Below are 115,343 nucleotides of genomic sequence, written 5' to 3'. Positions count from 1 at the left end.
GGGCACGTGAATCGGTCGGTGGACGGCTCCGACTCGACGACCGCGTCTATCGGGTGCAGCGCGCCGGCCGCGCCGATGTGCCGGCACTGGTCGCCCTGCTGTCCGACGACGAGATCGGCCGCACCCGCGAGGGGGCCGAGATGGCACGGTACGAGGAGGCGTACGACGCGATCGCCCGGGATTCCGCACACTACCTGGCGGTGGTCCGCGCCGAGGACGACCGGATCATCGGCACCATGCAACTCACCATCATCCCCGGGTTGTCCCGCGGCGGCACCGCTCGCCTGCAGATCGAGGGGGTGCGGGTGGCGGCCTCCGAACGCTCCCATGGCGTCGGAACCGCAATGCTCGAGTGGGCGCACGACCACGGCCGGCATCGCGGCGCGACACTCGTGCAGGTCACCACCGACCGCGCCCGCGAGCGGGCGCAGGCGTTCTATGCGCGACTCGGATACGACAGCAGCCACGTCGGATTCAAGCGGGCACTCTGACGGCTGCCGAGACGTGACATGTTCGGTTCGCTCGGCTGTATGCCGCGGCCGACGTGTTCGCGGAACAGGTTTCGAATGGCAGGGTGTCAGATCCGGCGCATCACGGAGACCACCTTGCCGAGGACGACTGCGGCGTCGCCGTCGATGACGGTGTAGGCAGGGTTACGGGGTTCGAGGAAGATGTGACCGTCGCGGCGCCGGAGCACCTTCACCGTGGCCTCGCCGTCGATCATCGCGGCGACGATCTCACCGGAATGGGCCTCGTCCTGGCGGCGCACGACGACGACGTCGCCGTCGCAGATCGCGGCGTCGATCATCGACTCGCCGCGCACCCGCAGCCCGAACACGGTGCCGGAGCCGACGAGTTCACGAGGGAGCGTGAGCATCTCGTCGGCGTGCTCCTCCGCGAGGATCGGTGCGCCGGCTGCGATGTCGCCGACCACCGGCACCGTCACATTGTTGTCGGCCGAGCGTCCGTGCTTCGTCTCTGTGAGGAACGGGCGCACGTCCAATTGCCGAGCCATGGACGAACCCCTCCGGAGGAAGCCCTTTTCCTCGAGGCTCTTCAGGTGCTTGGACACCGACGACGTCGACCGCAGGCCGACCGCGTCCCCGATCTGCCGGGTGCTCGGCGAGCATCCGTGTGCGGCCACCCAGTCCCGGATCGTCGCCAGAATCAACTGCTGGCGGGACGGCAGGGTGGCGGCATCGAGGCCACCGAACATGTCGAGATCGTCGTAATCGGTCACCCGGAGAATCGTAGGGGGTGAGCACCGCCCCTTCGGCAGGGTGTTGGGGTGCGACCAGGTGCGGGGTCTACATCGGACCTGCGCCGACCTCAGCCGTTCGGAAGATCCGCGAACTGTCGCCGGTACGCGGTGGGCGAGGTCGCGAAGGCGGCGACGAAGTTCTGCCGGAACGTGACCGTGCTGGCGAAGCCGCACGCGGAGGCGATGTCGTCGATACCCCAGTCGGTGGTCTCGAGGAGGACGCGCCCTTCACCGAGTCGCTGCTCCGCGACCCACCGCGCCGGCGTCGTCCCGGTGGTTCGCGTGAACTGCCGAATGAAGCTGCGCCGACTCATCTTCGCCTCACCCGCCAGGCGATCGATGGACAGGTTTTCGTGGAGATGGGCCAACGCCCACTGCTGCACGTCGGCAATCGCCGTGTCCGTCGGCGCCTGTGCCAGCGGGCGCTCGATGTACTGGGCTTGCCCGCCCTCCCGGTGCGGGGCGACGACGAGACTTCGCGCCACCCGGGTCGCGATCGCGGACCCGAGATGTGTGCGCACCAGGTGCAGGCAGGCGTCCATCGACGACGCGGTCCCGGCGGAGGTGAGCACGTCGCCGTGGTCGATGTAGAGCACCGAGGTGTCCATCTGCGTGCCCGGATGGCGTTCGGCCAGAGCCGGCATCATCTCCCAGTGCGTGACGGCCGGGCGACCGTCGAGCAGACCGCTGTCGACGACCGCGAAGGCGCCGAGACACAGTCCCGCGACGACGGCACCCCGCGCGTGGGCGCGGCGCAGGCGCGAACCGAACGCCTCGCTGCTCGGCACCACGGGAAGCGGCCACGACGGGATCACGACGATGTCGGCCCACTCGACCGTCTCCGGGCCCGTCACCTCACCGATCGGGTACCCCTCGGCCGTTCGGATCGACCCGGGGCGATCGGACCACAGCCTGGTCTCCCAGTCTGTGGCCAGCCCGAGGCGCCCCAATTCGCCGAACACCATCAGTGGCGCCGCGAGGTGGAACATGGTGATGTCGTCGAACGCATAGACGGCAATCCGCATCGGATCTCCCCACGGTTGGCACAAAGTCATCGAAAGTATGCATCCATGCCACTCGAAACCGCCACCCCCTCACCGAAGAATGGGTGACAGCGCGGCCCGGCGAAGGGCCCGCACGATTTCGATCCCCGGGAGTGAACTATGACTGCACCACGCCGTGCCCTCGTCGTCGTCGACGTCCAGCAGGAGTACTTCGACGGACCGCTGCAGATCCAGTACCCGCCGCGTGAGGAATCACTGGCCAACATCCTGAACGCGATCAAGGTGGCCGCCGCGGCCGACATCCCGGTTGTCGTCGTCCAGCATCGGATGCCCGACGGCGCTCCGGTCTTCGTGGAGGGGTCGGCGGGGTGGTCGCTGCATCCCGACCTCGACACCGCGATCGACCCGTCGTGGAAGCGGGTGCACAAACAGTACGGAAGCGTCTTCGCCGGCACTGACGTCGCGGAGTGGTTGCGTGCGAACACTATCGACACCATCTCGATCGTGGGGTTCATGACCAACAATTGCGATCTGGCCACCGCTGTCGAGGCCGAGGGCCTGGGATTTTCCGCTGAGATCCTGTCCGACGCCACCGGCGCGATCAACCTCGCGAACGAGGCCGGTCAGGTGTCGGCGGAGTCGCTGCACACCACACTGATGGTCCTGTTGCAATCGAACTTCGCCGCGGTCGCCACAACCTCACAGTGGGTCGCGGCCGTCGAATCCGACACAGCTCTCCCGAAGGGCAACCTCGTCACCTCCGCACTCCAAGGGAGTGCTCACTGGAAGTAGGACGCATAGTCGCCGAACGGAACCTGGCCGGTGGGGCTCGACCGCACGGCGTCGGCAACCGCCGGAGGAATGGGAGCCCAGAACGCGGGCATCGCGGCCGCGAGGGAAGGCTGCAGTACGTAGAGCAGTGCGAAGTTCACAATCCAGAGCGGCGGCGCCATCGACATGCCGACCTCCGCGCTCACACCGCCCTTGGTGTTGGTCACCAATTGCGCCGCACCCGACATCTGTTGCGACGCGAAGCCAAAGGCCGCTTGTATCGTGTACGCCGACTCGTACAGCGCTATCAGGGTGTGTGTTGCACCGTTGTTCCTCAACCAGGTGCCCACAAAGCCGCCGGGAGCGATCAGCGAGTTCACCTGCCGCGTCGGCGCGTCCGCGTTGGCCGGACTCTCCAGCAGTCCGCTGGGGTTCACGTACAGCCCGTAGCTGGCCAGAACCGACGGTGTGTTGCGGCCATCGACGTCGGAATAGAGGGGACGGCCGTTCGTATTGGTGAGGATCCGGGCGCACGCATCGATCACCTCGGCGGCGTCGCTGCTGCCGCCGACTCCACCGCCGGTGATGAGGTCGCGATACTGCTGCTCGGACAAAGCGTCAGCCCGGTCGAGCCCGATCTGATAGGCGATCTCGTCCGCCACCTGCTGACCGAGCGGCGCGTTGAGCTGATCCGGACTCGTCATCTGCGTCGGCGCCAGGTTCTCGTAGCCGGGGTCCCCGGAGAAGGGGATCGCGAACCCGGTGCCGACAGCGGGTTGACCGTCTGCTGTCCGGGCCGTTGCCAGGGAGAGAAGGCACACGCCCACCAGTGCCAGTACCGAGAACATCCTGCGGTGGGGGGTTGCTCCGCGTCGATGTACCGCCAAACCTGTGCCGCGCATACGTCAACCTCCCAGAACACGATCCGGCGAGATACCACGAGCTTCCGACCAGTCAAACGCCGTGACTGCGGCTGTGTCAAGACTCCGCGTCGGCTCGGTGCCGATGACCTAATCCGCGGTCAGGACCGCAGGTCCCAGCCATTGGCACACGAGCAGTGCGAGTTCCACGGCCAGTCGATCTCCGGTGAAGTCCTTGCCCCGTACTTCGGCTGCCCGTTTCACGCGGTACTTCACCGAGTTGTGGTGCAGATCAAGCTCTTTTCCGGCGGCGACGTTGCTCAGGTTGTGGGCGAGATAGACCCGCACGGTCTCGCGCAACCGGGCCGAATTCTCGTTGTCGGCAGCGAGCCCGCGCAGAACACCGCGAACCCAGGCGCGAGTGGCCACCAGGTCCTCGACCAACAGGGCAACCGTCGATACCCCGGGTTCGTCGTATGCGGTCACCGCCGGCGCGTTCTGCCCCGCCGCGATGGCCACCGCTCGCGCACGTTGCGCTTGACCGTGGGACTGCCGGAACCCGTCGATTCCTGCGGCCGCAGCGCCGAGAGCCACGACCAGCCCGGGATGCCGCCGCCCGAGGAAGTCGCACATCTCCCCCTGCGCCCGCTCGGGATGGGATCGTGAACCGAGTGGAATCCACACCCAGCCGGTCACTCGGTCTGCGGCCACGAACAGCGGGTCGGTCACTCCGCCCACGTAGTTGGCGAAATCGTGTGCCGCCGATTCGATTCGGGCCAGCATCTCGCCCGAGTCGGAGTCGGAGCTCCAGAAGATCGCGGCCAGGTGACTCTGCTGCAGCACATAACCCAGGGCGGCACCGGCGTCGGGAAGTGCGTTGCCCGCCAGGATCTCCTGAACACGCACGGCCCGGACACTGCTCCGATGCGCGAGCCACCGTTCCCTTTCGCGCTCGTACACGGCCACCACCTGCTGTGACACCCTGTCGATGTAGACAGACATGACCGTGATGATGCGTTCGAGCACTGACACACTGAGTTCCGGCTGCACCGAAGCAGCACGCAATTCGTCGAAAACCAGTCCGAGCAAATTGGTTTGTCCCAGGCGATATGCGCGAACCAGCGCATTGACGGGAACGCCATGCTGGGCAAGTCTTCTCGCGTACTCCATGGCCGCGGCGGGCGCGTCCAAATCCTCGGGAGCGATGTTGTGCTGCAGAGTGTGGAAGATGGTGTCGAGGTTGCCCTCCACACTCGCCCCCAGCAGGTCGAACAACTGGCGATCCGCCCGCAGATCCGGGATCTCCGCGTAGAGCACGCTGGTGATGTCAGCCGTCAGCGACACCAGCCGCTCGTTGAGCGAACGCGCGATTCCGGCAACAAGCAATGCGGCTCGTTCCTCGTCTGATGCCATGCGAAGACAATATCGGTCTTCGGCGCCGATGGACGACGAAACTCCTCAACCATCACCTCAGGCGTGCTCTACCTGGAAATTTGCGAACTTGCGCGTGAATTTCCTGGACACCCCCTTGTGGAACTATTTGTTCTCACCGGACAAATTAATGAGCATTCTTGATTCCTCGAGGACGTCGTCACGGTCTCGTGAGTTCCCTATCGTGGAGTCGTTCGGTCACTCCCCCGGCCGCCACCGACGAAGGAATCAACCTTGAACGACCCCAACAATTTCCGAGGAAGAACCACCGTCATGTCCGGCGGAAGTCGCGGCATCGGTCTTGCGATTGCGCGCGCAATCGCACGCCGCGGTGGAAACATCGTCCTGCTGGCCAAGACCGACACTCCCGACCCCCGGCTACCGGGAACCATCCACACCGCGGTCCGCGAGTTGACCGAACTCGGCGGACACGCCCTTCCCGTGGTCGGAGACGTCCGCAACGACGACGACATCGCGCGGGCCGTCGATCTCGCGGTCGACCGCTTCGGCGGCATCGACATCGTGATCAACAATGCGAGCGTGCTCGATCTGTCGCCGACCGAGGCCCTCACACTCAAACGATTCGATCTGATGCAGCAAGTCAACGTCCGCGGCACCTTCGCCCTGACTCGCGCCTGCCTCCCCTACCTTCAGAAGTCCGCCAATCCGCACGTGATGACGTTGTCGCCTCCACTGAATCTGTCACAGCAGTGGCTGGGCGCGCACCCGGGTTACATGCTGGCCAAGTACGGAATGACATTGGCAGCGTTGGGCATCGCAGCCGAGTACCGGAACACGAACCTCTCCAGCAACTGCCTGTGGCCGCAGACCACGATCGCCACCGCAGCAGTCGGCAACCTCCTCGGCGGCCGGGAAAGCCTGCACCACTCGCGGTCACCCGAGATCATGGCCGACGCGGCAACCGAACTCCTCAGCCGCCCCGCCGGCACCGACAACGGTAGAACCCTCCTCGACGTCGAGGTCCTCACAGAGGCCGGTGTGTCCGACTTCGCGAAATACGGCGGTGAGCAACCACTGACAGTCGACATCTTCGTCGACGGGCCGGATCTCGCAACCCACGCGTAAGCCCGACTACGGCCGGTGAGCCGGTCTCGTCTTCCTCACCGCAGCCCTCCCCCAACTCTGAGGTAGCAAGCCCGGTGGACGGTGCCGTACCGGATCGTCGCTCGCAGCCGCGCGGCGACCGCGGTCGGCAATTCGCATGGGAAATGCGCCGCGGGTAGTCGAACGCTGTTACGGGTACCCGGACGGCGGGCGACGCCGACCGCTGTCGGGGCAGCGCCCGACTCAGTCTCACCGACCGAGGAGGCTTCATGAACATCACAGCACTCACCCTCGCCGTGCTGCGAGTGCAGTACACCGTCGTGCGCTACCCCCTTCGCCTGATCGACGACCAAGTGATCTCTCACCTGGCACCCGCGGCACCGGCCAGACGGCTGTATCGGGGCGGCCTCGCCCTGCTCGATGGTGTCGCGGGCGCCGTTCTGGGTCACCGGAATCGTCCCGATCACGCTGCACCCGGCGTTGTCGATGCTCGCACTTCAGATGTCGCTCCTGCTGCCGTCGCGACCACTCGTCGGGCCGCGACGGTGGAGAACACCGAGCTGAACGCGAAGGCGTCCCAGCAACTCGACACCGATTCGCTCGCAGAGCATCTCAAAGAATTGGGACCGTCGCATCCACGCGGGCATGCGGCAACCGCCGACACGACCGACCCGGCGACCGCCGAGATTCTGGACCAACTCGCGGACGCCGCGCACACCGAACCCGACACGACACTGACCGGCGAACTGGCCGACCGCGTAGCCGAACTCACGCGCGCCGAAACCCCGCCACCAGGCGTCGAAACAAACCCGGCCGGCGAGCACCACTGACGACCAACCGCGCCTCGCAAGCAATACGCGGAAGTGCCCCACATCGGTATCGATGCGGGGCACTCGCCAGTGGAGACTGGGGAAACTGCTATCCGCGGGAGAGTCCGGGCTGAGTCTGGATCTGCCCGACGTTGCCCTTGGTCTTGCCGACCGTCCATTCACCGTCTGCGCCGCACACCAGGGCGCCGTTGCGGTCACCGGGCTTGCCGTATGTCACCGTCTCGTTGCCCTGGGAGTCCGTGTTCACGATCGGGCACGGACCACCGGTGGGACCGTTCGGGCCGATCGGCTCGGCCTGAGCGACGGATGCCGCCCCGACCGCACCGAGGACCGAGAAGGCGGTGAAGGCGATAGCGGCGAAGGTTCGGCGGGCGTTGATCATTGGCGTTTCTCCTGGGGATGTGGGGGAAGTGCGTCGGTGACAGGTACAACTCTGCCAACCCCGGAGCCAGACGTGAACCAACCCCAGGGGCCCGTTCGGGCACCCTGGAGTGGACGTACCCGCCCCACCCGAGGGTGGACCTCAGTGAGTCTTCAGGTTGGTGGTCACGGCGTGCGGAAGCCCCGAAAGGTCACGTGCTTGCGTGTCCGGAAGCACAGTGCTCGTAAGGGCCGGCTCCGCACGTTCGCCTAACAGCTCGTCGCGGCCTTTCCGAGTACGAACTCGACGTGAGCCTGCGCACCTGGTTCGATCATCCTTCTGACCGCTCACCAGCGGGTCCGGCGACGGGAGTAGGCACCGTCCTACGAGCCAGGTCGACAATCCAGACAACCCTCGACCGGATATCTCAATCCGAGAGGTCGCCCGGGGACAGGGCCCAGACAGGGGTTCGGCCGGGAATGTTGTCGCATTCTCGGCCGGATCTCTGTTTCTCGAGCCTCTCATCGTTGCCGATGACCAACTCGATCCGCACGTCTGAATCTACTCGCCCACCGAGGGCGTCCGCAATAGCCATGGTCGCCCAAATATCGCGTCTACCTGCTCGTGTATGGATGAACTCCCGCCAGACGACCCGCCCGGGCGTTCGTCCTGGCTAGGGCAGAGAGTGCACAGAATCCCCGTCCCCGACATCCCGATGCACGAGTTCGAACCATGCACTGGGTCCGCCGTGAATATGCGGGCCCGGGTAACACAGGGCCAGACTTTGCCCGTCGAACGCGGTGAACCATTCATGCCAGGAAATGTGCTCGAGCCCAGCGGTGCCGTGACCGGGGACGTCGATCCGCAGAGCACCTGCGCTACCGGCAGCGGCCGTGTTCGCCATCCGCGCCGGTGCGCCGTGGTGCGCTCGCGCCCAACGACGAATCTCGTCGTGATCAGTGGTGATGTGTCGGTGCGAAGTCTGTGTGGTCATCGTTCGGTTCCTGGGTCGCAGTCACGCTGGGCAGGGAGATCTCGAATCGGTAGATTCCCGGCTTACCCACAATGGCAACAGCCGAATCCGGTGGGCAATCGCGGACGTCGCGGTCCGGCATCCGAATGCCCAACGCTCCGGTCCACGAAACGCCGCGCCACCCATCCGGCACCGCGGCAGCCGCGAATCCCAGCCGCGCAGCATTTCTCGTCGGGTGCTCGGGCCCGACACGGTGGCGTTCACGACGCCAAGACATATCGTCGACAACGGACCCTCTACGGGAGAGCGGTGGCCATGAACAGTCCGATCGAACCGACCCGTCACGACGGCGTCCGGGTGCTCCTCGTGATCGTCTCCGCAGCGGTGGCCGTCGTGGGCTCCTTCATCGGCTCGGGCGCCCTGGTGGGAACCCCGATCGCCCAAGTCGCCGATGGTGCCCTCGCCGCGGACGCCACGGCCGTAGCCCCCGGCGGGCCCGCCTTCTCGATCTGGACACTGATCTATGCGGGGTTCCTTGCATATGCGATCTGGCAGGCGCTGCCCGCTCACCGCGCCGATGTCCGACAACGGCAGGTCGGGTGGTGGTATGCCGCCGCTATGGTCCTGAACGCGGTCTGGATAACCTGCGTTCAGTTCGAACAGCTCTGGCTCAGCGTCCTGGTCATCATCGCGCTGCTCGCCGTGCTCGTGGTGGTCTTCGGGGTCCTGACCACGGAGGGGCCCTCAGGCCGTGTCGAGGCGGTCGTTGTCGACGGCAGCGCGTACATCTACCTCGGCTGGGTGTGTGTCGCCGTCGTCGCCAACATCGCCGCGACACTGGCTGCCGCCGACATCGATCCGTTCGGACTCGGACCCGACACCTGGGCCGTGCTCGTCCTCGCACTGGTCGCCGTGGTCGCAGGCCTTCTCGCCGTCGCCGGTCACGGAAGGTTCACCGTCACCGCCGCAATTGTGTGGGGCCTTGCCTGGATAGTCGTGGCGCGAACCTCGGGCGACGGTCTCGATTCGCGGCCGGCCGCCATCGCAGCGGCCGTCGCCGCCGCGGTAGCCATCGCCGCCACCGCGATCGCCCGCTCACCTCGATCACATTCCCCGCGGTGAGGGCCGCGGTCACCCTCGCAAATCAGCGGCGACAGGGAAGTTACTTAGGAAAAAGACCTAGCACTCGCACGGCATGAGTGCTAATTTCTTAGTGGGGCCTACGTCACAAGCTAGGCCCCGACGTAATCGTGGCCACCAACTACCGAGGCGACCTCGACACACCGCTCGTGCGCGGACACGTCCCAAGCACACTTCGGACCCTGTTCAGCCGCTATGTGGCCCGCCGAACCGACGCGCCAACCGTACGAAGGAGGATCATGACCGCCGCCGTCCCCCACAGCCCCCGTGCCGACAACTGCATGTCTGCCTCCATCGACACCAGCGAGACAGGGAAACCGCACGGCTCGCGGTTGCCTGCCGTGTCGATCGCCTTGGGGGCACTGTCCGTTGCGACGTTCTGGGTGGTAGCACTCGGCTTCATTCTGGGATTAGCCGCAGTGGTCTGCGGCGCCATCGCAACGTCACGGTCCGCGGACGCAGACGACGAGGCAGCATCGTTGCGGGCCCTGTTGGGCGTCGTTGCCGGCGCCGCCGGGATTACCGTCTCCGCGATTGCCCTCTTCCCCATGCTGGCGCAGCTGTGACCTGCCCACGTGGCTGCTGTATGTGCGGTTGACATCGAGTTCGACGCCCCGCGCACGAACAGCAACCTCTCCTTCTGCTGCTGCCTGTAGCCAATACGACTGCCCCGGGCGGCCTAGTTGACGCGTGGGCTCCGGACGACGTCAGCGTTGCGCGGAGGGAAGGGTTCGCAATTGTTGTACCTGCGTTCGAGAACTGCGAGGTAGTGGGCGACGGCTTCGTCGACGAGGTCGGACCAACTGCTGGGGGCACCGGCGATGTGGCCGATGGCGGCGACGGCGTCCTTGCCGTGCTCGACCCTGGCCGGCTCGATGGAGACGGATACCTGCTTCTTGCCTGCGGAAACCCGTTTCGTGGTCATCTTTTCCTCGCCGAGAGCTACTTGCGCGACGTCCACGCACTGTTCGACGAGGTTCGGCAGCCGCCGCTTACGGCGTTCGAGGGGGTTGCTCGCGAGTCCGGGCTCACGTGTCACACCCACCAGGAGGTCCTTCCGACGTGTTCTCGAGTGCGTCCCGTCGGGGTGTGCGCCTGCGCGGGCCTGTTGGCGACGTTCGAGGGGGTTGCTCGCAAGTCCGGGCTTACGTGTCGCGGTCATCAGGGCATCCTTTCGACGAGCTCTTGGGCGGCGTCGCGGTAAGCGCGTGATGCGGAGGAGGACGGTGCCCACCTGACGACGGGTTCTTCGGCACTGTAGCTTTCGCTGACACGGACGGACTTCGGAATGATGGTGCGCATCGTCTGGTCGGGGTAGGTCTCGCGGAGCGCGGCGAGAACCTGCTGGTCGATGACCTGGCCGAGTTCGACGCGGCCGCACAAGATGTGATTGAGCCGCGCGGTGGGGTTGAGCAACTCGACCTGCTGGGTGATGTAGTTCTCGATCCGCATGAGCGCTTCGAGTTCCATGGCGCCCGTCATGACAGCGGCGAGCACTTCGGTGCAGGCGACGAGTGCGCTGATGGTCAGGTGGTCGAAGTCTCCGGGGCAGTCGATCAGGTTGAAGTCGACGTCGGGGGCGTTGGTGAGGGCTTTGCGCAGGATGCCGTGCGCACCGGGCTTCTTGAGGAAGTAGGGGCCGACGGAATCGAGTTCCTTGGTGGCAGGAACGAGGTGGATCCCGGACGCGGTGATGGTGGTCGCTTCCTCGATACTCGCCACCAGCATGAGTACCGACAGGACATCGTTGTCGACAGCTTCGGGCGTGGCGCCGAGCCAGGTGGTGGCGTTGCATTGTGGGTCAAGGTCGACGACGCGGACGGTGTAACCGGCTTCGACGAGGGCCTGGGCGAGGTTGACCGTGCTCGTGGTCTTGGTCGAGCCGCCCTTATGGTTGACCACTGCGATGGTGCGGGTCATGGTGTCCCTTCGGTTAAACATACTGAGGTATCTCAAGATACTTAACTTCGCCGCGACACGCGGACGAGCCGCCGATCTATTCCCCAGAGCTACGCTTGTTCATGGTCACCAGACGACGATGGAGCGAACTCAGCAACCGCAGCCGGCGGCTGATCATCGCCGGCGCTGCCTTCGAGGGCGTTCTGAAGATCGCGGCACTTGCTGACATCAAGCACCGTCCGGCAAACCAGATCAGGGGATCGAAGTCGGGTTGGGCGACAGCGGTGGCACTCGTCAACTCGGCTGGCGCCGTCCCCCTCGCCTACTTCCTCTTCGGTCGATCGACTCCCGACGCCCGACAGGTCCGGAACCACCCCTGAGCCAAGGGCTGGCGGTACCCCCTCTCGAGAGCACCTGGTTGGTGCGGACAGCGGTCAGCAAAATTGTGCAGTGTTCGCCGGCGACCGCGGGTGAACCCGCTCTGCCCTCGGCACGGTTGATGCTACGAAGGGACGGTAATGTCGTCCAAGGCACCCTCGAAGAACTTTCACTCGATCAGGTCCGAGCCCAGCTCGAAACCAACGTCGTCGGCCTCGTCGCGGTGGCAAAGGCGGTTCTGCCGGGAATGCGGCAGCGCCGCAGCGGACACATCATCAACTTCTCCTCTGGCGGCGGTCTCGTCGGCGTGCCGCGGCTCGACGCCTGCGTTCGCGTCCAAGTTCGCGGTCGAGGGACTGAGCGAGGCACTGTCGCGGGATGTGGCTCACCTCGGTCTCCAGGTGGCCATCGTCGAGCCGGGGGTCTTCCACACCGGGCTCGGTGAATCCGCGGTGCAGCCGTCGCGCACCATCGACGCATACGCGCCGGCCAACGACCAACTACCTGGGCTCTACGATTGGACCCCCGGCAACCTCGAAGGCGCGGCGCAAACCATCGTGTCGATCGCCGACCGACCCGACGCGCCACCTTGTGAGGCGCCGGGGAGAGCACCCGTGCAACTGAAGAGCCCGGGTGCTCGCCACGGTCGACCGTCGAGTGGGCCTATTGCCGAGCCTGCCGCACGACAACGCCGTCTACGACGAGGTTGTCTGCGCCAAGCACGGGGCAGGTGAATACCTCCTGCGCACCCCCGCTCACGATGTCCACGACTCTGTCCCAGAACACGTCGCTTGTGGCGAGGACCCTGAGGCTGTCGTCGTCGAGAAACTCTGCGACCTTGGCGAGTCGCGAACGGCTCACGCCATGCTTCCACAGAGTCGATCCGCAGAATTTGGTGTTCATTGCTGCCGCGAATTCACGATAGGTGACGCCTTGCGACGCAAGGATCTGACGTACGCTAACCCAGATCTCCTTCGGAATGGTGTCTACGTTCGTGTTGGGAGCCAACGACAAAAGCTCCCCCAGTACCCTTCGCGCAGATTCGCCCCTGGCGCCATGCACACCCGCCACGGAGAGAAACTGTGTCTGGTTCTGGACGCCGTCAATCGTCAAGAACCAGCAATCACGATAGCCCGCCTTACGCACCCGTTTGATCCGTCCGTGAACGCCGAGCCGTAGCAGCAGTATCGCGACATCGTCGACCAAGCGCCGGCTCGTCGACGCGTAATACACGCGACCCTGATTCCCCTTCTCGTCCCACCGAACCGAGCCATCCGTGGCCCACAAATGCCTCAGGAAGAGCGCAACTTGATCGTTCCCAACATCGAATACCGCTTTGGGAACAAACTTCTCATAGCTGCGCAACCCGAACAGTCCAAGTTCATCGAGCCAGGCCGCAATAGGATTGCGCTTGCCATGCCCGAGCCTGTAGGGCGCTCGCAATCGGAGTGTGATACAGCGCGCAGCAGCGTACTCGTCACGAATCGCGGTGACACCGAAGTGGGTGGCCGCCGTTGCTACAGCGGCGAGATTCTCTTCATCGATCGACGCGTAGCGAATCGGCTGGCGCTTAACGCAAGATCCGTCCCCGATCATGTGCGCCAGCAAAATGATTTCAGCATCGGCAAGTCGCGTCCCATGAATTGGCTCGGGAATGTATCGCGGTATAGCCAGTCGTTGACCGATCTCCAGCTCTCTCAGCGGAATCCAGCCTGTCACCGCTCTGAACTCCTGATCGCGCGACAGTTCGATCTGACGACCCGACGCGAGATGCACTCGGAGAACGTCGGCCATTCCGACAGGGATAACCTTTCCCAGAGGACTGGCGACCATTCGCAGATCCTCACCTAACGACCACACGCATTGCGGTTCAGTCGAACACGCGATCTCGCTCAATCCGACGGGCGCTCCGGTGTCGGCGCGCAACACACGCGCAGACGAAGGTATGCCTGAAGCAAACCTCGAAGAACTCGATCTCTCCGGATTGACTTCCGGTGCGCCGTCGATAGTCGATCCCGTTTCCCCACTCATGACCACTCCCCCTGTTTTGGTTCCCCATTTGAAGGAGTGTATCTAAAATTGCTGCGGTGCAACATGTTTTGGAGAATATGGAGCAGGGATTTACCGATCACAACGAGAGATCCCCACAGTTGCCCGAAACAGCGAGCGGGTGCAGCGATGGACGTTCATGGTCGACATCGTTGTGCGATTAATTTCTGACGGCTACAACATATTTCGTGAATCATCGACCCGAATGATGATGAGAAGATCTGCATCGCCGCCAAGGTAGGAATTTCCGAGTGCAGAACCGACGACACCCTCCAAGTCACCCCGCGAGGTCGGCCACCCACCGAAGCGCTCACGCTCCACTGAGCGTAGATACGCGAGGGAGCGGGTTCGAGTGCCGGCGCTACGGGCCACCGATGACGGGTTTCGAAGCCTAGGAGGGTAATAGCGATGCGTCCGACGACAACAGGGCCGGGATACGCAGCCACAATCACAACGGCGGCGCCACCCCAAGAGGGATGGCGCCGCCGCTCGAACTACGGCTTCCGCTATGAGCTTTCAGCGGCGACGTCCACCGCATACACGAAGACGCCCGGGAGAGCAGCCACTGCTCTCCCGGGCGTCGCGAACCTACGGTGTCGCCGGTCAGCCCACGGGCATCGCATCAGCGGCGTCGACCGCGGGGTAGATGGGGTACTCCACACCGGACAGGTACTGGACAGTGCGCACCACCTGGCACGAGTATCCGAACTCGTTGTCATACCAGACATAGAGGATGGCGGTGTCGCCGTCGACGATCGTCGCGTTCGCGTCGACGATGCACGCGGCGCGCGAACCGATGAAGTCACTGGACACGGCATCGGTTGCAGCGGTGTAGTCGAGGTTCCGGCTCAGCGCTCCGGTGAGCGACTCCTGGCTGAGGTGCTCGAGCACCTCCTCCCTGGTGGTCTCACGATTCAGCTGAAGGTGGAGGATGGCGACGGACACGTCCGGAGTGGGAACGCGGATCGAGTTGCCGGTGATCTTGGCCTTCAGCTCGGGGAGCGCCTTGGCGACCGCCGACGCGGCACCGGTCTCGGTGAGCACGAGGTTGAACGGCGCCGAACGACCACGACGGTCGGCCTTGTGGTAGTTGTCCAGTAGGTTCTGGTCGTTGGTGAACGAGTGCACGGTCTCGACGTGGCCTCGCGACACACCGAATTCGTCGTCCATGGTCTTCAGCGGCGGGACGATTGCATTGGTAGTGCAGGACGCGCACGACACGATCTGCTCGTTCGGGTCGAGGTCGCGGTGATTGACGCCGTGCACGATGTTCGGGACGTCGCCCTTGCCGGGCGCGGTGAGCACCACCTTCGCGACGCCGGGGCGGAGGTGCTTCGACAGTCCGTCGCGGTCGCGCCAGATTCCGGTGTTGTCGATCAGGATGGCGTTGTCGATGCCGTACTCGGTGTAGTCGAGGCTCTCCGGGTCGTTGCTGTAAATAAACTTGATGACGTTGCCGTTGGCGATCAGCGTGTTGTTGTCGGTGTCGACCTTGATCGTGCCGTTGAACTGCCCGTGGACGGAGTCACGGCGCAGCAACGATGCGCGCTTGGTCAGATCGTCGCTGCCACCCTTGCGGACCACCACGGCACGCAGGTTCAGCCCATTACCCGAGCCGGCCTTCTCGATGAGCAGTCGAGCGACGAGGCGACCGATACGCCCGAATCCGTACAGGACCACGTCCTGCGGCTGCGCGGGGCTCGTCTGAGCGCCGCCGACCAGGTCGGCGAGGCTCCGTGCAACGAACTCTGGGACCGATGCTCCGTCACCATTGGCGCGGTAGGCCATCACCAGCAGTCCGAGGTCGATCTTCGAGGGCCGAAGGTCGAGGTGAGTGAGCGCTTCGAGGAAGGGGAACGTCTCCTCGACCGACAGCTCGTCGCCGCTGATCTGCCGGGCGAAACGGTGGGTTCGCAGGATACTGATGACCGACTTGTTCACCAGGGAGCGGCTGTGAAGCAGAATGGTCACCGAGTGTCGGCGGTGCAGGCCGCCGATGATCGGGATCATCGCCTCCGCGAGAGCTTCCTCGGAGTTCCACTGGGCCAGTTCCACTGTGCTCACTGCGCTTGTCTGCCTTCCCGGCTTATGTGGTGTGTCCTTGGTCGGATGCCGGCGGGCGTAACCGTTCGACCAGCGGTGACCTGGATCACCGGACCCGTTTCGCGACTCGCGGACACCGGCGCGTCCGACGCACTCATCATATGGAAGCGCCTCTTCGGGCCGACAAGCCGGTCACCGAAACGTCCGTTGGGACGAGAAGCCGGCCATCTCGCAGGTGGTGGGCTGCTGGTTGCCTAACCTCTCGCCATGTCCACGAACTTGGACAGGTGGAGCTGGTGCGCCACGGTGATCGTCGCGGTCGGACCGTTACGATGCTTGCCGAGAATGAGGTCGGCCTCGCCGCCGCGGGGGTCGTCGCGTTCGGTCGCATCGGGGCGGTAAAGCAGGATCACCATGTCGGCATCCTGCTCGAGACTGCCGCTTTCGCGCAGGTCAGCGACTTGCGGGCGCTTATCTTGCCGCTGTTCGGGACCACGGTTCAGCTGGCAGATCGCAACCACGGGAACTTCGAGTTCCTTCGCCAAGAGCTTGAGGCTACGTGAGAATTCGGAGACTTCCTGCTGACGTGATTCGACCTTCTTACCGGAGCTCATCAGCTGGAGGTAGTCGATCACGATCAGTTTGATGTCGTGCTTCTGCTTGAGCCGCCGCGCTTTGGCGCGGATCTCCATCATGGTCAGGTTGGGGGAGTCGTCGATGAACAGCGGCGCCTCACTGATCTCACTCATACGGCGAGCGAGTTTCGTCCAGTCGTCGTCGGTCATCTTGCCGGAGCGCATGTCGCCGAGCTTGATCTTCGCCTCTGCCGACAGCAGACGCATGACGATCTCGGTCTTGCTCATCTCGAGGGAGAACATGACGCTGGCCATGCCGTGCTTCACGGAGCACGAACGCAGGAAGTCCATGCCGAGCGTGGAGTTGTGGGTGGGCACCATCGAACGACCCGCCAGGTATAGATGGTCGGCGTTGTCGACCTCGACGCACCGCACCGGGACACTGTCGATCGGACGTACCGCGACGATGCGGCGCGAGCCACTCACCTCGCCCCGAAGCTCTTTGTGCTGGATGGCCTTCCGATGAAGCTGGAACACCTCGTCGTCGGCGCAGAACGTGACACCACCGTCGGCACTACGGCAGTCGTATCCGAGACTGACGACGAGTTCGGCGAGATCCTGCGACAACGGGTGATTCCCGGCCTGGAACCACACCGAGCCGTCGTCGGCGACCGACCCTGCCGCGTCGAGCAGGCCGGCCAGCAACTCGCGACGCTCCGATTCCGAGCCACGCAGCAGCTCCGCCGGGATTCGCTTGCCCCCGGCGGTGAGCGAGGCCCCCAGAGCGTAGGGGTCGACGTGCACGGTCGACGTCGGCAGCTGCAGTGCGCGGGTGTGCGCGACCTCGTGCCCGAGGTCGGTCGATCCGGCGATCTGAGCCGTGGTGCGCACGGCGCCCCGGCCGTCGACGGCAGTCAACCACTGATGCTGCTCGTCGGCGACGAGGACGGTGCCGTCGGAGAATTCCACCTCGTAGCAGGGCCGGCCGACCATGACGTCGGTGGCGGCGACGACGCGGGTGGGTTTGCCGTCGGCGTCGATGAGGTGGTCGCCGACCTGGACGTCGCCCATGGTGGTCCAGCCGGTCGGGGTGGCCAGGGGAGTGTCGAGGGCGAGCGCCTTGCCCACACCGGGTCGCGCCGCGACGATGATCATCTGGCCGGGGTGGAGGCCGTTGGTGATTTCGTCGAGTTCGACGAAGCCGGTGGGTACGCCGAGGGAGATGCCGCCGCGGCTGGCGATGGAGTCGATCTCGTCCATCGTGGGCTGCAGGAGTTCTTCGAGGGGCACGAAGTCCTCGGTGGTGCGGCGTTCGGTGACCTCGAAGATCTCGGCCTGCGCGCGGTCGACGACCTCGGCGACGTCCTGGCCGTCGGCTCCGGTGTAGCCGTATTGGACGATGCGGGTGCCTGCGTCGACGAGGCGACGCAGAATGGCTTTCTCCGCCACGATTTCGGCGTAGTAGCCGGCGTTGGCGGCGGTGGGCACCGTCTGGGTGAGCGTCACCAGGTACGGCGCGCCGCCGATGCGGCGGAGTTCGCCGCGACGATCGAGTTCCGCGGACACCGTCACCGGGTCAGCCGGCTCACCACGGCTGTAGAGGTCCAGGATCACGTCGTACACCGACTGATGCGCGGGACGGTAGAAGTCACCGGGACGGAGCACCTCGAGCACGTCTGCGATGGCGTCCTTGCTGAGGAGCATGCCGCCGAGCACCGACTGCTCCGCCGCCATGTCCTGAGGGGGCTGCCGGCCGAACTCTTCACCGGGCTCCGCGTCGGGCGGACCCGGGTATTCGGAATGGCCCCGATCGTCTACTACAGCCACTCGACCGACCTTCCCCATCACTGTTGCGCCGCCCCGGGAAAAGCTTCCCGGTGTTGGTGCTACGAACTCTTTGTACTCGCCCCCACCGACAACTTTCGCAGGCTCTTCGTGGCAGCCGGCGTCGTGATTGCGAGACACGCCGGGACGACGTTAGGGATTAGCTACCCGGTGTTCAAACCAGCCTGTGTACACAACTGGGGACAAATTGTGTAAACCGCTGGGTACGTGTGTTAACCCCATGGGGATAACCTGAGGATAAGTACATATCACAATCCCAAATACCCAGTTCAGAGCCGTTTTTTGGTTTCTCACAACTGTGGATGAAAACCCGTTCGGCGTGTCTTTCGCGTTGACGACTCGGGCGTGTTGAGTTGATCGCCCCTGCGTGGCAATATGATTCACCTCACAGATCTTCGGCGCGGACGGCTAACTTCCAGACACACCTGGAAGCCGCCCCTCTGCACGCCTCACACCCGCGAAATCGGGCCCGAGCGGGCGACTGAGAGCCGGAATCGACAAGCGCAGGCCCCCCGCACGCCGAGGCGTCCGGGGGGCCTGTGTGTGAACGAGTCGACTAGGCGCCGACGACGTTCAGGTGGAACTTCGCAACCACGTCGGGGTGCAGGTTCACGACGACGGCGTGCTTGCCGGTCGCCTTGATGTGAGCCTTCGGCAGCTCCAGGCTGCGCTTGTCGACGACGGGTCCACCGGCAGCCTTGATGGCAGCGGCGACGTCGGCGGCGGTAACCGAACCGAAGAGCTTGCCCGAGTCGCCGGCGGTCTTGACCGTCAGCGAGATGTTCTCGATGCCCTCGATGGCGGCCTTGAGCTCCTTGGCGTGGTCGAGACCGCGCACGGCGCGGGCTTCCTGCGCACGACGGATGCCTTCGACCTGCTTCTCGGCGCCACGGGTGGCGACGATGGCCAGGCCGCGGGGCAGCAGGTAGTTGCGGCCGTAGCCGTCCTTGACCTCGACGGTGTCGCCAGGCGCACCGAGGTTGTCCACGTCAGCGGTGAGGATGAGCTTCATGTCTTTCCTCCCTTTCCTTAGCGAGCCACGGTGGCGTAAGGCAGCAACGCCACCTCACGTGAGTTCTTGACGGCAATGGCAACGTCGCGCTGGTGCTGGACGCAGTTGCCGGTGACACGGCGCGCACGGATCTTGCCGCGGTCGCTGACGTACTTACGCAGCAGCGTCGTGTCCTTGTAGTTGATCTGCGTGTTCTTCTCTTTGCAGAAGATGCAGATCTTCTTCTTCATTACCTTGTCGCGCAAGGGCGGCTTCGGCATTTGTTTGCTCTTTTCTGGATGTTCCGATCAGGTACGGATCAGAACGGGGGTTCGTCGCTCCCACCACCAGAGCCTCCGAAGGAGCCGGACGCCTGCGGCGCGCTGCCCCACGGATCATCTCCGCCGGTATTGGATTGCGGACGTCCGCCGCCCGATCCGCCGGAGGAACCGAAGCCTCCACCGCCGCCGCCACCACGGTTGGCCTTGTTGACCTTGGCCGTGGCGTACCTCAGCGAGGGGCCGATCTCGTCGACCTCGAGCTCGACGACAGTGCGCTTTTCACCTTCACGAGTTTCGTAGGAGCGCTGCTTGAGCCGGCCGCTCACGATCACTCGCGAGCCACGGGTCAAGCTCTCCGCGACGTTCTCGGCTGCTTCGCGCCAGATGTTGCAACGCAGAAACAGTGCTTCGCCGTCTTTCCATTCATTGGTCTGACGGTCGAAGGTGCGGGGCGTGGACGCAACAGTGAAGTTCGCGACCGCGGCACCCGCGGGGGTGAATCGAAGCTCCGGATCAGCCGTCAAGTTTCCGATGACGGTGATGACGGTGTCGCCTGCCATATGGTTCCTCCTGCAGAATGTGGAGTTCGGTTGGGCACGAGCCTAGGGCTGGTGACCGACAGAAATCACTTGTTGTGGCGCAGAACCTTCGTACGCAGCACCGACTCGTTCAGACCGAGCTGACGATCGAGCTCCGCGACGGTGGCGGGCGTAGCGCTGATGTCGATCACCGCGTAGATGCCTTCGCTGTGCTTCAGGATCTCGTAGGCGAGACGACGCTTACCCCAGACATCGACCTTGTCGATCTTGCCGCCGTCCTGGCGAACAACATTGAGGAACGTATCCAGCGAAGGAGCAACAGTGCGCTCGTCCAGGCTGGGGTCAAGGATGACCATCAATTCGTAATGACGCATAAGACCTCATCACCTCCTATGGACTAGTGAAAACGGCCACGGACTGTCCGTGGCAGGAGGGTCGTTGCGTCAGCAACCTTTGCAGGGTACACGACGAGCCCCTGACCAGCGAAATCAGCCCTGCCGGTGTGATCGGGGGTACGGATGGGTACGCCGACACGATGGCAGATGACGAGAAGTTCCACCGCGGCGACAAGGTGGAGTGGAAGACACACGGCACCACGACGTCCGGCGAGGTGGAGGAGAAGATCACCGAGGACACCGAGGCGGCGGGCCGCACGGTGCGGGCCTCCGAGGACGACCCGCAGTACCGCGTCGTCAGCGACAAGAGCGGGAAGGACGCCGTCCACAAACCCGACGCCCTGCGACGCACGAGCGACTGACCGCACTGTGCGCCTTTTCGGTAGTTCCGGCTACCGGAAAGGCGCACGGGGCGCGGAGCGCCCTAGTGTGGATTCATGCATATCGGAGCTCGGCAGCGGTCGCCGATCACGGCGGTCGTCGTCGGGTTGGCGGGCCTCGCCATGCTCGCCGGCTACCTGCAGAAGGCGCGGTGCGCCGGGGCGCCGTTCGACGGCGTCGGCCGGAGCCTGATCTTCGACCGCATCAAGGACACGCAGGTCTGCTATTCCGACATCCAATTCCTGTGGCTCGGCCGCGACGTCAACCTGCACGTCTTCCCGTACGTCAGCGGCGGCATCAACGCCGACGGCGTCCTCACCGGCGGCACCGTCGAGTACCCGGTGCTGAGCGGTGTCCTGATGTGGCTCGGCGGCATCGGTTCGCACACCGACGCCGACTTCCTGCTGCACTCGGCGCTGATCCTCGCCCCGTTCGGCCTGCTCACAGCCTGGATGCTGGGGCGCCTGGCGGGCTGGTGGGCGCTGCTGTGGTCGGCGACCCCGCCGCTGGTGCTGTACGCCTTCCACAACTGGGAACTGCCGGTCGTCGCGACGTCGGTGGCCGCGATCTTCGTCATGACACTCGAACGCATCCCGCTCCGCACGCGTGCGGTACTCGCGGCGGTGCTCCTCGCCGTCGGGTTCTGCCTGAAGCTGTATCCGGGTGCGTTCGTGCTGCCGCTGATCGCGTACGTCCTCACCCGGGGCGGCACCGCGGAGCGACGCTACGACGTGCGCGGCGCGGTGCTGGTCGCGGTCGCCGCGATCACCACCGTGGTGGCGGTGAACCTGCCGTTCGCCCTCATTTCCTACCGCGGATGGCGGGCGTCGTTCACGTTCCAGGAGAACCGCCACGCCGACCTCACCACCAACTCCATCTGGTACTGGGGGCTGCGCCCGCTGTTCGGACCGGTCGCCGACGACGTCCCGCTGCCCGCGTACGACCAGACGGTCAGCCTGCTGTCGCCGCTCCTCGTGTGCGTCGCGTTCGCGATCGCCCTGCGGCTCGGCTGGTCGCGGTTCCACCGCGACGGCGTGTACCCGTGGATCGCCGTCAGCGCCGCCATGTTGTGCGGATTCCTGCTGCTGCACAAGGTGCATTCGCCGCAGTACACGCTGTGGCTGATCCCGTTCTTCGTGCTGCTGCGCGTCCCGTGGGGGCTCGTCGCCGCGTACCTCGTGGCCGACCTGTCGATGGGGATCGGCGTCTTCAAGTACTTCGGCGCCCTGGCCGCCCAGACGGACGCGTCGACGTTCGAGGTACTGGTGAAGTTCGGCGTGTGGGGCCGTGCGGGACTGCTGGTGGTGCTGTTCTTCGTGTTCCTGCGCGCGACTCTCCGGCATCCGCCCGTCCGCGGGCGCACCGGTCCGGGGTCCGGCAGGCGGCCGATGCTGAAATCTCCCGAGCCGGCGCGATGAGCGAATCCTGGTTCGCGCATCCGACTCTCACCGGACGGCACGTACGCCTCGAACCGCTGGGCGAGAAGCACGTCGACGGACTGCTGGACGCGGTCGACGACCCCCGCATCTTCCACTGGACGTCCGTCGCGATCGCCGACCGGGACGACACGGCGGCGTTCGTCCGCGGCGCCGACGAGGATCCGACCCGGTTGGCGTACGCGCAGATCGACGTTCACACCGAGCGGATCGTCGGTTCGACGTCGCTGTATCTGATCGACCCGAAGAACCGCAGTCTCGCGATCGGGCACACCTGGTTGTCGCGTTCCGCGCAAGGAACGCTGATCAATCCGGACTCGAAACTGCTGCTCCTGCGCCGGGCATTCGAGGACCTCGGCGCGGTCCGCGTCGAATGGCACACCGACGAACGCAACGCCCACTCCCGCGGCGCCATCGCCAAGCTGGGGGCCGAGTTCGAGGGCATCCTGCGCAAGCACCGGCGCCGCCGCGACGGATCGTGGCGCAACACCGCCCTGTTCTCGATGGTCGACGAGGAATGGCCGCGCATCTGCCCCCGACTCGAGGCGCGAGTCGAGGGCTGACGCGGCCGGGTTACGTCACAGGACGGGCGCGGTGGCCGTCACCCGCTTCACGAACTCGACAACGGCCGAGCGTATTTCGCTGCTGCGCGGAATGGCACCGGACATCCAGAACGCGCCGTGGAGGAGTCCGTCGAAGCGGATCGCCTCCGTGTCGACGCCCGCCTGCCGCAGCGCCCCGGCGTACGCCTCGGCCTCGTCGCGGGCCACCTCGTTCTCGGTGGTGAGCACGAGCGCGGGCGGAAGCCCTTCGAGGCTCGCGGCGCGGCTCGGGACGGCATACGGATGGGTCGCGTCGTCGGGGGAGCGCAGGTAGTTGCTCCAGAACCAGTCGAGATCGCCGGCGCCGATCACGTATCCCTGAGCGAACTCCCGCCGGGAGGGGAACTCAGCGTTCGGATCGATCACCGGATAGATCAGCACCTGCCCCCGCAGCCGAGGCCCGTCCTCGTCGCGGGCCCGCAGCGCGGTGACCGCGGCCAGGTTGCCGCCGGCGCTGTCACCCATGACGACGACGTTGCCGGGGTCCCCGCCGTAGTTCCCGACGTTGGCGGCCACCCATTGCAGTGCGGCCGATGCGTCTTCGGCGGCGGCCGGGAACCGGTGTTCGGGGGCCCGGCGGTACGTCGCGGCGACGACGATCGCGCCCGCGCCGTTCGCGACCGCGCGTGCGGGTTCGTCGACGACGTCGAGGTCGCCGGCCACGAAACCGCCGCCGTGGAAGTACAGGACCACCGGGTGCGGCGCCTGCCCCTCGGGGATGTAGACCCGCAGCGCGATCTGCGTTCCGCCGCTCTCGTAGTGCGCGTCCGCCACGCGGGCGACGGGTTCGGGCGGCGCCTGCAGTCCGGTGAACGTCGCCACCACCGCCCGCACCTCGTCGACGGTGCTGTGCTCGAAAGCCTTCAGCCCCTGCGCCTGTAGTCCGGCGATCAGTTCGGCTGCGTGTGAATCGAGTGCCATGTCGGTCTCCTCTGTGGGGGTTCGGGGTCAGGACACTGTGGAAGCCCGGCGGACACGCCCGGCGGGGGAGGCGACGCGGGCCTCCGCCCGGGTGAGCGCGAAGCCGGAGTAGCCGCCTGCGACGACGTCCTCGCAGGTGGCCCGGTAGGTGGGGGCGCCGCCGAGGTAGACCATGCAGGCGCGGGGCTTGCCGGGGATGTTTGCGCCCATGTACCAGGAGTTCGTCTCCGGCAGCAGGGTCTGGTTCGCGATGTCGTTGGTCATTGCGCCCCAATCGGTTTCGGCCTGCGCGGTGGGCTCGATGACGTCGAGGCCGCGGCGGTCCAGGTAGTCGATCGCATCGGTGGCGAAGTCGACGTGATCCTCGATGGCGAGGGGCATGTTGTAGAGCACCGACGGCGACTGCGGCCCGGTGATGACGAACAGGTTCGGGAACTCGTTGACCATGATGCCGAGGTACGTCCTTGGTCCGTGCTCCCACTTCTCGGCCAGCGGCAGGCCACCCCGACCGCGGATGTCCATCGCCATCAGCGGTCCGGTCATGGCGTCGAATCCGGTTGCGAGCACGATGGTGTCGACCTCGTAGACGCGGTCGCCGACCCGGACTCCGGTCGGGGTGATCTCGTCGATCGGCGTGGTCTTCACGTCGACGACGCTCACCGAGTCGCGGTTGAACGCCTCGTAGTAGTTGGTCTCGAGCGGTGGCCGCTTGGTGCCGTACGCGTAGCCGGTCGGGGCGAGTGTCGCCGCCTTCGCCGGGTCCTGGACCCGCTCGTGGATCCGCCCCCGGATGTAGTCGGCGATCGTGTCGTTGGCCGCCTTGTCGAACAGGATGTCCTGATAGGAGTCGATGAACAACCGGAACCCGCCGGCGTTCCAGCGTTCGTCGAACGTGCGGCGCCGCTCGTCGGCGTCGACGGCGAGCGCGGACGGCTGCACCTGATCGAACGGGACGCCGAGGAAGTGGTTGCGGGCCGCGTTCCGCACGTCCGCGTAGTTGCCCTTGATGTCCGCGACCTCGTCCGGGTCGATCGGACCGTTGCCGAGGGGGGTCGCGAAGTTGGGGGTGCGCTGGAAGACGACCAGTTCGGCCGCGTCCTCGGCGATGAACGGGATCGCCTGGATCGCGCTGGCCCCGGTCCCGATCACGGCGACCCGCTTTCCGGTGAAGTCGGCGCCCTCGCGCGGCCAGTTGCCGGTGAGCAGCACCTCCCCACGGAAGTTCTCGATGCCGCCGAACTCCGGCGTCTTCGGCACCGACAGGTTGCCCGCACCCGAGATGAAGTACCGGCTGCGCACGACGGCGCCGTCGTCGGTGCGGACCGTCCACACCGAATCCTCGTCGCTCCAGTGCACGCCGATCACCCGGGTGCCGAACGTGATATCCTTCCGCAGGTCGAAGCGGTCGGCGACGTGTTCGAGGTAGCGGAGGATCTCCGGCTGCCCGGCGAACTTCTCACTCCACTGCCAGTCCTGCTGCAGATCCTCGTCGAACGAGTACGAGTAGTGGACGCTCTCGATGTCGCAGCGGGCTCCCGGGTACCGATTCCAGAACCAGGTACCGCCCACGTCCGAGCCGGCCTCGAACACCCGAGTCGACAGCTTCATCGTGTCGCGCAACTTGCGAAGCGCGTAGAGGCCGGCGAACCCGGCGCCCACGACGACGACATCGACGTCGGCGGAAGAATTGGTGTTTGACATGTGTTGGGCTCCTCGCGAACGGTGGCTTCCGGCTGAGTTCGAGCGGCCGGGGTATGCCGACAACGATGACCCGCGTCACATCACCCCCACACGGGGTGAAACACCCCCTTGATTACCTGTGTTGTCCGTCACAGCAGGTGGGAGTAGGTTCGTGCCACACCTGGCCGACCGGACACGGGAGACATCCACTGACTCGCTCGAGAGAACTCACCAGGTCGATGACCAGCTTCATCGGCCGGCGCCGCGAGATCGAGGAAGCCCGTGCCCGTCTCCAGCAGTCCCGGCTGGTGTCGCTGCTCGGCGCGGGCGGCGTGGGCAAGACGCGGCTGGCCGAGGAACTCGCGGTCCGCTCAGCGCGCGCCTTCCGCGACTCCGTCCGGTGGATCGACCTCGCACCCGTCCGCGACCCCGGCGCGCTGCCCTCCGCCGCCGCGGCCGCCCTCGGCGTCACCGATCAGTCCAGCCGCGCGGTGATGGACAAGGTGATCGACCACCTGCAGTCGCGGCACCTGCTGATCGTCGTCGACAACTGCGAGCATCTCCTGTCCTCCGCCGGTGAATTCGTGGGCGCCGTTCTCGCCGCCGCGCCGGAGGTCCGGGTGCTCACCACCAGTCGCGAACCGCTCGGGATCGCCGGTGAATTCACGTACATCCTTCCGCCGCTGAGCACCCCGGGTGACGTCGAGAACTGCCGCGCCGCGGACATCGCCCCGTTCGAATCGGTGTCGCTGCTCGTCGAGCGCGCGCAGGGCGTCGTCGCCGACTTCCGCCTCACCGACGCGAACGCCCCCGCCGTCGCCCAGCTGTGCAATCAGCTCGACGGGATTCCGCTCGCCATCGAACTCGCCGCCGCCAGGCTGCGGTCGCTGTCCGCGTCGCAACTCGTCGAACGCCTCGACCAGCGGTTCGCGCTCCTCACCGGCGGCGACCGTGCCGCGATGCCCCGCCAGCAGACGCTGCGCGCCCTCATCGACTGGAGTTACGAACTGTGCTCCGACACCGAGCGGCGACTGTGGTCCCGGCTCGCCGTGTTCCCCGGCAGCTTCGATCTCGAAGCCGCGGAAGCGATCACCGGGTTCGGTGAGCTGTCCGACTCGCCGGTCATCGACGTCCTCGACCGGCTCGTCGGAAAATGCCTTGTCACCGTGGACCGTTCGACCGAGAGGCTCCGCTATTCGCAGCTGATGACGGTCCGCGAATACGGGCACGAGCTTCTCGACCGCGGCGGGGAACGCGACGAGCTGTACCGGCGGCATCTCGAGCACTATTCGGAGCGCGCCCGCCGGTCGTCGCTCGACTGGTGCGGGCCAGGACAATCCGAGACACTCGCGGGACTGCGGATCGACCACCCCAACCTCGTCGCCGCCCTGGACTGGGCCCTGCACGACGACTCGCAGCGGGCCGCGGCCGCCGAACTGGCCGTCGCCCTGCGGTACCACTGGATCGCCGGCGGCAACCTGTCCGACGGCCGGATCCGGCTCGAGCGGATCCTGCAGCGGCTCACCGAACCGACGCGGGAGCGGGGCGACGTGCTGTGGGTGACGGCGTGGACCGCGCTGATCCAGGGCGACCGCGACGCCGCGCGGGAACACCTCGACGAATGCACGGCGATCGCGACGGCACTCGGCGACGAGCGACTGCGGGCGCACGCCGATCACTGGGCGGGGATCCACGCGGTGTTCTCCGGCCGCCCCGCCGACGCGATCCTGCTGTTCCGGGACGCGATCGCCGTCCACCGCGCCGTCGGCGACACCGCCTCGGCGCTGACGGCGTCGTTCGAACTGGGCATGGCGCAGACCTACGACGGCCGCCTCGACGACGCACTGGAGACGTGCCGCGACGTGATCGCGGTGGCCGACCGGCACGGCGAGAAGTGGAACAAAGCCTACGCCCTCTGGGTTTCGAGCGTCGCGTACTTCCACCTGGGCCGGACCGACGACGCCGTCGACGCCGCCCAGCAGGCGCTGCGGATCCAGCGCGACTTCAAGGACAAGATCTGCACGGCCCTGTCGATCGAGGTGCTGTCGTGGGTGGCGACGTCGAGCGGCGACGCGAACGCGGCGGCGACCCTGTGCGGCGCCGCGAAGAGGGTGTGGCACCGGCTCGGCACGTCCGTCGCGGCGTTCGGCCCCCAGATCACCGACGACTCACAGTCGTCCGAGCGGGACGCCGCCCGCATGGTGGGACCCGGCGAGTTCGCCCAACTCGCAACGCCCGCGGTCCGGCTCACCATCGAGCAGGCGGTCGATCTCGCGCTCAGCACCCGGACCGAGGACGTGGCGGCGCCCGTCGCCGAGGCGTCACCGCTGACGAAACGGGAACAGGAGATCGCCGAACTGCTCGCGCAGGGTCTCAGTAATCGGCAGATAGCCGAAGGGCTGGTGATCTCGCGGCGCACCGTCGACGGGCACGTCGAGCACATCTTCGACAAGCTGGCCGTCAGCTCCCGCACCCAGGTGGCGGCATGGGTCGCGGCCCGGGCGCATCCGCCCGCCGTGGAGACCGGCCGGTAGCCGGACCGTAGCCGCAGCCCACGCGAAAGGCACTGCACAGTCGGGGATCTCGACGGTCTATACTCCACGTCGTCGCCCACGGTCGTGGGCACCACCACGGGGAGGCAACGCATGACGTCGCAGCAGCAGGACACCGGGGCGGACTACCGCGGGCCGCTGGCACCGCCGCCGGCCAGCAGTCTGCCGCTCGCCATTCTTGCGATTATCGCGTTCGTGCCGTTCGGCGTCGTCGCGCTTCTGCGTGCGCTCAGCGTCCACCGACTGTGGGAGCGCGGCGAGTACGACCTGTCGGTGCGCGCCGCCGCCGACGCCCGCCAGTGGTCGATCCGCGCGATCGCCCTCGGTGTCTCGATCGCCGTGTTCGCGGTCGGGGCGGCGCTGGTGCTGTCGAAGGCCTAGCCCGGCGAAACACCGTGAGCGGGAGCCGCTTCTACGGGTGGCCGCGGGCGTAGCCAGGCAGGCAGCCACCGCGACTGCGCGTCGGGCGCCTGGTCGAGCACGCCGCCCGACGGATCGTCGATGAAGCCGTACCGCACGAGGTCCTCGTCGGGCCGGTAGATCTGGCGGAGGATCAGCGCGCAGATGACCACGACCGCGATGTCGCGGACCACCACCGCGGCGGTGAACCACTGCTCGGGGAGCCCCTTGTTGGACACGCCGAGGTAGTAGAACATGCGCGGCACCCACACGAGTGCGTCGATCGTCATCCAGGCCAGCAGGATCCGCCGGTGCGGGAACGCGAGCACGGCCAGCGGCACGAGCCACAGCGAATACTGCGGGCTCCACACCTTGTTGGTGAGGAGGAAACCCGCGACCAGCAGGAAGCACAGTTGGGTGAGCCGCGGCCGCCTCGGCGCCGTCAGCGCGACGTACCCGATCCCGACGCACACGAGCGCGAACAGCAGGAACGACATCGCATTGAGCACGGTGGGCGCCTCACCGGCCGCCAGGATGCCGTCGAATCCGGTCCAGCCCGTGAACGAGGAGATGACGTTGTAGACGGAGTCGGGGTCGGCGCCGCGTTCGGAATTGAGCCGGAAGAACTCGGCCCAGCCGCGCGGGAACAGGACGGCGATCGGCAGATTCACCGCGACCCACGCGCCGACCCCGGTCAGTGCCGTCACCGACCAGTCCCGCACCCGGCCCGTGCGCAGGCACAGCACCAGCAGGGGGCCGAGCAGGAGCAGCGGATACAGCTTGGCGGCGCCGCCGAGACCGAGCAGGATCCCGGCGAGCACCGGCCGTTTCCGGGACCACGCCAGCAGCCCGCCCGCGGCGAAAGCCGTTGCGAGCGGATCGAAATTCGTGAACGCGTGCACGATCACGAGGGGGGACGCGGCGATCAGGGCGGCGTCCCAGATCCGGCGTCCGGCGAGCAGCGCACTCGCCCAGACGGTGACCAGCCAGGCCAGTGCCAGACCGAGTGCGACGACGTTGAAATAGATCGCGACCTGCAGGGCGCCGGGCAACCAGTGCACCGCATCCCACGACTTCGCGATCGTCATCGCACCGTACTGGTAGAGCCCGGAGATCACCGGGTATTCCATGTAGCGGCGCTGGATCTGGCCGTTGCCCTCGGTCTCTTCCCACCACTTCTTGTAGGGGAACGCGCCCTCGTTCAACCGCTCCGCCCCGTACAGGGGCACCGTGTCCGAGTAGCACATCGCGACGTACTGCCTGCTGCCGCTCCAGTCGAGCCCCAGCGCGCCGTTCTCGCCGACGGGAGCCTGCTGGATGCACGGCGCCTTCGCGAACCAGCCGAGCGCGAGAAACACGATCGCCAGCAACAGGATGGCGCGCATCGGCGTGAAGAACCGGCTGCGCCCGACGACCGCGTGCCGTCCGACCGGACCACCGATCACGCCGGACAGATCGGCGGTCAGCGGGTCGGTGCGCCCCGGAAGGTCCCGCCAGTCCGCGGAACGCCGATCCTTCGCCAGCGGCGCGGGCGAGACGAATTCCGTCTCGCCCGCGTCTCGGACGGCGTGCGCGTCACGGTTGTCGGCCACTCCGCGAGGCTACCGGTCGCCGTTAACGGGTCGGAACCTGCTGCTGGCCGTTGCCGGCGTTCGGCGGTGTCGTCGTCTCCGGTTCCGCCGGCACGGCCGGGGCCGGAGTGGTCTGCCGCGGTGCCAGTCCCGGAATCGGGATGGTGATGCCGGGCAGGATCTCCACCGGCGACGGCGTCACGACCACCGGCGGCACGAGCTCCGTCGGCAACTGGAACGTGCTCGACGGCGGCGCCGACGTCTTGGTCGGTGCGGGCGCCGAATAGGCCGGGACACCCGACTGACCGCCGATGGAACCCGGCTTCGGGAACTTCTCGACGTCGGTGCCGTCGAGGGCGCCGTCCATCGTGTCCTTCCAGATGTCGGACGGCAGACCGGAGCCGTAGATCATGGCGCCGCCGCTGTTCTCCAGCGCCTGACCGTCGGTGGTGCCGACCCACACCGCCGTGGACAGCGACGGGGTGTACCCGACCATCCAGGCGTCCTTGTTCTTCCCGGTGTCGCCGAGCTGCGCGGTACCGGTCTTCGCGGCCGACGGGCGACCGCCTGCCAGGTTGTGGCCACGCGAGTACCCGGCGATCGGCTCCATCGCCGACGTCACGTTGTCGGCGACGTCCTTGTCGATGCGGTCCTCACCGGTGTCGCCGCCGCGGTCGAGCAGCACCGTGCCGTCCGCGCTCACGACCTTCTGCACGAAGTGCGGGGCGTGGTACGTGCCCGACGCGGCCAGCGTGGCGTACGACGACGCCATGTCGAGGACCCGCGACTGGTACTGGCCGAGGACGATGCCGTTGTTGGGACCACTGCCGTCGGGCTCGGTCAGCGACGGTCCGACACCGGGGATCTCCTCCGGGATGCCCGCCTTGTGGGCCATGTCGGCGATCGCCTGCGGTCCGCCGTCGAGTGCGAGTTCCTGACGGTAGAAGCTGGTGTTCAGCGACCGCTTCAGCGCCTCGGCGATGGTGCAGGTGCCGCAGCCCTCGCCCTCGACGTTGCTGATGGTGATGCCGTTGACGGTCAGCTCCGAGCTGTCGTACATCTGCGACAGCGGGATGCCCTGGTCGAGGGCCGCGGCGAGACCGAACACCTTGAACGACGAACCGGTCTGCAGGCCGGCGTTCGCGAAGTCGTAGCCGCCGCCGTCCTCGCCGCCGTAGTACGCGCGCACGGCGCCGGTCTTCGGGTCGACCGACACGACACCGGTGCGCAGGTTCTCCGGCTCACCCTCCATGTTGGAGCGGGCCGAATCCACGGCCGCCGCCTGGGCGACCGGGTCGATGGTGGTGGTGATCTCGAGGCCCTCGGTGTTGAGCAGCTGCTCGCTGATCCCGGCCTCACCCAGCTCCCGCAGAACCTGGTTCTTGATCAGGCCCTCCGGTCCGGAATCCTGGTTGCCGTTGTCGACCTGAGCGATCGGCACGTACGGCGGGTACTGCATCACCGACCGGGCCGACTGCTGCAGCGTTCCCGCCGACACCATGCCGTCGAGCACGTAGTTCCAGCGCGCCTGCGCACCCTCCGGGTTGGTCTCCGGGTCGAGCAGCGACGGCAGCTGGATCGACGACGCCAGCACCGCGCTCTCCTCGACCGTCAACTGGTCGACGGGCTTGTTGAAGTACGCCTTCGACGCGGCCGCGATGCCGTACGCACCACGCCCGAAGTAGATGGTGTTCAGGTACGCCGCGAGGATGTCGTCCTTGGACCACTCACGGGCCATCTTCGACGAGATGACGAGTTCCTTCATCTTTCGCGTCAGCGAACGCTCGGAACCGACCATCGTCTTCTTCACGTACTGCTGCGTGATGGTCGAGCCACCACCGGCGCTGTCCTTGCCCAGGACGTTGTCGCGGGCGGCACGCGCGAAACCACCGATGGAGAAGCCGGGGTTCGAGTAGAAGTCCCGGTCCTCGGCCGCGAGCACCGCGTCACGGGTGTGCTTCGGGATCTGGTCGAGCGTCACCTCCGTGCGGTTGCCCTCCGGCGGCACCACCTTGCTCAGCACCGACGTGCCGTCGGACGCGTAGATCGTGGCCACCTGGTTGGTCTTGAGGTCGCCGGGACGCGGAACGTCCTGGACGACGTAGGCCGCCATGAACAGCAGGATCGGAATGATCAGACCCAGCGCGACACACGCGTACGCCGTCCGGCGCACGATCTTCCACCGCGACTTCTTCACAGCCGTCTTCTTTCCACCCTTCGGCGGTTCGCCACCGCGGCCGCCACCGGTCTTGCGACCGTTCGACGGCGGCGGTCCCGGCGGGCGCCCACCGGGGCCCGACTGGTTGCGCGCCACCGGGGGCGCACCCGCGGGACGTCCGGGCGGGGGACCGGGACGGCGCGGCGGGGGACCGGGCGGCCGGCCACCACCCTGCGGCGGCGGACCGGGACGACGCGGCGGCGGGCCGGGGGGACGGCCACCACCCTGCGGGGGCGGAGGCGGCATCCTTCGCGGCGGGGGACCACCCGCAGGCTGTCCGCCGCGGGGTGGTGGACCTCCGGGGCGCCCCTGTGGCGGGGGGCCACTCGGTCGTCTCGGTCCGTTCGGTCGATCACCCGGGGCGTTGCTGCGGGGGGAACTCACGTACAAATCTCCAGTGGTTGTGGACCGGCTTCAGTCCTGCGTTACGTCTGTGGGCATTCTTCGGCCCGCGTCCGTGTTCGGGCGTGTCTACTCGCTCGCGGTGCGACGGCTCGGAGGCCGAGGCCGTGGCGACGACCGCCTGGGCCGTTTCGGTGCGGGCACGGTACCGAGAACATAGGACTGAACCAAATGGTTCCAGCTGCATGTCCGGCACACCTCGACCACGTGAACCGAGAACTCCTCCTGAGTGGACGCAAGACGCACCAACTCCTCGGCCGTACGAGCCGAACCCGACACCGGGCCCAACTTGTCGCCGAAGACCCAGGAAACGAGAGTCAACTGCTCCTTACGGCAGATCGGGCACACCACGTCACTGCCCTTGCCGTGGAACTTTGCGGCACGAAGCAGGTAGGGGCTGGCGTCACAGACCTCCTTGACACCCGTCCTGCCCGAGTAGACCTCGGCCAGGAGAGACCGGCGCTGAAGCGCATAGTCCACCACCTGCCGCTGTATCCGCACGGAGACCAGAGTACGTGCGTCGCGTTCGGAGAGAAGGGGTCGGTCGAGTGACGCTGGTCAAACACGGTTGCCGCACTACGATGCCGGTGTGGCCTCAGGACCGTCCTCGCAGACTCGCGCACGTGACCTCGACCGGGTCAACGCATGCAGCCAACTCGACGCCGCGTACGCCGACGGCCAGCTCGGCGCCGGCGAGTACCACGACCGGTCCGCCCAGGCCATGTCAGCGAAGACCCTGGCCGAGCTGAACCTGCTGATCAGCGACCTGCAGCTGCCCTCGGCGGTCACGGAACAGGCACCCGTCCGGACTCCGGGATCACCCCGCCTGGCGCTGCGGATCGTGGTCGCGTGCGGGGCGGTGATCGCGGTCGGCGCGATCGGTCTCACGCTCACCGAGCAGGACGGCCCGGACCCCGTCGTCACACCGGTCCCGGCGCAGGTCGAGAAGCCGCCGGCCCAGCCGGAGGTCGTGGTGCCCGCGGTCGAGCCGATCATCGTCGGCGCGGCGCAGCCCCTCACCCAGGACGGGATCTACGCCCTCTTCGAGCAGTACCGGCAGAAGTTCGGCGACCTCACCGTCCACGAACTGGGGTTGTACGACCAGTACGCGATCCTGTCGCGAACAGCGCCGGACGCCCCCGACAAGGTCGACCGGTACGACTTCCGCGGCGGATTCAAGACGTCGGACACCCGCACGCAGCGCCTCCCCGGAACCGGCGAGGTCGACCTCGCCCAGGTCGACGTCCCCAAACTCGTCGCGCTCATCGCCGACGCACCCCGGCTGGTCGGCGTCCCGGACGGCAGCATCGGGCACGTCCTCCTCGCCGACGGCGGCAAGGGACCCGCCATCAACATGTACGTCTACGACAAGGCCCGGACCGGCGGCGGCTACCTGCGGGCGACCCTCGGCGGCGACGTGTGGCAGGTCAACCCCGCGAACTAGCTAAGATCCTCGGGTGGCCAGCCGATACCCCGCGAACACGCGGGCGCGAGACGTCGATCGAGCCAATACGTCCGCACTGCTCGATGCCGCGTTCGGCGACGGCCAGATCAACAAGTCCGAGCACCGTGCGATGTCCGACCTCGCCTCGGAGGCCCGCACCCTCGCCGACCTGGACGTTCTGGTCGGTGACCTGCAGCGGCCCGCCGACGCACCGCCGGACGCACGGCCCCCGCGCGACACCGCCAGGCCCTGGTTCCCGCTCGCCGTCGCCGCGGTCGCGGTGGTGGCGGCGGTCGGCGCCTTCACCCTCGCCGCCGGCGACGACGCGGAGGCCACCGTGACGCCCGTCGCGCAGCAGATCGATTTCGATGCCGTCGAACCACTGGTCGTCGCGACCCCGAACCCCGTGTCCCCCGAGGGCATGAAGGTGTTCCTCGACCGCTACCGCGCCAAGTTCGGCGACCTGATCGTCGACGACCTCACCCTCTACGAGGGCGGCCACGCCAGCCTCGAACGCGCGCTCCCACTCGAACCGAACCGGATGGTGAGCTACGGCTACCGCGGCGGGTTCACGCCGTCCGGCACCCCGACCACCCGGAAGGTCGACACCCCCGTGTTCGACCTGTCGACGCTGAACCTCGACAGGATCGGCCGAACGGTCGCGGGCGCCCCGGTGAGCCTGAACGTTCCCGACGGAAAAGTCAGTCACATCTCGTTCCAGACCGACAGCGCCGGCCCCACCGTGTCGATCTACGTGACCAACGAGTTCAGCGAGAGCGGATACATGGAGCTCACCCCGTCCGGTGAACCTCTGAGTGTCCGCCCTTTCGGTCGATAGGACGCAAATGCCCAGGACCACCCTCGCCGGTATCCGCGCCCGCGACTCCGACCGCGCCGACGCGTGCGGGCTGCTCGACGCCGCCCTCGCCGACGGCCAGCTGTCCGCCTCGGAACACGCCTCCCGCACCTCCACGGCGATGCGGGCGAAGACGTTCGACGAACTCGAACGCCTGATCGGGGACCTCCAGATCCCCAGTAGGCTCGCGGCCAGTCCCGTCGTGTCGCCGCGCCGCCGCCGATCGCCCCGGCGCTGGGTGTACGCCGCGATCCTCGTCGTCGCCGCGGCCGCCGTCGGCGGCATCGCCGGAGCTGTCGCGAACAGCGACCTCGGCCCGTCGAAATCGGTGCCGAACCTGACCACCGGTGCCGGCCTGCACTTCTTCCTCGACGAGTACCGCGCCGAGTACGGCGACACCGTCGCCGACGACCTCGGCCTCTACCCGGAACACGCCGTCGTCGACCGGCCGGCCTCCGGAAACGCGAGGCAGTCCGATTCCTACCTCTACGACGGCGAGTTCGACGACTGGGGCAGTTCCACCAGCCGCGCCGCCGACGAGAGGTCCTTCGACCTCGGCACCGTCGACCAGGTCGCGATCGCCGGACTGCTCGCCGGGGCACCCGAAACGCTGCGTGTCCCCGACGGTGCGGTGGAGATCGTGTCCTTCGGCTACGAACCCGGCTCGGACGACGGACCGCCGACCATCTCCATCCACGTGAAGAACGCCGACGGCGACAGCGGGCACATGGTCGTCGGATTCGACGGCGAGCCGTTCGACATCTACCCGTTCGAGGACTGAGCGTCCGGGCGGCTGTCCCGCAACCCTGAGGCATCGTCGGCGCTTCCACGCGCCCGGACCAGTGTCAACAACCTGTGACGGCTTGTCCCATGTATCGAGCGGGCGTATCGTCCTATATATCGGTGCGATATAGTTTTGAATCGCATCACACGGTTAGGTCGGGCGACTCAGGGGGTGGACATGCTCGAATTGGCAATTCTCGGGCTGCTCCACGAGTCACCCATGCACGGATACGAGCTACGCAAGCGGTTGACGGGACTCCTGGGTGCATTCCGCGCCTTCTCCTACGGTTCCCTCTACCCGACGCTCCGACGCATGCAGGCCGACGGATTGATCGCCGAGGACGCAGGTCCTCCGGGGACCGTCAAGCGTCGCGCCCGCCGCGTCTACCAGCTCACGCCGATCGGCAAGGAGCGGTTCAAGGAACTGGTCGCCGACACGGGTCCGCAGAACTACACCGACGATGGATTCGGCGTTCATCTCGCCTTCTTCAGCCGCACCCCCGCCGAGGCGCGGATGCGGATCCTCGAAGGCAGGCGACGCCAGGTCGAGGAGCGCCGGGAGGGGCTTCGAGACGCGATCGGCAGAGCGAGCGGCACGCTGGATCGCTACACCAAGCAGCTCCACCAGCTCGGCCTCGAATCCAGTGAGCGCGAAGTGCGCTGGCTCAACGAGCTGATCGCCGCCGAGCAATCGACAGCAACACCTAAGAAAGAAGGAGAACCCGACCATGGGTGAGAACAGCACCGCGGTGCGCGTAGCCATTGTGGGCGTGGGGAACTGTGCCTCGTCCTTGGTTCAGGGCGTGCAGTACTACAAGGACGCCGACGAGACGGCGACCGTTCCCGGCCTCATGCACGTCAAGTTCGGCAAGTACCACGTGCGCGACGTGCAGTTCGTCGCCGCGTTCGACGTCGACGCCAAGAAGGTCGGATTCGACCTGTCCGAGGCCATCTTCGCCAGCGAGAACAACACCATCAAGATCGCCGACGTCCCGCCGGCCGACGTCCCGGTGCTGCGCGGCCCCACCCTCGACGGCATCGGCAAGTACTACGCCGAGACCATCGAGATCTCCGAGGCCGAGCCCGTCGACGTCGTCAAGGCTCTGAAGGACGCGAAGGTCGACGTGCTGGTCTCGTACCTGCCCGTAGGTTCCGAGGACGCCGACAAGTTCTACGCCCAGTGCGCCATCGACGCGAATGTCGCGTTCGTCAACGCCCTGCCTGTGTTCATCGCCTCCGACCCCGAGTGGGCCGCGAAGTTCAAGGACGCCGGCGTCCCGATCGTCGGTGACGACATCAAGTCGCAGGTCGGCGCCACCATCACCCACCGCGTGATGGCGAAGCTGTTCGAGGACCGCGGCGTGCAGCTCGACCGCACCATGCAGCTGAACGTCGGCGGCAACATGGACTTCAAGAACATGCTCGAGCGTGACCGTCTGGAGTCGAAGAAGATCTCCAAGACGCAGGCCGTGACGTCGAACCTGACCCGCGACCTCGGTCCGGGCAACGTGCACATCGGCCCGTCGGATCACGTCGGCTGGCTCGACGACCGCAAGTGGGCGTACGTCCGCCTCGAGGGCCGCGCGTTCGGTGACGTTCCGCTGAACCTGGAGTACAAGCTCGAGGTCTGGGACTCCCCGAACTCGGCAGGCATCATCATCGACGCCGTCCGCGCAGCCAAGATCGCCAAGGACCGCGGCATCGGCGGACCCGTCTACCCGGCGTCCGCGTACCTGATGAAGTCCCCGCCGGTCCAGATGGCGGACGACAAGGCTCGCACCGAGCTCGAGGCGTTCATCATCGGCGCGGAGTAATCCACACAGCAGTACTGAGCACATAGGTCGCTCAGCTCCCGGGCGAATGCACCTTTCGTCGTCTTCACGGCGACGAAAGGTGCATTCGCCTTTGTGTTCGACTTCTTGTCAGACCCTCCCTCTACGGTGACACCCAGGATTCATCGAGGGAGGCGTGATGTCCGACAACACTTTCGATCGCGAGATCGACGACGCCTGGACCGAGCTCCAGGACCGTCTGACCGGCTACGTGCACGCGATGGAGGACGACGACGAACTGGTGCTGCAGTCGCAGTACGACAGCGTCGACGAGGGTCTCGTCGAGACCGCCGCGTGTGTGCGGTTCTTCGCCTGGGCCGGCGACAAGGTGCGGTGCGAGGTGCCGTCCAACCGCTTCCTGCACCCGGCGCGGGCGCTCACCGCGGACGAGCACGAGCGGCTGATCGAGCTCGGCTGGAACCGCCCCGACCTGTGTGAGCACGTCGGCGAGGGCAACGGTTCCGCGTCGTACTACCTCGACGCCGACCGGGAGGACGCCCACCTGCTGGCGTCGATGACGGTGACCGTGTTCCGGGAGATCTGGGACCTTCTGCACCCCTCGTTCCTGAAGGCGATCACCGGCGGCCGGGACGAGACCGCCGAGTTCGGTACCGCCGACGTCCCCGCCCAGCTGCGCGACGGCACCGGGTTGCGCGACGGTGTCGACGCCGCGGTCGAGGCCATGCTCGAGCAGGAACCGGGCAAGGACGCGGACGGCGACATCCTCGTGTGGGTCGGCGACCTCCCCACATATGTGCGGGTCATCGAGGAGGACGCCCGCGTGGAGGTGTTCGCCCGGGTGGTCCACACGATCAGCGATCGCACGCGCACGGCGGAGGCGCTCGCCGACCTCAACCGGCAGTGGCCCGACATCAAATTCCTGCTCATCGTCGACAACGTGGTCGCCGTCATGCGTGTCGACGGATCACCGTTCGTCGCCGATCATCTGGTGTCGGTGTTCCGGATGTTCGAGCAATTCGTCGACACCATCGACGACGCGTTCGCCGAAAGGCTTGGCGGCAAACTCAATTCCACACCCGAGGCCACGTCCTCGTCCGCCGACCACGAATGCGCGGACGAGTTCCCCGCCGCCCTCGTGACCCTGATCCACCTCGACTCCGAGAGCGGCCTCGACCCCGACGACGTCGCGGAAATCTGCGGACGCGATCGCGACACCATCCTCGAATTCCTCCGCCTCTGCTCCGAGCAGGAGATCGAGTGGCGTCACAACGCCGAACTCGCCCGCGAGGAGGACGCAGAAGAGGCCGACATGTGCGAGGACGAGTCGCGGGCGTGGGCGAAGACGAAGGAGAGCCTGCGCGCCGCTCTGCGAGTTGTGGTGCTGCCGCACCGGACTCCGCCGCGCGGCGGGTTCCAGAACCTCGGCTAACCCGGCAGCGGGATGATGACGCCCGGCAGGATTTCGATCTGGGTCGGCGCCGGGACGGGTGCGGGCACCGGCGGGACGGGCGGCACCGGGACGGCCGCCGGGGGCGGAACCTCGACGGGTGCGGGTGTGGGCGCGCCGGGTGGTGGGACGACCCCGCTGGTGCCGGGAGTCGTTCCGTCGCCCCCGGTTTGACCGCTCCACGTCGGCACACCGGCCTGCCCGCCGATCGGGTCGGGCCACGGGAAGTCTTCCCAGTCGGTGTCGTCGAGCGCGCCGTCCATCGTGTCCTTCCAGATGTCGGACGGCAGACCCGAACCGTAGATCAGCCCGCCCCAGGTGTTGTTGATGGCGGTGGCGTCGGCCTTACCGATCCACACCGCCGTCGACAGCGACGGTGTATAGCCGACCATCCAGGCGTCCTTGTTCTCACCGGTGTCACCGAGCTGCGCGGTACCGGTCTTCGCCGCCGACGGGCGCCCCCCCGCCAGCGCGTGCCCCCGCGAGTAGGAGGCGATCGGCATCAGGGCCTGGCTGATGTTGTCGGCGACGGCCGGGTCGAGTCGCTGCTCACCGGGGCTGGGTGCCCGGTCGAGGAGTACGACACCGTCGGCGGTCACGACGCGCTGCACGAAGTACGGCTGGTGATAGACCCCGGACGCGGCGAGCGTCGCATACGCCGACGCCATGTCGATCGGCCGCGTCAGGTACTGGCCGAGGACGATGCCGCCCTCCGGTTCGCCGCCGTTCTCGCTGAGCGTCTTGCCCTGCACCCCGGGGATGAAATCCGGGATCCCCGCCTTGTGGGCGGCGTCGGCGATGGCCTGCGGGCCGTTGTCCATCGACATCATCAACCGGTAGAAACTCGTGTTCAGCGACCGCTTCGTCGCCTCCGCGATGGTGCACGTTCCGCAGGACTCACCCTCGACGTTGCCGATCTGCACACTGCCGACGGTCAGCGGGGCACTGCTGAACCGGGCCGAGAGCGGGATGCCCTGATCCAGTGCGGCGGCCAGTCCGAAGACCTTGAACGACGACCCCGTCTGCAGCGGCGCCTGCGCGTAGTCGAAGCCGGCGCCGTCCTCGCCTCCGTAGTACGCGCGCACCCCGCCGGTGTGCGGGTCGATGGACACGACCGCGGTCCGCAGCGCCGGATCCTCACCCTCGAGGTTGTCGTGGACGGCGTCGATCGCGGACTGCTGCGCCCTCGGATCGATCGTCGTGGTGATCTGCAGGCCCTCGGTGTTGAGGGTCTGCTCGGAGATCCCCGCATCCGACAACTCGCGCAGCACCTGGTTGCGGATCAGGCCGTCGGGGCCGGGCGCGGAGTTGGCGTCGGTGGGCCGGTTGGACGGCGCCGTGACCGGGAACTCCGCGGCACTGCGGTCCTGCTGGCTCAGCACACCCATCGAGACCATGCCGTCGAGGACGTAGTTCCACCGCGCCTGCAACTGGTCGAGGTTCGCTTCGGGGTCGAGGTAGGACGGGCTCTGAATCACAGAGGCGAGCACCGCGCCCTCGGCGACGGTGAGGTCGCCGACCGGCTTGTCGAAGTACGCGCGCGACGCCGCCTCGATGCCGTACGCGCCGCGACCGAAGTAGATGGTGTTCAGGTAGGCGGCGAGAATCTCGTCCTTGGACCACTCGCGGGCCATCTTGGTGGAGATCACGAGTTCCCGCATCTTCCGGTACACGTTGCGATCCGCGCCGACCAGCACGTTCTTGACGTACTGCTGCGTGATCGTCGACCCGCCGCCCGCGCTTTCCTTGCCGAGGACGTTGTCGCGGGCGGCGCGCATGAAACCGGTGACCGAGAACCCGGGGTTGGAGTAGAAGTTGCGGTCCTCCGCCGACAGGACGGCGTCGCGGACGTGCTGGGGGATGGCGTCGAGCGCGATCTCGGTGCGGTTGCCCTCCGGCGGGATCACCTTGGTCAGCTCGGTGGTGCCGTCGGCGGCGAAGACGGTCGCCACCTGGTTGGTCTTCATGTCCGACGGCCGCGGGACCTCGGCGCGAATGTAACTGACGAGGAAGACGACGAGCGGGATGACCAGCAGCAACGCGATCACGACCAGGCTCACCCGGCGGACCGTGCGCCACCGGGTGCGCTTCTTCTTCCCGTCCGGTGGTGGGGTGGTCGTCTCGGCCGAACCGTCGTCTGCGGGCGGTGTGTCTCCCGGATCGGAGGCACGATTGTCCGTCGCGTCGTTGCCAGAACTCACTTACACACTCCCGGTCAGTTATCCGGTCACGGAGGATCGTCGCACCCACCCGTACGTATGTTATGTGAACGACCCTGGACGTGGCGTGCGGCGCGCTATCGCCCAGCAACTATCCGTACCGACCGGACTGTTTCAGCGCACCCGCTTCCGGGCGGTGATCGCCAGCCCCGACAGCACCAGGCACCCGGCCAACACCAGCGCGGGAGTGACACCGGGGTCGCCGCGGAACACCTCGACGACCGCGGCGACGAACGCCATCACCGTGAAGAACCCGAGGATCCCGATCAGAACCTCGAGCCGCTGCTGCTTCGCCACCGGATGCATCCCGCGCTCCGTCACATTCCCTCGCTCCGCTCGACCGTCAACTCTTCACGCCGCCGGCCGTCAGGCCAGACACGATGCGACGCTGGAACAGCAGCACCATGATCACCAGCGGAATGGTGACGATCGTGCCCGCCGCCATGATCGCTGCGTACGGCACGACGTGCGGGTCGTTGCCGGAGAACCGGGCGATCGCGACCGTGACGGGTTCGGTGGCGTCACTGGAGAGCTGGCTGGCCAGCAGGTACTCGTTGACGGTCGCGATGAACGCGAGGATGGCCGTGGTGAACAGGGCCGGCGCCGCGAGCGGCAGCATCACCAGCCGGAACGCCTGACCGCGGCTGGCGCCGTCGATGCGGGCCGCCTCCTCGAGTTCCCAGGGAAGTTCCTTGAAGAACGACGTCAGCGTGTAGATGGTGAGCGGCAGGACGAACGAGATGTTCGGGATGATCATCGCCTGGTACGTGCCGATCCAGCCGATGTTCGTGAACAGCTGGAACAGCGGGGTGACCAGGGCGACGACGGGGAACATCGACGCCCCGAGCACGATGCCGACCACCACGTACTTGAACCGGAACTCGATGCGGGCCAGCGCGTAGGCGGTGAAGATGCCGACGGCGAGGGCGATGACGGTGGTGATTCCGCCGATGATCATGCTGTTGACGACGGCGCGGGTGAAGTTGTTGCCGCTGCTCGTCGACAGTGCGTTCTGGAAGTTCTCGAGCGTGACGTGTGTGGGCCACGGGGTGGTGTCGAACGTGTAGTCCGGGTCGCGGAACGCCGTCACCATCATCCAGTAGAACGGCGCGAGCCCCCAGACGAGGATGATCGCGACACCGATGTAGATGCGGGAGTTCTTGAACGCGAGCCGTGTCGGACGGTTCCGGGCGGGGGGTTTGCTCGGGAGTTCGAGCTCCGGGGCGCGGTGGGTCACGGCTTCGGCCCCTTTCGCTGGGCTTCCTGCGTTTCGACGGCGTTGGCGCCGAGGAATTTCACGAGCACGAATGCCACCGCGAAGATCAGGAGGAACGTGATGGTCGAGAGTGCGGACGCGCTGTTGAACCCTTGCCGCACCTGGTCGACGACGAGGATCGACACCGTCGTGGTGGCCGGGTTGCCGCCGGTCAGGATGGCGGGCAGGTCGTACATGCGGAGGGCGTCCATGGTGCGGAACAGGATCGCGACCATCAGCGCCGGCTTCACCAGCGGGAGCGTGATCTGCCGGAACCGCTGCCAGGCGGAGGCGCCGTCGACGCGCGCCGCCTCGTACACGTCCTGCGGGATCATCTGCAGGCCGGCGAGGATCAGCAGGGCCATGAACGGGGTGGTCTTCCAGACGTCCGAGATGATCACCGCGAACCGGGCAGGCCAGGCGTCCGACGTCCACAGGATCTCGGTGCCGAGGAGGCGGTTGGCGATGCCGTCGTAGGCGAAGATGAAGTACCAGAGTTTGGCGGTGACCGCGGTCGGGATGGCCCACGGGATCAGGACCGCGGCGCGCAGCAGGGCGCGGCCCTTGAACGTCTTGCCCATGATGATCGCCATCCACAGGCCGATCGCGACCTCGAGAGTCACCGTGACGACCGTGAAGAACGCGGTGTTCCCGACGGCCGACCAGAACTGGGAGCCGAGCGTGCCGGGCGGGCACGCGACCACCACCCCGCCCGGGGACGTGCACTGCTGCAGAATCCAGTGCGTGTAGTTGGTGAATCCGGCCCAGCCGCCCTCGACGAACATGCCGGTCGTCGGATCGAGTCCCGCGTCCTTCTGGAACGACATCACCACTGCCCGGACCACCGGGTAGCCGATGACGACGGCCAGCACGACCAGGGTCGGTACGACCAACATCCACGCGCGACGACCGCTCAGCCCGGAGCTTCGCGTGTTCTCGCTCTTCTCACGCGAACCGCGGCCGGGGTCGGAACCCCCGGCCGCGGGACGGGCCGGCGCTCCACTGGTGGTCCCAGTCGGAACGGCCATGTTCACTCCTGTGTTCTACGAACCTGCGGACTGGATACCGGACTGCATGTCCGTGATCGCCTGATCCACCGACTTCTCACCCTTGATGGCAGCGTAGGCGTTGTCCTGCACGGCCTTCGACACCGCCGGGTAGAACGGCGTGACCGGGCGGGGGACGGCGTTCTCGATCGACACCTTCAGCGTCGGCATGAACGGGAAGGCCGCGATGATCTCCGGGTCGTCGTACAGTGCGGCGCGGACCGGCGGCAGCGAGCCCATGGCGATGATCCGCTGCGCCTGCTCACCCTGCAGGAAGGTGAGGAAGTCGCGGGCCGTCGCCTTGTTCTCGGAGTACGCGCTGATGGCCGCGTTGTAGCCGCCGAGCGTCGAGGCGCCGATGCCGTCCTTGCCGGGCAGCGGGGCGACCGCGTACTTGCCCTTCACCGCGGACGAATCCTTGTCGGCGGTGCCGTACACGTACGGCCAGTTGCGCAGGAACAGCGCCTTGCCGTCCTCGAACGCCTTCTGGCTCTCGGGCTCCTTGAACGTGGTGTCCTGGGCCGGGATGTCACCGTTCTTGAAGTTGTCGACCAGAACCTGCAGGCCGGCGCGGGCCTCGGGGCTGTCGACCGTGGGGGTCTTGCCGTCTTCGCCGACGAACGAGCCGCCGTAGGCGTTGATGACCTCGGCGGCATTCACCGTCAGGCCCTCGTACGGCGCGAACTGACCGGCGTAGCAGTCGATGTTGTTGGTCTTCGCGACCTCACATGCGGCGGACAGTTCGGCCCACGTCTTCGGTGCGGCGGGCAGCAGGTCGCTGCGGTAGTACAGCAGGCCGCCGTTGGTGTTCTTCGGCGCCGCGTACTGGGTGCCGTTGTAGGTGGCGCTGTCGACCGTGGCGGGGAGGATTCCGGTGTTGTCCACCGCGAACTCACCGGTCAGCGGCTGCAGCCAGCCCTTGGCCGCGAACTCCGCGGTCCAGGGGACGTCGAGTGCGACGACGTCGTAGTCGGACTGCTTGGCCTGCAGGTGCTGGACCAGGTCGTCGTGCGCCTGATCGGCGTCGTTCGACTGCTCCTTGAACGTCACCTGCTCGTCCGGGTGCTCGGCGTTCCACGCGTCGATGATCTGGCGGACGACACCGGTCTCGGTGGTGTCCTTGCCCTCGACGTACGTGATGGGTCCGCGGCCGTCGAGGTTCTCCGACGTGGAATCGCTGCCGCTGTCACTCGAGCAAGCGGTGAGCGTGACCAGCGACGCGGCGGTGGCAAACACCGCGGCGCGCCGGACCGCTCTCGAAATCTGAACCATGGAGTCTCCCCGTGGGTAAAGGTGGATGAACCCCGCCACGGTGCGACGAGATTTCGCGGCACCGCTGCGGCGTCGGAACATACTGTGGCATGGAACACCGTCGAAGTCCGGCATTACCCCCGACCTGAATCGGTCAGGAGGCGCCTGCGATCAGCTGAGCCGGTACCCCTCGGATGCCGAGAACAGGTGCACCTGCGACGGGTCGACGTGCAGTTTCACCAGGTCACCCTTGCGGGGCGGGTTCCGCCAGTCGGCGCGGGCCACCAACTGCTGCGTCTCACCGTTGACGGTGCTGCGGCCGTAGATGTAGGCGTCGGATCCGAGTTCCTCCACCACCGCCACCTCCATCGGGATGCCGGTGGTCGACAGTTCCAGGTGTTCCGGGCGGATCCCGACGACCACCTGACGCTCGTCGGAGTCGGAACGCAGCTGCCGGGGCAGCGGGATGGTCGCGTCGCCGAGCAACACCCCGTCGGGGGTGATCGGCAGCGTGAAGAGGTTCATCGACGGCGAACCCATGAAACCGGCGACGAACACGTTCGCGGGCCGGTTGTAGAGGTCGCGCGGCGACGCGCACTGCTGCAGCACCCCGTCCTTCAGCACGGCCACCCGGTCGCCCATGGTCATGGCCTCGACCTGGTCGTGAGTCACGTAGACCATCGTCGTCTCGAGGCGCCGCTGCAGCTGCGCGATCTGGGTCCGCGTCTGCACACGGAGCTTGGCGTCGAGGTTGGACAGCGGCTCGTCCATCAGGAACACCTGCGGCTGCCGGACGATGGCGCGTCCCATCGCGACGCGCTGCCGCTGACCGCCGGACAGCGCCTTCGGCTTGCGGTCCAGGTACGGCTCGAGGTCGAGGAGCTTCGCGGTCTCCTCGACGCGCGTGCGGATGTCGTCCTTCGCGGCGCCGGCGAGCTTCAGCGCGAAACCCATGTTCTCGGCCACCGACATGTGCGGGTACAGCGCATAGTTCTGGAACACCATCGCGATGTCGCGTTCCTTGGGTTCCTGCGTGGTGACGTCGCGGTCACCGATGAGGATCCGCCCGCTGTGGACGTCCTCGAGCCCGGCCAGCATCCGCAGCGACGTCGACTTGCCGCAGCCGGACGGTCCGACGAGGACCAGGAACTCGCCGTCCTCGATCTTCAGGTCGAGCGTGTCGACGGCCGGCTTGTCCGAGCCGGGGAACAGGCAGGTGGCACCGTCATAGGTCACTGTGGCCATGAACGTCGAAGTCCCTTCTACCCGGCGCCGCGCTCAGGTGCGTGAAAATGTACCTGTTGACACACTTTCTCACTCACCTGTGGGTGGTCCGGTACGAATTCCCCTCGGTCCGAATCATGTTGGTCGGATTCATGTACAGGTTTCTCCACAGCTGGGGATGAACGCCCTAATGAAACGGGGTCGTGAATGCCGTGTGAACACAGGGCGCTTCGCGCCCCGTGCGTGGGAAAGGAGTCTCTGGACTCGTCAAGCGCGCACGGGCGGAGCCTTCTCGAACCGGTCCGGGCTGTCCACGACACCGGCGCTGCAGGCGGTCAGCCGGGGTTCGGCGCGGGTCGTGCGGACATGTACCCGGTCGATGCCGCCGGCGTGCCTGACCAGGACGTCCGTGTCACCGTCCGGCCGTGGGACCGCCGACAGCGGGATCACGTCGTCGAGTCCGGGCAGCGCCCGCTCCGTCCGGACAGTGTGCTCGGCGAACTGCAGCACCGGGTCGTCGGTGCACCGGCCGCGGTAGTGCTCGAGCACGACCCGTCCGCGATCGTGCTCGGCGACAATGCGTTCCGCCGCCTCCGCCGTGACCCTCCCGTAATAGATGCCGGACGGCAGGCACACCATGGTCGCGGCGAACCGGTCGCCGCCAACGTGCGTCGACTCCCAGACCCGGCCACCGCGATGGCCGAGGCCGGTGACCACGGGGCGTCCGAACGACGCGCAGCAGGCGTCCTTCTTGCCGTGGGTGCAGACCAGGAACAGTGATTCGGTGGCGTCGAGACGCTCACCGAGCCCGGGTGGCGCGTCGACGGTGAGGTCCAGGTCGAGCAGTTCCCGGTCCTCGCGCACCAGCAGTCGCTCGGCCCAGCCGTCATCGCGGCCCGGCCGGGTGAGATAGACGTGCCGTCCGGCCGCGAGGTCACGGCGCTGCCGGGTGCGGATCAGCACCGGACGCACTCCGGCGTCGGCGCACCGGGCGGCGAGCGCGTCACCGAGGACCGGGTCGAGACGGCTCTGCCGCAGTCGGTCGCGTCCCCACGGTCCGGGTTGCTCGATCAGCAGCCATCCGCGCACCCGGGGTGCGGTGCCGCACAACGGCTCCTGCAGTGACTGGGAGAGCGCCGCGCAGGCCGGTGGCGTCCACCCCTCGGGCGGCGTCGTCGTCAGCACACTCACACCCGAACTGTATAAGGTTAGGTTCACCTATCTTCTTCCCCCTTCGAGATCGAGGTCCAGGATGCGTTCAACCACGTGCTCCCCGAATGTCACCGACGTCCAATGGCAGGAGATCGTCGACGCCCTCACGCGACGACAGTTCGGCGCCGGGCTGGGCGCAGCAGCGCTGGCCACGTTCACCGCTGCGTGCGCGGGACCCGAGGCGGCGTCGGCCGGCGACAGCGGCGGGCAGCGGACGGTCACCCACGCCATGGGGACGACGACGGTGAGCAACCGGCCCAGCCGCATCGTCGCCCTCGACAGCCTGCCCATCGACACCGTCGTCACCCTCGGAAAGACCCCGGTCGGCGCGGCTCAGGCCGGTTCCGCCGACGCGCTGCCCGCCTACCTCGGCGGCGGACTGGACAGCACCACCGTCGTCGGGTCGATCGCCGAACCGAACCTCGAGGCCATCGCCGCGCTGCAACCCGACCTCATCCTCAGCAGCAAGCAGCGGCACGGCGACCTGTACAACGCACTGTCGGCAATCGCGCCCACCGTCTTCTCCGTGTCGCCCGCCGTCGACTGGCAGGGGACGCTGCGGCTGTTCGCCGAGGCCATGGGCGAAACGCAGGCCGCCGAGCAGAAACTGTCGGAATTCCACGCCCGCGCCGCCGCGCTCAGCGAGACCACCCGCGGCCGCACCGCACACGTCATCCGTGTGATGGACGACGGACTGCGCCTCCACGGTCCCGGCACGTTCTCGGGTTCGGTGCTGACCGCCGCCGGCTACATCATCACCGGGCAGCCGTGGGACGCGAAGAACGACATGTCCGAGATCTCGCTCGAGAACGTCGCCCAGATCGACTCCGACATCGCGTTCGTCGCCAACACCGCCGGACCCGGTGACCTGGGCATCGACCCCGTCCTCGTCGGGCAGATGGGACCGTCCCGACGCGACGGCGTCCGCCAGACCGACTACCGGGTGTGGATCACCGGCATCGGGCTTACCGGCGCAAACCTGATCCTCGACGACCTCGAGCGGCTGTAGGCGCTTCGCGCCCGTGCGTGGTTGACGAGTGCCTGGACTCGCTAAGCACGCACAGGGCGATAGCCTGCCCTGGTGAGTTCCGACAAGATGCTGACCCGCATCGGTGGGCTCCTCCGGCAGGCGGAATCCACCGACAACCCGCACGAGGGCGAGGCCTTCATGGCGGCGGCCCAGCGGCTCGCCACCGCCTCCTCGATCGACCTCGCGGTGGCGCGCGCGCACGCGGCCGGCCGGGAGAAGCAGGCGACGCCCACGCAGCGGCTGATCACGATCGGCGAACCCGGCAAGAAGGGTCTGCGGACGTACGCGCAACTGTTCCTGGCGATCGCCGCCGCCAACGACGTGCAGTGCGACATCGCGCAGACGTCGGCCGTCATCTACGCGTACGGGTTCGCCGGCGACATCGACGTCTGCGAGGCCCTGTACGCGAGCCTGCTGATCCAGATGGTCCGGGCGTCGGACGCCTACATCAAGTCCGGTGAGTACCGCGACGAGACGACGGTCCGGACGCAGGTCGAGACGCGCGGACGCCGCCGGGTCGCGACCCGGGTGCGCCGCCCGGTCGCCGGGGTCACCGCCCGGTTGAACTTCCAGCTCGCCTACGCCGCACGGATCGGGCAGCGCCTCGCCGACGCCAAGAAGGAGGCCGAGGAGCAGGCGGTGTCGGTGCCGGAGTCGTCGGCGGAGACGGCGCTGGTCCTGCGCGACAAGCAGCTCGAGCTGAAGGACTATTACTCGGAGAACTCCCAGGCCCGCGGCACGTGGCGGGGCGGCCGGGCGTCCGCCGGACATTCGTCGAGCGCACAGCGAGCGGGGGATCGCGCCGCCCGGACCGCCCGGTTGAACAACTCCCCCGAACTGTCTGTCGCACGCCGACAGATCCCGTCGTGAAGCGGCCCCGCGACACTCAGCGCACCGCCGTGTACGACGCGGAAGCATTGGTGCGCACCATGTTCGACCGCGCCGACGAACGCGGCCTGCGGGTCGTCGACGTCCTGGGTTCGCAGGTGACTTTGCCGATGGAACGCAGGTTCGCGTCCATCGATTCGGTGCAGGACTACGTCGACCGCGTCCTCGCCCTGAACTGGGTGCGGTCCACGTGGACGCGGGCGGCCACCCCGATCCACGTCCGGGCGAGGTCGGGCAACAAGGCCGCGCACTACGAAAGCGATTGCGCGACAATCGCGGTACCCGAGCACCGGAACGGCAACGCCTGGGCGTTCCGCGAACTGGTGGTGCTGCACGAGATCGCCCATCACCTCGACCCGTCCGATCCCGAATACCCGACAGTCGCGCCGCACGGACCGGAATACGTGGACCGCTACCTCACCCTGGTCGGGGAGATCATCGGCCCCGAGGCGGCGTTCGTCCTGCGGACCATGCTCCTCGCCGGCGGGGTGCGGCTTAACTGAGGACCGTCAGTCGCGGGGGCGCAGCCTGACGAAACGGATCTCGCGGCCGGCCGCCCGGAAGTCGGACGCGCTGCCGTCGACGTCGAAGCCCATGCCCCGGGCGATCCGCATTCCGAGTTTCGGATGCTCCGCCGCGTAGTGCGCCATGAAGTCCGCGCCGGTCTCGGCATCGAGGAATTCCGCTGTCACGGACAGTCGCCGACGGCCCACCTGGACCGTCGCGTTCGGTTGCGCCCGCAGGTTGCGGTACCAATCGGACTTGGGACCGAACCCGGCGGCCAGCACGTACCCGTCGCCGACGGCGTCGTGGTTGACCACCTCGAGCACGACCTGCCGACGCGCGCCGGTCTTGCGTCCGACGTGTCCGAGGAGCAGAAACCGGCCGCCGAGCAGGAACCCGAGGTGGCAGCGGTAGAGGTAGATCGGTGCGCGGAAGAACGCCCGCCGTAGGCCGGTGGGCGGGTCGGGCCGCTGGGTGACCTTCACACGCCCAGTCTTCCACGGCAGTTCGTTGTGCGTCCGGCCGTCGCGCGAGCAATATGGATCGAGAAGGCCCACCGTCTACTCCGAGGAGCCAGAATGACTCGTCCAGTTCGCATCGGCGTCCAACTTCAGCCGCAACACGCGCCCGACTACGGGATGATCCGCGACGCGGTGCTGCGGGCCGAGGACGCCGGCGTCGACATCGTCTTCAACTGGGATCACTTCTACCCGCTGTACGGCGACCCCGCCGGCGCCCACTTCGAATGCTGGACGATGCTCGGGGCGTTCGCCGAACAGACGGAACGGGTCGAGATCGGCGCACTCGTCACATGCGCCGGCTATCGCAACCCGGACCTCCTCGCGGACATGGCCCGCACCGTCGACCACATCAGCGGCGGACGCCTGATCCTGGGCATCGGCGCCGGCTGGTTCGAGCGCGACTACGACGAGTACGGCTACGAATTCGGAACCGCCGGGTCGCGCATCAACCTGCTCGGCGAGTACCTCCCGCGGATCACCGCCCGCTTCGAGAAGCTGGAACCCGCACCCACCCGGCACATTCCGATCCTCATCGGCGGCGGCGGCGAGAAGAAGACGTTGCCGCTGGTCGGCAAATACGGCGACATCTGGCACAGCTTCAGCGACATGGACACCTACCGACGTAAGTCGGGGATCCTCGCCGACCACGCGCGCAGCGCCGGACGCAGCCCCGACAGCATCCAGCACTCGACGTCGTGGCCGGGCGGCGACGACGCGGCGGCCCAGGTCGACGCCGGCGTCACTCTCTTCACGGTGGGTGTGGGCGGTCCCGACTACGACCTCACCACGCTGAAGGAGGCCATAGCCTGGCGCGACGAGAACACCCCGCCGCCGCTGTCGGGCCTGGCCTAGGCGCTTCGCGCTCGTGCGCGGTTAGCGAGTCCAGAGACTCCTCAACCACGCACGGGCGGCGGAGCCGCCTACAGCCGCTCGAGGACCATCGCCATGCCCTGACCGCCTCCGACGCACATGGTTTCGAGGCCGAACTGCTTGTCGTGGGTGGTGAGGTTGTTGAGCAGGGTGGCGGTGATGCGGGCACCGGTCATGCCGAACGGGTGACCGAGGGCGATCGCGCCGCCGGAGACGTTCAGCTTGTCCTCGTCGATGTTCAGCTCCCGCGCCGACCCGATCACCTGCACCGCGAACGCCTCGTTGATCTCGACGAGGTCGATGTCGGAGATGCCCAGCCCCGCGATCGCGAGGGCACGCTTGGACGCCTCGATCGGGCCGAGGCCCATGATCTCCGGCGACAGACCGGACACCCCGGTGGACACGATCCGGGCGAGCGGAGTCAGCCCGAGTTCCTTGGCCTTGGTGTCGGACATGATGACCAGGGCGGCGGCGCCGTCGTTGAGCGGGCACGCGTTGCCAGCGGTCACGGTGCCGTCCGGGCGGAACACCGGCTTGAGCTGGGACACGGCCTCGTAGGTGGTGCCCGCACGGGGACCGTCGTCGGTGCTGACGACAGTGCCGTCGGGGAGGGTGACCGGGGTGATCTCGCGTGCGAAGAAGCCGCTCTTGATGGCCTCCTCGGCGCGGTTCTGCGAGCGCACCGCCCAGCGGTCCTGCTCCTCGCGGGTGATGCCGGTGACCTGGGCGACGTTCTCGGCGGTCTGGCCCATCGCGATGTAGGTGTCGGGGACCAGGCCCTCCTCGCGGGGGTCGACCCACCGCTGACCGCCCTGGGCGAGCTTCTCGGTACGGGTCTGCGCGTCCGCGTAGAGCGGGTTCTGGGTGTCGGGCAGCGAATCGGAGTTGCCCTTCACGAACCGGGAGACCGTCTCGACGCCGGCGGAGATGAACACGTCACCCTCCCCGGCCTTGATCGCGTGCAGCGCCATGCGGGTGGTCTGTAGCGACGAAGAACAGTATCGGGTGATGGTGGTGCCGGGGATGAAGTCGTACCCGAGCTGGACGGCGACGTTGCGGCCCATGTTGAATCCCTGCTCACCGCCGGGCAGACCGCAGCCGAGGATGAGGTCGTTGACGTCGGTCGGGTCGAGCGCGGGCACCTTGTCGAGGGCCGCCTGCACCATCTGCGCGGCGAGGTCGTCCGGGCGCATGCCGACCAGCGACCCCTTCATGGCGCGACCGATCGGGGAACGGGCAATGGAAACGATGACGGCCTCGGGCATGGGTAACTCCTACCGATTGACGTGGTGGACGGCAGTCGGTGCGGACCTGCAGCCCCTCAGTTCTAAGCATCTGCTTATTTTCTAAGCATTTGCATATATTGACCACGGCTGCGGCGCGGTGTCAACCCCCGGACGGCTGCGGTTGTGCTCAACCGACAACGCGGCGTCCGAACTCGAGCCCCCGAGACCGTTTCTCACACTCGAAACCGCCGATAGTGTCGTGGATCACACCACAACGAAAGGGCGGACGAAATCGTGTCGCACATCGGCTATTTCGCTTGGGACCTCGCCGCGCAGCGCGCAGATGCGCCGTGCCTGCGCGACGACCGCCTCGACCTGACCTACCGGCAGTTCGCGCAGCGGGTCGACGCGTTCGCCGCGCAGTTGTCCGGGCACGGTGTCGGTCGCGGTGACGTTCTCGCGATCATGCTGCCCAACCGCGCCGAACTGCTCGTCGCCCTCATGGCGGCCTGGCGGATCGGGGCGGCCGCGACCCCGGTCAATCCCACCTTCACCGCGACGGAGGCCGAGTATCAGATCGCGGACGCCGCCGCAGTACTCGTCGTCAGCGAGGGACCGGACGCGCCCACCGGCGGCCGGCAGGCGATCGCCGTCGACGACATGGCGACCACCCCCGACCCGAAGTGGGCGCCGGGCCCGACCGCCGGCGCAGACGACGTCGCCCTGCTGATCTACACGTCCGGTTCGACCGGGCGCCCCAAGGGCGTGATGCTCACCCACGAGAACCTGCAGTTCATGAGTTCGTCGATGGTGCAGCACTTCTCGCTCACCACCGACGACCACTGCCTGCTGATCCTGCCGCTGTTCCACGTCAACGCGATCTGCGTCAGCTTCCTTGCTCCGATGCTGGCCGGCGGTCAGCTGAGCGTCACCGGACGCTTCTCCCCGGCCCGGTTCTTCGACGACGTCGCCCGCCTGCGCCCGACGTACTTCTCCGCGGTCCCGACCATCTACGCGCTGCTGGTTTCCCAGGACGCCGCCACCGACCTCTCGTCGCTGCGGTTCGCGGTGTGCGGGGCCGCGCCGATCTCGAAGGAACTCCTCGACCGCGCCGAGCAGCGTTTCGGGCTCGTCATCGTCGAGGGCTACGGGCTGACCGAGGGGACGTGCGCGTCGGCGTGCAATCCGCCGGGCGGTGTCCGCAAGCTGGGCACGGTCGGCCCCGCGCTGGCGGGTCAGACCATCGCGATCGTCGACGAGTCCGGCGCGCCGGCACCGGTGGGGACCGTCGGCGAGGTGGTGATCCGGGGTGCGAACGTGATGCGCGGCTACCTCGGACGGCCCGAGGAAACCGAACGCACCGTCGTCGACGGCTGGCTGCACACCGGCGACGTCGGACGCCTCGACGAGGACGGCTATCTCACCCTCGTCGACCGCATCAAGGACATGATCATCCGCGGCGGGGAGAACATCTATCCCAAGGAGATCGAGAACGCCCTCGCCACCCACGACGACGTCCTCGAGGCGGCCGTGATCGGCGCCCCGCACGAGGTGTACGGCGAGGTCCCGGTCGCCTACGTCGTCGCCTACCCCGACAGCCCGGTCACCGACGATCAGCTCGACGAGCATCTGCGCGACCGACTGACGAAGGTCAAACTGCCCGTGGCCATTCACATCGTCGAGGCGCTGCCCCGGAACCCCGTCGGCAAGATCGACAAGCCCGGTCTGCGCAGCCGTCACCGGCCCGCCGCCGTCAACTGATCCAGCACCACTCCGGACCTCGGGCGCCACCCGAGGCGATGACCCCTACCCGCAAGGAGCCTCCCCATGGGATTCAAGACCGGGAACTTCCCCGAAGTCGACCCCGCCACCTTCCTCGACCTCCCGTTCCGCGACCGCCTGCGCGCCATGTCGACGCATTGGGCCGACTACGGCTTCGGGACCCCGAAGATGGTGCACACCATCTACATTCTGAAGCTGCTCGTCCTCTACCTCGGCGCCGGACTGTCGATCGCGACGTTCACCTCCGGGTACAACGTCCTCGACGTCGGCGCGTGGTGGAACGCACCGATCGTGTACCAGAAACTGATCCTGTGGACCCTGCTGATCGAGACGATCGGCCTGGGCGGTTCCTGGGGTCCGCTCGCAGGCCACTTCAAACCGATGATGGGTGGCGCCCTGTTCTGGCTCCGCCCCGGCACCATCCGGCTCCCACCGTGGCCGGGGAAGGTGCCGCTCACCGCCGGGGACACCCGCACTGTGTTCGACGTCCTGATCTACGTCGCAATTCTGATCAACATCGTGCTCGCGCTCGGGTTCGGCGGCGTGCCCACACCGTCCATCGACGCGGTGCTGCCCGGCAACCACGGCCTGGTGAACCCCACGCTTCTGTTGCCGCTGATCGCACTGCTGATCGTGATCGGGCTGCGGGACAAGGTCATCTTCATCGCCGCCCGCGGTGAGCAGTATTTCCCGGCCGTCGTCTTCTTCGGCGTCCTGCCTTTCGTGGACATGATCATCGCGCTCAAGCTGCTCATCGTGTCGGTGTGGGTCGGCGCCGGTGTCTCCAAACTCGGCCACCACTTCTCGATGGTGGTGCCGCCGATGCTGTCCAACACGCCGTGGATGCCGTTCAAGAAGATCAAGCGCGCCCACTACCGCAGCTTCCCGGAGGACCTGCGACCGTCGATCGTCGCCGGGGGTGTCGCCCACGTGCTCGGCACGGTCGTGGAGGTGGTGACACCGCTGGTGCTGCTGTTCTCCACCAACCGCACGCTGACGCTGCTCGCGGTCGCGTTGATGGTGGCGTTCCACCTGTTCATCCTGTCCACGTTCCCGCTCGCGGTGCCGCTCGAATGGAATCTGCTGTTCGCCTACGCGTCGATCTTCCTGTTCGTCGGGTTCCCTGCCTGGGACGGGTACGGCGTCGCCGACATGTCCTCGGTGTGGCTGACCGCGGCGATCGTCGCCGCCCTGGTGTTCTTCCCGATCCTCGGCAACCTGCGCCCCGACCTCGTCTCGTTCCTGCCGTCGATGCGCCAGTACGCCGGCAACTGGGCGTCGGCCACCTGGGCGTTCGCGCCGGGCGCCGAGGAGAAGCTCGACCGATTCGTGAAGCGGCCCAGCCAGAACACCCGCACCCAGTTGCTCGCCACCTACCCGCCGGACGTCGCGGACGTGGTGATGCACCAACTGCTCGGCTGGCGGTCGATGCACAGCCAGGGCCGCGCCCTGTTCTCGCTGATGATGAACCACCTCGGCGACGACATCGACACGTACTCGCTGCGGGAGGCCGAGTTCAGCTGTAACTCGCTGGTGGCGTTCAACTTCGGTGACGGCCACCTGCACAACGAGTTCCTGATCGCCGCTCTGCAGCGGCGCTGCAACTTCGCTCCCGGCGAATTCGTGATCGCCTGGATCGAATCGCAGCCCATCCACAAGGGCATCCAGGAGTACAAGGTGATCGACGCCGCCCTCGGGGTCATCGAGCGGGGCACCTACAAGGTGTCCGATGCCATCGCCGAGCAGCCGTGGCTGCCGAACGGGCCCATTCCGTTCGACGTGCGGTGGAGACTGGAGGGAGACGTCCAGAAGGAGAGCGAGTTGCCGAAGTCGAACGTGGCGGTGCGGCCGTGACGACGGCGGTCGTGGTCGGTAGCGGGCCCAACGGGCTCGCCGCCGCGGTCCACCTCGCCCGGCACGGCGTCGACGTCCAGGTCCTCGAGGCCGCCGACACCATCGGCGGCGGCACCCGCTCCGGCGAACTCACCGTCCCCGGACTGCTGCACGACGAGTGCTCCGCGTTCCACCCGATGGGCGCCGGGTCGCCGTACCTGCGGACCCTCGACCTCGAACGATTCGGGCTGACCTGGAAGTGGCCGGACATCGACTGCGCGCACCCCCTCGACACCGGTGATGCCGGGCTGCTGCACCGCTCCGTCGAGGACACCGCCGCCGGCCTGGGCGACGACGGAACCCGCTGGCAGCGAATGTTCGGCGGCCTCGCCGACGGCTTCGACGACCTCGCCGCCGACCTCATGCGCCCGATCGCGAACATCCCCCGGCACCCGATCAAACTCGCGAGTTTCGGCCCCCGCGCCCTGCTCCCGGCCACCGTCACGGCCCGCTGGTGGCGCACCGAGAAGGCCCGCGCACTGTTCGGCGGCGTCGCCGCGCACGCGTACTACCGCCTCGACCGGCCCGCGACGTCCGCCGTCGGGTTGATGATCGTCGCCGCCGGGCACCGCTACGGCTGGCCGGTCGCCGAGGGCGGGTCGCAGTCGATCACCGCCGCGCTCGCCGCGATGCTCACCGACCGGGGCGGCAAGATCACCACCGGCACCCGGGTCCGCAGCCCGCGGGACATTCCGCCGGCCGACGTCGTGCTTCTCGACCTCGCGCCGTCCGCCGCCGCCGACATCCTCGGCGACCGGTTGCCGCCGCGGGTCGCCAAGGCCTACCGCCGGTACCGGCACGGACCGGCTGCGTTCAAGGTCGACTTCGCCGTCGACGGCGGCGTGCCGTGGGCCGACCCCGCCTGCGGTCGCGCCGGAACCGTGCACCTGGGTGGCACCTTCGCGGAGATCGCCGACGCCGAACGCGCCGTCGCGACGGGCCGGATGCCGCAGCGGCCGTTCGTCCTCGTCGGACAGCAGTACGTCGCCGACCCCGGACGGTCCAACGGGAGCCTGCACCCGCTGTACGCGTATGCCCATGTCCCGCACGGGTACACCGGGGACGCGACCGAGGCTGTGGTCGCGCAGATCGAACGGTTCGCCCCCGGGTTCCGGGACCGCGTCGTCGCCACCGTCAGCAGTGGTCCCGTGCAACTGGCCGCGTCCAACGCGAACTACGTCGGCGGCGACATCATCGGCGGCGCCAACACCGAAACCCAGGTGGTCCTGCGTCCCCGGATCGCCCTCGACCCGTACAGCACCGGGATTCCGGGCACCTACCTCTGCTCGGCATCCGCGCCGCCCGGCGCCGGCGCGCACGGCATGTGCGGGTACAACGCCGCCCAGTCCGCGTTGCGCTACCTGCGCCGCGCCGGAGGGGACGTGCTGTGAGCAGTCCCGCCCCCGGCGACCGCCGCGCCGGCGCCCGCCGCCGGATGGCGCGGGTGCCGGCGATGGCGGAGACCGAGGTCCTCGACATCGTGGCCGGCATCGCACGGAAACTCGATGTGCGGCAGGCGGAGATCACCCGCGCGATGAGTGCGCTGCTCGCGCACGAGATCGACCAACTCGACGAGGACCCGCAACTCGTCGAACTGCTCGAGGCCAGTGTCCACGGCAACGTCTCGACGATCGTCCACGTCCTGGCCAACGACATTCCCGTCGACCATCTCCAGCCCACCACCGCCGCCGTGGAGTACGCGCTGCGGCTGGCGCAACGCGACGTGTCGTCGAATTCGCTGGTGCGCGCGTATCACATGGGCCAGGACGATCTGATGAAGATCTGCTACGACGAGGTCAGCGCCCTCGACCTGCCCGGACCGCTGACCCTCGCTGTGCTCAAACATATTTCGGAGGTCGTGTACAGCTACATCGACTGGATCACGCTGTACGTGTTCGACGCCTACGAGCAGGAACGCCGGCGGTGGCTGGGCGCCCGCGGCAATGTGCACTCGTCGACCATCCACACCCTCCTCACCGGGACCGGCTCCGACGGGTCCGCGTTCGAGGCCGAGACGCAGTACCGGCTCGACCAGACGCACGTCGCGATGATCCTCTGGTCCACCGGCGCCGACACCGAGGCGAGCCTCAACGCACTCGACCACTATGTGCGCGACCTGGCCCGCCACCTCGTCACCGACTCGGCGCCCATCGTCACCGCCATCGACCGCCGAACACTTTGGGCCTGGCTGCCTTTCGGTCGACGCAAACCCGTCCTCGACACCACCGAACTCGCCGCCGCCCTGCCGTCGAAGCCAGGCATCCGGAGCGCGATCGGCCTGCCCGCGCCCGGGGTCGCCGGATTCCGGCGGTCGCACGAACAGGCGCGGGCCGCCTACTCCGTCGCCACCGTGCCCCACACCCAGGTCCGGCCGATCGTCGGTTTCGGCGACCGCGGCGTCGCCGTCGTGTCCCTCCTCGCCGAGAACCTGGACTCCACCCGGGCATGGGTGTGGGAGGTCCTCGGCCCGCTCGCCGAGAACACCGACCAGGCCGCGACCCTGAGGGCCACGCTGAGCACCTACTTCGCGACCGGCGAGAGCCACCTCCACACCGCTCAGCAGATGAACCTGCACCGCAACACCGTCAAATACCGCATCACCAAGGCACTCGGCGACCCGGCCACCGGCACACACAGCAAACTGGATCTCGCACTCGCCCTGCAGGTGTGCGAGTTCCTGGGCCCGACGGTCCTGCGGTAGGCGGCTTCGCCGCCTGTGCGTGGGAAAGGAGTCTCTGGACTCGTTAACCACGCACGGGCGGCGGAGCCGCCTACGCGCGATGCAGGATCGCCTGCAGGTCGGCGGCCGGGGAGAGGGTGCCGTATTCGTGGCTGCGGTCGGGGCCGAGGCGGGCGTCGACGAAACAGTCCGCGACCGCGGCGGGCGAGAACCGGGTGAGCAGCGACGCCTGCAGCGCGAGGGCCATCGATTCGACGACGGTCCGGGCGCGGCGCTGGGCGTCGGCGGGGTCGAGTCCGGCGAGGTCGCCGAGCTGAGTGCGAACTCGGTCGAGGTGCGCGTCCAGCACGGTGTTGGCGCCGCGGGCCAGGTTCACCTCGGCGTCGAACGCGGCGACGCTGTCGGGTTCGCGGGTCATCGCGCGCAGGACGTCGAGGGCGATGACGTTCCCCGACCCCTCCCAGACGGCCATGACGGGCTGTTCGCGGTAGCGGCGGGCGAGCGGGAAGTCTTCGGTGTATCCGTTGCCGCCCAGGCATTCCAGCGCCTCGTAGGCGTGGTGCGGGCCGCGTTTGCAGATCCAGTACTTCGCGACGGCGGTCGCGAGCCGGCGGAAGCTGCGTTCCTGCTCACCGGCGTCGTCGTCGTGAGCGCGGGCGAGTCGCAGCGCGGTGACGGTGGCCGCCTCGGACTCGATCGCGAGGTCGGCGAGCACCGACGTCATGGCGGGCTGATCGGCCAGGACGGTACCGAACGCGGCACGGTGCCGGGCGTGCCACACGGCCTCGGCGACGGACTGCCGCATCCCCGACGCGCTGCCGAGCACGCAGTCGAGCCGGGTGCGCGCGACCATCTCGATGATGGTGCGGACCCCGCGACCGGGTTCACCGACCATGACGCCGACGGTACCGTCGAGTTCGATCTCGGACGACGCGTTGGACTTGTTGCCGAGCTTGTTCTTCAGCCGCTGGATGCGGAAGACGTTGCGGGTGCCGTCCGGGAGAATGCGCGGCAGCAGGAAGCACGAGAGTCCCTCGCCGCCCGCACCTTCCGCCTGCGCGAGCACGAGGAACGCGTCGGACATCGGCGCGGAGCAGAACCACTTGTGGCCGGTGAGCAGGTAGTCGGCGCCGGGACCGCCGCGACCCGCGGGTTTCGCGACGGTAGTGTTGGCGCGGACGTCGGAGCCGCCCTGCTTCTCCGTCATCGACATGCCGAAGATCGCGGACGCCTTGCCCGGTGCGTCGAGTTCCGGGGTGTAGCTGCGGGACAGGGCACGCGGCTTCCAGATCGCGGCGACGTCGGGTTGCAGTTCGAGGGAGGGGATGACGGCGTTGGTCATCGAGATCGGGCACGAGTGGCCCGGCTCGATCTGCGCGAACAGCATGAATGCGGCTGCGCGAGCGACGTTTGCGCCGGGTTTCGGATCGGCCCACGCGGACGTGTGCGCGCCGTGTGCGACGGCCGCGGAGATGATCCGGTGGTAGGACGGGTGGTACTCGACCTCGTCGATCCGGTTGCCCCAGCGGTCGAACGTCTTCAGTTCGGGGATGATCGAGTTGGCGAGTTCGGCGTCGTGCTGGAACGTGGCGCTGCCGACGAGCTCCCCGATATCGGTGAGTTCCGCAGTGGCCCAGTCGGCGTCGTGGCGGCGCACGGCCTCGGACAGCACCGTGTCGAGCGTGAACTCGTTGACGTCGGTGCGGGGCACCGACTGGTTGAGCACGGTGTGTGTCCGGTGGGGTGCGGGATGGGTGACGTTCGTGTCGGAGAAGGTAGTCATGGCACTGTCTTTCGTGAGTCAGCTCGCGGTGCGGATCAGGTGCTTCTGGATCTTGCCGGTGGGGGTGCGGGGCAGCACGGTGGCGAACACGTAGTCGCGGGGAATCTTGTAGCGCGCCAGCTTGTCCGACAGATAGTCGCGGAGGTCGTCGGCTCCCACGACGTCCGGTTCCCGCCACACGACGTGCGCGACGACGGTCTCGCCCCACTCGGGGTGCGGGCGTCCCACGACGGCGACGTCGACGACGTCGGGGTGGCCGGAGATCGCGTCCTCCACTTCCTTGGAATAGACGTTCTCACCGCCGGTGATGATCATGTCTTTCGCGCGGTCGACGATGAAGAGGTAGCCGTCGTCGTCCGTGCGGGCGAGATCGCCCGTGCGGTACCAGCCGCCGTCGGCGAAGGCGGCCGCGGTGGCGTCGGGGTCGTCGAGGTAGCCCAGCATCACGGTGTCGGTGCGCACCCAGATCTCGCCGATCCCCCCGGCGGGCACGTCGGCGCCGCCGGGTCCGGCCAGGCGCATGTCGACGCCGGCGAGCGCGACCCGGCCGATGGAGCCGGCCTTGGTCAGTTGCTCTTCCGGGTACAGCACGGCCCCGACGGGACCGGTCTCCGTCATCCCGTACACCTGGTAGAAGCGGGTGGTCCGGTACGACTCGACGAGCCTGCGGGCCACGTCCGCGCCGATCGGCCCGCCGCCGTACAGCCAGGCCCGGACACTGGACAGGTCGTAGGCGGCGAAGTCGGGGACCGCGTTCAGTGCCGTGGTGTAGATGACCGGCGGCCCGAAGCACAGCGTGATGCGTTGCTGCTGAACCGCTTCCAGAAATTGGACGGGGTGATACTCGCGCACGAGCACCACGGTGCCGCCCATGTACAGCGCGGCCATCAGCCAGTTGTTCAGCGGGGACGCGTGCCAGATCGGGACGGCCATCAGCAGCCGCTCGTCGCGGGTGATGGACAGCCCGAGCGCCGCCGTGGTTGCGACGCGCACGACGTTGCGGTGGCTGTGCACGCAGCCCTTGGGCGCGCCGGTGGTGCCGGACGTGTAGAGGATCTCGGCCGGGTCGTTCTCGTCGACGTCGATGCCGTCGATCGGATCGAGGTCGGCGATCGCGTCGTCGAAGAACGGGTATCCGTCCACCGCGGTGTCGGTGGACAGCAGCACCACCGACGTCTGCAACCGCTCGATCACGGGCGCGAGTTCGCCGTCGAAGACGCACACCTGCACGTGCGCGTGCCGCAGGACGTAGTCGACCTCGGGCGCCTGCATCTTGTGGTTGACCGGCACCACCACCGCGCCGATGCGCCAGGCGCCGAGCATGGCGTAGACGAAGCCGGGGGTGTTGAAACACATGAGGGCGACGCGGTCACCGCGCCCGACTCCCAGTTTCCGCAGGAGTGCCGCGGCGTGGCGGCTGCCGTCCTGCACGGAACCATACGTATGGTTTCGGCCCTGGAAGTGGAGAAACGCCTTGTCGGGCGTCTTGCGGACGTTGCTGTCGAATACGCGAACAATGTTCATCGCGCTCCTTGAAGAGGGGTCAGTCGATGGAGGTGTTGAGGACGGTCTCGGGGATCTGCAGGTTCGCGAAGATGACGGCGACGGCCTCCTCGAGCGAATAGCCGAAGCTCTCGCCGGTGGCGGACTTCTGGATCACCAGCCCGAAGATCGCCGACCAGAACGCCTTGGCCTCCACGTCGATGCCTGCGCGCAGTTGCCACCCGGTGCGCATCAGGGTGCGGATGAGTGCGTCCTCGCCCGAGGAGTGCAGAGTGCGGAGAGTGTCGGTGATGAGGTCGCGGAGTTCGCCGCGGCGGCCCGTCATCAGCATCGCTTCCACGAACAGTTCGACGCTGGGTGCGCCCGGTCCGAGCAGGGAGCCGACGAGTTTCTCCGTGTAGTCGCCGACGGTCTCCGCGGTGGCGGCGTCGTCCTCGGCCCGCTTGCCTGCGCGCAGCACGGCAGCGCAGGCCACCTCGACGAAGAGCCGTTCCTTGGACCCGTAGTAATACGTCACCTGGTTGGGGTGGGCCCCGGCGGCGGCGCAGATCTGGGTGATCGCGACGCCGTCGCCGTGTTCGAGGAAGAGTTCGGTGGCGGCGGTGAACAGGGCGTCGCGGGTCTGCCGACCGGACTCCCGGGTTCCGCGCGCTGCTCGGCCCGTCTGCGACACCATGGCTGCCCCTCCAATTGTTTGTACGACAAACAATAACTTCTCTTTGTTTGTATGACAAACAAGAGGAGTGACGGGCGTCGCCCGAGGCGTCCTCCGACCCCGGAAGACCCGCCTGCCAGGGTTACGCTGCTCACCATGTTTTCTTCCGTCGGAGCGAAGATCCGTGTGGTGGTGGCGCTACTGCTCACCGCCCTGCTGGCGTTGACCCTGTCGTCGTGTTCGAGGGGCGGCGACAACTCGGGGTCGGCGCCGCAGGATCTGTGTTCCCCGCCGGGAGTCGGCGCGGCCACCGCCGCCCCGACCAACCTCGCCGCCTCGGGCGCCGCGGCCGAGGACCGCTACACGACGCCGTCGACCACCCCGCTCGACCAGATCGACACGTCGAAACTGAACCTCATCACCCCCGGGGTGCTCACCGTCGGCACTCTGTCCGACGCGCCGCCGAGCATCTGCGTGAACTCGGACAACCAGTTCACCGGCTACGACAACGAACTGCTGCGAGCCGTCGCCGACAAGCTGGGCCTGCGCGTCGACTTCGTCGGCACCGAATTCGCCGGGCTTCTCGCCCAAGTGGCCGGGCGCCGCTTCGACGTCGGGTCCTCGTCCATCACCACGACGGACGAACGCCGCAACACCGTCGGCTTCACCAACGGCTACGACTTCGGCTACTTCTCGCTCGTCGTTCCCAACGGCGGACCGATCCAGAGCTTCGACGACCTGAACGCGTCGACCCGCATCGGCGTCGTCCAGGGCACCGTCCAGGACGACTACGTCGTCAACACGCTGAAGCTGAACCCGGTGAAGTTCCCCGACTACGCCACCGCGTACGCCAACCTCAAGACCGGGCAGATCGACGCGTGGGTGGCGCCGTCGCAGCAGGCCGAGGGCGCCATCGCGCCGGGCGATCCCACGTCGATCGTCGAGAACACCTTCAGCGTCAACAACTATGTGGGCTGGGCCGTCAACAAGGAGAACCAGCCGCTCGTCGACGCACTGAACTCCGGGCTCGACGCCGTCATCGCCGACGGCACCTGGGCCCAGCTGTACTCCGACTGGGTGCCCCGCGAACTGCCCGAGGGCTGGAAGCCGGGCAGCAAGGCGGCGCCGGCGCCCGACCTCCCGGACTTCGCCGCGCTCGCCGCCCAGAACGCGAACAACACGACCGAAACCCCCGTCGCCGAACCCAAGTCGACACTCCAGCAACTGAAGGACACGTTCTTCGACTGGGACCTCTACACCCGGGCCTTCCCCGACCTGCTGAAGACCGGTCTGCCGAACACACTGATCCTGGCGTTGGCGTCCGGCATCGTCGGCACCGTCCTCGGCATGCTGCTCGCGATGGCCGGCATCTCCCGCACCCGCTGGCTGCGCTGGCCCGCCCGCGTCTACACGGACGTGTTCCGCGGCCTGCCCGCCGTCGTCATCATCCTCATCGTCGGACTCGGCGCCGGACCCGTCGTCAAGGGACTCACCGGCAACAACCCGTACTGGCTCGGCGCCGCCGCGCTGTCGCTGCTGGCGTCCGCGTACATCGGTGAGATCTTCCGGTCCGGCATCCAGAGCGTCGAACCCGGGCAGCTCGAGGCGTCCCGGGCGCTCGGCTTCAGCTACCGGAAGTCGATGACGCTCGTCGTCGTCCCGCAGGGTGTGCGGCGGGTGCTGCCCGCGCTGATGAACCAGTTCATCTCCCTGATCAAGGACTCGTCGCTGATCTACTTCCTCGGCCTCCTCGTCAGCCAGCGGGAACTGTTCGCCGTCGGCCGCGACCTCAACGCGCAGACCGGCAACCTGTCACCGCTCGTCGCCGCCGGCCTGTTCTACCTGGCGCTCACCATCCCGCTGACGCACCTCGTCAACTACATCGACAACCGTCTGCGCACCGGCCGCGCCGACACGTCCGGCACGCTCGACCCGGTGGAACAGTCCATCGTCGTGGAAAGGGGATAGGGCGATGGCCGTCTCTCTCACTGGAACCAACCTGCACCTCGCGTTCGGCGCCAACCAGGTGCTGCGCGGCGTCGACCTCCACGTCGACGCCGGCGACACCGTCACCGTCATCGGGCCGTCCGGCTCCGGCAAGTCCACCCTGCTGCGGGTCCTCAACCGGCTGCACGAACCCGACCAGGGCGACGTCCTCCTCGACGGCAAGTCCGTGCTGCAGGACAACCCCGACAAGCTGCGGCAGCGCATCGGCATGGTGTTCCAGCACTTCAACCTGTTCCCGCACAAGACCGTCGTCGACAACATCGCCCTCGGCCCCCGCAAGCTCAAGGGCATGTCGAAGGACGAGGCTCGGTCGGTGGCGCTCGAGCAACTCGAACTCGTCGGCCTCGCCAACAAGGCCGACTCACGCCCCGGCAACCTGTCCGGCGGGCAGCAGCAGCGCGTCGCGATCGCCCGCGCCCTCGCGATGAAACCCGAAGTGATGTTCTTCGACGAGGCCACGTCCGCACTCGACCCCGAACTGGTGAAAGGCGTGCTCGCCCTGATGGCCGACCTCGCCAAGGGTGGCATGACGATGGTCGTCGTCACCCACGAAATGGGCTTCGCCCGCGAGGTGTCCGACACCGTGCTGTTCATGGACCACGGCGCCGTCGTCGAAACCGGCACACCGGGCCAGCTGTTCGACAAGCCCGAAACCGAACGGCTGCAGCAGTTCCTGTCGCAGGTACTGTAGGCCGCTACGCGGCCCGTGCGTGGTTGACGAGTCCAGAGACTCCTTAAGCACGCACGGGCGGCGGAGCCGCCTACCGCGTCATCGCCCGGATCCGCCTGGCCGCGACGGAGATCAGCGCCAGCGTGGGTGCGGTGGCGACCTCCGACTCGATCTCGGTGAGCAGTGCCCGCGCGCGGGCGAGCCGGGCGGCGTTGTGCTGCTCCCACTGGTCGACCTTGTCGGCAGCGTCGTCGCCGGGTTCGCTGACGGACAGCGCGTCGAGGGTGATGGCGCGCAGCGAACTGTAGAGGTCGTCGCGCAGGGCGAGGCGGGCGAGGGCGTGCCACCGGTCCAGTCGCGGCAGCGCCGTGACGGCGGTCAGCGCGGTGTTGATGTGCAGGTGCGCCGACAGCGCGAAATACAGTTCGGCGACGTCCTCCGCGCGGTGCTGGGAGATCTCCGCGATGTCCACGATGTCGAGGAGGCAGTACGTGTGCAGGAGATCCGCGACGTCCGCGGCGATCCCGGCGTCCGCGCCCCGCGACGTCAGGGCCCCGGTTCGGCCCTCGACGGCGGTGATCTCGTCGCCCTGCAACCATTCCCGCACGCGGGGTCCGAGTTCGCGGACCACCGGCCGGTAGCGGGCGATGGTGGCCTCGAGCGGCAGCGGTTGCGGCCGGTGCGTGGTCAGCCACCGCGACGCCCGGTCTATCAGCCGCTGCGTCTGCACGGTCAGCGCGTTCGTCCCGGACGCCGGGGTGCTGGCGGCCGCCGCCCGGATCCGCTCGAAAGTCGCTCCGAGGTCGAAGATCTCGGTGACGGCGGTGAAGGCGTTCACCGCCTCCGCCGAGTCGGCGCCGGTCTCCTCCCGCAGCCGGAAGGCGAACGTCATCCCGGCGCGGTCGACCATGTCGTTGACGACGGACGTGGTGACGATCTCCCGGCGCAGCGGGTGCACGGCGACCGTGTGCGCGTACTCGCGGCCGAGCCGCGGCGGGAAGTAGTCGTGGAGCCGGCCGGCGTAGACCTTGTTGTCGGGGAGCGTGGTGCCCGACACCTCGCTCTTGATGAACCGCTTGACCTGCGCGGTGAGCTGCGCCAGTTCCGGGCTGGTCAGGCCCTTCTGCTCGCGTTCGAGGGCACCGAACTGAGCGGACGTCGGGAGCACGTCGATCGCACGGTCCACGTGGCCGCGCCGCTCCAGGTCGTCGACCATGCGGGAGTGGAAGCTGACGAGCGTCGCCGCCTGCGCCCGGTTGAGGCTCATCATCTCGTTCTGGCTGCGGTTGTCGGCGAGGACGAGCCGGCTGACGTCTTCGGTCATGTCGGACAGCAGTTCTCGACGGTCCTGCGCGGTGAGCGTGTTGTCGGCGGTGGCACCCGCGAGGGCGATCTTGATGTTGACCTCGTGATCGGAGCAGTCGACACCGGCGGAGTTGTCGAGTGCGTCGGTGTTGACGCGACCACCGTTGCGCGCGTGCTCGATCCGGCCGAGCTGGGTGAGGCCGAGGTTGCCGCCCTCGCCGACCACCCGGACGCGCAGCGCGGGCGCGTCGAGCCGGACGGCGTCGTTCGACTTGTCGCCGACGTCCGCGTGGCTCTCCGACGTGGCCTTGACGTACGTGCCGACGCCGCCGTTCCACAGCAGGTCCGCGGGCGCTGCGAGGACGGCGCGGACGAGTTCGACGGTGGTGAGCGCCCGATCCGTGTCGATTCCCAGCGCGCGCCGCGCCTGCGGTGTGAGCCGAACCGACTTCGCCGCACGGTCGACGATCATCGCGCCCTCGCTGAGGACCGCCCGGTCGTAGTCCTTCCAACTGGACCTGCCGAGGCCGAACAGGCGCGCCCGCTCGTCCCAGGACGTCTGCGGGTCGGGATCGGGGTCGATGAAGACGTGACGGTGGTCGAACGCCGCGACGAGGCGGATGTGCGGGCTGAGCAGCATCCCGTTGCCGAACACGTCGCCGCTCATGTCGCCGATGCCGACGACGGTGAAGTCGTCGGTGCGGGTGTCGACGCCCATCTCACGGAAGTGCTGCACGACACTCTCCCACGCGCCGCGGGCGGTGATGCCCATCGCCTTGTGGTCGTAGCCGACGGACCCGCCGGACGCGAATCCGTCGCCCAGCCAGTACCCGCGTTCGAGCGCCACGGCGTTGGCGACGTCCGAGAACGCCGCGGTGCCCTTGTCCGCGGCGACCACGAGGTAGGTGTCGTCGCCGTCGCGGCGGACGATGCCGTCCGGCGCGATGACGTGCCGGGTCGCGATGTCGAGGTTGTCCGTCATGTCGAGGAGGCTCGAGATGAATTCGCGGTAGCAGGAGATCCCGGCCGCCAGCATCGCCTCCCGGTCGGCGGCGGCGTCGCCGGTCGGCGCGGGCGGGTTCTTGACGACGAAGCCGCCCTTCGCCCCGGCGGGGACGATGACGGCGTTCTTGACCGCCTGCGCCTTCACGAGTCCGAGGATCTCGGTGCGGAAGTCGTCGCGCCGATCGGACCACCGGAGGCCGCCGCGGGCGACATCGTCGAACCGCAGGTGCACGCCCTCCATCTGCGGCGAGTACACGTAGGCCTCGTATTTCGGCCGGGGCAGCGGCAATTCGTCGATCGACGAGGAATCGAACTTGAACGCGAGGGCGCGCCCGGGCCGGGGGTCGCCGGCGTAGTAGGTCGTGCGGGTGGTGGCGCGGATCAGCGACAGCAGGGCCCGCAGGATCCGGTCGGCGTCGATTCCGGCGACGGCGTCGATCGCGGCCGAGATGCGGTCTTCGAGCGCGTCCTCCGCGGCGGCGTCCCGTGCGAGGGCCGGGTCGAGCCGGAGTGCGTGCAACTCGACGAGCAGTTGGGTGATGCCGGTGTTGCCCAGCAGGACTCGTTCGACGTTGCTGCGGCTGTACGGGAGCCCGGCCTGGCGCAGGTACGCGGCGTACGCCCGCAGGACGGTCACCTGACGCCAGCCGAGCCCGGCGTGCAGGACGAGCGCGTTGAACCCGTCGACCTCGGTCTCACCCGTCCACGCCGCGCGGAACGCGTCCGCGATCCGGCCGTCCCGCGTCGTCCCGTGGCCGTCCGTGACGGCAGGCAGGTCGACGGTCAGGTCGTAGATCCAGGCACGACTGCCGTCCGGCCGGGTCAGCGCGGCCGGGCGTTCGTCGAGGGCGTTGACGCCCAGGCTGGACAGGATCGGCAGAACCTCGTTGAGCGGTGCGGGTTTCCCGACGGCGTAGATCTTGAGGTTCTCGTACGGCGCGGACGCCTCGGTGGTGGTGAACGTCAGCGCCACGCTGTCGACGTCGAGTCGTTCCACCTCGGCGACGTCGCGGATCGCCTGTGCCGGATCGGTTTCGGTGGCATAGCTGATCGGCAGCGCGGACGCGTAGTGGCGCGCGACCGCGGTGCCCTGACGGTGCGGTTCCGCGAGCAGCGTGTTGCGCCACGACTCGTGGGACCAGGGTGTGTCGAGTTCCGTGCCGATGCTGTTCATGGCGATGGGGTGATCTCCTGTAGTGGGATCGGCGCGAGCCGATCACGCAGTGGTGAAGCGAATCAGTTGGCCTGGGCGGGCTTGGGCGATCCGGTCGATGTCCTCGTCCGCGACGACGCCGATGACGGGGTAACCGCCGGAGATGGGATGGTCCGCGAGGAACACGACGGGCTGCCCGCTCGGCGGAACCTGGATGGACCCGAGAGCGACGCCCTCGGTGGGGAGTTCGGCCTCGGAGGTTCGTTGCAGGGCAGGTGCGCCGGCGTGCCGGTTCAGGCGGGCGCCGATGCGGTCGGTGTCCGGGGAAACCGCCCACGCACCGGTGGTCAGCGCGTCCGGGTTGGTGAACCAGTCGTCGCGGGGGCCGCCGATGACCCGCACCGACAGCGGTCCCGGGTCCATCGCGGGGACAGGTGCGACGTCGACGTTGGGGAAGTTCCTCGTCCACGTGCCGACGGGCAGGACGTCGTTGGGCTTCAACGCTTCCGGTCCGATCCCGGAGAGCGTGTCGGTGCTGCGGGAGCCGAGCACGTCCGGAACCGCGAGGCCGCCGCGGACACCCACGTAGCTGCGCAGCCCGACCTGCGCGTACTGCAACCGCAGCGTCTGCCCCGGCTCCATCACGATGACGCTCGCGTGGCCCATCGGGATGCCGTCGAGCAGCGCCGTGGCGGGCGCACCGGTGACGGCAACGGTCGTCACCGTGCGCGCACGCAGCGCGAGCCCGCCCATCAGCACCTCGATGCACGCGCCGTTCTCGTCGTTGCCGACCAGTCGATTCGCCAGCCGCGCGGACCCGCGGTCGGCGGCGCCGGACACGCCGACACCCGAACTCAGGTAGCCGGGGCGGCCGAGGTCCTGGATCAGGCTGAGCGGACCCGTTTCGAGTACTTCGAGTTCACTCACAGTGTTTCCTCGTCGACGAATCGGACGCGACGTCCCGGCTGCAGCAGCGCCGGGGGTTCCGCGTCGAGGTTCCACATCGGGGAATCCGTGGTTCCGATGATCTGCCATCCGCCGGGTGAGGACCGCGGATACACGGCGCCGTAGCCGCCGGCGAGGGCCACGGACCCGGCGGGCACCACGGTGCGGGACTGCGCGCGCCGGGGCACGGTGAGCCGGTCGTCGCCGCAACTCAGGTAGGCGAAACCCGGTGCGAATCCAATGAATACACAGCGCCAGGTGGCCGCGGTGTGGGCGGCGATCACGTCGTCGCGGCTCATCCGCAGAAGGCCGGCGACGTCGGCGAGATCGGCGCCGTCGTAGCGGACCGGGATGGTGACCGGTTCCGATTCGGGGACGCCGGTGTGGTCGTGCGCCTCGAGGTCGACGGTCATCGTCCGCAGCGCGCGGCGCACCTCGTCGAGGTCGGTCCGCGGTGTGGTGGTGACGAGCACCGTGCGCGCCGCGGGCAGCACGTCCTCCATGCCGGGAACCGGTGTCCGGCGCAGGCGTTCGGTCAGCGACACGACCAGGGGTTCCGAGTCGAGTTCGACGAGCAGGGCCCGATCGCCCGCCGGGAGGATCCGGGTGGGGGTGGTCATGTGAAGGATCCGAGCGTGACGTCGGCACTCTCCAGCGCGTGACGGACCCGGCGCGCGGTGTGCACGGACCCGGGCGTGTCGCCGTGGACGCAGATGCTGCGCACCGCCACCGCGACGTCGTCCCCGTCGATCGACTGCACCGTTCCGGTCGACACCATCCGCACGGCCTGGGCGGCGGCGACGTCGGGGTCGTCGATGACGGCGCCGGACACCGAGCGCGGGGTCAGCGTGCCCGCGGCGGTGTAGCGGCGGTCGGCGAACCCTTCTGCGACGAACTCGATGCCGTGCGCCTCCGCGGCCCGCTGCAACTGCGATCCGGGTGGTCCCATCAGCGTGAGCGGCTCGGTGAACTCGTCGATGGCCGACGCGACCGCATCGGCCCGCTCGAAGTCGAGTGCCGCGGAATTGTAGAGCGCACCATGCGGTTTGACGTACGTCACCGAGGATCCGGCGGCGCGGGCGAACCCGGCGAGCGCGCCGATCTGGTACAGCGTCTCGTCGCGCAGATCCGCGGGCGACACGGCGAGTTCCCGCCGGCCGAATCCGGCCAGATCCCGGAACCCCACGTGTGCACCGATCGCGACGCCCCGCTCGGCCGCCCGCTCGCAGGCCTTGCGGATGATCATCGGATCGCCCGCGTGAAACCCGCACGCGACGTTCGCGCTGGTGACGATGTCGAGGAGGGCCTCGTCGTCGGCCAGCGTCCACTGCCCGAAGCCCTCGCCGAGGTCGCAGTTGAGATCAACGCGCATCGGGGACCTCCAGGACGTACTCGCTGTCCGGGGTGTCGGTGATCAGCATGTACCCGGGTGCGTGAGTGATCGCGAACGGCAACTTGGACGCCATCACCGCCGCCTGCGGGGTGACCCCGCACGCCCAGAACATCGGGACGTCGCCGGGCTGGAAGGTCACCGGATCGCCGAAGTCGGGGGCCGCGAGGTCGGCGATGCCGAGTTCCGCGGGATCACCGATGTGCACGGGTCCGCCGTGGACTGCGGGCATCCGCGCCGAGATCGCCGCCGCGAGGGCCACCTGGTGTTCGGGGACGGGTCGCATCGACACCACCATCGGCCCGATGACCCGGCCGGCGGGCCTGCACTCGCGGTCGGTCACGTACATCGGGACGTTGCTGCCCTGCTCGACGTGCCGGAGCGGCACCCCGGCCGCGGCCACCGGGTGCTCGAACGTGAAACTGCACCCGATGTGGAACGCCACGAGGTCGTCGCGCCACAGCGAGGACACGTCCGTGGTCTCGTCAGCGAGTTCGCCGTCCTTCCACACCCGGTACAGCGGCAGGTCCGTGGTGATGTCGGCGCCGGGGGCGAGCATCGTCGTCCGGGAGCCGGCGTCGCCGACGTCGAGGACGGGGCACGGCTTGGGGTTCCGCTGGGTGAACAGCAGCACGTCGTACGCCCAGTCCTGCGGGACGGCGATGAGATTCGTCTGCGCGAATCCGGGCGCCAGACCGGCGGTCGGGGTGACGCGTCCCGAGCGGAACGCGGAGCGGAGGTCGGTCGGCGAGTCAGGCAAGTTCGCTCCCGCGGGTCTCGGGGAGGAAGAACAGGGCGAACACGGCGATGGCGTACCCGAGCGCGCCGAAGATCATCGCGCCGCCGATGCCCAGGTGGGTGGCGGCCAGGAATCCGACGACGGCGGGGAACACGGCGCCGACCGCGCGCCCGAAGTTGTACGTGAAGCCCTGGCCGGTGCCGCGGGACTGCGTCGGGTACAGCTCGGACAGGAACGATCCGAATCCGCTGAAGATCGCCGACGTGCAGAAGCCGAGCGGGAAGCCCAGGATCAGGATCAGCGTGTTCGCGCCCTCCGGCACCTGGGTGTAGCCGACCATGAAGATCGCCGACAGGAACGCGAACAACTGCATGGTCCGCTTGCGGCCCAGCTTGTCGGTGAGGATGCCGCCGCTGACATAGCCGAGGAATGCGCCGGAGATGAGGATCGCCAGGTAGCCGCCGGTGCCGACGACGTCGAGTCCGCGCGAAGTCTTGAGGAACGTCGGCAGCCAGGACGCGAGCGTGTAGTAGCCGCCCTGCACACCGGTGGCGAGCAGCGACGCGAGCACGGTGGTGCGGAGCAGCTTGCCGCGGAAGATGGCGGCGAACGAGCCCGTCTGCTTGCCCGCGGACTCGCGGCGCTCCGTGACGACCTCGGGGTCCTTCAGATTCCGGCGAACCCAGATGATGAGGAAGGCGGGCAGCACACCGGTGAAGAACAGCACGCGCCACGCGACGTCGGGGTCGAACAGCTGGAAGACGACGGTGTAGACGATCACGGCCAGCGCCCAGCCGACGGCCCACGCGCTCTGCACGAAGGCGACCGCCCGGCCGCGGTACTCGGCGCGGGCGTACTCGGCGACGAGGATCGCGCCTGCCGCCCACTCACCGCCGAAGCCGAGGCCCTGGAAGGCGCGGAAGATCAGCAGCGTCTCGAAGTTCTGCGCGAAACCGCACAGCACCGTGAAAATCGTGTACGTCGCGACGGTGACCTGCAGGGTGCGGACCCGGCCGATCTTGTCGACGAGGATGCCGGCGAGGGCGCCGCCGAGCGCGGACACCACCAGCGTCACCGTCGTCAGCAGGCCTGCCTGACCGGTGGTGAGGCCGAAGTAGGCGGCGATGGCCGCGAGGCCGAGCGGGAGGACCTGGAAGTCGTAGGAGTCGAGACCGTATCCGCCGAACGCGCCGATGAAGGCTCTTTTTCCCTTCGGCCCGAGGGTGCGGAACCAGTCGAAGGGGCGCGCCTGCGCGACCTCGGTCTGTGTATCTGTGGTCATGGCACCTCGCCTGAAGAAGGGATGTAACTGCTCGAAGAATCCGATGTAACTCCCATCACGGTACAAATCGTTCAACGATCCTGCAATACCTCGAGGGGATTGTTATCCTGGAAGAAATCGCGGAACCGAGCTGACAACTATGATTGCGGTCGAGATCGAAACCTGAGGAGTGGACTTGACCAGCTCGAATGCCCTTCGCGGCGATGCGCATTCCCGCCTGGCCGCTCACCGCGGCCTGCTCGAACGCACCAGCAGGACTACCCGGGTCGCCGGCATTCTGCGGGACGCCATCATCGACGGAACGTTCCAACCAGGGGCGCGACTGTCCGAACCCGACATCTGCGCCGCCCTCGACGTCTCCCGCAACACCGTCCGCGAGGCCTTCCAGATCCTCATCGAAGACCGCCTCGTCGCGCACGAACTCAACCGCGGCGTCTTCGTCCGCGTGCCCACCGCCGAGGACATCACCGAGCTCTACATCTGCCGGCGCGTCGTCGAATGCGCCGGCGTCAACGGATTCGACCCCGAGACCGGCGACCTGTCCGGCGTCGCCGAGGCCCTCAACCTGGCCGACGAGCGGTTCGCCGTCGAGGACTGGACCGGCGTCGGCACCGCCGACATCTACTTCCACATCGCCCTCGCCAGCCTCAACAAGAGCAACCGCATCGACGAACTCATGCGCAGCGTGTGGAACGAGGCGCGGCTCGTCTTCCACGTCATGGACGACGCCCACCGCTTCCACGGGCCGTACCTCACCCGTAACCACGAGATCTACGACGCTCTCGTCGCCGGCAACACCGAAGCCGCAGGTCAGCTACTCAAGACGTACCTCGAAGACGCCGAGGCGCAGATCCTGGGGGCGTACCGCCCCGTGAGCGGTTGACGAGTCCAGGGACTCCTTACCCACGCACGGGCGCGAAGCGCCCGTAGAACCCCTCGATGTGCTCGCGCACCAGACCGGCGGCCTCGACGCCGCGTCCGGCGCGGAGGGCGGCGACGATACCGCGGTGCTCGCAGCGGAGGTGGGTCGCGACCGCGGGCCAGTCGTCGAGCAGCGGAACCGCCTGGATGACGTAGCCGTGGATGGAGTCGCGGAGCGAGACCATCATCGCCTCGACGAGGACGTTTCCGGCGAGTCCGGCCATCGCGACGTGCAGGTCGGCGTCGAGGCGGTGGAACGCCTCCGGGGAGAGGTCTTCGTCGTCCATCGCGTCGAGCAGCGCGTCGATGGCCGAGAAGTCCAGGTCACCGGACTGCCCGGCGGCCTCCTGCACCGCCCACGACTCGAGCAGCGTGCGTGTCTGGACGACGTCGCGGATCGGCAGGGTGCGCGTCGCCATGTGCAGTCGCAGGGCCGCGCCGATCGACGCGGCCGGGTCGGCGGCGACGATCGCGCCCGCGTCCGGCCCGGAGCCGACGGCGGTGCGGACGATGCCCATCGCCTCGAGCACCCGCATGGCCTCGCGGACGGACGAGCGTCCGACGCCCAGTTCCTCGGCCAGTGCGCGCTCGGCGGGCAGACGACCGCCGACGGTGAGTTTGCCGGCCGCCAGATCCTGCTCGATGCGGTGCAGGACGACCTCGTGTGTGCGCACGACCGAAGTTTACCTGGTGTGGTCTGACCACAGTGCGCTACTGTGGTCAGACCACAGCCCAGCCCGGTTGGAGTACCCGATGAGAATCGCCCTGTTCGCCACCTGCCTGGCGGATGCCCTGTTCCCCGAATCCGCCACCGCCACCGTCCGCCTCCTCGAGCGGCTCGGCCACGAGGTCGTGTTCCCGCCGAAGCAGACGTGCTGCGGGCAGATGCACGTCAACACCGGCTACCAGGCCGAGGCGCTGCCGCTCGTCCGTCACCACGTGGAGGCGTTCGAGAGCGGACCGTCGTGGGACGTCGCGGTGGCCCCGTCCGGTTCGTGCGTCGGATCCGTCCGGCACCAGCACGCGATGGTCGCCCGCCGGTACGGGGACGAATCGCTCGCGACCCGCGCCGAGGACGTCGCGTCCCGGACGTACGAACTGTCGGAACTGCTCGTCGACGTCCTCGGTGTCACCGAGGTCGGCGCCTACTACCCGCACCGGGTCACGTACCACCCGACGTGCCACTCGCTGCGGATGCTGCGCGTCGCCGACAAACCGCTGCAACTGCTGCGCGCGGTGCGGGGGATGACCCTGATCGAGCTGCCCGCGGCCGAATCCTGTTGCGGCTTCGGCGGAACGTTCGCGCTGAAGAACTCCGAGACGTCGACCGCGATGCTCGCCGACAAGATGGGCAACGTCCTGAGCACCGGCGCCGAGGTGTGCAGCGCGGGCGACTCGTCCTGCCTGATGCACATCGGCGGCGGGCTGTCCCGGCTGCGCAGCGGCGTCCGCACCGTCCACCTCGCCGAGATCCTGGCGAGCACCGAGAAGATCGGGAGCAACGCATGACCACTTTCCTCGGCTCACCCACCTTCCACCCGGGCACCGGAAACATCCGGGGCACAGAATCTTTCCCTGACGCGGCCCGGAAGGCGCTCACCGACACCCAGCTGCGCGCCAACCTCGGCGCCGCCACCACCACCATCCGCAACAAGCGGATCGCCGCGGTCGCCGAGGTCGACGACTGGGAGGAACTGCGACGGGCCGGCAGCGCCCTGAAGGCGGACGTGATGGCCCGGCTCCCCGAACTGCTCGTGCAGTTCGAGGAGAACGTCACCGCCCGCGGCGGCACCGTCCACTGGGCACGCGACGCGGACGAGGCGAACCGGATCATCACCGACCTCGTCCGGGCCACCGGCTCCGACGAGGTGGTGAAGGTCAAGTCGATGGCCACGCAGGAGACGGGCCTCAACGAGCATCTCGAGGAGAACGGGATCGCGGCGATCGAAACCGACCTCGCCGAACTCATCGTCCAACTCGGCGAGGACAAACCGAGCCACATCCTGGTGCCCGCCATCCACCGCAACCGCGCCGAAATCCGGGAGATCTTCCTGAACGCGATGCCGGGCGTCGACAAGGACATCACCGACGACCCCCGGGCGCTGGCGATGGCCGCGCGGGCACACCTGCGTCGAAAGTTCCTGTCCGCCAAGGTCGCGATCAGCGGTGCGAACTTCGGGGTCGCGGAGACCGGAACCCTCGCGGTGGTGGAATCGGAGGGCAACGGACGGATGTGCCTCACCCTCCCCGACACGCTCATCACCCTCATGGGCATCGAGAAACTGGTCCCCACGTTCACCGACCTCGAGGTGTTCATGCAACTGCTGCCGCGGTCGTCCACCGCCGAGCGGATGAACCCGTACACCTCCATGTGGACCGGGGTGCACCCCGGCGACGGTCCGCAGAACTTCCACGTCGTCCTCCTCGACAACGGTCGCACCAACGTCCTCGCGGACGAGACCGGGCGGTCCGCGCTGCACTGCATCCGCTGCAGCGCCTGCCTGAACGTGTGCCCCGTGTACGAGCGGGCGGGCGGGCACGCGTACGGGTCGGTCTACCCCGGGCCGATCGGCGCGATCCTCAGCCCGCAACTCACCGGGACCACCGGCCACGACGACCCGAACGCGTCACTGCCCTACGCGTCCACCCTGTGCGGCGCCTGCTTCGACGCCTGCCCCGTGCGCATCGACATCCCCAGCATTCTCGTGCACCTGCGCGCGGAACAGGTCGACTCCGAACGGCACGGACTGCCGGGCGGCCAGGACCTCGCGATGAAGGCCGCCGGCTTCGTGATGGGGTCGGAGAAACGGTTCGCCGCCGCCGAGACGGCGGCCAAGGTCGGCCGGGTGCTGGGCGGCCGGTCCGGACGCATCACGTCGCTGCCGTACCCGGCGTCGAAATGGACCGCGAGCCGCGACCTGCCCGCCCCGCCGAAGGAGACGTTCCGACAATGGTGGGCCCGCACTCACGAGGACACGACACGATGACCGCACGCGCAGAGATACTGTCCCGGATCCGGTCAGCAATCGCCGACGCGCCGGCCCCCGAACCCGTTCCCCGCGACTACCACCGCGAGCCGGCGTCCGGCCCCGGCGACGTCGAGTTGTTCGCGCACACCGTCGACGACTACCGCGCACAGGTCCACCGCGCCGACGAGACCACCGTCGTCGAGATCGTCACCGGACTGATCGCGGAGGGGAAGCGGGCCGTCGTCCCACCGGACCTTCCGCAGTCGTGGCGACCGCGCGGTGACGTCGTCGTCGACCGCGCACCCGCCGAACTGTCGACGCTCGAACTCGACGCCATCGACGTGGTCGTCACCGGCTGCACCCTCGGGATCGCCGCCACCGGGACCATCGTGCTCGACGGCGGCGCAGGTCAGGGCCGGCGGGCGCTGACCCTGGTCCCGGACCATCACATCTGCATCGTGCGCACCGACCAGATCGTCGACACCGTGCCGCAGGCCTTCCAGACGCTCGACCCGACCGCACCGCTGACGTTCATCAGCGGTCCCAGCGCCACCAGCGACATCGAACTCAACCGCGTCGAAGGCGTGCACGGTCCCCGGACGCTGGACGTCGTGATCGTGCGCTGACGCGCCCGTGCGTGGCGGGCGAGTCCAGAGACTCGTTAACCACTCACGGGGCGCGGAGCGCCAGATCGCCGGTGCCGAGGCTCTCCCCGAAGTAGAGCAGCCGCTCCGGCGGCACGCGACGCTCGTCGACGAGGTGCCGGCGGCCGGCCCGGACGTCGAGTGCCAGCCCCAGCGTGACGTCCTCCGCCCCGGCGATAACCCTGCCGGCGGGCGGCACCGGAGTGGTGTCGGGGAAGTAGATCAGTTTTCGCTGCAGCACCCACGCGGCAGCGATCAGCACGCGACCACCGCGGCCGCGATCAGTACGACACGAATCATTGCCGAATCGGCGCGCCGGTCCACTCCAGCAACTCGGCCACGGGCAGGGTGTTGATCACATCCGACGGCTCGACTCCGCGTTCGGCGGCGCGCTCGCACGCGTAGCCCTGCCAGGCGAGGTGCCCGGTGGTGTGCGCGTCGGTGTCGATGGAGAACTTGCAGCCGCTGTTCAGTGCGAGGTCGATCAGCCGTCCCGGCGGGTCGCGGCGCTCGGGACGGGAGTTGATCTCCACCGCGGTGCCGTACTCGCGGCACGCGTCGAACACGCGTTCCGCGTCGAATTTCGATTCGGGCCGCGGTCCCCGGATCCCCTCGACGAGCCGGCCGGTGCAGTGCCCGAGCACGTCGACGTGCGGAGACTTGACGGCCTGCAGCATCCGCTTGGTCGTCGTCGCCCGATCGGTGTCCAGGTGCGAGTGCACGCTCGCGACCACGATGTCCAGGTCGGCGAGCAGGTCGTCGTCCTGGTCGAGGGAGCCGTCGTCGAGGATGTCGACCTCGATGCCGGTGAGCACCCGGAACGGCGCCAGCTCGACGTTCAGTTCGGCGACCACGTTCAACTGGACGAGCAGTTGCTCCGAAGACAGCCCGTTCGCGACCGTCAGCCGCGGCGAGTGGTCGGTGATCGCGCAGTAGTCGTGCCCCAGCGCGGCCGCGCGCCGCATCATCTCCCGGAGCTGGCACCGGCCGTCCGACCAATCCGAATGGGTGTGCAGGTCGCCGCGGAGGGCCTCGAGCAGTTCCGTTCCGCCCAGCCCGATCGGTTCCGCCGAACCGCGCAGATATGTCAGGTACAGCGGCACCGCATCGGCGCACTCACGGATGATCGCGGCCGCCTCGGAGCCGATGTCGGGCAGGTATACCCAGCCGTTCGCCGCCAGGGCTTCCCGCTCCTCGGCGGTCGAGGACTCGAGCACATCGGCCGCCCGGCGGAAGGCGCCGATCCTGGGTCCCTCGTCGCGCGAACGCTCGAGCCAGAACGCAATTTCCCGCAGCGCATCGACGGCGTCCATCTATCCATCGTGCACGCCGTCCGGGCTGCTGGCTAGACGTAAATCACTCCAGACTTAGGGTCGCCTCGTTGTCCGCGCGTTCACACCCACGTTCCCTTTCCCTCGCTTACGACTTCTACGGTGCCGGAGTTGTCCGCATTCGAATCGGGAGCCACGGTGAGTTTGAAACCCCTCGCACTGTTCGTCAACCATGACGGCGCGTCCTCACGCGCCTCCGTCACCTGCCAGTACAAGTGCGGCAACGCGTGCTCCCACGACGTGCCCAACACCTCGCACGGCGAATACTTCCGCGACATCGCCCGCGCCGCCCTGTCGCGGCGCGGGATGCTGCGCGGGACGGGGATGGCCGTCCTCGCCGTCGGCGCGGGCAGTGCGCTGGTGGCCTGCTCCGACGACTCCGGCAGCGGAAGCGTCTCCGGCACGGGCGGTTCGGACGGTGGCACCCCGGCCGGAACGAGCTTCGACGCCGTCGCCCCCAACACCGAGGACGCCGTCGTCGTCCCCGAAGGGTACGAGCAGGCCGTCGTGATCCGCTGGGGCGACCCGGTGCTGCCCGGGGCCCCCGCGTTCGACTTCGACAACCAGACCGCCCAGGCGCAGGCGCAGCAGTTCGGGTTCAACAACGACTTCGCCGGACTGCTGCCGGTCGAGGGGCAGCCGAACACCTTCCTGCTGGTGGTCAACCACGAGTACACCACCGAACCGTTCATGTTCAAGGGATACGACGCCGAGAACCCGTCGCCGGAGCAGTTCCAGACGGCGCTCGCCGCCCACGGACTGTCCGTGGTGCAGGTGAAGGGTGAATCCAGCTCGGGCGCGCTCACTCCCGACTTCGGGCCGTACAACCGGCGCATCACGGCGACGACGGAATTCGTCGTCACCGGTCCCGCCGCGGGCAGCGAGTTCCTGAAGACGTCCGCGGACCCGACGGGCACGAAGGTGCTCGGCACGCTCAACAACTGTTCCGGTGGCGTCACCCCGTGGGGCACGGTGCTGTCGGGGGAGGAGAACTTCAACCAGTACTTCGCGAACGCCGAACTGGTCACCGACCCCGCCGTCGCCACGCGGCTGAAGCGGTACGGCGTGGAAGGTGCTGCCTCCGAGCGCAAGTGGGAGCGTTTCGACAAGCGTTTCGACCTCGCCCAGGAGCCGAACGAGGTCAACCGCTTCGGCTGGGTCGTCGAGGTCGACCCGTGGGACGCGACGTCCGCGCCCGTCAAGCACACGGCGCTGGGCCGGTTCAAGCACGAGGCCGCCACCATCCACGTCACCGACGACGGCACGGTCGTGGCGTACAGCGGCGACGACGAACGCTTCGACTACATGTACAAGTTCGTCTCCAGCCGGAAGATGATGGACGGCAACAGCCAGGCCGCCGTCCGCAACAACATGACGCTGCTCGACGCGGGCACGCTGTACGTCGCGAAGTTCGCCGGCAACTCCGCGGACCAGATCGACGGGTCGGGGGCGCTACCGTCGAGCGGCACGTTCGACGGCACCGGGGAGTGGATCCCGCTGCTGCGCACCGGCGAGGACGGCCGCGGCGAGTCGCTCGTCGACGGCATGAGCGCCGAGGAGGTGGCGGTGTTCACCCGGCAGGCCGGCGACAAGGTCGGTGCCACCAAGATGGACCGCCCCGAGGACTTCGAGCCCAGCCCGACCACCGGCAAGGTGTACGTGGCGCTGACCAACAACACCAAGCGCGGCGTCGACGGCGCGGCGGCGGCCGACGAGGCCAACCCGCGGAACAACAACAAGAACGGCCAGGTCCTCGAACTCACCGACGACCACGCCGGCACCGAGTTCACCTGGAACCTGCTGCTCGTGTGCGGCGACCCGACGGCGGCCGACACCTACTTCGGCGGGTTCGACAAGGCGAGCGTCAGCCCGATCTCCTGCCCCGACAACCTGGCGTTCGACCCGCACGGCAACCTGTGGATCTCCACCGACGGCAACGCGCTGAAGTCGAACGACGGCCTGTTCAGCGTCGTCCTCGACGGCGCGAACCGCGGGGAGACCAAGCAGTTCCTCTCCGTGCCCAAGGGCGCCGAGACGTGCGGTCCGATCGTCAGCGAGGAGCGGGTCACGGTGTGCGTGCAGCACCCGGGTGAACTGGACGGCGCGAGCGCCGACAACCCGGCGTCGCACTGGCCCGACGGCGGCGACACGCAGCCACGTCCCGCCGTCGTCGCGGTCTGGAAGTCGGGCGGCCGGATCGGCGTCTGACAGGTGAGCGGCAAAGTGTGCCCCGGCACGCTTTGCCGCTCACCTGGGTGGACGGCCGAGCAGCGACTCGAACACGGCGTGGCCCGCGGTGAACCCGTGCCGGTCGTAGAACTCGAACATCGCGGACAACCGGGCACGACCGTCGTCGGACAGCGACTGCCCGTGCCGCGACATCCACTCGTCGACGGACACCTGCTTCACCGACACCGGACCGTTCGCCCGGTCGCAGAGGTCCCGCACGCTGAGGGCCTGCGGGCCGCCGAGCTCGTAGGTGGCGCCGTGGTGGACGTCCGCGCCGTCGACGAGGACGCGGGCCGCCACCTCCGCGACGTCGGTGAGGCGCACGAACGAGAACCGGGCGTCGGGGCTGTACGGCACGTCGACCGCGGTGGCCGTGCCGTCGAGGACCGCGGCGAAGTTCTCCGCGTAGGCGCACGGCTGCAGGACGGTCCACCGGAGCCCGCCGAACGTCCTCAGTTCGTCCTCGCACCGCGCCTTGTCGACGTGGTGCGGCATCGCCGGGGTGTACGGCCACGCGACCGAGTGGTAGACGAAATGCTCGACGCCGGCGTCGGCGGCGGCCGAGAGAGCCCGGCGCACGAGGGCCGGCTCGTCGGGATGCACATTCGGGGCGATGAAGTACACGCCCCGGCACCCCGACAGCGCGCCGGCCAGTCCCGCCCCGGTCTCGAGGTCGACGGCGTGATCGCCGGAACGCCGGGCGGTGTGCACCACCCGGCGTACGTCGGCGAGTCCGTCGAGCGCCGCCACGACGGCGGCTCCGGTCTTCCCTGCGGCGCCGACGACGGCGATGCCGGCGCCGCGGGAGACTGACTCGGTCATCGGATCACCGGTCGATGAAGTCGAACTCGGCGAACTTCGCACCGCCGGAGAGGCGTTCGTAGCCGGGACCGCGGTCGAAGAACGGCTCGTCCAGGCCGCGGCTGTCGCGCATCTGCTCGCGCAGCGCCTCGGTGGCGTCGGCGTCCACGACCGGCTCCCCGTCCGACGACGTCAGCACCACACCGTAGTCGGCGCGGGCACCCTCGGCGGACACCTTGCCCCACAGCACGTCCCGGACGACTTCCTCGATCGGACGATCGAGGGGGTCGCCCCAGCCGCCGCCACCGGTGGTGCGGATCCGCACCACCTCGCCGGCCTTGATCGGTTCGGCGTCGGTCAGCGCGTCGAACTCGCGCTCGTTCGGGCCGCCCGGGTCGAGGACCACGGAGAAGGGCCGTCCGGCCTTGCCGCCCTTGACTCCCCAGCAGGAGAGGATCGAGCGGTCGGCGATGGACATGAAGTTCGCGTCCTTGAGCATCCGGATGTGCTTCTCGTAGCCCAGGCCGCCCCGGTAGCGTCCGGCGCCGCCGGAGTCCTTCGCCAGGCCCAGCTTCTCGACGATGAACGGGAACCGGCTCTCGGTGAACTCGGTCGGCAGGTTCCGCGAGTCGGGAACGACGTGGATGGTGTCCTCACCGTCCGCGTAGTGCCTGCCGCCGGACCCGCCGCCGAGCACCTCCCGCATCAGGTACGAATGCCCGTCGAAGTCCTCGCCGTACACCCCGGTGTACCGGATGGTCTCCTGGTCGGCGGGCATGTTGCCGTCGACGGCCTTCGCGACGACGCCGGCGAGCACGCCGAGCAGCCGCAGGATCACGAACGTGCGGGCGTTGGTGGGCGCCGGGAAGATCGGCGTGATCAGGGTGCCCTTCTCCGGGAACTTCATCTCGATCAACGGCACGACGCCCTCGTTGACGTCGAGTTCCGCCATCCGCTCGGGACTGTCCGCGAGGTTCCGCAGAATCGGCGCGAGCCACTTGATGAGGAAGTTGCCGTCGGCGTAGTCACCGCAGTGGTTGATCGGACCCTTCGCCTGCGGGCCGGTGCCGTTGAAGTCGAGGATGAGGCGTTCGCCGCCCTCGTCCTCCGGGCCGGTCTTGGTCAGCGTGATCCGCTGCCGGTGCAGCATGGGCTCGTCGACGCCGTCGTGTTCGGCGTAGTCCTCCCACGTGTACTCGCCCTTCGGGATCTTGCTGAGGATCTCCCGCCGGTACGTCTCGGTGGTCGCGTCCATCATCGCGTCGAAGCACGCCTCGACGGTGTCGCAGCCGTACCGCTCGAACAGTTCGGTGAGACGCCGGGCGCCCATCAGGCAGGCCGAGCATTCGGCGTCGAGGTCGGCGGCCAGCGCGTCGGGCATCCGCGAGTTGCGGGTCATGATGCGCAGCGCGGCCTCGTTGGGCACACCCTGATCCCACAGCTTGATCGGCGGGACCATCAGGCCCTCCTCGTACACGGTGGTCGCGCCGGACGGCATCGATCCCGGGCAGCAGCCGCCGATGTCGTCGTGGTGGCCGAACGCCTGCACGAACGCGACGACGGACGGTTCCGTGTCGCCCGGCCGCGTCGCGAACACCGGGACGGTGACGCAGAGGTCGGGGAGGTGGCCGATGCCGCCTTCGGACAGGTAGACGTCGTTGTGGAAGTAGACGTCGCCGGGCTTCATGGTGTCGAGCGGGAAGTCCCGCGCCACCGGATGCACCAGCGCCGAATACGAACGGCCCGTGAGCTTCCGGAGGTTGCGGTCGTGGATGCCGGCGCGGAAGTCGTGCGCGTCGCGGATCATCGGGGAGCGCGAGGTCCGCGAGATGGACGTCTCGACCTCCATCTCGACGCTGGCGAGGTAGCCGGCGACGATCTCCACGAGCACCGGGTCGGGTGTCGTTCCGTCGACCGGTGTCAGCCGGTAGGGCTTGACCGCCTGCACTGCAACGGGTTCGGTGGTGACGGTCATCGGTTCGCTCCGTTCGAGTCGGCGATCTTGGTGATGCGGATGTTTCCGAAGGTGTCGATCCGCGCCCGGAAACCGGGGTGCACGGGGATGGTGGAGCTGAATTCCTCGATCACCGCGGGGCCCTCGAGCACGTCGCCGGCGCCGAGCCGGGCCCGGTCGTAGACCTGGGTGGTGACCCATTCGTCGAAGTACGCCGGGCGGGTGCCGGTCACGGCGGACTCCGCTCCCGTGCCCGCCGCGATCTCGTTCAGCGTCGGGCGCTTGATCGGGCCGATACCGCTGACCCGCAGGTTCACCCACTCCACGTGCTGATGCGGGTCGCCGCGGAAGTCGTACCCGTACAGCTCCTTGTGCGCCTGGTGGAACCGTTCCGCGGCCTCGTCCATCAGCTCCGGGGTGACGGGACCGTCGCCGACGGGCACGCGCACCTCGAACGCCTGACCGAGGTAGCGGAGGTCGGCCGACCGCGCGTACTTGCGCTCCGACTCCCCGAAGCCCTCGTCGGCGAGGGCGATTTCCGCCTCGGCGGCGAGCGCGTCCAGCCCCGACTGCAGTTCGGCGATCTCCAGCCGGTCGTGCCGGCAGACGTGGGTCTGCACGTAGTCGTTGCGGACGTCGACGGTGAGCAGTCCGAACGCGGACACGTTGCCCGGGTTCAGCGGGACGAGGACGTCCTTCAGTCCGAGGATGTCGACGAGCCGGCAGGCGAGCAGCGACCCGGAGCCGCCGAACGTGACCAGGGTGAAGTCGCGGACGTCGAGGCCGCGCTTGACCGTGATCTGCCGCAGCGCGTTGGCCTGGTTCCACGCCGACACCTCGAGGATGCCGGTGGCGCAGGCCTCGAAGTCGAGCTTCAGCTGGTGCGCGAGCTGCTCGACGCCCTTGCGGGCCAGTTCGGTGTCGAGGGGGATCTCGCCGCCGAGCAGGTGGGGTGGGATGCGGCCGAGCAGCACGTGGGCGTCGGTGATGGTCGGCTCGCTGCCGCCCTTGCCGTAGCAGAGCGGGCCGGGGTCGGCGCCCGCCGACTGCGGTCCGACGCGCAGCGTGCCCTCGGGGGTCTGCCAGGCGATGGAGCCGCCGCCTGCGCCGACGGTGACGACGTCGATCATCGGGATCTTCGACGGGTACGCCCCCACCCGGCCCTCGGTGGTGAGCGCGGGCTCGCCGCGGACCACGACGGTGACGTCGGTCGACGTTCCGCCGCCGTCGCACGTGAGGACCTGTTCGACGCCCGCGACACTCGCGATGAGCGCGGCACCGAGCGCGCCTGCCGCCGGGCCGGACAGCACCGTGGTGATGGGCTGGTGCACGACCTCCTTCGCGGAGAGCACGCCGCCGTTGGACTTCATCACGTAGAACGGGATGTCGCGGGCCTCGCCCTCGTCGGAGGAGAATTCGCGCAGCCGGTTCGCGATGTTGTTCACGTAGTTGCGGATGTTCGGCTTCACGGCCGCGTCGACGAGCGTGGTGATGGACCGCTCGTATTCGCGGTACTCGCGCAGCACCTGGCTGGAGATGCTCACCGTCGCCTCGGGGTATTCCTCGAGCAGAATATCCCGGACGCGGCGCTCGTGGCCCGGGTTGGCGTAGGAGTGCATGAGGCACACGCCGATGGTGCGGATGCCGCGGTCGGCGAAGAAGCGGGCGGCCGTGCGGACGTCGTCCTCGACGAGGGGGCGGATCTCGCTGCCGTCGAACGCGAGCCGGCCGCCGATGGTGCGGACGCGGTCGGCGGGGACGATGCGGTCGGGCTTGACCCAGAAGTAGGAGTTGCCGTAGCCGTCGGGGACGGACTGCCGGGCGATCTCGAGGACGTGCTCGTACCCCTCGGTGGTGATGAACCCGAGGTTCTCGACCTTGCCTTCGAGGAGTTTGTTGGTGGCGACGGTGGTGCCGTGGCTGACGGCGCCGATCGCGTCGCCGGTCTCGCCGAGCTTGGCGAGCACCTTCTCGATTCCGGTGAGGAATCCCTGCGCCGGGTCGGCGGGCGTCGAGGGGGTCTTGGTGGTGACGACGGCTCCGGACTCCTCGTCCACAGCCACGACGTCGGTGAATGTTCCGCCGGTGTCGATACCGACCCGAATCTTCCTGGATTCCACGATTCCTCCTGGGCTCGTCTCTGTAAGGCAATTGCACCGTTTCCGCCGCCCGGTTTCTTTGTCACATATCGCCGAACTCGGCGGTCTCCGTTCGGCGCTGCCCGCCCCGGACAGACGACAGCACCCCGAACCGGGCGGTTCGGGGTGCCGTGTCGAGGGTGTGCGCGGGTTACTTCGAGCAGGTGCCCCGCACGAGGATGCCGCCGACGAGAACACCGGCGAGGGCGATGCCGGCGCCCAGCGCTGCCGACGCGAGAACGGTTGCCGTGGACGCCGCCTCGGGTGCCCGCAGCCGGGCCGCGGCCGCCGCGGGAACCGGGGCAGCGTGCGGGACGCCGGCGACCGCCGGGGCCTCACCCGCCGCCGCGGCGACCTCGGCCGGTGGGATGCCGTTCGCGATGACGCCGTCGATGCCCTTGAAGAACACCCCGGCCATCTTCTTCGCGACCCCGGTGATCATCCGCTGCCCGACGCCGCCGACCATGCCGCCGACGACGGCGTCCGCGTCGTAGCTGAGCAGGGTGCCGCCGTCGCGTTCCTCGAGCCGCACCGTCACGTCGGCCTTGACGGTGCCGGGTGCGCCCGCCCCGGACGCCGTCATCACGAACGACTGCGGCCGATTCTGCTGCGACAGAATCACTTCGCCGTCATAGGTGCCCTTGATGGACGCGACGCCGGCCGTGATGGACAGCTTGTAATGGTTGTCGCTGACCTGCTCGAGCGACTGCACCCCGGGAATGGTGGCCGCGAGGACCTTTCCGTCCTGCAGGTTGTCGTACACGGCCTCCGGCGGTGCGGTCAGTAGGGCGGTGCCTGCGATTCTCATTCGTTCTCCTTGCTCTGTGACGACGCGTGCGCGAGGCGAAGCTCGAACAACTCCGAAGGGGATATCGGCATGGATGTGATCGGGATGCCTTCCGCGTCCTCGATCGCGGCGGCGATGACGGCGGACGTCGGAATCACGCCCGCCTCACCCGCACCCTTCATGCCGAGGGGATTGAGACCGGACGGGGTGACGGTGTGGTCCATCTCGAGCGAGTCGGGCATCTCGGTGACGAACGGCATCAGGAAGTCCATGTACGACGCGTTCAGCATCTGGCCGTGCTCGTCGTAGACGATCTTCTCGTACAGCGCGCCGCCGACCCCCTGCGCGACCGCGCCCATGACCTGGCCCTCGACGATCCGCGGGTTGATGACGTTGCCGCAGTCGTGGATGACGGCGTACCGCCGCACGTGGATCTCCGCCGTCACCGGATCGGTTTCGACGATCGCCGCGTGCACGCCCGACGCGAACGTCGACGTCGGCGGCGAGTAGTAACCGGTGGCCTCGAGTCCGGGCTGTTCGCCTTCCCGGACCGGCGGAATCGTCATGTCCGTGTCGGCTTTCGCGAATCCGGTGGCCTGCCGCGACGCGTCGTCGAACGCGTAGCGCAGCGGGTTCGACAGCACGGCGACCACACCCAGCGAGATGGACGTGCCCTCGGCGCCGGGCAGCGTGCCGATCTTGCACACGTGCCCACCGCGAAGTTCCAGTTCGGCGGGGTCGAGGTTCAGCGCGTCCCCGGCGATCTTGCGGGCCTTCTCCGCGACCATCTGCGCGGCCACGTGGAACGCGGAACCGGACATCACGGCGCCGCGGGACGCGAACGTGCCGACGGCATAACCGAATCGGCGGGTGTCGCCGGTGACGATCTCGACGTCGGTGACCGGCACGCCGAGGTCGTCCGCGACGATCTGCGCGAACGCCGTCTGGTGACCCTGCCCCTGGGTGGTCAGACCCGTTGCGGCCTTCACCTTCCCGGACGTTTCGACGAGGACGTGGGCGCCCTCGTACGGGCCCGGCCCGGTTCCCTCCACGTAGGCGCCGATCCCGATGCCCACGGCCCGGCCCTCGGCCTTCGCCTGCTTCTTGTACTCGGCGAACCCGTCCCAGTCGATGAGCTTCTTGAGTTTGTCGATCCCGGCCTGGTAGTTGCCGGTGTCGTAAATCAGCGGGCGGCCGTCCTGGAACGTGAGGTGGAAGTCGTACGGCATCTCCTCGGGCCGGATGAAGTTGTGCTCGCGGACCTCGATGACGTCCTTGCCGAGATATTTCGCGATCGCGTCCATCGCCCGTTCCATCGCGAACACGGCCTGCGGGCGGCCGGCGCCGCGGTAGGGCGTCACGATGACGGTGTTCGTGTACAGCGAATACGCGTCCACCCGGAACGATTTCGGCTTGTACGGCCCGAGGACCTGCGTCGACGTGTTCAGCATGACGATGATGCCGTACGGCAGGTAGGCGCCGTTGTCGTGCCAGAAGGTGAAGTCGAACGCGAGGAGGGTGCCGTCGTCGTCGAATCCGACCGTCACTTCCTGGATCTGGCCGCGTTCGTGCGCGCTGGACACGAAGTGCTCACGCCGGTCCTCGACCCATTTGACCTCGCTGGAGATGCCGGCCGTCCCGAGCCGGCGCGCGGCCCAGGTGACCATGACCTCCTCCGGCCACGGGTGGACGATCTTCACCCCGAACCCGCCGCCGACGTCCGGGGCGATGCAGTGGACCTTGTTGTGCGCCATGTTCAGTCGTGCCGCGATCGCCGCCCGCGCCGACGTCGATGTCTGCGTCGATGTCCAGAACGTGAGCGCCTGCTCGTCGGTGTCCCAGCGGGCGTAGACGCCCTTGCCCTCCATCGGCATCGACGCCGACCGTTCGATCTCGAGGTTCAGGGTGAGCCGGTGCGGCGCCTTCGCAAGTTCCGCGTCCACGTCACCGAATCCGTGCTGCAGGTGCGCCGCGACGTTGTCGGGGACGTCCGCGTGCACGGCGGCGGCCGCCTGCCGGGCCACGTCGATCCCGACGACCGGTTGGAGCATCTCGTACGTGACGTCGATCTTGGCGCACGCGTCCTCGGCGACGTACCGGTTGTCGGCGACGACCATCGCGATCGCCTCGCCGACGTGGTTGACCTCGTCCTTGGCGAGCGGATACCCGTTGCGCGGCGCGGTGATCGCCGGATGCGGGATGAGGAGGGGCAGGTTCTCGGCCATCTCCGGCGAGTCGTCGACGAGGTCGTCGTACGTGTAGATCGCGTGCACGCCGGGCAGATCCAGGGCGGCGTCGATGTCGATCCCGGTGATCCGGGCGTGCGCGTGCGGCGATCGAACAAATGCGGCGATGAGCGCGTTGTGGCCCAGGTCGTCCAGGTAGCGGCCGTTGCCGGACAGCAGCCGGGCGTCCTCGGTGCGGGGAATCGGTTTGCCGAACAGCTTCTCGGATTCGGCGGTGTCCCGGCCGGTGTCCTTCGTGCCCGCCGGCGCGGTGCGGGGTTTCGTGACGCTCATGCTCGCCCTGCCCTTCCCCCGACGGGGTTGGTGGTGCCGCGGACCTTCGGATCGAGTGAGGCGCGTGCCGACTCGTCGTCCTTGCCGAGCGGGAATTCGCCCGAACGCTCCCGCTTGATCTCTGCGGCGCGCAACACGGCCGCCCGGATGTTCTGGTAGCCGGTGCACCGGCAGAGGTTGCCGGCGATCGCGTCGGTGGCCTCCTCGCGAGTGGGCGAGTCGTTCTCCTCGAGGAACGCCGCGATGGTCGTGACGAATCCGGGAGTGCAGAACCCGCACTGCAGGCCGTGACAGTCGACGAACGCCTGCTGCACCGGATGCAGCGTGCCGTCGGGTTCGACGAGACCCTCGACCGTGGTGATCTCCCGGCCCTCGAGGCTCGCCGCGAGCACCAGGCACGACCGCACCGGTTTGCCGTCGAGCAGCACGGTGCACGCGCCGCACACCCCGTGCTCGCAGCCCACGTGCGTCCCCGTCTGCCGCAGATGATGCCGGATCGCGTCGGACGCCAGCGTGCGCGACGGCAGCACCACCGTCTGTGTCACCGCGTTGAGCGTGAACGTCACCGCGACGTGCTGTTCACCGGTATCTTCCTGCAGTTCGGCGAGTTGCTCGTCGATGCTGCGCTGCGCCTTTGTCATGGTCACCTTCCTCCCGCCGACACGTGCACGGCGGCACCGTCGAGCACTGCATCCTGCGCGGCCGCGAACCCCACTCGGGCGGTCAGGGCCGCCACCAGTTGCGACCGGTACCGCGCCGTGGCGTGGATGTCGGGTTCGGTGTCGATTCGTTCCCGCGCGAACTCGGACAGATTCCGCCACAACGGGTCCCGGTCGTCCGTCGCGGACGCGCCCTGCAGGATCTCCGTGTAGTCGACGACCTCACCGAGTTCGCCGGCCGACACGTACGTCATCCGGGCCTCGGCCACCGCACCGTCCTCGACCCGCACCTGGGCGGCGACCCCGACGAGCGCGTAGTCGCCGTGCCTGCGGGCGATCTCGTCGATCGCCGTCCCGACACCGGGTTCGGCGGCCGGGACCGTCACACTGGTCGCGATCTCGTCCGCCTCGAGTGTGCTTTCGAGCGGCCCGGCGAACAGGTCGGTCGACCGGATCTCCCGGACGCCGCGCACCGAGCGCACGGTGATCGAGCCACCGAGCAGCGCGAGCACCGCCGGCATCTCCGCGGACGGGTCGGCGTGCACGATGGACCCGACCGTCGTGCCGCGGTTGCGGATGGTCGGGTGCGCGACGAGGCGCAGCCCGCGGCCGATCAGCGGCTGCACCTGTGCGGCGCCGCGGTCTGCTTCGAGCACCGAGTGCGTGGTCAGGGCGTCGAACGTGACACCGAGGTCACGCGAGGACGACACCGCGTCCAGCCGGGGGATCGATCCGATGTCGACGAGGTGCGCGGGCGCGGCCAGCCGCATCGAGAGCAGCGGGATCAGCGACTGCCCGCCCGCGAGCACCTTGCCCTCGTGTGCCACGTCCGCGAGAATCTGACAGGCCTCGTCGATCGACCGAGGTCGGTGATAAGTCAGTGGCGACGGTTTCATTCCTCAGATCCTGCCCGTATCGTACGCTCGGCGTTTCGTGAACTAGTGACAAAACTCACGTGCTGACGCTGGCAGATCACGTGAGTTGACCGACCCGATCCGGGACCGTTCCGTCGTCGGTGGTCGGCTTCGGGTGGTGACGGCCGGTGCCGGAGTCGTCGGCATTGTCGGCGTCCTTCGGTGCGATGACGCGGCACAGGTGGTACATCCCGATCACCACGATCGTGCCGAGCGCGATGCCGCTCAGGGAGAAGCTGTCGCTGAACGTCAGCTCCACGTCACCGATCGCGATGATCAGGCCGGCTGCGATGGGCATCAGGTTGAGCGGATTGCCGAAGTCGACGCCGTTCTCCTTCCAGATCTTCGCGCCGAGCAGGCCGATGATCCCGTAGAGCACCACCGTGATTCCGCCGAGCACCCCGCCGGGGGTCGCGGAGATGACGGCACCGAATTTGGGGGAGAAGCCCAGCAGCATCGCGATCACCCCGGCCGCGGCGTACGCGGCGGTCGAGTACACCTTGGTCGCGGCCATGACGCCGATGTTCTCCGCGTACGTCGTCGTGGGCGATCCGCCGACGCTGGTCGCGATGGTGGTGGCCAGGCCGTCGCCGATCAGGGCGCGTCCCATCATCGGGTCGAGGTCGGTCTTGGTGATCTCGGCGACGGCCTTGACGTGTCCGGCGTTCTCCGCGATCAGCGCGATGACACCGGGCAGCACGAGGACGATGAACGTGAGACTGAACGACGGCGCGTGGATACCGACGATGCCGTTCGCCTCGTCGGAGAACGGCGGAAGCCCGATCCACGATGCGGAGGAGACGCCGTCCCAGTTGACGCGGAAGTGTTCGGTCACCGCGCCGGCGACCGGGTCGTACGACGTGATCATGCCGGTCGTCAGGTCGAGCACCCACGACAGCACGTAGCCGAACAGCAGTGTCAGAAAGATCGCGACCCGCCCGAGGAATCCGCGCAGCGCGACGCTCGCCACCACCAGCACGACCATCACCGTCAGCGCGACCCACTGGTCCTGGGGCCAGTACGTTCCGGCCACCACCGGGGCCAGGTTGAATCCGATCAGCATGACGACGGCGCCGGTGACCACGGGCGGCAGGATCTTGAACACCACCCCGCCTCCGAGGAAGTGGATGAGCACACCGATCCCGGCGAGCACGAGACCCGACACCAGGATCGCGCCCGTCACCTGCGCCGACGTGCCGCCCTGGGCGCGGATCGCGGCGATGCCGCCGACGAATGCGGCCGACGTCCCCAGGTAGCTGGGAATCCGGCCCTTGACGACCAGCAGGAAGAAGAGCGTGCAGAAACCCGACATCATCACGGCCAGTTGAGGATTGAGGCCCATGATGATCGGGAAGACGAACGTGGCGCCGAACATCGAGACCACGTGCTGCCCGCCGAGCCCGATCGTGCGGCCCCAGCTGAGCCGTTCGCTGGGGGTGACGACCTCCCCGGGTGCGATGGTCTTGCCATCTCCGTGCAGTGTCCAGATAGGCATAGGGGGACCTTTCAGACAGGTGTCGGTGCAGGGGTGCCGACGGCCCGCTTCTGGCGATGTGCCGCACGTCACAGTTACACCTCGATAGGAGGGAAACGTTATTACAGCGTCAGCCACCCGGCGTGAGAAGAATCTGCCAGCACGTGCCCGGCGAAATTGGCAACTTTAGGAATTGATGCCGCGCATCGCCATGATCTTGAGGGCGAGCGACAGGTCGAGACGCAATTCGGGGTGATCGGTGAACGACCCGAGCATCTTCTCCAGCTTCACCACCCGGTACCGCAGGGTGTTGTAGTGAAAGTGGAGTTGACGTGCGGTTTCGGCGATGTTGATGTTGGTGGCGAGCAGCACCTCGAGGGTGCGCCGCATGTCCTGCGCCTCGGCTGTGTCGGCCGTCAGTTCGCGCAGCGTCTCGCTCGCGAACGATTCGAGTTCGCGGTCGTCCTCGACGAGGCTCAGCAACCGGTAGACGCCGAGGTCGTCGAAATGCGTCACCGCCCAGGCGCCGGTGATCTGCCGTCCCACCTTCAGCGCGGTCCGGGCCTGACCGTAGAGGGCGGGGATGCCGTCCACCGAGTCCGTCGGCCGGGAAACGCCCACGCCGAACGCGCGGCGACCACCGCCGCCGGCGCCGCGCACGGTGGCGACGAGTTCGTGGACGAGGTTCATCGTGTCGGTGCCGACACCCATCAGGATCACCGTCTCCGTCGCCATCGCGGTGACGGCGGCGCCCTGGTCGCGGCCCGCGACGGCGCTGGTGAAGGCCCGCGCCTGCCGTTCGACGAGCGGCAGGCGGGTGGGCATCGACGGTTCGTCCTCGCCGACCGGATCCGGTTCGATCACCACGACCACCACGGGACGGTCCAGGTCCCAGCCGAACGTCTTGGCGTGCGCGACCACGTGCTCGTGTTCGCCGCCGCGGCCGAGCAGCAGGTCGCGCACGAAGTTGGCGCGGTGCTTCTCCTCCACCGAGGAGACGACCAGTTCGCGGGCCACCACGAGGGCGCACACAGCGGCCGCCTGCTCGACGAGGTACTGGTCTTCGCTACGCAGCGCGCGTCCGGTGCAAAAGTGCACCAGCCGCCCGTGGTCGATGCCGTTGGCCGAAATCGCCGACACCGCGATGGACTCGTCGCCGAGGCGGTGCAGGCCGAGTCCGCCCTCCGTGGAATCGGTGCGGACCCGCCCGGTGGCGTCGAGCGCCGCACTCGACGCCAGCAGCGCGAGTTCGGACTCGTCGCCGGCCCGGCACAACTGGCGTCCGTCGGGTGTCGTGACCAGCACGGCCCCGCCCAGTTCGGCGGCGACGGCGACGGCGAGTTCGGCGAACCCACCGCCGGCCATCACGACGTCGACGAGCACCCGGCGCAGCCGGTCCGCCTCGAACACGGCGTCGACCTGCCGGGCCGACGACTCGGCGAGAGCCCCGGACAGCGGATGTTCCTGCGAGTATGGCTCAGCGACGACGGCGACGGGAAACCCGAGTTCGTCGGCCGCATCGGTCATCTCGGCCGGCAACACCGCGGCAGGGTCGTCGAGGCGCACGGCGAGCCCGGCGACGCCCCGCCTGTCGAGCCGGGCGAGGAACGCGTCGATCGGCTCGACCAGCCGACCCAGAACCGCGGACGTGGTGATCAGCAACTGCCCGGGCCGGAGCCACGGTCCGATGTCCGGCACCGCCATCACGGCGACGTTCGACACCTCACGGGAGGTGCCGGTCGCGCCGGCCACGAGGGTCGGGGAGACGAGGAGATCGGACGCCAGCACGTCGGCGAACGGTTGCGGCGCAACGCCCGGACCAGTCCCGTTGCCGGTGCCGGCGGCTGCGCGGAACCCGGGAGCGGAACCGCCGACATCCCTCGCCGTCACTGCAACACCCTGCTCACCTGATCCGACACTCGCCCCGGATGGCGCGAAAGTGTGACCTTAAGTCGCGACCCGAACAGCCGTCAAACGATGGTTGCCAATCAGCGACCGATGCCGTTGCGGACGAGGTCCTGCGCGTTTCGGATCACAGACTGGAGGGTCTGCCGTTCAGGGTCCCACCACTCGTTGGCCCAGCTCAATGCTCCGATGATCAGTCCTTGCGCCGCATAGAGATTCAAGTCGGGTTGAAGTTGTCCGGCTTCGGCCGCCTCGGCGAGGTGTCGTCGCCAGATCATGCCGTAATCTCGGCGCAACTCTTGTTGCCGTTCCCGGATATCCTCGGGCATCTGGCTCATATTGCGGGTCGAGGCCGCCGCGTAGTGCGAGATCGTCAAGGCTACTTCCAGATGTCCCGCAACGGCCGCGAGTATCCGATCGAGTGGCGTCGCGGTGGCCGGGAGAGCGTCGATGATGAAGGTCACGTGTTCGATGAATCGTCGATGTCCGACGGTCATCACCTCGTCGACGAGGTCGTCTCGTGAGGGGAAGTAGCGGTAGATCGCGGGTGCTCTGATTCCCGCGATCTCGGCGATGTCTGCAAGCTTGGTTCCCGCATATCCATCCCGGAACATGACCTCTGCGGCGGCATCGAGTATCAGCTGACGGGTGTGCTTGCCGCTGCGCGCGGGGGCGTCGCCACGCCGTCCCTTGCCGGAGGTGTCCTTCGTCACCGGTTCACGGTAGAGGACCCGAGGCATCACGCCGTCATCGCGGGTACGGGTCATCGCCGCTCGCGAACCTCGTTCAGGCAGCGTGCAACGGCTTCCGGGAGGTGACCGCGCGATGCGGGTTCGGCCACCGAGAAGGTGACCGGGCACGACGCGTGAACAGCGGCAAGAGCCTCGACGATCTCGCTGTCGGGCCGCGCGGACATCGCTCGGACCGGACCACCTAGCGCTTTGGGGAATGCGAACCCTTCGGTCATGGCCACATCGATGTCGGATGCGCGCTCGGCGGTTGCGCAGTCCACGAGGACCGCGGCGCCGCACAGCATCGAGGCGAGGACCCTGTCTCGGATCTCCGAATCGTCGATGTGGCGGGGCTCGACTCCTTTTATCGCACGTTCGGCCGCGATGATTCTGTCGACATCGGGATCGGGTTCTCCGCGTCGCGAACCGTCGGGATAGGTGAACCACCCGGCTCCGGTCTTCTGCCCGAGTCGGCCGGTTTCGCACAGTCGGTCGGCGATCGCGACATAACGTTGCCGTGGATCACGCGTGGCTGCCAGCCGTTTTCGGCGCGCCCAGGCGATGTCGAGTCCGGACATGTCGGCGACAGCGAAGGGGCCGATCGGCATGCCGAGTCCGCGCATCGCACGGTCGACGTCCGACGGTGAGGCGCCTTGTTCGACCAGGAACTCGACCTGCGTGCGGTAGTCGGCGTAGACGCGATTGGCAACGAACCCGTCACCGAGTCCGGCGGGAATTGCGACCTTGCCCAGGGTGGAGGCGATCCGGGACAGGGTGGCGGCGGTTGCGTCGTCGGTTGCCGGAGTGCGGATCACCTCGACGAGGGGATTGCGATGTGGCGGATTGAAGAAATGCAGCCCGGCGAATCGATTGCGATACTCGAGCGCACGCGACATCTCACAGAGATCGAGATAGGAGGTGTTGCTCGCGATGATCGCGTCGTCCCGAAGTTTGGGCTCCAGGTTTTCGAGCAGGTCGGTCTTGACTCCCATGTCCTCGAACACGGCGTCGATGACGAGATCGGAGTCGGACAGACCGGTGATGTCTGCGGCGGTACGGATCCCGCTGACCTGTGAGTCGAGCCGTTCCACCGCGGCAGGGTCCCGGTCGTAGACGACGACCGCGAACCCGTGATCGATGAAGGCTCGGGCGAGGGATGCGCCCATGGTTCCCGCGCCGGCGATGCCCACCGTGCGGACCGGCAGTGGGTTTGCGGGTGAGCGAAGCGCTTTCGCTGCCGCCCGGCGTGCGAAGAACAAATAGCGCAGGTTGCTCGCCTCGCCGGACAGCCTGAGCCGGTTGAACACCTTCCGTTCCGCATCGAGGACCTCATCGACCTCGCCATCACCCGCGCGGCAAACCAGGTCGATCGCCTCGAGGACGTTGGGGCGAGCCCGCCGGCTCACCCGCGCGACCACCGCTTCGATGTCTTCGGCGGTAGCGGGTGGCACCTGCCGGTCGATCAGTCGGGACTTGCCGCTGATCGACCTCGCGAGCTCGACCGCGCGATCGACGAGTTCGTCGGCCGGAACGATGTCGTCGAGAATGCCGACGCGGAGTGCCTCGTCGGCATTGATTCGCCGCGCTGACGCCACCAGATCGATGGCGATGGGGACACCGGTGAGGCGGGGCGTCCGGACCGTTCCGCCGGCACCCGGCACCATCCCGAGGGTCACTTCGGGGAATCCGACCTGGACCGTGGGGTCTCCGATCCGTCGGTCGCAGCCGAGAGCGAATTCGAGTCCGCCGCCCAGGGCGAGCCCGGTGAGGGCGGCGACCACGGGCACGTCCAGCTGTTCGACGGCCGCGATGACCGAGGGCAGTTGCGGTTCCCGAAGCTCTCCGGCGAACTCGGAAAGGTCCGAGCCGGCGTAGAAGTGCGTCAGCGCCGAGGCGATCACCACACCTTCCACCTGCCGATCCGTCGCGAGGTTCTGCAGGGACCGGGCGAGGTCGGCCCGCAGAGTCGCATTGCCCATGTTCACCGGGGGGTTGTTCAGGAGAAGTACCGCGATCGTTCCGCGAAGGCTGGTGGTGACCGTGGACATGATGAGGGCCTTTCTTCGTCGCACATCGTGATCGTTCGGAATTGACGTCGCCGAGGGCGAGGACGGGAGTCTCCGATATCGTGCCGACCAGCAGAGGCGGTGAGCCAGTGCTGGTCGGCACGCGGGATGTCGAGACTATTTCTCGATGCGTTCGGCCGCGGGGGCGACGAACTCGGCGTTGGAATTCTCGTTGACGCCCTTGAACCCGAACCACGCGACGATTGCCGCGATGGCGGAGATGAGGGACAGGTAGTACCCGGGCGCCAGCTCGATATCGGTGCCCCCCAGCCAGGTGGCCACATAGGGCGCGGTGCCACCGAAGACGGCGATGGAGATCTGATAGGGCACTGCGCCGGCGGAGAATCGGATGCGGGCGGGGAAGAGGTCGACCATGGAGACGGCCACGATGGAGGTCACACCGGCGGCGAAGAACCCGATCCCCATCAAGGCGACTAACGATGCGGCGAACGTCTGTTTGTGGAGCAGGTAGAACGCCAGCGGCGCGAACATTGCCATACCCAGTGCCGCGAACACGGCGACCTGGCGGCGGCCGATCTTGTCCACGCACAGCCCGTAGACGGGGGACACGGCGGTGTAGAAAAGCAGTGCGATGGCCAGGGCGCTGAGCGACGCGGTGTAGCTGAGCGCGGCCACCTTCATCATGTAGGCCACCGTGAAGCCGGTGAGCATGTAGAAGGCGACACCGTTGAGCATGTTCCATCCGAAGACGGTGGCCATCGACTTCTTCGCTACCCGGATGCCCTCGGCGAGCGGCGCCGACTCGACCTGGCCGGATTCGCGCACCGCCTTGAATTCCGGTGTCTCCTCGATACGCATCCGCAGGAAGATGGCGATGATGCCCATCGGTCCGGCGAGCAGGAACGGGATCCGCCAGCCCCACGAGGCGAGGTCGGCCTCGGACACCGACGAGGTCACGATGAGGGAGACGACCGCGGCGGTTGCGGTTCCGATGCCGACCGCGGCGGGCGAGAGCGAACCGTATCGCCCGCGCCATCCCCGGGGTGCATGCTCGACCACGTAGATCGTCGCGCCGGCATACTCGCCACCGGCCGACAACCCCTGGAACACCCGCAGGACGACGAGCAGGACGGTGGCCCACACGCCGAGGCCCGCGTGCGTCGGCAGCACGCCGAGCAGGACGGTCGACAGGCTCATGAGGATCACGGCGGTCAGGAGGGCGGCCCGACGACCGATGCGGTCACCGATCCACCCGAACACGAAGGCCCCGAAGGGGCGGACGAAGAATCCCAGCGCGAACACCGCGAAGGTGGACAGGAGCGCGGCGCTCGGGTCGGACGACGGGAAGAACAGCGCCGAGATGGTGACAGCGAAGAAGCCGTAGAGGCCGAAGTCGTACCACTCGATGAAGTTGCCAATGGCGCCGGCGTAGATGGCGCGGCGGCGCGCCGCGGATTCGGTGACTTGTCTCGGTGGCGAGGACACATGGGCGGAGGGCATGGCAATCCTTCCGGAGGGCCGGGGAGGGGAGAACTTTGTTGGGGGAGAGCGGATTCAGTCGGGATGGTTCAGACGAGGGCGAGGGCGTCGGCGAGGGCGATGACGCCCTCCGCGGTCTTGGCGTGAGCGAGGTCGATGTGCTGGCCCTCGAAGTCGACTGCACCGTGTCCCTGAGCTTCGGCGTCGTGGAAGGCCTGGACCATGCGTCGGTAGAAGTCGACCTTTTCGGGGGAGGGGGTGAAGACCTCGTTGGCGATCTCGACGTGGGACGGGTGGATGAGGGTCATGCCCCGGTACCCGAGGCGGCGGTTGTCCTCACAGAAGGTGCGGAATCCGTCCAGATCTGCGATGTCCTGCCACACGCCGCCGATCGGGTGGTGGAGCCCGTTCGCCCGGGACGCGAGCACGATGCGGCTGCGCAGATACAGGGTTTCGAGGCCCTCCGGGGTAAATTCGAATCCAAGCTCACGTCCGACATCGGCGTTGGGTCCGGTGGCGCCGAGGAGTGCAGCAACCCGCGGAGTGGCCGCGGCCATCGCCTCGCAGTTCGCCATCGACGAGGCGGTTTCGAGGCTCAGCAGGAAACCGATCTTTCCAGCGGGAAGACCACGGGTTTCTTCGAGATGGGATACGACAGCGTCGATCCGGACGATGTCCTCGGCGTTGAAGGTCTTCGGAAGCAGCAGCCCCGCGACGCCGGGTACGACGACGGCGTCGAGATCACCGCCCATCAGGCCCGTATCGCGGCTGTTGGGCCGAACCCACACATCCGCGCGTAGTCCCTGGTCGTGGAGACGGCCGATGGTCCCGGCGACGACGTCGCGTGCGGTCAGCTTGTCGGAGGCGGGGACGGAGTCCTCCAGGTCGAGAATGATCGCGTCAGTGCCCGACGCAACGGCCTTGTCGGCCCATGCGCCCTTGTGGCCCGGCACGAAGAGCATGGACCGATACGGTCGAATTGTGGTCATGGAAGACTTCTCCTTCGAGATGATGGTCTTTCGAGTTCGATCGACTTCGACGGACCGGGATCGACGGATCACTGGAATCAGAGTTCACGACAAGGAAATTGGAGCGACATGCGGTTGCCGACGTGGATCGGGCCGCCGGTTCAATCGCCGTCCCGGTGCGTGAATCGATCGTAGATTAACGTGATGTAGATGACAATAGCCGGAACCTGAGTCGATCCGTCGGTCGTTGCCCTGGGGCACCGTCCACCCAGGACGGATAGGCCCGACGCGCCCCGATTCGCGCAGGTGCGGGGCTCGATCCGCTAGGCGCGGGGCTCGATGAACAGCGGGAACGTCGCCTGCGCGGAGCGGTTCTCCAGTCCGCGGCGAACGATGGTCTGCGCGGTCGCGATCACGATCTCCACCGGGACCCTGTCTTCGCGCCACCATTCCACGGCCCAGTTCAAAGCGCCCATGATCAGCATGCGCGTGAGGTAGGGGTCGGCGTCAGACCTGATCCGGCCGGCCGTGTGTGCGGCGTTCATCAGGTCACGCCAGACGGTGCCGTATTCCTCCTCGTCGACGCTGATCGCGGCGCGCATGGAGTCGGGAAGTTGGCGGGAGTTACGGACCGCGGCGATGGTGTAGTCCGACATGCCGAGCGTCACGCGCAGATGCGCCTCGACTGCGACCGCGATTCGGTCCAGCGGGTCCGTGTCCGGCGGCAATTCGGCCAGTGCGTGGCGAACATGGGTGTTGACCTGCGTAGTTCCTTCCCGGATGACCGATTCGATGAGCTCTTCCAGGGAGGCGAAATGGTAGTAGATCGCCGCCGTTTGAAGACCCGCCTCCGAGGCGACCTGGAAGAGTCGGGTGCCGGCGTAGCCGCGTTCTCCGACCACCCGAGCGGTCGCATCCATGATGCGCTGCCGGGTTCGCGCGGCTTTGGTTCCGGCGGGCGAGTTCGACTCGGTTCCGCGTCTCGTGTCTGTCATCGATTGAAAATTAGCACAGAAGGCGCTGTTGACTCGTACGTTAATCGACAGTAGATTAACTCTCGGATGGGGCGAACGCCTCATGTCACTCGACTCCGATCCCGCTCATCGCGGACGTGAGGTCACTTCCTATTCCTGGCGGAACTGCCAGACGTTCGTCACGCGAAACAAAGTGAAAGGCAGGGCGCCGATATGCCCGGTTTGTATTTCGAGGAGTTCGAATCCGGTCTCGTGATCGACCACCCGACGAGGCGGACGGTCTCCGAGTACGACAACGTACTGTTCAGCTCGCTGACACTGAACCTCGCGCCCCTGCACCTGGATGCGGAGTACAGCAAGAACACCGAATTCGGTCAGCGGCTGGTCAACAGCCTCTACATCCTCGGGCTGGTCTGCGGTGTCCCCGTGCCCGAGACCACCCTCGGCACGACGGTCGCGAATCTCGGGTTCGAGGAGATCACGTTCCCCAAGCCCGTGTTCCACGGCGACACCATCCACGTCCGCACCGAGATCATCGGCAAGCGAGAGTCCAAGAGCCGCAACGACGCCGGAATCGTCTTCTTCCGTCACCTCGGACTCAACCAACGTGACGAGATCGTGTGCAACGCCCGCCGCAACGGGCTCATGCTCAAGCGCCCCGCCTGATCCCCATCCGATCACACAAGAAGGACGTGCACATGAAGGGGCAATGCGTCTTCGGAACCTCCTCCTCACCCGCCTGGATGCCAACCGAGGAGATCATCTCCCGGAACCGGCTGCTCGCAGCGATGAAGCGGTGGGGATACGAGTCGGTGGAGGAACTACATACCGCATCGATCGACGATCCCGAGTGGTTCTGGCGGGCGGTGATCGACGACCTCGGCATCGAGTTCGGCCGCCCGTTCACCGCGGTGCTCGACGACTCCGCCGGCAAACCGCTTCCGAAGTGGTTCGTCGGAGGCGGGATCAATCTGGCGCACCTGTGTTCACACCGCCACGCGGCGGGCGACCTCGCCGACCGTGACGCCATCGTCTACGAGGCCGACAACGGCACTCGACGGGCGCTCACCTTCGCCGAACTCGACCGTGAAGTGCGCCGGTTCGCGGCGAACCTGCGCGACCTCGGCGTCGGCAAGGGCGACCGGATCGTGCTGTTCACCCCGGTGGCCACCGAGACCGCGGTGGCCTTCCTCGCTGCCGCCATGATCGGCGCGGTCGTGGTCCCGGCGTTCTCCGGCTACGGCGCCGAGGCCGTAGCCTCACGCATCCGCAGCTCCGAGGCGGTAGTGCTCGTGACGGCGGACGCGACGACCCGCCGCGGCAAAAGGGTACCCCTCAAGGAGACCGCGGACGAGGCCCTCGCGGAGACGACGTCGATCCGGAAGGTCATCGTCGTTCGCAATCTCGGCGACGGGGCTCCGATGACTGCCGGCCGCGACCTCTACTGGGACGAACTCCCGGCCGACCCCGCGCCGACCCCGACCGTGGACACCGACCCCAACGACCCGGTCGTCATCGCCTACACCTCCGGTACCACCGGCGCACCGAAGGGCATCGTCCACTCACACGGCGGATTGGCCGCCAAGTGCGGTGTCGACGCGGCCTACGGATTCGACGTCCACCGGGGCGATGTCGTCGCCTGGATCGCCGACATCGGCTGGATGCTGTACGGCGTACTCCTCATCGGAGTTCTCCAGCACGGCGCCACCCTGGTTCTGACCGAAGGCGTCCCGACGTACCCGAGCCGGGACCGGCTGTGGGAAATCGTCGAACGCAACGGTGTCACCCTGCAGGGCATCGCTCCGACCGCGGCACGGGCGATCATGGCTGCCACACAGAACGAGGAAATCGGGCAGGACCTGTCGACGCTCGTTTCCTTCGCCTCCACCGGTGAGGCATGGGACGAGCCCACCTGGCGGTGGTTGTTCGACCACGTCGGCAAAGGCACCCGCCCCGTGATCAACTACAGCGGCGGAACCGAGGTCCCCGGCGGAATCATCGTCTGCTACCCGTTCCTCGCCGCGGACGCAGCGTCGTTCAACGGCCCCATGCTGGGTATGGACGCCGCCGTCCTCGACGCGGCCGGTGCGCCGGTCTTCGACGAAATCGGGGAACTGGCCGTGATGAACACCTGGCCCGGAATGACCCACTCGTTCTGGAGGGATACCGACCGCTATCTGAAAACCTATTGGGACACCTGGCCCGACGTCTGGGTTCACGGTGACCTGGCAAGCGTGTCGCCGTCCGGGAGCTGGAAGATCCACGGCCGTTCGGACGACACGATGAAGGTGTCCGGGCGGCGAATCGGGCCCGCGGAGCTCGAGGCCGCCCTGCTCAAGGATCCTCGCATCGTCGAGGTCGCCGTGATCGGGGTGCCCGACGAACACCGCGGCCAGAAGGTCGTTGCCTTTGTCGTCGTGCGGGACGCCGGGACCGACGAGGACGACCTCGTCGCCACGGCGGTCCACAACGTCGGGCGGTCATTCGCCCCCGACGTCCACCTTGTGTCGGCTCTGCCGAAGACCAAGAACGGCAAGATAATGCGCCGCGTCATCCGCGCACAGCATCTCGGAGAACCGACGGGCGATCTCGCCGCACTCGACTCCGTGGACAGTCTCGCCGCCATTCCCTCTTTGCAGAATTAGGAGAAACACCATGACCATCGTCACCGAGGAAACCACCGTCGACGTCGTCAGAAAGGCGACACGCGATCTGGCCCGCAGCTTCGATCTCGAATACTGGCGGCAGAAGGACAAGAAGGCCGAATACCCTCGCGAGTTCGTCAAGGCGTTCGCCGACGGTGGCTGGCTGGGCCTGATCATCCCCGAGGAATACGGCGGACTCGGGCTCGGGATGACCGAGGCGGCCGTGATGCTCTACGAGATCTCCGCCTCCGGTGCCGCGAACAGTGGTGCGTCGGCGATCCACTTCTCGATCTTCCCCCCGGCGCCGATCATCAACTTCGGCTCCGAGGAAATGAAGAAGCAGTGGCTACCGAAGATCGCCAGCGGCGAAATCCTCATGTGCTTCGGCGTCACCGAACCCACCGCCGGCGTCGACACCTCCCGCATCCGCACCATGGCCAAGAAGGTCGACGGGGGCTGGGTTGTCAACGGTCAGAAGGTCTGGATCAGCAACGCGCAGAACGCGGACAAGATCCTGCTGCTCGCCCGCACCTCACCGCGCGATGACGCCAACCCGCTCGACGGCATGACGATCTTCTTCACCGATCTCAACCGGGACCACGTCACCATCCGGGAGATCGAGAAGTGCGGCCGCTCGGCGCTGGACTCGAACGAGCTGTTCATCGACGACCTGCCGGTCCGGGACGACGAGGTCGTCGGCGAAGTCGGCAAGGGATTCCAGTACCTCATCGACGGACTCAACCCCGAGCGCATCGTTGTCGCCATGGAACAAATCGGAATCGGTCGCGCCGCAATGGACATCGCGGTTCAGTACGCCAAGGACCGCGTCGTGTTCGATCGGCCCATCGGCAAGAATCAGGCGGTAGCGCATCCACTGGCAGACTCGTGGATCCGCCTCGAGGCAGCTGAGCGGATGGCCATGCATGCGGCAACCCTGTTCGACACGCAACAGCGATGCGGCAAGGAAGCCGCCGCAGCGAAATTCCTCGGTGCCGAAGCCGGGTTCGAAGCCTGCAATCGCGCGATGTCGACCCTGGGCGGCTACGCGTACTCGAAGGAATACCACGTCGAGCGGCTGTGGCGGGAATGCCGCCTCCAGCTGAACGCGCCGTTCTCGCAGGAGATGGTGCTCAACTTCGTCTCGCACAACGTCCTCAAAATGCCGAGGTCGTACTGATGTCCGCGCGGCGCGGTGCCCTCTCCGGAACACGAGTTGTCGTTCTGGAGGGACTCGGGCCCACCCCGTTCATCTCGATGCTGCTCTCCGACATGGGCGCCGACGTCGTCCGCGTCGCGCGCCCACAGCACCGCTCCGCGCGCGAGATCGGACAGACCAAGGGACTGTCCCCGGACCGGGACGTGGTCAACCGGGGGACCACCTCCGTCGAAGCCGATCTCAAGAGTCCCGCCGGGATCGAATCCGTGCTCCGCCTCATCGACTCGGCGAACATCTTCATGGAGGGCTACCGTCCCGGCGTCGCCGAGCGGCTCGGTCTCGGCCCGGACGTCGTCCTCGACCGCAATCCGGCGATTGTGTTCGCACGGATCACCGGCTACGGCCAGACCGGCCGCCTGGCGAAGGCTGTCGGACACGACATCAACTACGTCGCCCAGTCCGGTGTCCTGCACACCCTCGGACATCCCGGTGAACGCCCCCGGCCGGCGGTGAACTACCTCGGCGACTACGCCGGCGGCGGCGCACTCGGCGCCTACGGAATCGTCTGCGCCCTGTTCGAGTCCGCTCGGTCGGGCGAGGGGCAAGTCGTCGACGTCTCGATGGTGGACGGAGCCGCACTGCTCACCGCACGCATGCAGGGCCTGCGTGCGGCAGGCCTGTTCTCCGACGAGCCCGGAACCAATCACATCGACAACGGGGCACCGTTCTACGACACCTACCGCTGCGCCGACGGGCGGTACGTCGCCGTCGGCGCCCTCGAAGCGGATTTCTACCTCGCGTTCCTCGCCGGGCTCGGAGAGGACACCACGGCGTGGCCCGACCGGGACGACGAGGCGAACTGGCCGACGCTGCGGGCATTGATCGAGGAACGGGTCGCGACCCGCTCGATGGCCGAGTGGACCGAGATCTTCGACGGCACCGATGCCTGCGTGACGGCGGTGCTGAACTTCCCCGAGGCGGCCCGCGACGCACACAACGCCGAACGCGGGGTGTACGTCGACGTCCACGGGATCTGCCATCCCGCGCCCTCACCGCGTCTGCACCGAACACCGGCCCGCCGGCCGGGCCTGTCCGCCCGTGAGGGAGCAACCGTCGACGACGTCCTCGCAACCTGGTCCGCTCCGGCGGGCCTGCCCTCCTGACCCACCGCCACGAAGGAACGCCCCATGTTGTCCACTTATGAGCAGTTCTCCAGCCTGAAGTTCGAGAACAACCACCCCGGCGTGCTCGAGCTCGTCTTCGACGGGCCCAACCTCAACGCCGTGACCGAAGACCAGCACCGCGAACTCGCCCTCATCTGGCAGGTCATCGACCGCGACCCGCAGGTCCGGGTGGTCCTCGTGCACGGTGTGGGCAAGGCGTTCTCCGCAGGCGGCAGCTTCGACATGGTCGAGGCGCAGATCGCCGACCACAGGATCAACATGCGCGTCATGCAGGAGGCCCGAGACCTGTACTACAACATCATCGGTTGCTCGAAGCCCATCGTCTCGGCCATCCACGGACCCGCCGTCGGGGCCGGGCTCGTCATCGCACTGATGGCCGACATCTCGGTCGCCGCCACAGACGCACGCATCATCGACGGCCACACCCGACTCGGTGTCGCCGCCGGAGACCATGCCGCCGCCGTCTGGCCGCTCCTCTGCGGCATCGCGAAATCGAAATACCTCCTGATGACCTGCCGCGAGGTCTCCGGGCAGGACGCCGAGCGGGCGGGACTGGTCTCCCTCACCGTCGACAAGGAGCAGCTGCTCGACACCGCCACGACCATCGCCAAAGACCTCGCGGACGGCGCACAGGATGCCATCCGATGGACCAAACAGGCGATCAACGGCTGGTACCGCCAGGCCGGGCCGATCTTCGACGCATCCCTCGGCCTCGAGTTCCTCGCCTTCAACGGCCCCGACGTCGCCGAAGGCGTTGCCTCCCATCGCGAGCGCCGCGCCCCGAACTTCACCCCGAATGCATCCCATGAGCTCGCCTGAGGCCACGGTGTTGCCCGACGTCCTGACCGCCGTCATCGGCGGGAAGTGGACGGCGGCAGCAACCGACGCGACAATCCACGACGTCCACGACCCGGCCACCGAACAGGTCATCGCACGGTTCGCGCAGACCACGGCGCAGCAGGTCGACGAGGCCGTCCGCAACGCCCACGACGCGTGGCGAGGCTGGGCCGCGACCGCACCGGTCGAACGCGGACGCGTGCTCGCTCGGCTCGCCGACACCGTCCGCGCTCACGCAGACATGCTGGCCACCCTGGAGTCCGCCGACACCGGGAAGCCCATCTCCCAGGCGCGCGGCGACATCGCCGTCACCGCGCGCTATCTCGAGTACTACGCCGGTGCGTGTGACAAATTCGGCGGCGAGACCATCCCGCAGGCGGCAGACACCTTCGCCTACACCGTCCGCGAGTCATACGGTGTCGTCGCGCACATCACCCCCTGGAATGCCCCGCTCAGCCAGATGATGCGCGGCGTCGCACCGTGTCTCGCCGCCGGAAACACGGTGGTCGTCAAGCCGTCCGAGCTGACACCACTCACGACCGGTCTCGTCGCGATCCTCATGGTCGAGGCCGGTCTTCCGGCCGGGGTGTGCAACATCGTCCTCGGCGACGGACCTGCTGTCGGTAGCCCCCTGGTCGGGCACGAACTGGTCCGGCACATCGCGTTCACCGGATCGGTGGCAGCGGGCCAGAGCGTGGGACGTGTGGCTGCGGAGCGAATCGTCGGCGCTCACCTCGAGCTCGGTGGAAAATCGCCCACAATCGTCTGTGCCGACGCCGACCTCGGGCGTGCTGCGAAGGCGGGAGCCCTTGCCGTGATTCGGAACTCGGGCCAGTCCTGTTTCGCTACCACGCGGTTGTTCGTCCATCGTGCGGTCCACGACGAATTCGTCGAACGGGTCGCCGCCGAGATGCAAGGGTTGTCCGTCGGCCCCGGTGCCGACGATCCCGATCTCGGACCGCTCGTGTCGGCTGCTCAACGCGACCGGGTCCTCGGGATCGTGGAACAGGCCCGAGCGGACGGTGCGGAGATCATCGTCGGCGGCCACCGTCCCACCGGCCGGGACACGGGATTCTTCGTGATGCCGACCCTCGTCGCGTCCGTGACGAACGACATGGCGATCGCCCAGCAGGAAGTGTTCGGCCCGGTGCAGTCCGTCATCGCATTCGACGATCTCGGCGAGGCGATCGCGCAGGCGAACGACACACCGTACGGCCTGTCGGCGGGTGTCTTCACTTCCGACATCGGCCGGGCACATCGAGTGGCCCGGGAACTGCAGGCCGGCCAGGTGCAGATCAACCGCTATGCCGGGGCGGGCGTCGAGATCCCGTTCGGCGGATACAAAGCCAGCGGCATCGGCCGGGAAAAGGGCACCGAGGCACTGCTCGGCTACACACAGGTCAAGAGCGTGATCGTCGCGCTCGACTGAGCGGCGAGACGCGACGAAAAGATCGTAGGGAAGGAAACCAACATGAGCAGCAAGCGCACTCTCGGATTCGTCGGACTCGGCGTCATGGGAGGCCCGATGAGTATCAACTTGGTGACCCGATCGGGCCACGAGATGATCGCCTTCGATCTGAGCACCGAGTCGCTGGACCGAGTGGTCGACGCCGGCGCGAAGCGGGGCGCGAGCGTGGTCGACGTCGCCGAGCAGGCCGACATCGTCTTCCTCTCGCTCCCCAGCATCGTCCAGGTGGAAGCCGTCGCAGCGGAACTCCTGTCCGCAACCAACCCACCGAAGATCATCGTCGACATGAGCACGAGCGATGTGACCCGGACGCGTGCGCTCGGGGCGCTGGTAGACAAGGACGGCGTCGAATTGGTCGACGCGCCGGTGGCCCGGTTGCGGCAGGCCGCCAAGGACGGCACCCTGCTGATCACCGTCGGCGCCACGCCGGAACGGTTCACCGACCTGCAACCGCTGTTGTCCTGCATGGGATCCGACATCGTCCATGCCGGCGCACTCGGCAGCGGGCAGGTCATCAAGATCCTCAACAACATGGTGGTCTTCCAGACCGTCAACGCGCTCGCGGAGGCCCGTGCCATCGGTACCGCGGCAGGGGTGGACCCGAAGTTGCTGTTCGAGACGCTCACCCTCGGATCTGCGGACAGCTTCGTCCTGCGCAAGTCGGCGCTGAGTACCCTCGCCGTCGACAGCTTCCCGGTCAAGACGTTCCCGACCGTGTACGCCATCAAGGATCTGAACCTGGCGCTCCAGCTCGCCCGCGACGAGGGCGTCCCCACCGCCTCTGCGGATCAGACCATGAAACTGTTGGAGGCCACCCGCGACGCCGGCTACCGCGACGAGTACTACCCCGTCATGGTCAAGCTCATCGAAGGGGGCACGCGGAAATGAGCGCGACCTTCGACGTCGTCGCGATCCGGCTCGGGCATGTCGACCGGGTCGCCCGGGACAACTTCCTCGGCGACCCGCACCTCGCGGGCGCGATGCGGCTCGACTTCGACATCTGGGTCGTCCGCAACGAGGATCGGATCATCCTGGTGGACACCGGCTTCAGCCCTGAAGCCGGAGAGCGTCGCGGTCGAGCGCTGGAGCGTCGCCCGGCGGACGCTCTGCGCGAGTTGGGAATCGCGCCCGACGAGGTCACCGACATCGTCGTCACGCACCTGCACTACGACCATGCCGGCAATCTCGGAGACTTCCCCGGCGCTGACATCTGGATCCAGGGTGCCGAGGTCGCGTACGCGACCGGCAACAGCATGCGGCACCGGCAATTATCTCACTTCTTCGACGTGGACGACGTGTGCGACATCGTGCGCCGAACCTTCGACGGCCGAGTCCGCCAGATCGACGGTCGCCACGTAGTGACCGACGGAGTCGAACTGCACCCGGTCGGCGGACACACCCCCGGCCTGCAGGTGGTTCGGGTGCGCACCGAACGCGGGTGGGTCGTGCTCGCCTCCGACGCGCTCCACTACTACGCAAACCTCGAACTACGGAACCCGTTCCCGGCGATCGTCGACGTACCCGCGATGCTCGACGCCTTCGACACCGTCCTGCAACTCGCCGACGGACCCGATCATGTGGTGCCGGGCCACGACCCCGCCGTCATGGAACGGTTCGGCACGGTCTCCGGCGATCTTCCCGACGGGATGGTCGCGCTGCACCGACAGCCCACGCCCCACCCCGCACCCGCACAGCACTGACTCACCGCACAACACAGGAGATTTCGCCGTGGACTTCCGCCTTCCCGATGACATCGAGGACTTCCGCGCCTCCGTCTCGGCGTTTGCAGCCAAGACGCTCGCGCCGGGTGCCCTCGCCAGGGCGCACGCTCCCGAATTTCCCTGGGACGTCGCCGCGCAGATGGGGCAGCAAGGGCTGCTCGGACTGACCATCCCCGAGGACAAGGGCGGACAGGGCGCCTCGCTGCTCGCCGCTGTCGTCGCCATCCAAGCTGTCGCAGCGCACTGCCCGCGATCGGCGGACGTCGTCCAGGCAGGCAACTTCGGCGCGATCCGAACCTTCGCCGAGTACGCGTCGCCCGAGCAGCGTGAGAAGTACCTGCCGAACCTGCTGGCTGGGAGGTCGGTCATCGGACTGAGCATGACCGAGCCCGAGGCAGGCTCGGCGGTGACGGACCTGCAGACAACCGCAATCCGTAAGGACAACGGGTTCGTCATCAACGGCACCAAGGTGTTCGGAACCCACAGTGCGGACGCCTCGGTGTACCTGGTGTACGTGCGATTCGGCCCGGGTGTGGGGGGCATCGGCTCGGTGCTCATCGACGCAGGCACTCCCGGTCTGACCGTCGGGGAACCGTCGATGTTCATGAACGGTGAGCATTGGTGCCAGCTGTACTTCGAGGACTGCTTCGTTCCGGACGCTCAGGTCCTTCTCGGCGAGGGCGGCTTCAAACGGCAGATCACGGGATTCAACGTCGAGCGGCTCGGGAACGCCTCCCGATCGCTGGCTGTCGGACGCTATGCCTTCGATACCGCCGTGCGGCATGTCACCGAGCGCGAACAGTTCGGCCGTCCCCTCGCCGAATTTCAGGGGCTGCAGTGGATGTTCGCAGAGCGCGCGGTCGCGCTCGAGTCCGCCCAACTGCTCCTGCACCGTGCTGCCGCCGTCGGCGACGGTGACCTTCCGACCGCCTACGACACCGCTGTCGCGAAGTACGCGGCCAACGAAGCCGGATTCGGTGCCGCAGACCTCGCCGTTCAGGCGATGGGTGGTATCGGGTTCAGCGAAGAATCACTGGTCGAATACTGCTTCCGGCGTACCCGTGGCTGGAAGATCGCCGGTGGTTCCACCGAGATCCTGAAGAACCGCATCGCGGAGACCGTCTTCGATCGCCGGTTCAGCCAGAGGGCGGGCACGCGATGAGTCCCGATGCCGGCGAACGCCTCTACCACGCACTCATGCAGCCGCAGACCGTCGCGATCGTGGGAGCCTCCGACGATCCGGCCAAGACCACCTCGCGCCCTCTCCGCAATCTTGCCGACAGCGACTGGCCAGGAATCGTCTACGTCGTCAACCCGAACCGCGACACCGTCGATGGTCGCAGAGCGTACGACAGCCTGGCCGATCTGCCCGCCGTCCCGGACCACGTCTTCGTGCTCACCGGCGCGGATCCGGCGATCGAGGCCGCGCGTGAGTGCTCCCGGATCGGCGTTCCGGTGGTGACGATCATGGCCGACGGTTTCGTGGGTGGTTCGGCGGATGCCCGCCGACGAATGACGTCGCTCGAGGAGGTTGCCGCCGCCGGGCGGACCCGTGTCCTGGGCCCCAGCAGTCTCGGAGTGGTCAGCACTTCCCAGCGACTCGTCCTGACCGCGAATGCCGCCTTTTCCGAGCCGTTGCCGATGGGTGGGGGGATCTTCGTCGCGTCCCAGTCGGGTAGTGCCATCGGTGCGTTGGCCTCACGCGGCAAGGACGCGGGAATAGCCTTCCACTCCATGGTCTCCACCGGCTCCGAAATCGACCTGTCGTTGGGCGAAGTGTGTCTCGCTTCGGTCGACGACCCCGAGGTGACGAGCTATATCCTCTTCCTCGAAAACCTCAGCCATGCGGTCGATCTCGCAGCCTTCGCGCGGGCGGCCGCCGATCGCGGGAAGCCGGTGCTGGCTTACAAGCTCGGGCGCTCGGACGCGGCCGCCGAACTGGCCGTCTCCCACACCGGCGCCCTCGCGGGAGATGATGCGATAGCCGATGCGGCGCTCCGCGACCTCGGCATCACCCGCGTGCGCACCTTCGACGCGCTCCTCGAGGCGCACCCCCTGGCCCGCCGCGCCCGGACCCTCGCAGCGGCGCGCTCGGCTCCGCGGGTGGCCGTCGTGTCCACCACCGGCGGCGGCGGGGCGATGATGGTGGACTGCCTGGCAATGGCCGGCGCCGAACCGACCCGGCCGAGCGAGCAGACCCGAGCCCGGCTCGCCGACGCCGGCATCGATGCAGGTGGTGGCACCCTCGTCGACCTCACCCTGGCGGGAACTCGGTACGAGGTGATGAAGTCCGCACTCGACATCCTGCTCGCAGCCCCCGAGTTCGATGCCGTCGTGGCGGTCCCGGGTTCGTCTGCCCGCTTCCATCCGGAGCACGCCGTCAAGCCGATCGTCGACGCGGCAGGAGGCGACAAGGCCCTCGTTGCGTTCGTCGTACCCTCCGCGCCGGATGCGCTACGCATGCTTCGTGACTGCGGGATCAGCGCCTTCCGGTCCCCGGAGTCCTGCGCCGACGCGATCGTCTCGGTATTCGCCTCCAGGGCACCCCGGATGGCGGCACTCTCTCCCCTTCCGGCACCGGCAACGACGAACGTCCTCGACGAGCAATCCTCGTACGGGGTGTTCACCGACTTGGGTATCCCACACGCCCCGTTCGCGGTCCTCGACACGGCAGAGCCCTTCGACGAGATCCCGGTGGCCACACCCGCCGCGGTGAAGATTCATGCGGCCGGACTGGCTCACAAATCGGACCTGGGTGGTGTCGTCCTCGGAGTCGAGGACACCGCCGGGTTGACGTCTGCCGTCGACACCATCGTCTCGTCGGTGCGGCGAACCGACCCCACCGTGCCGACCGACCAGATTCTCGTGCAGCAGATGATCCGAGGACTCGGCGAGGCCCTCATCGGATTCCGAGTCGACCCGGATGTCGGCCCGATCGTGCTTCTCGCCGCGGGCGGAGTGCTGGCCGAACTCCACCAGGACCGCAGCGTCCGTCTCGCACCCGTCGATCCGGCCACGGCCCAGGAGATGATCGACGAGGTGACCGCGTTCCGTGCCCTTACCGGATTCCGTGGCCTCCCCAAGGGGGACCTCACGGCCTTGCGTGACGCCGTGGTCGCCGTATCGCGCGCCGCCGATCTGGTCGACTCCGGTGTGGTCGAACTCGAAGCGAACCCGGTGATGGTGTGCGCCGAAGGACAGGGTGTGTTCGCGGTCGACGCCGTTGTCCGGATCGCGCAACCCGATCGATCCCATGCCACTCGGTCGACCCCCGCCGTCATTGTGACCGCCGGTAACGTAGGACCGTAGGAGTTCCCATGGACATCAACCACATCGTGGATTCACCTTTCCGGGCGCTGCCGCGGGGCGACAAGAGCGCCCCCGCGGTGTCGATCGACGGAACAACATGGTGGACCTACGCCGATCTCCGCGCCCGCCGCGATTGCTACGTGACAGCGCTCAGGGACGCCGGGGTCGTCAAGGGCGACCGGGTCGGAATCATCCTGCTGAACTCCCTCGACTACGTCGCCCTGTACTTCGCGATCGCCCGCCTCGGCGCGATCGCGGTCCGCCTGAACTTCCGGCTCGCTCCCGCGGAACTGTCCTTCCTCATCGAGGACTCGGGGAGCGAGGTGGTCTTCTTTCACTCCAGCCGCAGTGACCAGCTGGATCCGGTTCGCGGTGACCTCTCGGTCCGGACCTGGTTCTGCCTCGAGGACGACGACACTCCGGTACCCGAATGGGCCATGGAACCCGACCTCACCTGCCCCGATCACGGTGTCGACGATCTTCCGCGTCCGGCCGGAAATGATCCGGTCATGATCATGTACACCTCCGGAACGACCGGCCGACCGAAGGGGTCGGTATGGACCCATGACAATGTCATGTGGTTCGCCACCATCCAGGCCATGCAGTGGGGCTTCACCGCTGAGACCGTCACAATGACGACCGGTCCGCTCTACCACGCCGGCGCCTTCGAGTGCTTCACCCTGCCGGCGCTCATGGTGTACGGGAAGGCCGTGATCATGTCCAGCGGCGGGATGTCCGCCGAGCGCATCGCGGGCACCATCGAGGGCGCGCAGGTCACCCACGCGCTGCTCTACCCGTTCCTCATCTACGACCTGATCGCGCTGGGAGCCGGCGAACTCCGCAAAATCGACACCCTCGAGCTCATCATGTCCGGCGGTGATCCGTTGCAAGCGTCGGCGATCGACGCGTTGAGCGAACACCTGCCCCACGTGGTTCTCAACAAGGGCTTCGGCCTTACCGAGGGCGGCGGACAGTCCGCAGTCCTCGTGCAGGAGTTCAGCCGGAGCCACGCCCACACCGTCGGCCGTCCGCTGCCCCTCACCGAGATTCGCGTGGTGGCATCCGACGACGTCGATGCCGCAGCCGGTGAAGTGGGGGAGATCTGGGTCAGGTCGCCCGCCATTTCCGGGCTGTACTGGAATCGACCGGAAGCCACGAAGGCGACGTTCGTCGACGGCTGGTGTCGGACCGGTGACCTCGGGCAGATCAGTGAGGACGGCTTCCTGCTGGTCAGCGGTCGCAGCAAGGACATGATCCGTAGCGGCGGCGAGAACATCTATCCAGCGGAGATCGAGGCGGCGCTCGCCCATCATCCGGGTGTCGCTGCCGTCGCCGTGGTGGGTGTCCCCGACAGCAAGTACCTGGAGGTGGGCTGCGCGGTCGTCGTCCCCGCCGCAGACTCCGGCCCGGTGGACGAACTCGAGTCCTCCGTCCGGGACATGATCGCCGCGCGGCTGGCCAGGTACAAGTGCCCCCGCCACTACGCGTTCGTCGACGCACTGCCTGTGAGCCCCGCCGGAAAGATCCTCAAGCGCGAACTGCGCGACACCTACGCATCCATCGCGGACTCGGCTTCCTGACATCGCTCCGGCGCGTTCCCAGGAATGCTTCCGGAACTACTGTGCAAGAAAGGTATTGGAAAATGCACTTCGGAGACATTCAAGTCCTGCCCGTTCTCGACGGGATAGGCCGCGAGGACCCGAACCACATCCTCACCCGGCCGGGCGTCGACGACCCCTGGTCGAGTAAGGCAGAAGCCCTCGACGAGCAGGGTGTTCTCGACTTCGACATCGGTGGCTTCCTCATCCGAACCGGTGAGCGCGTCGTCGTCGTCGACACCGGAGTGGGCACCATCGATGACAAGTTGCTCGGACACGGGGGCCGGTACACCGGCGGCAAGTTCCTCGACTCCCTGCGCGCCCACGGGGTGGCGCCCGAAGAGGTGACGGACGTCCTGCTCACCCACCTGCACTTCGATCACGTGGGCTGGACGACCCAGAAGGGGCAGGTCGTCTTTCCGGGTGCCACCTATCGTGCGCATCGCCTCGACTGGGAACACTTCGTCGACGCTCCGGACGCCAGCCCCGGTGCCGTGCGCAAACTCTCGCCCATCGCCGACCAGCTCGAGCTGTTCGACCAGGACATCACCCTGGCCCCGGGCGTGGACGCTCTGCACAGCCCCGGACACACACCCGGTTCGACCGTGTTCGTCGTCTCGGGTGAGAGCCGGCGGGGGTATCTCCTGGGTGACGTCGTGCATTCGACCGTCGAGCTCGAGGAACCGGACTGGCGGGCCATCTTCGACGAGGATCCCGAGCTCGCCTCCCAGACCCGCAACCGGCTCGCCGACGAGCTCGCCGCCAGTGGGGATCTGGTCGCCGGGGC

Annotated in this window: 101 protein-coding genes (2 of these 101 only partly in view); 46 read left to right on the top strand and 55 right to left on the bottom strand. The window is 67.7% G+C overall.

Features of this window, described 5'->3' with window-relative positions; genetic code table 11:
- A protein-coding gene (locus tag JWS13_RS26615; RefSeq protein WP_206008327.1) for a GNAT family N-acetyltransferase crosses the window boundary here: on the top strand, positions 1–491 show its end. The gene continues 1,276 nt to the left of window position 1, outside the view; 491 of the gene's 1,767 nt are visible here — the last part of the coding sequence; the start codon falls outside the window, past its left edge; its stop codon occupies positions 489–491.
- 86 nt (positions 492–577) lie between these two features.
- Here JWS13_RS26615 and lexA read toward each other — a convergent pair whose 3' ends face one another.
- Complete coding sequence (gene lexA, locus JWS13_RS26610; protein ID WP_206008326.1) at positions 578–1,240, bottom strand: transcriptional repressor LexA; 663 nt, start codon at positions 1,238–1,240, stop codon at positions 578–580.
- An 89-nt stretch (positions 1,241–1,329) separates the two neighbouring features.
- On the bottom strand, positions 1,330–2,286 hold the full coding sequence (locus tag JWS13_RS26605) for a GlxA family transcriptional regulator (RefSeq protein ID WP_206008325.1): 957 nt from the start codon (positions 2,284–2,286) through the stop codon (positions 1,330–1,332).
- A 138-nt stretch (positions 2,287–2,424) separates the two neighbouring features.
- Here JWS13_RS26605 and JWS13_RS26600 point away from each other — a divergent pair, with 138 nt between their 5' ends.
- A complete protein-coding gene (locus JWS13_RS26600; RefSeq protein WP_206008324.1) occupies positions 2,425–3,057 on the top strand; it encodes an isochorismatase family protein in 633 nt (210 codons plus the stop codon).
- Here the strand turns inward: JWS13_RS26600 and JWS13_RS26595 are convergent.
- Together JWS13_RS26595 and JWS13_RS26590 are read right to left on the bottom strand one after the other, a co-directional pair.
- A complete protein-coding gene (locus JWS13_RS26595) occupies positions 3,045–3,938 on the bottom strand; it encodes a hypothetical protein (protein WP_206008323.1) in 894 nt (297 codons plus the stop codon). The two genes, JWS13_RS26600 and JWS13_RS26595, sit on opposite strands and share 13 nt — an antisense overlap.
- 108 nt (positions 3,939–4,046) lie before the next feature.
- Positions 4,047–5,309, bottom strand: coding sequence for a PucR family transcriptional regulator (locus JWS13_RS26590; protein ID WP_206008322.1), 1,263 nt, complete (start codon positions 5,307–5,309; stop codon positions 4,047–4,049).
- Between the two features lie 252 nt (positions 5,310–5,561).
- On the opposite strand from JWS13_RS26590, the gene JWS13_RS26585 reads away from it, so the two are divergent.
- Both JWS13_RS26585 and JWS13_RS26580 read left to right on the top strand, forming a co-directional pair.
- A complete protein-coding gene (locus JWS13_RS26585) occupies positions 5,562–6,413 on the top strand; it encodes an SDR family oxidoreductase (RefSeq protein ID WP_206008321.1) in 852 nt (283 codons plus the stop codon).
- Between the two features lie 248 nt (positions 6,414–6,661).
- A complete protein-coding gene (locus JWS13_RS26580; RefSeq protein ID WP_206008320.1) occupies positions 6,662–7,222 on the top strand; it encodes a hypothetical protein in 561 nt (186 codons plus the stop codon).
- A gap of 88 nt (positions 7,223–7,310) precedes the next feature.
- Here the strand turns inward: JWS13_RS26580 and JWS13_RS26575 are convergent, their stop codons facing one another.
- Both JWS13_RS26575 and JWS13_RS45580 read right to left on the bottom strand, forming a co-directional pair.
- Entirely contained in the window at positions 7,311–7,604 is a 294-nt protein-coding gene (locus JWS13_RS26575) for a hypothetical protein (RefSeq protein ID WP_206008319.1), read from the bottom strand.
- A gap of 652 nt (positions 7,605–8,256) precedes the next feature.
- Positions 8,257–8,577 (bottom strand): hypothetical protein, encoded by a 321-nt coding sequence (locus tag JWS13_RS45580; RefSeq protein WP_241032311.1) that lies wholly within the window; start codon positions 8,575–8,577, stop codon positions 8,257–8,259.
- Positions 8,578–8,871: 294 nt separating this feature from the next.
- Here JWS13_RS45580 and JWS13_RS26570 point away from each other — a divergent pair, with 294 nt between their 5' ends.
- A complete protein-coding gene (locus tag JWS13_RS26570) occupies positions 8,872–9,678 on the top strand; it encodes a TspO/MBR family protein (protein ID WP_206008318.1) in 807 nt (268 codons plus the stop codon).
- A gap of 257 nt (positions 9,679–9,935) precedes the next feature.
- The gene (locus tag JWS13_RS26565; protein ID WP_225929523.1) at positions 9,936–10,262 is read left to right on the top strand and encodes a hypothetical protein; all 327 of its coding nucleotides are present in this window, start codon (positions 9,936–9,938) and stop codon (positions 10,260–10,262) included.
- 113 nt (positions 10,263–10,375) lie between these two features.
- On the opposite strand, the gene JWS13_RS26560 is transcribed toward JWS13_RS26565, so the two are convergent.
- Positions 10,376–10,858, bottom strand: coding sequence for a hypothetical protein (locus tag JWS13_RS26560; protein WP_206008317.1), 483 nt, complete (start codon positions 10,856–10,858; stop codon positions 10,376–10,378).
- Positions 10,858–11,616: a ParA family protein gene (locus JWS13_RS26555; protein WP_087555623.1), complete on the bottom strand. Its 759-nt coding sequence runs from the start codon at positions 11,614–11,616 to the stop codon at positions 10,858–10,860. Before JWS13_RS26555 ends, JWS13_RS26560 begins: the two co-directional genes overlap by 1 nt.
- A gap of 101 nt (positions 11,617–11,717) precedes the next feature.
- On the opposite strand from JWS13_RS26555, the gene JWS13_RS26550 reads away from it, so the two are divergent.
- Complete coding sequence (locus JWS13_RS26550; protein WP_206008316.1) at positions 11,718–11,975, top strand: hypothetical protein; 258 nt, start codon at positions 11,718–11,720, stop codon at positions 11,973–11,975.
- Between the two features lie 119 nt (positions 11,976–12,094).
- Positions 12,095–12,418, top strand: a complete 324-nt coding sequence (locus tag JWS13_RS46490; RefSeq protein WP_206008315.1) for an SDR family NAD(P)-dependent oxidoreductase — start codon at positions 12,095–12,097, stop codon at positions 12,416–12,418.
- 218 nt (positions 12,419–12,636) lie between these two features.
- On the opposite strand, the gene JWS13_RS26540 is transcribed toward JWS13_RS46490, so the two are convergent.
- From JWS13_RS26540 to rpsF, 7 genes are all read right to left on the bottom strand, one after another.
- Positions 12,637–13,767 (bottom strand): LAGLIDADG family homing endonuclease, encoded by a 1,131-nt coding sequence (locus JWS13_RS26540; RefSeq protein ID WP_241032309.1) that lies wholly within the window; start codon positions 13,765–13,767, stop codon positions 12,637–12,639.
- A gap of 858 nt (positions 13,768–14,625) precedes the next feature.
- A complete protein-coding gene (locus tag JWS13_RS26535) occupies positions 14,626–16,086 on the bottom strand; it encodes a glyceraldehyde-3-phosphate dehydrogenase (protein ID WP_206008313.1) in 1,461 nt (486 codons plus the stop codon).
- 233 nt (positions 16,087–16,319) lie between these two features.
- On the bottom strand, positions 16,320–18,467 hold the full coding sequence (dnaB, locus tag JWS13_RS26530) for a replicative DNA helicase (RefSeq protein ID WP_206008312.1): 2,148 nt from the start codon (positions 18,465–18,467) through the stop codon (positions 16,320–16,322).
- Positions 18,468–19,041: 574 nt separating this feature from the next.
- On the bottom strand, positions 19,042–19,497 hold the full coding sequence (gene rplI, locus JWS13_RS26525) for a 50S ribosomal protein L9 (protein WP_072947285.1): 456 nt from the start codon (positions 19,495–19,497) through the stop codon (positions 19,042–19,044).
- 17 nt (positions 19,498–19,514) lie between these two features.
- Entirely contained in the window at positions 19,515–19,757 is a 243-nt protein-coding gene (rpsR, locus tag JWS13_RS26520; protein ID WP_005249686.1) for a 30S ribosomal protein S18, read from the bottom strand.
- A 38-nt stretch (positions 19,758–19,795) separates the two neighbouring features.
- Complete coding sequence (locus tag JWS13_RS26515; RefSeq protein WP_012690423.1) at positions 19,796–20,317, bottom strand: single-stranded DNA-binding protein; 522 nt, start codon at positions 20,315–20,317, stop codon at positions 19,796–19,798.
- Positions 20,318–20,382: 65 nt separating this feature from the next.
- On the bottom strand, positions 20,383–20,670 hold the full coding sequence (rpsF, locus tag JWS13_RS26510; RefSeq protein WP_005249677.1) for a 30S ribosomal protein S6: 288 nt from the start codon (positions 20,668–20,670) through the stop codon (positions 20,383–20,385).
- Between the two features lie 161 nt (positions 20,671–20,831).
- Here rpsF and JWS13_RS26505 point away from each other — a divergent pair, with 161 nt between their 5' ends.
- The 3 genes from JWS13_RS26505 to JWS13_RS26495 all read left to right on the top strand — a co-directional run bounded on the left by JWS13_RS26505 (position 20,832) and on the right by JWS13_RS26495 (position 23,071).
- Positions 20,832–21,053: a hypervirulence associated TUDOR domain-containing protein gene (locus JWS13_RS26505; protein WP_206008311.1), complete on the top strand. Its 222-nt coding sequence runs from the start codon at positions 20,832–20,834 to the stop codon at positions 21,051–21,053.
- 75 nt (positions 21,054–21,128) lie between these two features.
- Positions 21,129–22,490, top strand: coding sequence for a glycosyltransferase family 87 protein (locus JWS13_RS26500; RefSeq protein ID WP_206008310.1), 1,362 nt, complete (start codon positions 21,129–21,131; stop codon positions 22,488–22,490).
- A complete protein-coding gene (locus JWS13_RS26495; protein ID WP_206008309.1) occupies positions 22,487–23,071 on the top strand; it encodes a GNAT family N-acetyltransferase in 585 nt (194 codons plus the stop codon). Before JWS13_RS26500 ends, JWS13_RS26495 begins: the two co-directional genes overlap by 4 nt.
- A gap of 15 nt (positions 23,072–23,086) precedes the next feature.
- Here the strand turns inward: JWS13_RS26495 and JWS13_RS26490 are convergent, their stop codons facing one another.
- Together JWS13_RS26490 and JWS13_RS26485 are read right to left on the bottom strand one after the other, a co-directional pair.
- Positions 23,087–24,031 (bottom strand): alpha/beta hydrolase, encoded by a 945-nt coding sequence (locus JWS13_RS26490; RefSeq protein WP_206008308.1) that lies wholly within the window; start codon positions 24,029–24,031, stop codon positions 23,087–23,089.
- 27 nt (positions 24,032–24,058) lie between these two features.
- Entirely contained in the window at positions 24,059–25,732 is a 1,674-nt protein-coding gene (locus JWS13_RS26485; RefSeq protein WP_206008307.1) for a flavin-containing monooxygenase, read from the bottom strand.
- A 218-nt stretch (positions 25,733–25,950) separates the two neighbouring features.
- Here JWS13_RS26485 and JWS13_RS26480 point away from each other — a divergent pair, with 218 nt between their 5' ends.
- Together JWS13_RS26480 and JWS13_RS26475 are read left to right on the top strand one after the other, a co-directional pair.
- Positions 25,951–28,245, top strand: coding sequence for an ATP-binding protein (locus JWS13_RS26480; RefSeq protein WP_206008306.1), 2,295 nt, complete (start codon positions 25,951–25,953; stop codon positions 28,243–28,245).
- A 111-nt stretch (positions 28,246–28,356) separates the two neighbouring features.
- On the top strand, positions 28,357–28,644 hold the full coding sequence (locus tag JWS13_RS26475) for a CD225/dispanin family protein (protein ID WP_206008305.1): 288 nt from the start codon (positions 28,357–28,359) through the stop codon (positions 28,642–28,644).
- Here the strand turns inward: JWS13_RS26475 and JWS13_RS26470 are convergent.
- From JWS13_RS26470 to JWS13_RS26460, 3 genes are all read right to left on the bottom strand, one after another.
- Positions 28,641–30,254 carry a glycosyltransferase family 87 protein gene (locus tag JWS13_RS26470; RefSeq protein ID WP_206008304.1) on the bottom strand — a complete coding sequence of 538 codons (1,614 nt, stop codon included), beginning with the start codon at positions 30,252–30,254 and terminating at the stop codon, positions 28,641–28,643. The genes JWS13_RS26475 and JWS13_RS26470 overlap by 4 nt on opposite strands.
- A gap of 22 nt (positions 30,255–30,276) precedes the next feature.
- Entirely contained in the window at positions 30,277–32,547 is a 2,271-nt protein-coding gene (locus JWS13_RS26465) for a transglycosylase domain-containing protein (RefSeq protein WP_338050677.1), read from the bottom strand.
- A 375-nt stretch (positions 32,548–32,922) separates the two neighbouring features.
- Complete coding sequence (locus tag JWS13_RS26460) at positions 32,923–33,354, bottom strand: DUF5318 domain-containing protein (protein ID WP_072947293.1); 432 nt, start codon at positions 33,352–33,354, stop codon at positions 32,923–32,925.
- An 88-nt stretch (positions 33,355–33,442) separates the two neighbouring features.
- On the opposite strand from JWS13_RS26460, the gene JWS13_RS26455 reads away from it, so the two are divergent.
- The 6 genes from JWS13_RS26455 to JWS13_RS26430 all read left to right on the top strand — a co-directional run bounded on the left by JWS13_RS26455 (position 33,443) and on the right by JWS13_RS26430 (position 39,158).
- The gene (locus JWS13_RS26455) at positions 33,443–34,297 is read left to right on the top strand and encodes a DUF1707 SHOCT-like domain-containing protein (RefSeq protein ID WP_206008303.1); all 855 of its coding nucleotides are present in this window, start codon (positions 33,443–33,445) and stop codon (positions 34,295–34,297) included.
- Between the two features lie 13 nt (positions 34,298–34,310).
- Positions 34,311–35,135, top strand: coding sequence for a DUF1707 SHOCT-like domain-containing protein (locus tag JWS13_RS26450; RefSeq protein WP_206008302.1), 825 nt, complete (start codon positions 34,311–34,313; stop codon positions 35,133–35,135).
- A 7-nt stretch (positions 35,136–35,142) separates the two neighbouring features.
- A complete protein-coding gene (locus JWS13_RS26445; protein WP_206008301.1) occupies positions 35,143–35,934 on the top strand; it encodes a DUF1707 SHOCT-like domain-containing protein in 792 nt (263 codons plus the stop codon).
- A gap of 180 nt (positions 35,935–36,114) precedes the next feature.
- Positions 36,115–36,672, top strand: a complete 558-nt coding sequence (locus JWS13_RS26440; protein ID WP_012690437.1) for a PadR family transcriptional regulator — start codon at positions 36,115–36,117, stop codon at positions 36,670–36,672.
- A complete protein-coding gene (locus JWS13_RS26435) occupies positions 36,665–37,750 on the top strand; it encodes an inositol-3-phosphate synthase (protein ID WP_206008300.1) in 1,086 nt (361 codons plus the stop codon). The genes JWS13_RS26440 and JWS13_RS26435 overlap by 8 nt, the downstream gene beginning before the upstream one ends.
- A gap of 157 nt (positions 37,751–37,907) precedes the next feature.
- On the top strand, positions 37,908–39,158 hold the full coding sequence (locus JWS13_RS26430; RefSeq protein ID WP_206008299.1) for a T3SS (YopN, CesT) and YbjN peptide-binding chaperone 1: 1,251 nt from the start codon (positions 37,908–37,910) through the stop codon (positions 39,156–39,158).
- Here JWS13_RS26430 and JWS13_RS26425 read toward each other — a convergent pair.
- The 7 genes from JWS13_RS26425 to JWS13_RS26395 all read right to left on the bottom strand — a co-directional run bounded on the left by JWS13_RS26425 (position 39,155) and on the right by JWS13_RS26395 (position 47,362).
- Entirely contained in the window at positions 39,155–41,377 is a 2,223-nt protein-coding gene (locus tag JWS13_RS26425; protein WP_206008298.1) for a transglycosylase domain-containing protein, read from the bottom strand. The two genes, JWS13_RS26430 and JWS13_RS26425, sit on opposite strands and share 4 nt — an antisense overlap.
- Positions 41,378–41,509: 132 nt before the next feature.
- A complete protein-coding gene (locus JWS13_RS26420; RefSeq protein ID WP_206011732.1) occupies positions 41,510–41,701 on the bottom strand; it encodes a hypothetical protein in 192 nt (63 codons plus the stop codon).
- A gap of 37 nt (positions 41,702–41,738) precedes the next feature.
- On the bottom strand, positions 41,739–42,632 hold the full coding sequence (locus tag JWS13_RS26415; protein ID WP_087555589.1) for a carbohydrate ABC transporter permease: 894 nt from the start codon (positions 42,630–42,632) through the stop codon (positions 41,739–41,741).
- Positions 42,629–43,678 carry a carbohydrate ABC transporter permease gene (locus JWS13_RS26410; protein WP_206008297.1) on the bottom strand — a complete coding sequence of 350 codons (1,050 nt, stop codon included), beginning with the start codon at positions 43,676–43,678 and terminating at the stop codon, positions 42,629–42,631. The genes JWS13_RS26415 and JWS13_RS26410 overlap by 4 nt, the downstream gene beginning before the upstream one ends.
- A 15-nt stretch (positions 43,679–43,693) precedes the next feature.
- Positions 43,694–44,968: an ABC transporter substrate-binding protein gene (locus JWS13_RS26405; RefSeq protein ID WP_124389587.1), complete on the bottom strand. Its 1,275-nt coding sequence runs from the start codon at positions 44,966–44,968 to the stop codon at positions 43,694–43,696.
- A 150-nt stretch (positions 44,969–45,118) separates the two neighbouring features.
- A complete protein-coding gene (locus tag JWS13_RS26400) occupies positions 45,119–46,192 on the bottom strand; it encodes an ABC transporter ATP-binding protein (RefSeq protein WP_105419964.1) in 1,074 nt (357 codons plus the stop codon).
- A 246-nt stretch (positions 46,193–46,438) separates the two neighbouring features.
- A complete protein-coding gene (locus tag JWS13_RS26395) occupies positions 46,439–47,362 on the bottom strand; it encodes a sucrase ferredoxin (RefSeq protein WP_206008296.1) in 924 nt (307 codons plus the stop codon).
- Between the two features lie 61 nt (positions 47,363–47,423).
- Here JWS13_RS26395 and JWS13_RS26390 point away from each other — a divergent pair, with 61 nt between their 5' ends.
- From JWS13_RS26390 to JWS13_RS26380, 3 genes are all read left to right on the top strand, one after another.
- Positions 47,424–48,392: an ABC transporter substrate-binding protein gene (locus JWS13_RS26390; protein WP_206008295.1), complete on the top strand. Its 969-nt coding sequence runs from the start codon at positions 47,424–47,426 to the stop codon at positions 48,390–48,392.
- Between the two features lie 72 nt (positions 48,393–48,464).
- Positions 48,465–49,283 (top strand): DUF2786 domain-containing protein, encoded by an 819-nt coding sequence (locus JWS13_RS26385; RefSeq protein WP_206008294.1) that lies wholly within the window; start codon positions 48,465–48,467, stop codon positions 49,281–49,283.
- Positions 49,280–49,804, top strand: a complete 525-nt coding sequence (locus JWS13_RS26380; RefSeq protein WP_206008293.1) for a TIGR04338 family metallohydrolase — start codon at positions 49,280–49,282, stop codon at positions 49,802–49,804. The genes JWS13_RS26385 and JWS13_RS26380 overlap by 4 nt, the downstream gene beginning before the upstream one ends.
- Before the next feature lie 6 nt (positions 49,805–49,810).
- Here JWS13_RS26380 and JWS13_RS26375 read toward each other — a convergent pair whose 3' ends face one another.
- Positions 49,811–50,290 (bottom strand): nitroreductase family deazaflavin-dependent oxidoreductase, encoded by a 480-nt coding sequence (locus tag JWS13_RS26375; RefSeq protein WP_206008292.1) that lies wholly within the window; start codon positions 50,288–50,290, stop codon positions 49,811–49,813.
- 93 nt (positions 50,291–50,383) lie between these two features.
- Between JWS13_RS26375 and JWS13_RS26370 the strand changes: the two genes are divergently transcribed.
- Complete coding sequence (locus tag JWS13_RS26370) at positions 50,384–51,178, top strand: LLM class F420-dependent oxidoreductase (protein ID WP_206008291.1); 795 nt, start codon at positions 50,384–50,386, stop codon at positions 51,176–51,178.
- A 68-nt stretch (positions 51,179–51,246) separates the two neighbouring features.
- Here the strand turns inward: JWS13_RS26370 and JWS13_RS26365 are convergent, their stop codons facing one another.
- The gene (locus JWS13_RS26365) at positions 51,247–52,461 is read right to left on the bottom strand and encodes an acetyl-CoA C-acetyltransferase (protein WP_206008290.1); all 1,215 of its coding nucleotides are present in this window, start codon (positions 52,459–52,461) and stop codon (positions 51,247–51,249) included.
- 255 nt (positions 52,462–52,716) lie between these two features.
- On the opposite strand from JWS13_RS26365, the gene JWS13_RS26360 reads away from it, so the two are divergent.
- The 4 genes from JWS13_RS26360 (at position 52,717) to JWS13_RS26345 (ending at position 58,798) form a co-directional block, all read left to right on the top strand.
- A complete protein-coding gene (locus tag JWS13_RS26360) occupies positions 52,717–54,183 on the top strand; it encodes a class I adenylate-forming enzyme family protein (protein ID WP_206008289.1) in 1,467 nt (488 codons plus the stop codon).
- Between the two features lie 66 nt (positions 54,184–54,249).
- A complete protein-coding gene (locus JWS13_RS26355; protein WP_206008288.1) occupies positions 54,250–56,058 on the top strand; it encodes a DUF3556 domain-containing protein in 1,809 nt (602 codons plus the stop codon).
- Positions 56,055–57,488 (top strand): phytoene desaturase family protein, encoded by a 1,434-nt coding sequence (locus JWS13_RS26350; protein WP_206008287.1) that lies wholly within the window; start codon positions 56,055–56,057, stop codon positions 57,486–57,488. Before JWS13_RS26355 ends, JWS13_RS26350 begins: the two co-directional genes overlap by 4 nt.
- Complete coding sequence (locus tag JWS13_RS26345) at positions 57,485–58,798, top strand: PucR family transcriptional regulator (RefSeq protein WP_420855021.1); 1,314 nt, start codon at positions 57,485–57,487, stop codon at positions 58,796–58,798. The genes JWS13_RS26350 and JWS13_RS26345 overlap by 4 nt, the downstream gene beginning before the upstream one ends.
- Before the next feature lie 70 nt (positions 58,799–58,868).
- Here JWS13_RS26345 and JWS13_RS26340 read toward each other — a convergent pair whose 3' ends face one another.
- From JWS13_RS26340 to JWS13_RS26330, 3 genes are read right to left on the bottom strand one after another with little or no spacing between them, the layout of a single operon-like run.
- Positions 58,869–60,560, bottom strand: a complete 1,692-nt coding sequence (locus tag JWS13_RS26340; protein ID WP_206008286.1) for an acyl-CoA dehydrogenase family protein — start codon at positions 60,558–60,560, stop codon at positions 58,869–58,871.
- A gap of 18 nt (positions 60,561–60,578) precedes the next feature.
- Positions 60,579–62,084 (bottom strand): class I adenylate-forming enzyme family protein, encoded by a 1,506-nt coding sequence (locus JWS13_RS26335; protein WP_206008285.1) that lies wholly within the window; start codon positions 62,082–62,084, stop codon positions 60,579–60,581.
- A 19-nt stretch (positions 62,085–62,103) separates the two neighbouring features.
- Positions 62,104–62,739, bottom strand: coding sequence for a TetR/AcrR family transcriptional regulator C-terminal domain-containing protein (locus JWS13_RS26330; protein ID WP_206008284.1), 636 nt, complete (start codon positions 62,737–62,739; stop codon positions 62,104–62,106).
- A 135-nt stretch (positions 62,740–62,874) separates the two neighbouring features.
- Between JWS13_RS26330 and JWS13_RS26325 the strand changes: the two genes are divergently transcribed.
- Both JWS13_RS26325 and JWS13_RS26320 read left to right on the top strand, forming a co-directional pair.
- Positions 62,875–64,686 carry an ABC transporter substrate-binding protein/permease gene (locus JWS13_RS26325; RefSeq protein ID WP_206008283.1) on the top strand — a complete coding sequence of 604 codons (1,812 nt, stop codon included), beginning with the start codon at positions 62,875–62,877 and terminating at the stop codon, positions 64,684–64,686.
- A gap of 4 nt (positions 64,687–64,690) precedes the next feature.
- On the top strand, positions 64,691–65,416 hold the full coding sequence (locus JWS13_RS26320; RefSeq protein ID WP_206008282.1) for an amino acid ABC transporter ATP-binding protein: 726 nt from the start codon (positions 64,691–64,693) through the stop codon (positions 65,414–65,416).
- A gap of 70 nt (positions 65,417–65,486) precedes the next feature.
- Here the strand turns inward: JWS13_RS26320 and JWS13_RS26315 are convergent, their stop codons facing one another.
- The 6 genes from JWS13_RS26315 to JWS13_RS26290 are packed head-to-tail and all read right to left on the bottom strand — an operon-like array spanning position 65,487 to position 73,280.
- Positions 65,487–68,879, bottom strand: coding sequence for an NAD-glutamate dehydrogenase domain-containing protein (locus JWS13_RS26315; RefSeq protein WP_206008281.1), 3,393 nt, complete (start codon positions 68,877–68,879; stop codon positions 65,487–65,489).
- A 42-nt stretch (positions 68,880–68,921) separates the two neighbouring features.
- On the bottom strand, positions 68,922–69,785 hold the full coding sequence (locus JWS13_RS26310; RefSeq protein WP_206008280.1) for a 5-oxoprolinase subunit C family protein: 864 nt from the start codon (positions 69,783–69,785) through the stop codon (positions 68,922–68,924).
- Entirely contained in the window at positions 69,782–70,423 is a 642-nt protein-coding gene (locus JWS13_RS26305; protein WP_206008279.1) for a 5-oxoprolinase subunit B family protein, read from the bottom strand. The genes JWS13_RS26310 and JWS13_RS26305 overlap by 4 nt, the downstream gene beginning before the upstream one ends.
- Positions 70,420–71,175 carry a LamB/YcsF family protein gene (locus JWS13_RS26300; RefSeq protein WP_206008278.1) on the bottom strand — a complete coding sequence of 252 codons (756 nt, stop codon included), beginning with the start codon at positions 71,173–71,175 and terminating at the stop codon, positions 70,420–70,422. The genes JWS13_RS26305 and JWS13_RS26300 overlap by 4 nt, the downstream gene beginning before the upstream one ends.
- On the bottom strand, positions 71,165–71,953 hold the full coding sequence (locus JWS13_RS26295) for a putative hydro-lyase (RefSeq protein WP_206008277.1): 789 nt from the start codon (positions 71,951–71,953) through the stop codon (positions 71,165–71,167). The genes JWS13_RS26300 and JWS13_RS26295 overlap by 11 nt, the downstream gene beginning before the upstream one ends.
- Entirely contained in the window at positions 71,946–73,280 is a 1,335-nt protein-coding gene (locus tag JWS13_RS26290; protein WP_225929040.1) for an MFS transporter, read from the bottom strand. Before JWS13_RS26290 ends, JWS13_RS26295 begins: the two co-directional genes overlap by 8 nt.
- Positions 73,281–73,383: 103 nt before the next feature.
- Here JWS13_RS26290 and JWS13_RS26285 point away from each other — a divergent pair, with 103 nt between their 5' ends.
- Positions 73,384–74,097, top strand: a complete 714-nt coding sequence (locus JWS13_RS26285) for a GntR family transcriptional regulator (protein WP_206008276.1) — start codon at positions 73,384–73,386, stop codon at positions 74,095–74,097.
- Between the two features lie 16 nt (positions 74,098–74,113).
- Here the strand turns inward: JWS13_RS26285 and JWS13_RS26280 are convergent, their stop codons facing one another.
- Positions 74,114–74,809, bottom strand: coding sequence for a FadR/GntR family transcriptional regulator (locus JWS13_RS26280; protein ID WP_206008275.1), 696 nt, complete (start codon positions 74,807–74,809; stop codon positions 74,114–74,116).
- Between the two features lie 79 nt (positions 74,810–74,888).
- Here JWS13_RS26280 and JWS13_RS26275 point away from each other — a divergent pair, with 79 nt between their 5' ends.
- From JWS13_RS26275 to JWS13_RS26265, 3 genes are read left to right on the top strand one after another with little or no spacing between them, the layout of a single operon-like run.
- A complete protein-coding gene (locus tag JWS13_RS26275) occupies positions 74,889–75,644 on the top strand; it encodes a (Fe-S)-binding protein (RefSeq protein WP_206008274.1) in 756 nt (251 codons plus the stop codon).
- Positions 75,641–77,122, top strand: a complete 1,482-nt coding sequence (locus JWS13_RS26270; RefSeq protein WP_206008273.1) for a LutB/LldF family L-lactate oxidation iron-sulfur protein — start codon at positions 75,641–75,643, stop codon at positions 77,120–77,122. Before JWS13_RS26275 ends, JWS13_RS26270 begins: the two co-directional genes overlap by 4 nt.
- Positions 77,119–77,730 (top strand): LutC/YkgG family protein, encoded by a 612-nt coding sequence (locus JWS13_RS26265; RefSeq protein ID WP_206008272.1) that lies wholly within the window; start codon positions 77,119–77,121, stop codon positions 77,728–77,730. The genes JWS13_RS26270 and JWS13_RS26265 overlap by 4 nt, the downstream gene beginning before the upstream one ends.
- A gap of 43 nt (positions 77,731–77,773) precedes the next feature.
- Here JWS13_RS26265 and JWS13_RS26260 read toward each other — a convergent pair whose 3' ends face one another.
- Together JWS13_RS26260 and JWS13_RS26255 are read right to left on the bottom strand one after the other, a co-directional pair.
- Positions 77,774–78,010 (bottom strand): hypothetical protein, encoded by a 237-nt coding sequence (locus tag JWS13_RS26260; RefSeq protein ID WP_241032306.1) that lies wholly within the window; start codon positions 78,008–78,010, stop codon positions 77,774–77,776.
- A 34-nt stretch (positions 78,011–78,044) separates the two neighbouring features.
- Positions 78,045–79,061: a PHP domain-containing protein gene (locus JWS13_RS26255; protein ID WP_206008271.1), complete on the bottom strand. Its 1,017-nt coding sequence runs from the start codon at positions 79,059–79,061 to the stop codon at positions 78,045–78,047.
- Between the two features lie 156 nt (positions 79,062–79,217).
- On the opposite strand from JWS13_RS26255, the gene JWS13_RS26250 reads away from it, so the two are divergent.
- Positions 79,218–81,287 (top strand): PhoX family protein, encoded by a 2,070-nt coding sequence (locus tag JWS13_RS26250; protein WP_206008270.1) that lies wholly within the window; start codon positions 79,218–79,220, stop codon positions 81,285–81,287.
- Between the two features lie 39 nt (positions 81,288–81,326).
- Here the strand turns inward: JWS13_RS26250 and JWS13_RS26245 are convergent, their stop codons facing one another.
- The 14 genes from JWS13_RS26245 to JWS13_RS26180 all read right to left on the bottom strand — a co-directional run bounded on the left by JWS13_RS26245 (position 81,327) and on the right by JWS13_RS26180 (position 100,659).
- The gene (locus JWS13_RS26245) at positions 81,327–82,130 is read right to left on the bottom strand and encodes an NmrA family NAD(P)-binding protein (RefSeq protein WP_206008269.1); all 804 of its coding nucleotides are present in this window, start codon (positions 82,128–82,130) and stop codon (positions 81,327–81,329) included.
- Positions 82,131–82,134: 4 nt separating this feature from the next.
- On the bottom strand, positions 82,135–84,084 hold the full coding sequence (locus tag JWS13_RS26240) for a hydantoinase B/oxoprolinase family protein (protein WP_206008268.1): 1,950 nt from the start codon (positions 84,082–84,084) through the stop codon (positions 82,135–82,137).
- Positions 84,081–86,183 (bottom strand): hydantoinase/oxoprolinase family protein, encoded by a 2,103-nt coding sequence (locus tag JWS13_RS26235; RefSeq protein ID WP_206008267.1) that lies wholly within the window; start codon positions 86,181–86,183, stop codon positions 84,081–84,083. Before JWS13_RS26235 ends, JWS13_RS26240 begins: the two co-directional genes overlap by 4 nt.
- 169 nt (positions 86,184–86,352) lie before the next feature.
- Positions 86,353–87,009 carry an SRPBCC family protein gene (locus JWS13_RS26230; RefSeq protein WP_206008266.1) on the bottom strand — a complete coding sequence of 219 codons (657 nt, stop codon included), beginning with the start codon at positions 87,007–87,009 and terminating at the stop codon, positions 86,353–86,355.
- Positions 87,006–89,507, bottom strand: a complete 2,502-nt coding sequence (gene cutA / locus JWS13_RS26225; RefSeq protein ID WP_206008265.1) for an aerobic carbon-monoxide dehydrogenase large subunit — start codon at positions 89,505–89,507, stop codon at positions 87,006–87,008. Before cutA ends, JWS13_RS26230 begins: the two co-directional genes overlap by 4 nt.
- A complete protein-coding gene (locus JWS13_RS26220; protein WP_206008264.1) occupies positions 89,504–90,148 on the bottom strand; it encodes a (2Fe-2S)-binding protein in 645 nt (214 codons plus the stop codon). Before JWS13_RS26220 ends, cutA begins: the two co-directional genes overlap by 4 nt.
- A gap of 2 nt (positions 90,149–90,150) precedes the next feature.
- Positions 90,151–91,062, bottom strand: coding sequence for an FAD binding domain-containing protein (locus tag JWS13_RS26215; protein WP_124389553.1), 912 nt, complete (start codon positions 91,060–91,062; stop codon positions 90,151–90,153).
- Between the two features lie 76 nt (positions 91,063–91,138).
- The gene (locus JWS13_RS26210; protein ID WP_206008263.1) at positions 91,139–92,575 is read right to left on the bottom strand and encodes a uracil-xanthine permease family protein; all 1,437 of its coding nucleotides are present in this window, start codon (positions 92,573–92,575) and stop codon (positions 91,139–91,141) included.
- Positions 92,576–92,740: 165 nt separating this feature from the next.
- Entirely contained in the window at positions 92,741–94,444 is a 1,704-nt protein-coding gene (locus JWS13_RS26205) for a PucR family transcriptional regulator (RefSeq protein WP_206008262.1), read from the bottom strand.
- A 98-nt stretch (positions 94,445–94,542) separates the two neighbouring features.
- On the bottom strand, positions 94,543–95,172 hold the full coding sequence (locus JWS13_RS26200; RefSeq protein WP_241032305.1) for a TetR/AcrR family transcriptional regulator: 630 nt from the start codon (positions 95,170–95,172) through the stop codon (positions 94,543–94,545).
- 50 nt (positions 95,173–95,222) lie between these two features.
- Positions 95,223–97,238 (bottom strand): 3-hydroxyacyl-CoA dehydrogenase NAD-binding domain-containing protein, encoded by a 2,016-nt coding sequence (locus JWS13_RS26195; RefSeq protein WP_206008261.1) that lies wholly within the window; start codon positions 97,236–97,238, stop codon positions 95,223–95,225.
- Between the two features lie 135 nt (positions 97,239–97,373).
- A complete protein-coding gene (locus tag JWS13_RS26190; protein ID WP_206008260.1) occupies positions 97,374–98,717 on the bottom strand; it encodes an MFS transporter in 1,344 nt (447 codons plus the stop codon).
- A 68-nt stretch (positions 98,718–98,785) separates the two neighbouring features.
- Complete coding sequence (locus JWS13_RS26185; protein WP_206011728.1) at positions 98,786–99,676, bottom strand: HpcH/HpaI aldolase/citrate lyase family protein; 891 nt, start codon at positions 99,674–99,676, stop codon at positions 98,786–98,788.
- Between the two features lie 311 nt (positions 99,677–99,987).
- A complete protein-coding gene (locus tag JWS13_RS26180) occupies positions 99,988–100,659 on the bottom strand; it encodes a TetR/AcrR family transcriptional regulator (protein ID WP_206008259.1) in 672 nt (223 codons plus the stop codon).
- 144 nt (positions 100,660–100,803) lie between these two features.
- On the opposite strand from JWS13_RS26180, the gene JWS13_RS26175 reads away from it, so the two are divergent.
- The 12 genes from JWS13_RS26175 to JWS13_RS26125 all read left to right on the top strand — a co-directional run.
- Positions 100,804–101,304, top strand: coding sequence for a MaoC family dehydratase (locus JWS13_RS26175; protein WP_338050758.1), 501 nt, complete (start codon positions 100,804–100,806; stop codon positions 101,302–101,304).
- A 32-nt stretch (positions 101,305–101,336) separates the two neighbouring features.
- Positions 101,337–103,283 carry an AMP-binding protein gene (locus JWS13_RS26170; protein WP_206008257.1) on the top strand — a complete coding sequence of 649 codons (1,947 nt, stop codon included), beginning with the start codon at positions 101,337–101,339 and terminating at the stop codon, positions 103,281–103,283.
- A gap of 10 nt (positions 103,284–103,293) precedes the next feature.
- A complete protein-coding gene (locus JWS13_RS26165; protein WP_087560871.1) occupies positions 103,294–104,460 on the top strand; it encodes an acyl-CoA dehydrogenase family protein in 1,167 nt (388 codons plus the stop codon).
- A complete protein-coding gene (locus JWS13_RS26160; RefSeq protein ID WP_206008256.1) occupies positions 104,460–105,602 on the top strand; it encodes a CaiB/BaiF CoA transferase family protein in 1,143 nt (380 codons plus the stop codon). Before JWS13_RS26165 ends, JWS13_RS26160 begins: the two co-directional genes overlap by 1 nt.
- A gap of 24 nt (positions 105,603–105,626) precedes the next feature.
- Positions 105,627–106,442, top strand: a complete 816-nt coding sequence (locus JWS13_RS26155) for an enoyl-CoA hydratase/isomerase family protein (protein WP_206008255.1) — start codon at positions 105,627–105,629, stop codon at positions 106,440–106,442.
- Entirely contained in the window at positions 106,429–107,889 is a 1,461-nt protein-coding gene (locus JWS13_RS26150; RefSeq protein ID WP_206008254.1) for an aldehyde dehydrogenase family protein, read from the top strand. Before JWS13_RS26155 ends, JWS13_RS26150 begins: the two co-directional genes overlap by 14 nt.
- 42 nt (positions 107,890–107,931) lie before the next feature.
- Entirely contained in the window at positions 107,932–108,816 is an 885-nt protein-coding gene (locus tag JWS13_RS26145) for an NAD(P)-dependent oxidoreductase (RefSeq protein ID WP_206008253.1), read from the top strand.
- Entirely contained in the window at positions 108,813–109,628 is an 816-nt protein-coding gene (locus JWS13_RS45570; protein WP_241032304.1) for an N-acyl homoserine lactonase family protein, read from the top strand. Before JWS13_RS26145 ends, JWS13_RS45570 begins: the two co-directional genes overlap by 4 nt.
- Positions 109,629–109,656: 28 nt before the next feature.
- Positions 109,657–110,811, top strand: coding sequence for an acyl-CoA dehydrogenase family protein (locus JWS13_RS26140; protein ID WP_241032303.1), 1,155 nt, complete (start codon positions 109,657–109,659; stop codon positions 110,809–110,811).
- Entirely contained in the window at positions 110,808–112,958 is a 2,151-nt protein-coding gene (locus JWS13_RS26135; protein ID WP_206008251.1) for an acetate--CoA ligase family protein, read from the top strand. Before JWS13_RS26140 ends, JWS13_RS26135 begins: the two co-directional genes overlap by 4 nt.
- An 8-nt stretch (positions 112,959–112,966) precedes the next feature.
- Positions 112,967–114,538: a class I adenylate-forming enzyme family protein gene (locus tag JWS13_RS26130; RefSeq protein ID WP_206008250.1), complete on the top strand. Its 1,572-nt coding sequence runs from the start codon at positions 112,967–112,969 to the stop codon at positions 114,536–114,538.
- 62 nt (positions 114,539–114,600) lie between these two features.
- Positions 114,601–115,343, top strand: the 5' portion of a protein-coding gene (locus JWS13_RS26125; RefSeq protein WP_206008249.1) for an MBL fold metallo-hydrolase. Its footprint extends 70 nt past the window's final position; 743 of the gene's 813 nt are visible here — the first part of the coding sequence; it begins with the start codon at positions 114,601–114,603; its stop codon lies off the right edge, out of view.

The sequence above is a fragment of the Rhodococcus pseudokoreensis genome (assembly GCF_017068395.1).
Lineage (GTDB): Bacteria > Actinomycetota > Actinomycetes > Mycobacteriales > Mycobacteriaceae > Rhodococcus_F > Rhodococcus_F pseudokoreensis.
This window is presented reverse-complemented; position numbering and strand designations above follow the sequence as displayed.

Bases quoted from the DNA above. Each gene is read 5' to 3' on its own strand.
- JWS13_RS26605 (WP_206008325.1), bottom strand. From the start codon at position 2,286: ATGCGGATTGCCGTCTATGCGTTCGACGACATCACCATGTTCCACCTC.
- JWS13_RS26600 (WP_206008324.1), top strand. From the start codon at position 2,425: ATGACTGCACCACGCCGTGCCCTCGTCGTCGTCGACGTCCAGCAGGAG.
- JWS13_RS26595 (WP_206008323.1), bottom strand. From the start codon at position 3,938: ATGCGCGGCACAGGTTTGGCGGTACATCGACGCGGAGCAACCCCCCAC.
- JWS13_RS26590 (WP_206008322.1), bottom strand. From the start codon at position 5,309: ATGGCATCAGACGAGGAACGAGCCGCATTGCTTGTTGCCGGAATCGCG.
- JWS13_RS26580 (WP_206008320.1), top strand. From the start codon at position 6,662: ATGAACATCACAGCACTCACCCTCGCCGTGCTGCGAGTGCAGTACACC.
- JWS13_RS26575 (WP_206008319.1), bottom strand. From the start codon at position 7,604: ATGATCAACGCCCGCCGAACCTTCGCCGCTATCGCCTTCACCGCCTTC.
- JWS13_RS45580 (WP_241032311.1), bottom strand. From the start codon at position 8,577: ATGACCACACAGACTTCGCACCGACACATCACCACTGATCACGACGAG.
- JWS13_RS26570 (WP_206008318.1), top strand. From the start codon at position 8,872: ATGAACAGTCCGATCGAACCGACCCGTCACGACGGCGTCCGGGTGCTC.
- JWS13_RS26565 (WP_225929523.1), top strand. From the start codon at position 9,936: ATGACCGCCGCCGTCCCCCACAGCCCCCGTGCCGACAACTGCATGTCT.
- JWS13_RS26560 (WP_206008317.1), bottom strand. From the start codon at position 10,858: ATGACCGCGACACGTAAGCCCGGACTTGCGAGCAACCCCCTCGAACGT.
- JWS13_RS26555 (WP_087555623.1), bottom strand. From the start codon at position 11,616: ATGACCCGCACCATCGCAGTGGTCAACCATAAGGGCGGCTCGACCAAG.
- JWS13_RS26550 (WP_206008316.1), top strand. From the start codon at position 11,718: ATGGTCACCAGACGACGATGGAGCGAACTCAGCAACCGCAGCCGGCGG.
- JWS13_RS46490 (WP_206008315.1), top strand. From the start codon at position 12,095: ATGCTACGAAGGGACGGTAATGTCGTCCAAGGCACCCTCGAAGAACTT.
- JWS13_RS26540 (WP_241032309.1), bottom strand. From the start codon at position 13,767: ATGGCCGACGTTCTCCGAGTGCATCTCGCGTCGGGTCGTCAGATCGAA.
- rplI (WP_072947285.1), bottom strand. From the start codon at position 19,497: ATGAAGCTCATCCTCACCGCTGACGTGGACAACCTCGGTGCGCCTGGC.
- rpsR (WP_005249686.1), bottom strand. From the start codon at position 19,757: ATGCCGAAGCCGCCCTTGCGCGACAAGGTAATGAAGAAGAAGATCTGC.
- JWS13_RS26515 (WP_012690423.1), bottom strand. From the start codon at position 20,317: ATGGCAGGCGACACCGTCATCACCGTCATCGGAAACTTGACGGCTGAT.
- rpsF (WP_005249677.1), bottom strand. From the start codon at position 20,670: ATGCGTCATTACGAATTGATGGTCATCCTTGACCCCAGCCTGGACGAG.
- JWS13_RS26505 (WP_206008311.1), top strand. From the start codon at position 20,832: ATGGCAGATGACGAGAAGTTCCACCGCGGCGACAAGGTGGAGTGGAAG.
- JWS13_RS26500 (WP_206008310.1), top strand. From the start codon at position 21,129: ATGCATATCGGAGCTCGGCAGCGGTCGCCGATCACGGCGGTCGTCGTC.
- JWS13_RS26495 (WP_206008309.1), top strand. From the start codon at position 22,487: ATGAGCGAATCCTGGTTCGCGCATCCGACTCTCACCGGACGGCACGTA.
- JWS13_RS26490 (WP_206008308.1), bottom strand. From the start codon at position 24,031: ATGGCACTCGATTCACACGCAGCCGAACTGATCGCCGGACTACAGGCG.
- JWS13_RS26485 (WP_206008307.1), bottom strand. From the start codon at position 25,732: ATGTCAAACACCAATTCTTCCGCCGACGTCGATGTCGTCGTCGTGGGC.
- JWS13_RS26480 (WP_206008306.1), top strand. From the start codon at position 25,951: ATGACCAGCTTCATCGGCCGGCGCCGCGAGATCGAGGAAGCCCGTGCC.
- JWS13_RS26475 (WP_206008305.1), top strand. From the start codon at position 28,357: ATGACGTCGCAGCAGCAGGACACCGGGGCGGACTACCGCGGGCCGCTG.
- JWS13_RS26445 (WP_206008301.1), top strand. From the start codon at position 35,143: ATGCCCAGGACCACCCTCGCCGGTATCCGCGCCCGCGACTCCGACCGC.
- JWS13_RS26440 (WP_012690437.1), top strand. From the start codon at position 36,115: ATGCTCGAATTGGCAATTCTCGGGCTGCTCCACGAGTCACCCATGCAC.
- JWS13_RS26435 (WP_206008300.1), top strand. From the start codon at position 36,665: ATGGGTGAGAACAGCACCGCGGTGCGCGTAGCCATTGTGGGCGTGGGG.
- JWS13_RS26430 (WP_206008299.1), top strand. From the start codon at position 37,908: ATGTCCGACAACACTTTCGATCGCGAGATCGACGACGCCTGGACCGAG.
- JWS13_RS26420 (WP_206011732.1), bottom strand. From the start codon at position 41,701: ATGCATCCGGTGGCGAAGCAGCAGCGGCTCGAGGTTCTGATCGGGATC.
- JWS13_RS26410 (WP_206008297.1), bottom strand. From the start codon at position 43,678: ATGGCCGTTCCGACTGGGACCACCAGTGGAGCGCCGGCCCGTCCCGCG.
- JWS13_RS26405 (WP_124389587.1), bottom strand. From the start codon at position 44,968: ATGGTTCAGATTTCGAGAGCGGTCCGGCGCGCCGCGGTGTTTGCCACC.
- JWS13_RS26400 (WP_105419964.1), bottom strand. From the start codon at position 46,192: ATGGCCACAGTGACCTATGACGGTGCCACCTGCCTGTTCCCCGGCTCG.
- JWS13_RS26390 (WP_206008295.1), top strand. From the start codon at position 47,424: ATGCGTTCAACCACGTGCTCCCCGAATGTCACCGACGTCCAATGGCAG.
- JWS13_RS26370 (WP_206008291.1), top strand. From the start codon at position 50,384: ATGACTCGTCCAGTTCGCATCGGCGTCCAACTTCAGCCGCAACACGCG.
- JWS13_RS26365 (WP_206008290.1), bottom strand. From the start codon at position 52,461: ATGCCCGAGGCCGTCATCGTTTCCATTGCCCGTTCCCCGATCGGTCGC.
- JWS13_RS26355 (WP_206008288.1), top strand. From the start codon at position 54,250: ATGGGATTCAAGACCGGGAACTTCCCCGAAGTCGACCCCGCCACCTTC.
- JWS13_RS26340 (WP_206008286.1), bottom strand. From the start codon at position 60,560: ATGACTACCTTCTCCGACACGAACGTCACCCATCCCGCACCCCACCGG.
- JWS13_RS26335 (WP_206008285.1), bottom strand. From the start codon at position 62,084: ATGAACATTGTTCGCGTATTCGACAGCAACGTCCGCAAGACGCCCGAC.
- JWS13_RS26330 (WP_206008284.1), bottom strand. From the start codon at position 62,739: ATGGTGTCGCAGACGGGCCGAGCAGCGCGCGGAACCCGGGAGTCCGGT.
- JWS13_RS26325 (WP_206008283.1), top strand. From the start codon at position 62,875: ATGTTTTCTTCCGTCGGAGCGAAGATCCGTGTGGTGGTGGCGCTACTG.
- JWS13_RS26320 (WP_206008282.1), top strand. From the start codon at position 64,691: ATGGCCGTCTCTCTCACTGGAACCAACCTGCACCTCGCGTTCGGCGCC.
- JWS13_RS26315 (WP_206008281.1), bottom strand. From the start codon at position 68,879: ATGAACAGCATCGGCACGGAACTCGACACACCCTGGTCCCACGAGTCG.
- JWS13_RS26305 (WP_206008279.1), bottom strand. From the start codon at position 70,423: ATGACCACCCCCACCCGGATCCTCCCGGCGGGCGATCGGGCCCTGCTC.
- JWS13_RS26300 (WP_206008278.1), bottom strand. From the start codon at position 71,175: ATGCGCGTTGATCTCAACTGCGACCTCGGCGAGGGCTTCGGGCAGTGG.
- JWS13_RS26275 (WP_206008274.1), top strand. From the start codon at position 74,889: ATGAGAATCGCCCTGTTCGCCACCTGCCTGGCGGATGCCCTGTTCCCC.
- JWS13_RS26270 (WP_206008273.1), top strand. From the start codon at position 75,641: ATGACCACTTTCCTCGGCTCACCCACCTTCCACCCGGGCACCGGAAAC.
- JWS13_RS26265 (WP_206008272.1), top strand. From the start codon at position 77,119: ATGACCGCACGCGCAGAGATACTGTCCCGGATCCGGTCAGCAATCGCC.
- JWS13_RS26255 (WP_206008271.1), bottom strand. From the start codon at position 79,061: ATGGACGCCGTCGATGCGCTGCGGGAAATTGCGTTCTGGCTCGAGCGT.
- JWS13_RS26245 (WP_206008269.1), bottom strand. From the start codon at position 82,130: ATGACCGAGTCAGTCTCCCGCGGCGCCGGCATCGCCGTCGTCGGCGCC.
- JWS13_RS26240 (WP_206008268.1), bottom strand. From the start codon at position 84,084: ATGACCGTCACCACCGAACCCGTTGCAGTGCAGGCGGTCAAGCCCTAC.
- JWS13_RS26230 (WP_206008266.1), bottom strand. From the start codon at position 87,009: ATGAGAATCGCAGGCACCGCCCTACTGACCGCACCGCCGGAGGCCGTG.
- cutA (WP_206008265.1), bottom strand. From the start codon at position 89,507: ATGAGCGTCACGAAACCCCGCACCGCGCCGGCGGGCACGAAGGACACC.
- JWS13_RS26220 (WP_206008264.1), bottom strand. From the start codon at position 90,148: ATGACAAAGGCGCAGCGCAGCATCGACGAGCAACTCGCCGAACTGCAG.
- JWS13_RS26215 (WP_124389553.1), bottom strand. From the start codon at position 91,062: ATGAAACCGTCGCCACTGACTTATCACCGACCTCGGTCGATCGACGAG.
- JWS13_RS26210 (WP_206008263.1), bottom strand. From the start codon at position 92,575: ATGCCTATCTGGACACTGCACGGAGATGGCAAGACCATCGCACCCGGG.
- JWS13_RS26195 (WP_206008261.1), bottom strand. From the start codon at position 97,238: ATGTCCACGGTCACCACCAGCCTTCGCGGAACGATCGCGGTACTTCTC.
- JWS13_RS26190 (WP_206008260.1), bottom strand. From the start codon at position 98,717: ATGCCCTCCGCCCATGTGTCCTCGCCACCGAGACAAGTCACCGAATCC.
- JWS13_RS26180 (WP_206008259.1), bottom strand. From the start codon at position 100,659: ATGACAGACACGAGACGCGGAACCGAGTCGAACTCGCCCGCCGGAACC.
- JWS13_RS26170 (WP_206008257.1), top strand. From the start codon at position 101,337: ATGAAGGGGCAATGCGTCTTCGGAACCTCCTCCTCACCCGCCTGGATG.
- JWS13_RS26165 (WP_087560871.1), top strand. From the start codon at position 103,294: ATGACCATCGTCACCGAGGAAACCACCGTCGACGTCGTCAGAAAGGCG.
- JWS13_RS26160 (WP_206008256.1), top strand. From the start codon at position 104,460: ATGTCCGCGCGGCGCGGTGCCCTCTCCGGAACACGAGTTGTCGTTCTG.
- JWS13_RS26155 (WP_206008255.1), top strand. From the start codon at position 105,627: ATGTTGTCCACTTATGAGCAGTTCTCCAGCCTGAAGTTCGAGAACAAC.
- JWS13_RS26150 (WP_206008254.1), top strand. From the start codon at position 106,429: ATGAGCTCGCCTGAGGCCACGGTGTTGCCCGACGTCCTGACCGCCGTC.
- JWS13_RS26145 (WP_206008253.1), top strand. From the start codon at position 107,932: ATGAGCAGCAAGCGCACTCTCGGATTCGTCGGACTCGGCGTCATGGGA.
- JWS13_RS45570 (WP_241032304.1), top strand. From the start codon at position 108,813: ATGAGCGCGACCTTCGACGTCGTCGCGATCCGGCTCGGGCATGTCGAC.
- JWS13_RS26135 (WP_206008251.1), top strand. From the start codon at position 110,808: ATGAGTCCCGATGCCGGCGAACGCCTCTACCACGCACTCATGCAGCCG.
- JWS13_RS26130 (WP_206008250.1), top strand. From the start codon at position 112,967: ATGGACATCAACCACATCGTGGATTCACCTTTCCGGGCGCTGCCGCGG.